Source organism: Zavarzinia aquatilis (assembly GCF_003173035.1).
Lineage (GTDB): Bacteria > Pseudomonadota > Alphaproteobacteria > Zavarziniales > Zavarziniaceae > Zavarzinia > Zavarzinia aquatilis.
Genome location: NZ_QGLE01000001.1, coordinates 168,816 through 277,703, shown reverse-complemented (window position 1 = coordinate 277,703; position 108,888 = coordinate 168,816). Strand labels below are relative to the sequence as shown.

The following is a 108,888-nucleotide window of genomic DNA, read 5'->3' as shown; positions in this document are numbered from 1 at the left end:
GGCGTGATCAACAACCGCATCTCCGAATATATCATGACCCTCCTCAACGAGATCGGTGTTCCGACGCATTTCATCCGCCGGCTGAACATGCGCGAACAGCTGATCAAGGAAGTGGAGATCATTCCGCTCGAGGTCGTCGTGCGCAATGTCGCCGCCGGCTCGCTGTCGACCCGTCTCGGCATTCCGGAAGGCACCCAGCTGCCGCGTTCGATCGTCGAGTTCTTCTACAAGGCCGACGAGCTGAACGACCCGATGGTGACCGAAGAGCATATCACCGCCTTCGGCTGGGCCTCGCCCCAGGACATCGACGACATTCTGGCGCTGGCGCTGCGCGTCAACGACTTCCTCGTCGGCCTGTTCCTGGGCGTCGGCATCCGTCTCGTCGACTTCAAGATGGAATTCGGCCGTCTGTGGCAGAACGACGAGATGCGCATCGTGCTCGCCGACGAGATCAGCCCGGACAATTGCCGCCTGTGGGACATCCGCACCAACGAGAAGCTGGACAAGGACCGCTTCCGTCGCGATCTCGGCGGCACCGCCGAAGCCTATCAGGAAGTCGCCCGTCGCCTCGGTATCCTGCCGGAAGGCGGCCCGCGCGACATGAAGGGCCCCGAGGTGATGCAGTAACCCCTGCATCCCACAATATTCGCGTCATTCCGGCGAAGGCCGGAATCTCGCCGGGACTGGCTTTTCAGCCGTATCGTCGAAAGACCCCGGCCCTCGCCGGGGTGACGCATCCAGATCGTTCGATGTGATCTTCGATAGGTGATCCCGTGAAAGCCCGCGTCCACGTCACCCTGAAACATGGCGTTCTCGACCCCCAAGGCAAGGCGATCGCCCATGCCCTCGGCTCCCTCGGTTTCGGCGGCGTCGAGGACGTCCGCCAGGGCAAGTTCCTCGAGTTGGAGCTGGCCGAGACCGATGCCGGCAAGGCCAGGGAACAGGTGAAGGCGATGTGCGAAAAGCTGCTCGCCAACACCGTGATCGAGAACTACACGATCGAGCTGGTGTGACCATGAAGGCGGCCGTCGTCGTCTTCCCCGGCTCCAATCGCGAACGGGATGTCGCCCTCGCCCTGAAAAGGGCGTCCTACACCACCCCGGCCTATGTCTGGCACGGTGACACCGAGCTGCCCGCGGGCACCGATCTCGTCGTCCTGCCCGGCGGCTTTTCCTATGGCGATTACCTGCGCTGCGGCGCCATGGCCTCGCTGTCCCCGATCATGCGGGCGGTGAAGGATCACGCGGCGCGCGGCGGCCATGTCATCGGCATCTGCAACGGCTTCCAGATCCTGGCCGAGACCGGCCTCGTGCCCGGCGTCCTGATGCGCAACGCCTCGCTGCGCTTCGTCTGCCGCGACGTTCATCTGAAGGTCGAGACGACGGACAGCGCCTTCACCGGCAGCTACCTGCCGGGCCAGGTGATCCGCGTGCCGGTCGCCCATGCCGAAGGCAATTACTTCGCCGACGACGAGACGCTGAAGCGCCTCGAGGGCGAAGGCCGCGTCGCCTTCCGCTATTGCACCGAGGCGGGCGAGATCGCGCCCGAAGCCTCGCCCAATGGCGCCATCCGCAACATCGCCGGCGTGCTGAACGAAAAGCGCAACGTGCTCGGCATGATGCCGCACCCGGAAAACATGACGGAGACGGTGGTCGGTGGAACCGACGGCGCCCTCCTGTTCGACAGTCTGGCCAAGGCGCTCGCGTAATGACCAAGATCACGCCCGAAATCGTCGCCGAGCATGGCCTCGCCCCCGACGAATACGAACACGTCCTCGCCATCATGGGCCGCGAGCCCAATCTGACCGAGCTTGGCATCTTCTCGGTCATGTGGTCGGAACATTGTTCCTACAAGTCCTCGCGCATCCATCTGAAGAAGCTGCCGACCAAGGGTCCGCAGGTGATCTGCGGCCCGGGCGAGAATGCCGGCGTCGTCGACATCGGCGATGGCCTCGCCGCCATCTTCAAGATGGAAAGCCACAACCACCCGTCCTATATCGAGCCCTATCAGGGCGCGGCGACCGGCGTTGGCGGCATCCTGCGCGATGTCTTCACCATGGGCGCGCGGCCGATCGCCATTCTCGACCCCTTGCGCTTCGGCTCGCCCGAGCATCCGAAGACGAAGCATCTCGTCTCCGGCGTCGTCGCCGGCATCGGCGGCTATGGCAATTGCATGGGCATTCCGAACGTCGGCGGCGAATGCACCTTCCACCCGGCCTATGACGGCAACATCCTCGTCAACGCCATGACGGTGGGCATCGCCCATACCGACAAGATCTTCTATTCGGCGGCGGCGGGCATCGGCAATCCGGTCGTTTACGTCGGCTCGAAGACCGGGCGCGACGGCATCCATGGCGCCACCATGGCCTCGGCCGAATTCGACGAGAAATCGGAAGAGAAGCGCCCGACCGTGCAGGTCGGCGATCCCTTCGTCGAGAAGCTGCTGCTCGAGGCCTGCCTCGAACTGATGGCGGGCGACGCCATCGTCGCGATCCAGGACATGGGCGCGGCCGGCCTCACCTCATCCTCGGTCGAGATGGCCTCGAAGGGCGGCGTCGGTCTCGAACTGGTGCTCGACGACGTGCCCCAGCGCGAAACCCACATGACGGCTTACGAGATGATGCTCTCGGAGTCGCAGGAGCGGATGCTGATGATCCTGAAGCCGGGTCGGGAAGACGCGGCGCGGGCCATCTTCGAGAAATGGGGCCTCGACTTCGCCGTGATCGGCAAGGTGACCGACACCGGCCATCTCGTGCTGAAGCACCGGGGCGAGGTGGTGGGCGACATACCGGTCGCGCCGCTGACCGACGAAGCCCCGCTCTATGACCGACCGTGGGTGCCGACGCCGAAGCCGGCGAAGGTTCTCGCCGCCGATGTACCGGCGGCGAACGATCTCGGCGCGGCGCTGGTCAAGATGCTGGGCACGCCCGACCTGTGTTCAAAACGCTGGATCGTCGAGCAATACGACCATCTGGTCGGCGGCGACACCATCGTCAGGCCGGGCGGCGACGCCGCGGTCGTCCGCGTGCGCGATCACGCCACCAAGGGCCTCGCCATCACCACCGACTGCACCCCGCGCTACTGCTTCGCCGACCCGGTCGAGGGCGGCAAGCAGGCGGTGGTCGAGACCTATCGCAACATCACCGCGACCGGCGGCCTGCCCCTCGCCATCACCGACTGCATGAATTTCGGCAACCCGCAGCGGCCGAACATCATGGGTCAGTTCGTCGGCGCCATCGAAGGCATGTCCGAGGCCTGCCTCGCCCTCGACTATCCGGTCGTTTCGGGCAATGTCTCGCTCTACAACGAGACCATGGGCACCGGCGTGCAGCCGACCCCGGCTATCGGCGGCATCGGCCTCCTCGAGGATTACACCCGCTCCGCCTCGATCCGCTTCAAGGCGGCGGGCGAGACCCTGCTGCTCGTCGGCGAGACCGAGGGCTGGCTGGGCGCCTCGATCTACCTGCGCGATCTCGCGGGCCGGGAAGATGGCGCGCCGCCGCCGGTCGACCTTGCCGCCGAAAAGCGCAACGGCGATTTCGTGCGCGGCTTGATCCGCCATGGCGAAGTCGTCACCTGCCACGATGTCGCCGATGGCGGCCTCCTTGTCGCCGTCGCCGAAATGGCGCTGGCCGGCGGCATCGGCGCCACGCTGGCGACGCCGGAAACCGACGCCCCCCTGCACGCCTTCTGGTTCGGCGAAGACCAGGGCCGCTATCTGATCTCGGTCGTCGTCGACCGGGTGGAAAGCATCGTCGATCAGGCGAAGGCGGCGGGCGTGTCGCTGCAGGTGATCGGCACCACCGGCGGCGATGTTATCTCGGTCGATGGCGGTCACAAGGCGACCCTCGCGGCGCTGCGCGACGCCCATGAAGGCTGGCTGCCCCGCTACATGGCCTCCTGACGAGGGTCTGGCATGTCCGGCGCGGGGGGATCGGACCCGGTCCCCCCGCGTTTTCTTTTCGAGAGCAACAGCAAGAAGGAGACGGGCGTGAAAATTCGTCTCGGATATGACATCAGCTATCACCTGCCCCATCCGACGCCGATGGTGCTGATGCTGAACATCCATGCCTCGCGCATGGGCGACCTGCTCGAGCCCGACGAGATCAAGACCGAGCCGCTGCTGCCCCTGCACTACTATTACGACGGTTTCGGCAACCGCTGCGCCCGGCTGATGGCGCCCAAGGGCAAGCTGCGCCTGACCTGCACCACCCTGATCGAGGACAGCGGCAAGCCCGAGGTCCAGCCCGTCGACGCGCCGCAGATCCCCGTGCAGGAACTGCCCGACGAGACCATGGTCTACCTCCAGGGCAGCCGCTATTGCGAGACCGACCGCATGTCGAACCTCGCCTGGTCGCTGTTCGGCAAGACGAAGGAAGGCTGGCCCCGCGTGCTCGCCATCCTCGAATTCGTGCAGAACCATCTGAAATTCGACTATCTGAAGACGAGGGCGACCAAATCCGCCATCGACGCCTACAACGAGAAGACCGGCGTCTGCCGCGATTTCCAGCATCTCGCCATCACCTTCTGCCGCTGCATGAATGTGCCGGCGCGCTATTGCACCGGCTATCTCGGCGATATCGGCGTGCCGGCGGAAGACACCCCGATGGATTTCAGCGCCTGGTTCGAGGTCTTCCTGGGCGGTCGCTGGCACGCCGTCGATGCCCGCCATGTGAAGCCGCGCATCGGCCGCATCCTGATGGGGCGCGGGCGCGACGCGGCCGACGTGCCGCTCAGCAGCAGCTTCGGCTTCCATACCCTCGCCGGTTTCAAGGTCGTGACCGAGGAAGTGATCGAGCGGCGCCCGGTTGAGCCGATCCGGGCGATGAGCTAGCGTCGGGCAGACGCGATTCAGGAGTGACGGCGATGGCGATGGAAGCGGGACAGATCAAGAGCCTGATCGAGGCGGCCTTTCCCGATGCCGTCGTCGTGATCGAGGACCTGCGCGGCGACGGCGACCACTACGCCGCCCAGGTCACCTCCACCGCCTTCAAGGGCAAGAGCCGGGTGCAGCAGCACCAGATGGTCTACAAGGCCCTGCGCGGCGCCATGGGCGGCGACCTCCACGCCCTCGCCCTCCAGACCCAGGCCCCGGCGGAGTAATCGGCGAACGCGCCTCATCCGGGCCGAGGTTCCGGCCTGCGCCGGAACGACAACTGAATTTATCTTCGCCTCGCTCCCTTAAATCGTCATCCCGGCGAAGGTCGGGATCTCGTGCAGAACCAAGCGCCCCCCTTAGGCCCGCGCCTTGGCGGCCTCGTAAAGTGGCATCGCGGCCGGGATCTGCTGTTGCAGGCGCTGGATGCGGTTGGCGTCCGAGGGGTGAGTGGAGGCGAATTCGAGGGGTTTGCCGTTGGCGCCCTTCTGGGCCGCCATGCGCTGCCACAGGCTGACCGCGGCGTGGGGGTCGTAACCGGCCTTGGCCATGGTGGTCAGGCCGCCGGCATCCGCCTCATATTCCTGATCGCGCGAGAAGGGCAGGATGACGCCATAGGAGACGCCGGCGCCGATCAGGCCGGCGATCTGGTCCGCGCCCTGCACACCGCCAAGGCCGAGGCCGACCTGGGCGAGCTGGACGCCGAGCTGGCCGGCCTTCTGGGTGCCGATGCGCTGGGCGGCGTGGCGGCGCTGGACATGGGTGACCTCGTGGCCGATCACGGCCGCCAGCTGATCGTCGCTGCCGATGATGTTGAGAAGGCCCTGATAGACCCCGACCTTGCCGCCCGGCAGGGCGAAGGCGTTGATCTGCGGATCGTCGAACAGGGCGAATTCCCAATTGTAAGCCCGGCCGAGACCGGAAGCGTCGACCACCCGGCGCGAGACCCGCGCCACCTGATCCCGCCCCTTGGCGCTGCCGGAAACCTTTTCCTTGGCCTTGAGCTCGGACCAGGCCTGGAGGCCCATGCGGTTCAGATCGGAATCATTCGGCTCGAAACTGCGGCCGACGGTGGTGCAGCCGGCCAGACCCGCCGATGCGGCGACGGCGAGGAAGCCGCGGCGCGACATCGAACAGCACAGACCAAAGCACATGACCATCGGCAATCCCCGCTTCTCCGCAGACATGAACCGGACCGGACTTCAGCGCCGGCACGGACTCATGCGTTTACCCCATGATTGCGCCATAATATTGGCTATGCTCGCGGATCGACAGATCGAAACAGCTTCGCCGCGAGTCGTCCCTTGAGCTTTTTCCGCACCCTTTCCGGTCTCGCCGGGTCCGCGCTTGTTCTTGCCGGTCTCGGCGTGGTGGCACCCGCTTTCGCCCAGGATTCGCTGCCCGCCCCGCTGCCCGCCCCGCTGCCCGCCCCGCTGGCCGCGCCCCAGCAGGCGGAAAGCTTCGCCCTCGGCGACTGGTCGCTCGACGTGTTCCGCCTGCCCGGCACCAGCGAGGCGCTCTGCGTCGCGACGCGGACCTATCCGAACGGCGACCGCCTCGGCCTCATCCTCGGCGAGAAGGGCCGCGGGTTGCTGTTCGGCCGGCCGGCGCTGCAGGTGAGGGAAGGCACCACCATGGATTTCGGCTTCTCGGTCGATGAGCGGCAGCCCTTGCGCCTTCCCGGGTCCGCCTATGATCCGACCTCAATCATGAGCGCCCCCCTGCCCTCGCCCGAGGGCGACAAACTCTTTGAAATCTTCGCCCGGGGCAAAAAGGTCATCATCGGCTCGAACCAGTTGAAGTTCCGGTCCGAGGCGCTGGATCTCGCCGGCTCCGATCAGGTGATCAAGGCGCTCGATCATTGCGCCGAGGCCAATGACATCAAGGTCGCCCGCCGCGAGGTGGCGCCCGCGACAGCGGCCGCCCCGGCCAAGCCGTCGGCCGGAGCCGCCGTTGCCGGCTCCACCTTCGACAATGCGCCGGGGGCGACACCGGTCCCGTCCCCCACGCCCACGCCCGCCCCGGCGCCAGCGGCCGCGGCAGAACCCGCGCCCGCGCCTGCCCCCGCGGCTGCGGAGCCGCCGACGGCGACCGCCGCCGCGATTCAGGACGCCATCTCGGCCGAGGCAAAGAAACGCAAGGCCGGCGTCGGCTATGCCGTCGCCCTGCCCAAGGATGTGACCGGCGACAAGAAGGACGACATCGTCCTGATCTTCGTCCTGCTCGAGGGCGAAACGCGGAAGGGTTATGCCACGGTCCTGAAATGGACCGGCAAGGACAAATACACCGCGCTGAACACCGTGCCCCTCGGCGGGGTGCCCACCAGCGACCCGCCGATCTTCACGACGAATGGCATGATGGTCGCACTCGAGGCCGGGCCGGATGGCAAGGCGCATGACGTCGACATCGTGATCACGGCGAAGAGCCTCACGGTGCAGAAGAAGTAGTCCGTCGGCGCCGGCCGGGCCCCTTGCCTTGTCGTCATCCCAGCGCAGGCTGGGATCTTGGACAGGCGAAGGTGCCTTTCTCGTCCAAAGACCCCGGCCTTCGCCGGGGCGACGAATGTTCCCCTTCTCGAGGCGCTAGTCGGCGCCGGCCGCGAGGTCGGCGCGGAGCGCCCGGGTGGTGTCGACGGCGCGGGTCAACAGATCCTCGATCCGGTGCATCCGTTCCTCGAGCCGGGCCATGGCCTGCTCGACCGCCTCCATGCGCTCGTCGAAGGGGGCGGCCGGGGCTTCCGGCTCCGCGCTGGTGCCGACGCCGGCCCGTTTGGCCAGCTCCGCCGCCGGCACCGCCAGCAGCGCGGCAAGGGTCGCGACCTCCAGCGGTTTCAACTCGCGCTGGTCCTTGAACAGGTCATCGACCGCTTCGTCGGGGATATGAAGGACGGCGCCGATTGACGCCCGGCCGAGGCCGAGCACCCGCAGGCGCTGATCGAACCAGGCTGCATCGAAGAACAGCGCCACCCTTTCCCCCCATTGGCAGGTTTCAGGCGACGGCCCCCGCCACCTTCAGCTTTGCCGCATCATCGGCGGAAATGCCCCAATCGGCCAGAACTTCGTCGGTATGCTGGCCGGGCAAGGGCGGCGCGGCCGGCGTGGCGGGCACGGTGCGGCTGAACCGGGGCGCCGGCGCCGGCTGGACATGACCGCCCTGCTCGAAGAACGTGCCGCGCGCGACGTTATGCGGATGGCGGGCCGCCTCGTCCATCGACAGCACGGGGGCAAAGCAGACGTCGGTGTTTTCCATGATCGCGCACCATTCATCGCGCGTCTTCGCCTTGAACACCTCGGCCAGTTTCTGCTTCATCTCGGGCCAGCGGCCGATATCCATCTGGTTGCCGAAGACCTCCACGTCGAGGTCGGCGAGGCGCAGCAACTCGGCGTAGAACTGCGGCTCGATCGAGCCGATGGAGACCCATTTGCCGTCCCTGGTCTCATAGGTCTCGTAGAAATGGGCGCCGGTATCGAGCAGGTTCACGCCCCGCTCGTCGCGCCACAGGCCCTGCGCCTTCATGCCGTACATCATGGTCGAGAGCAGGGCGGCGCCGTCGATCATGGTGGCGTCGACCACCTGGCCCTTGCCGCTGGTCCGCGCCTCGATCACCGCCGCGAGCAGGCCGAAGGCGAGGAACAGGGCACCGCCACCGAAATCGCCGACGAGGTTGACCGGCGGCACCGGCTTTTCACCCGCCCGGCCGATCATGTGCAGGGCGCCCGACATGGCGATGTAATTGATGTCATGGCCCGCCGCCTTGGCCATCGGCCCGGTCTGGCCGAAGCCGGTCATGCGGCCGTAGGCGATCTTCGGATTGCGCGCGAGGCAATCGTCGGGGCCGAGGCCGAGACGCTCCATCACGCCCGGACGGAAACCTTCGAGCAGGATGTCCGCCTTCTCGACCAGCTTCAGCACGGTCTCGACGCCTTCCGGCTTCTTCAGGTCAACGACGATGGACCGCTTGCCACGGTTCAGGTAATCGAACTTGGGGTTCACGACGCCGAATTTGGCCGAACGCTCGACCCGGATCACGTCGGCGCCCATATCGGCGAGCAGCATGGCGCAGAACGGCCCCGGCCCCAGCCCCGCGATCTCGACGACCTTCATGCCCTTCAACGGACCCATCACCTGCTCCCCGGATTGTCATCTTCCTTTGTTAGTACAGGTTTTTAACCGTGACGTGAACAAAGGTCACGAGCATTATGTCGCCCTTGTCGAGGATAGACCGATGACGCCGCGTAAGTCCGCCACCGAGATCGTCGAGACCATCGCCCACCTCTATGCCGAACGCGGCGCCATACCCTATGAGGGCGGCGAATCGGTCAGCCAGCTCGCCCATGGCCTGCAGGCCGCCGCCTGCGCCGAGCGGGCCCATGCCGCCCCCGGCCTCGTCGCCGCCGCCCTGCTGCACGATATCGGCCATCTGCTCGACCCCAAGGGCGAAGGCGCCGCGGTCGAGGGTTACGATGCCCGGCACGAGGATGGCGGCGCCGATCACCTGGCCCGCTTCTTCGGCGCCGAGGTCGCCGATCCGGTCCGCCTGCATGTCGCCGCCAAGCGTTACCTCTGCGCGGCCCGGCCCGGCTATTTCGAGCGGCTGTCGCCCGCCTCGGTGCGCAGCCTCGCCCTGCAGGGCGGGCCGATGTCGGCGGCGGAAGTCGCCGCCTTCGACGCCCTGCCCCATGGCCGCGACGCGCTCCGCCTCCGGGTCTGGGACGAGGAGGCGAAGATCGTCGGCCTCGAGGTGCCGAGCTTCGATCATTATCGCCCGCTGCTGGAAAGCCTTGTCTCATCCGATGGTGCCTGAACGCTTCAACATGGCCCGCTACTGCCTCGATGGGCATGACGCGGGCAAGACCGGCCTCATTCTCGCCGGTGCCCATGACGACGAGGTGTGGAGCTTCGGCGCGCTGCGCGACGCCGTCCTCCGGGTCGGCCGGGGCCTGCTCGACGCCGGCCTTCGCCCCGGCGACCGGCTGATGATCCGCATGGACAATGACGTCGCCTATGCCCTGACCTGGTTCGGGGCGATCGCCGCCGGCATTATCGCCCTGCCTTCCTCGTCGCAGCTGACGGGGGCCGAGGCTGAATTCCTGCTGACCGACTGCGGCGCAAGGGCGATCGCCGTCGGCGCCGGCCTGGGCGATATCGCGGTGCCGGATGGTGTTTCGGTCATTCCCGCCGCCGCCATCCGCGACTGGGCGGCGCATGGCGCGATGGGCGATTTCGCCGACACGGCGGCGGACGACCCCGCCTTCCTCGTCTATACCTCGGGCACCACAGGCAAGCCCAAGGGCGTGCTGCACGGCCAGCGCAGCGCCTTTGGCCGGCGGCCGATGTATCAGGGCTGGTACGGTATTTCGGGCGAGGACCGGGTGCTGCACGCCGGGGCCTTCAACTGGACCTATACGCTCGGCGTCGGCCTGACCGACCCCTGGGCCAATGGCGCCACCGCCTGTCTCTACAACGGGCCGCGCGACGCCATGGTCTGGCCGCGGCTGATCGAGCGGGTCCGGGCGACGATCTTCGCCACCGTGCCCGGCCTCTACCGCCAGATCCTCAAATACGGCGAGCCCGGCGCCCACGACCTGTCCAGCCTGCGCCACGGCCTGACCGCGGGCGAGAGCCTGCCGCCGGTCATCCTGCGCGAATGGCGGGAGACGGTGGGGACCGAGCTTTACGAAGCCCTCGGCATGTCGGAAATCTCGACCTATGTCAGCCAGTCGCCGCCCGGCCCCGCCCGGCCCGGCAGCCCGGGCAAGGCCCAGCCCGGCCGGCGCATCGCCATCCTCGATCCCGAGAGCGGGAAGGCGCTGCCCGCGGGCGAGATCGGCCTCCTCGCCGTCCATCGCAGCGACCCCGGCCTCATGCTCGGCTACTGGCGGCGCCCGGCGGAGGAAGCGGAAGTGCTGCGCGGCGAGTGGTTCGCCGGCGGCGATCTCGCCCATCTGGACGAGGACGGTTACCTCTGGTTCCACGGACGCAACAACGACCTGATGAACGCCGGGGGTTACCGCGTCTCCCCGCTCGAGGTCGAGGCGGCGCTGTCCGGCCATCCCGGCATCGCCGATGTCGCGGTCGCCGAGCGTCAGGTGTCGGAGACGACCTCGGTCATCTGCGCCTATGTCGTGCCACGCGATGGCGCCGCCATCGAGCGGGACGCCCTGCTGGCCCATGCCGCCGGAAAACTGGCCGCCTACAAGCGGCCGAAGGAGGTGATCGTGGTGGACAGCCTGCCGCGCACCGCCAACGGCAAGATCATGCGCCGGGCGCTGGCCCTGCTGTGAGCGCGCTCGCCCGCTATCCCTTCGCCGCGGCGACGGAGGGTCTTTCCGACGACTGGCGCGCCCTGCTGGAAGCCCCGGCGGCGCGGCTCGACCCCGCCTATCTCGCCGGGCTCGCGGCGCAGGACTGGCTGCCCGGCCCTGGCTATCTGCTGGCCGCGCTGCGCCATGTTGCGCTGACTTCCGTCAAGGCCGTGCTGATCGGGGAGTCGCCCTATCCCCGCAGGGAAGCGGCGATCGGCGAAGCCTTCAACGATGGTGCCGTGGGCAGTCTGTGGTCGCCCGCCGGCCTGTCCAAGCCCGTCAACCGCGCCACCTCCATGCGCAACATCATGAAGATGCTGCTGGTCGCCGAAGGGCTGATTTCGCCGGAGGCGAAGGCGGAAGACATTGCCGCCCTCGACCCCGCCGCCCTCGGCTTCGTGCCGACGATGGCGGCGCTGTTCGGGCGCATCCGGCAGGAGGGCATCCTCTGCATCAATGCGATCCCGGTCCTGACCGCGAACAAGGCGCGTGACGCCAAGGCCTGGGCAGGCTTCATGGACGGCTTCCTCGCCAACCTGCACCGGGCGCGGCCGGAGGCGAAGCTGCTGCTGTTCGGGAATTTCGCGATGAAGCTGGCGGAACTTCCGGGCGCGGCGGATTTTCCCGTGCTCTCGGCCGAGCATCCCTACAACATCGGCTTCATCAACGACCAGGGCGTGCAGGATTACTTCCGGCCGCTGCGCCTGCTCAGGGCCGACGGCGGAAGCGCAGGGCATTGATCGCGATACTGCCGACGATCAGCGCCGCGCCGACCAGCCCCGCCAGCGGCAGTCGCTCACCCACGGCGCGGCCGATCAATCCGGCCCAGACCGGCTCCATCGCATAGATCAGCGTCGCCCGGGTCGGCGACAGTCGGCGCTGCGCCCAATACATGGCGACATGGATCGCCACCGTGGCGACGCCAAGGCCCCCGGCACAGGCGAGCAGGAGTGGCGTGTGGTCCGGAATGCCTTCCCCCGCCACGCCCATGGCGCCGAAGGTCAGCACGGCGACGGTGACGAGCTGCACCGCCGAGACCCGGCGCGGGTCCATCCGCCGGGCATAGGCACCGATGGCGACAATCTCGAAGGCGATGATGAAGGTGCTGGCGATGGTCAGGATCTGGCCGCGCCCCGCCTCGACATCGAGGGCGTCCGGCCCCGCCAGCAGCGCCATGCCGACGAAAGCCATGGCGATGCCGACGAGGGCGACGTTACCCGGCCGCTCGCGCATGAACAGCCATTGCCCGATCGGCACCAGCGGCACATAGAGCGCGGTCAGGAACGCCGAGGTCGAGCTGGGGATCCATTGCAGCGCCACCGCCTGCATCCCGTTGGCGACCGCGACCGCGACCCCTGTCGCGAGGCCGACGAACAGCTCCAGCCGGGTGACGCCCAGCAGATGGCGGCCCGAGACGGCGACGAGACAGACGGTCGCCACGACATAGCGCAGGGTCTGGAAATAGAGCGGACCGGAATCGGTCAGCGCCGTCTGGATGATCAGGAAGGTGGCGCCCCAGACCGCGGTGATGCCAAGGAGGACGAGCGCGGGGACGAGTTCCCCCATCGGCGCCGCTGCCGCCCGCATCTCCCCCTGCCCGACCGTCATGACTTGCCCCTGCCCCGGATGCGCAATAAACTGCACAATGGCTTTGAGCAATATAATGCACATATCGGAACGTCAAGCGCCGGTCCTCGGCCATCTCGCCGCCAATCTGAAGCGCCTGCGGCAACACGCGGGCCTCAGTCAGGACGCGCTCGCGAAAGCGTCCGGGGTCAGCCGGCGGATGCTGGTGGCGATGGAGTCCGGGGACAGCAACGTCAGCCTGTCCACCCTCGACCGGATCGCCGCCGCCCTCGGCGTAATGCTGCCCGATCTGATCGTCGACCGGGAGGCGGCGGCGCATAGCCCCGTCCTCGCCTGGCAGGGCGCATCCGGCGCCAGTCAGGCCCATCTGCTGCAATCCGCCCCGGCGAGCCGGCTCGCCGAGCTGTGGCAATGGCGCCTCGCGCCCGGGGAGCGTTATCGGTCCGAGGCCGCCCCGGGCGACTGGTGGGAAATGGTCTTCGTCCTTGACGGCAGGCTGACCATCGCCCTGCCCGGCGGGACGGTCGTCCTCGCCGCCGGGCAATCCCATGCTTACCGCGCGGACGGCGCCTTCGACTTCGTGAACGAAGGCGATACGCCGCTGCGCTTCCTGCGCAACGTCGTGATCTGACCGATCACATCAGCAGCTGCGCGTCGTCGACATTGACGATGGCGCCGGTCATGAACTCGGACCGGGGATCGAGCATCAGCGAGATGATACCGTCCAGGTCCTCGACCTTGCCGATGCGGCCGCGCGGGAAGCGGGCCATGAACTTCTGCCCGGGTTCCGAGCGGAAGAAATCGGCGTTGATCTCGGTCTCGATGTAACCGGGACAGATCGCGTTCACATTGATGCCGTGACGCGCCCATTCGATGGCCATGGCCTTGGTCATCTGCACCACCGCCGCCTTCGAGATGCAATAGACCGAGAGTTTGGGCAGCACGCGCATCCCGGCGATCGAGGCGATGTTGACGATGCGGCCCTTTTCTTTCCGCTCGATGAAGCGCCGGCCCGCCGCCTGGGCGAGGAAATAGACAGCCTTCACATTGGTGTTCATGATCCAGTCGTAATTCTCGACCGTTTCCTTCTCGATGCCGCTGCCGCCGCCGACGCCCGAATTGTTGACGAGGGCATAGAGCGGACCGAGCGCCGCTTCCGCCGACTGCAGGGCGGGTTCAACCGCCGCAAGATCGGTGACGTCAAGGGGCACGGCATGGGCCTTGATGCCTTCCGCCGCCAGTTCCGCAACGAGGCTGGTCAACCGCTCCACCCGCCGGCCCGAGACCGAGACGGAAGCGCCCATCCGGCCGAGCACGAGGGCGAAGCGCCGGCCAAAGCCCGACGTCGCGCCGGTGATGAAGACGTGACGGCCGGCGAGCGGCAGGGTGGCGGTATCGGTCATGGCTCTCTCCCATTTTTGCGTCTTGCCCGTTCGTTCAGCACGGGCAACCATGCCGCCCAACAACATAAATACAAAAAGGAGAGCAAGCGTTCATGAGTACCCAGGAAATGGCCGCGATCCGGGCCGCCCTCGCCGCCGCTGGCCGGGAAGACCTCACCATCGCGGAAACCCGCGCGCTTTACGAGACGATCGCGCCACCGGTCGATCCCGATGATCGCACCGCCGTCGAGCTGCTGGACATCGCCGGCTGCCGCGCCGAATTCGCGACGCCCGAAGGCGCGGCGGGCGATGCCGCCCTCCTTTACCTTCACGGCGGCGGTTATTGCCTCGGCTCGCTGAACACCCATCGGCGCCTGGCCTGGAGCATCGCCAAGGCGGCCGGCATCACCTCCCTCGCCATCGACTACCGGCTGGCGCCGGAAGCGCCCTTCCCCGCCGCCGTCGACGATGCCCTCGCCGCCTATCGCCATCTGCTCGACCGGGGCATGGCGCCATCCCGCATCGCCGTCGCGGGCGATTCGGCCGGCGGCGGCCTCAGCCTTGCCCTGATGCTGGCGGCGCGGGATGCGGGCCTGCCCCTGCCGGGCGCGGCCTTCCTGATCTCGCCCTGGGCCGATCTGACGAACAGCCTGCCCACCATCGCCTCCAAGGCGGCGGAAGACCCGATGATCAGCAAGGCGCGGCTGGACGGTTTCGCCGGCGCCTATCTTGGCGGCGCGGACGCGCTGCAGCCCCTCGCGTCGCCGCTCAACGGCGATTTCGCCGGTCTGCCCCCCGTGCTGATCCATGTCGGCACCGCCGAATGCCTGCTGGACGATTCGGTGACGGTCGCCGGCCGGCTGGGCGCGGCCGGGGTCGACACCCGGCTCGAAATCTGGCCGGATATGATCCACGTCTGGCATTTCTTCGCCCCCATGCTGGGCGAGGGACGCGACGCCATCGCCGCTGCCGGCACCTGGATCGGGGAGAAGCTGCGTAAATGACGACGGAACCCGTTACCATCGAGATCGTCTCGGACATGGTCTGTCCCTGGTGCTGGATCGGCAAGCGCCGGCTGGACAGCGCCCTCGAACAGCTGCCCGACATCGCGGTGGAGCGGGTCTGGCGGCCCTATATGCTGAACCCGGACATGCCCGCCGAGGGCATGGACCGGGATGCCTATCTCGCCGCCAAATTCGGTGCCGAACGCCTGCCCCGCCTGCACGAGCCGCTGGCGGAGATCGGCCGGCAGGAAGGCATTCCCTTCGACTTCCACGCCATCGCCAGGATGCCCTCCAGCCTCGACGCCCATCGCCTCGCGCGCTGGGCGCGCAGCGCCGGGGTCCAGCCCGCGGTGATCGAAGATCTGTTCAGCCGCTATTTCGAGAAGGGGGAGGATATTTCCGACCCCGTCGTCCTGCTCGATGTCGCGGAACAGGCGGGCATGGATGCCGCCATCGTCGCCGAACTGCTGGCCGGCGATCAGGACAGCGACCTCGTCCGGCGCGAGGATGACCTCGCCCGCCGCATCGGCGTGACCGGCGTGCCAACCTATGTCATCAACCAGAAATGGGCCGTGGTCGGCGCCCAGCCAGCGGAAAGCTGGCTGGAAATCCTGCGCCGTGTCGCCGCCGGCGAGGACTTGTCGGCGGGCTGACGTCGGCTTTCCTCACATCCTCGTCGCTCCGGCGCCCCGTCACCAGGAAGGCACCCTTGCCGGCACAAGATCCCGGCCGGCGCCGGGATGACGGCAAGAGGTCAGCCGATGTCTTCCGATTCGATCACGCGGACACCGGGCGCGGCCGCGCGGGCGGCGGCGATCAGCGTCCGCGCGATCTGCTCGGGCGTGACCGCGCGATAGCGCGCGGGGATCAGGGGCGCGAACAGGCGAAAGGCCTTCGTTCCCCATTCTTCCAGCCCTCGAGGCGGATCGCGCCTTGCGTCGATCATCGACGGCCGCACGATGGTCAGCGACGGATAGCCGAGAGCGCGGAGGGCTGCCTCCATCTCGCCCTTCGTCCGCAGATAGAACGAGGGCGAGCGGCTGGCGGCACCGACCGACGAAACCACGGCGAGCGATGCCGAGCCCGCCCGCCGCGCGGCGGCGGCCGTCGCGATCACCAGATCGAGGTCGACGCGGCGGAAGGCGTCACGGCTGCCCGCGATCTTCTGCGTGGTGCCGAGAGCGGAAACCACTGCGTCCGCCTGCCAGATGTCGCCCTCGCCGGGCAGAGCGGCGAAATCGGTCAGCGGATTGGTCAGTTTCGGCGCCGGGGTCAGCGGCCGGCGGGTCGGCGCGATCACCGCCGTCACCGCGTCGTCGGCCAGAAGTTGCCGCAACACCGCGCGCCCGACGGCCCCCGTCGCGCCGAGGAGCAGGAATTTCATGGATCGCCCGTTGAAGATCAAAGAAAGGCCCGCCGAGATTGCCGGCTCGGCGGGCCAGTATTGAGTGGATGATGTCCTAGTCGAAACGGCAGGCTGGCGGTGCTGGCCCGGACCATCGGGCGCTGCTTGAGGGTGCCGGCCTACGCCCCTAAATTAGGCGGGAAACCCGATTTTCCGCAAGCCGGGTCGCCCCGAAACGGTGCTTTCGGTATGCAATATCAACACCATATCCGGCACAGTTGAAACGTAACGGTTCACGCTTCCGGGATCAGCGCGACCAGCCGCGCGAGCCGTCGCATCCGCCGGTCCTCGATCCCGAAGGACTCGAGCGCCTGCAGCGCCTGCAACAGATAATCGCGGCTGCTGCCGAGGTGGCCCGCGGCGGAGCCGAGCACCGTGACCGTCTCCGACTCAGGGAGGCGGCCGGTGTAGCGGGGGTTATCGCGATTGATGACGAAGGTCAGCGCACGGTGCGGGCCATCCGCGGTCTCGACCGTGACCCAGCGCGGCCGATAGGCGCCGGACAGCATTTCCCGCCGCCAGACGAGGCGCAATTCTTCCTCCGCCTCGGCCCTTCCGATGCGGAATGACAGCCCCCGGCAGGAGCCGCCGGATTCGAGGCCGAGGACAAGGCCCGGACATTCGGGCGTGCCCCGGCCGATCGGCGTCCACAGGCAGAACTGGCGATGCCATCCGCGCACCAGCCCGACCTGATGGCCGAGATGGCGGATCGCCGGATTCCACATCAGCGAGCCATAGCCGAACAGCCAGATATCACCATCGGGCGCTGCCGACAGTGCCGCCTGCAGCGACGCTTCCCGCTCTTCGGGGGTGAGGAATTGCATGTAGCCGGGCGGCAGCATCTGCTGGATGAAGGCATCGAAGCCTTCCGCCGCCAGCACGTCCCGGCTCAGGCTCAAGGCCGGGGCCTCAGCCCTGATTGGCCAGCTTCGCCTCGAGGGCGGCGAGACGTTCGGACAGGACCTCGTTCTCGGCGCGGGCCTTGGCGGCCATGGTCTTCACCGCCTCGAATTCCTCGCGCGGCACGAGCTTCATGTCGGCGACGAAGCGTTCCACCAGCTGGCGGACGACACCGTCCGCTTCCTGACGAACGCCCTGAAGCGCACCAACGGCACCCGTGGCGAGACGGGCGAGATCATCGAGAAAGCGATTTTCGGTCTGCATGGTCCTCGCACTTTGCCCCGGTCGCGGCGCCGATGCAACGGCGGCGACGGCCCGCGATGCCGCACGCTTGACATGGGGAAGGGCGCGGTCGACAAACCGCCTCGCCCCTCCCTGCGGAGCCTGCCCGATGTTCACGACGCTTCCCCTCGTCGCCTTTCCCGCGATCGACCCCGTGGCGATCGAGCTCGGGCCGCTGGTGATCCGCTGGTATGCCCTCGCCTATGTCGCCGGCATCCTGCTGGGCTGGCGCCTCGCCATGCGGCTGGCGAACCGTCCGGGCACGCCGGTGCTCCCGCGCGAGGTCGACGATCTGATCGTCTGGCTCACCCTCGGCATCATCCTCGGCGGGCGCGTCGGCTATATCCTGTTCTATAATTTCGATCAGTATCTGGCCCAGCCGCTGCAGGCCCTGCGCATCTGGGAAGGCGGCATGTCGTTCCACGGCGGCTTGCTCGGCGTCATCCTCGCCGTCGTGCTGTTCGCGCGGAGCCGGGGCATCCCGCTGCTCGCCCTTGGCGATATCGTCGCCGCCGTGGTGCCCATCGGCCTGTTCTTCGGCCGGATCGCCAATTTCATCAACGGCGAACTGTGGGGCCGCCCGACCACCGTCGGCTGGGCCATGATCTTTCCGCGCGACGAGCGGCAATTGCCCCGCCACCCGAGCCAGCTCTACGAAGCCTTTTTCGAGGGCATCTGCCTGTTCGCCCTGCTCATGGTGCTGAACGCCAGGGGCATCCGGCGCAACATGGGCGCGCTGACCGGCGTCTTCCTGGTTGGCTATTCGATGGCGCGAATCTTCTCGGAATTCTTCCGCGAGCCCGATCCCCAGCTCGGCTTCCTCGTCTTCGCCTCGACCATGGGTCAATTGCTGTCGATCCCGATGGCGCTGATCGGCCTGTGGCTGCTGGTCACCGCCAGCCGTCGTCCGGCCCCCGACCGCAGCGCCCTCGCCGAGGACGCCGACAAGGCATGACCCCGCTCGGCCGCCTGCTCGCCCGGCGGATCGCGGCCGAGGGCCCCCTGTCCATCGCCGAGGTGATGGCGCAGGCGCTGGCGCATGAAGCGCATGGCTATTATCAGGTGCAGGAGCCCTTCGGCTCGGCCGGCGACTTCATCACCGCGCCCGAGATCAGCCAGATGTTCGGCGAAGTGCTCGGCCTCTGGCTGGGCGCGGTCTGGCAGTCGATGGGATCGCCGGCCCGCGCGATCCTCGGCGAACTTGGACCCGGGCGGGGCACCCTGATGGCGGATGCGCGCCGCGCCCTTGCCCATGTGCCGGGCTTCCCGCTCGCTGCGCCCGTCCATCTCGTGGAAACATCGCCCCGCCTGCGCCGGATTCAGGCCGAGACGATCAAGGCGCCGGTCATTCATCACGACGCCATCGACAGTCTGCCGGTGGATGCCCCCCTTCTCCTGCTCGCCAATGAATTCTTCGATGCCCTGCCGATCCGTCAGGCGGTCTTCGCGGATGGCGGCTTTCACGAGCGGATGGTCGGCCTCGACGGCGAGGATCGCCTGACCTTCGGCCTCGCGCCCGAGGCGCTGGCGCCCGGCCTGCTGCCCCCGCATGAAATCGCGGAAGCCGGTGCCGTCCTCGAATGGTCGCCGGCCTCGATCGCCATCGCCGCCGAGCTGGGACGGCGGCTGGCAGCGCAGGGCGGCGTGCTGCTCGCCATCGACTACGGCGCGGCGCATCGCGGCTTCGCCGATACGCTGCAGGCGGTCTCGCGCCATCGCTATGCCGATGTCCTTTCGACCCTGGGCGAGGCCGATCTGACCGCCCATGTGAATTTCGCCCATCTCGCCGCCGCGGCGACGGCGCAAGGGGCCACGGCCTTCGGCCCGCTGACCCAGGGCGCGCTGTTGCGCGGCCTCGGGATCGACCTGCGGGCCCAGCGTCTCGCCGCCGCCCACCCCGAGGCGGCGGAGCGGGTCTTGGCCGCCCATCGCCGGTTGACCGCGTCCGATCAGATGGGCAGCCTGTTCAAGGCGCTGGCCCTGACCGGCGCGGCCACGCCCCCGCCCCCCCTGTTCGACGCGATCCGATGACCCAGCCCCCCGTCTTCAGCGCAAGTTGTCTTTCCGGCCTGTCCCATGGTTTCTATGGCCGCCGCGGCGGTGTCTCGGAAGGCATCTATTCCTCGCTGAACTGCGGCCTCGGCTCGTCCGACGCGCGGGAGGCGGTGCTCGAGAATCGGGAGCGGATCGCGGGCGCGCTTGGCGCCGGAGCCCTGCTTTCGCTCCATCAGATTCATTCGACCGAGGTCGTCACCGTCGATGCCCCCTGGGCGCCCGGCGAAGGCCCGAAGGCCGACGCCATGGTGACAGCGCGAAAGGGCCTTGCCCTCGGCATATTGACCGCCGACTGCGCGCCCATTCTCTTTGCCGACAAGCAGGCCGGCGTCATCGGCGCCGCCCATGCCGGCTGGAAGGGTGCCCTTGGCGGCATCGCGGAGGCGACGGTGGCCGCCATGGTCGCCCTCGGCGCCGCGCCGTCGCGGATATCCGCCGTGATCGGCCCCTGCATCGGCCGCTCGTCCTATGAGGTCGGCCCGGAATTCGAGGCCCGCTTCATCGAGAGCGACGGCGCTGCCGCGGCCGCCTTCTTCCACCGCCCCGATCCGGCCGGCCGGCCCTATTTCGACCTGCCCGCCTTTGTCGCGGACCGGCTGCGGCGGGCGGGCATCGGCACCATCGAGCTGACCGGCCTCGACACTTTCGCCGGGGAAGCGGATTTCTTTTCCTTCCGCCGCACCACCCATCGCGGCGAGGGCGATTACGGCCGCGAAGTCGCCGCCATCATGCTGGACTGACGGCGATGCCCCATATCCTGTTCTTCACCCTCTTCCTCGTGCTCGGACTGCTCGCCAGCTGCGTCATGCTCTGAACCCGCGGCGCCGGTCCCCTGCGTGGCCGGCAGTCCACAGTTGCGCCGATAAATGGCCAGCCTCGTTTACAGCCCCGTGACGGCTTGTTAAAAAGCGCGCGCATTTCGCGGTGCCGAAGGCCTCGCGTCCCAATCCGTCCTTCCCCAGGATCAACAAGCGGGTGCGCTCATGAAAGTGCTGGCCGGCAACAGCAACCGACCGCTGGCAGAGGCGATCGCCGCCTATCTCAATCTGCCGATGACCAAGGCCAGCGTCCGGCGCTTCTCCGATCAGGAGATTTTCGTCGAGATTCAGGAAAACGTCCGTGGCCAGGACGTCTTCGTCATCCAGTCGACCTCCTATCCGACCAACGACAACCTGATGGAGTTGCTGGTCTGCATCGACGCGCTGCGCCGCGCCTCGGCCAAGCGGATCACCGCCGTCATCCCCTATTTCGGCTATGCCCGCCAGGACCGGAAGCCCGGCCCGCGCACGCCGATCTCGGCCAAGCTGGTGGCCAATCTGATCACCACCGCCGGGGCCAACCGGGTCCTGACCCTCGACCTGCACGCCGGTCAGATTCAGGGCTTCTTCGATATCCCGACCGACAATCTCTTCGCCGCGCCGGCCTTCGTCCATGACATCAAGGAACAATACGGCACGGACGAGCGGTTGATGGTCGTCTCGCCCGACGTCGGCGGCGTGGTCCGCGCCCGGGCGATCGCCAAGCGCATCGACGCCGACCTCGCCATCGTCGACAAGCGGCGCGAGCGGGCGGGCGAATCGGAAGTGATGAACATCATCGGCGACGTTTCCGGCCGCCGCTGCATCCTCGTCGACGACATCGTCGATTCGGCCGGCACCCTGTGCAATGCCGCCGGCGCGCTGAAGGCCAAGGGCGCCAAGTCGGTCTCCGCCTATGTCAGCCATGGCGTGCTGTCGGGCGGCGCGGTCGCCCGCGTCTCGGCCTCGCAGCTCGAATCGCTGGTCATCTCGGATTCGATCCAGGCGACGGAGGCGGTCCGCCTGTGCCGCAACATCCGCCGCGTCTCGATCGCCCCCCTGATCGCCGAAGCCATGCGCCGCATCAACGACGAAACCTCGGTCTCCAGCCTGTTCGACTGAACGGGAGGCCAGGAGCCACATGAAAAGGGGCCGCGTCGACGGCCCCTTTTTTGTTGCGCCCGGCCTATTCCGCCGGGGCGCCCAGACCTGACAGTCGCGTCGCATGACCTCGTCCGGTGCCGAAGGCGACGGCAGCAACGCCGATCACCGTGACGGCGGCGACATAATGCGCCGGGGCCAGCGGATCGACGGCGACGAGCAGCGAGACGGCGAGTGGCGTCAGGCCGCCCGAGATCGCATAGGCGACATTATAGGAGAAGGACAGGCCGCTGAAACGCACCGCGGGCGGAAAGGCGCGCACCATGACGACGGGCACGATGCCGATGACGCCGACACAGAAGCCGGCCAAGGCGTCGATCGGCAGCAGCAGCGCCGGGTCCAGCGCCGGCCCGATATAGAGCGCGTAGGCGGCCACGATCAGCAGGATGCCGCCGACCATGGCGACGATGCGCGGCCCGAAGCGGTCGAGCAGAATGCCGACGAGGACGGTCGAAACGGTCAGGGTCAGCGTCGCGGCGACATTGGCCAACAGCGTGTCGGTCGCCGGGATGCCGTGCAGCTTCTGCATGAGGCCGGGCGTCAGGAGGATGAGGACGACGATGCCGGCCGTCAGCATCCAGGTCGCCAGCATGGAGACGATGACAGCGCGGCCATGGTGGCGCAGCACGAGCTTCAGCGGCAATTCGTCGGCCGTCGCCTTCAGCTGGCGCATTTCCTCGAACACCGGCGTCTCTTCCAGCCAGCGGCGCAGATACATGGCGACGAGACCGAAGATACCGCCGACGATGAAGGGAATGCGCCAGGCATAGGCGATCACCTCGTCCGGGGTGAAGCCGCTGTTGATCGCCGTCGCCATCAGGGAGCCGAGCAGGATGCCGCCCGTCAGGCCGCCGGTGAGCAGGCCGCAGGCAAAGCCGACGTGGCGCGCCGGTACATGTTCCGAGACGAAGACCCAGGCCCCCGGCGCTTCCCCGCCGATCGCCGCGCCCTGCAGCGCGCGCATGACGACGAGGAGCAGCGGCGCGGCGTAACCGATGGTCTCATAGGTCGGCATCAGGCCGATGATCAGGGTCGGCACCGCCATCAGGAAGACCGAGAGCGTGAACATGCGCTTGCGCCCGACCAGATCGCCGAAATGCGCCATGACGATGCCGCCCAGCGGCCGGGCCAGATAGCCGGCGGCGAAAATGCCATAGGTCTGCACCTGGAGCAGCCAGTCCGGCATCGAGGCCGGAAAGAAGACATGGCCGATCGCCGCGGTGAAGAAGACATAGATGATGAAGTCGTAGAATTCGAGCGCGCCGCCGAGGGAGGCCAGGGCCAGGGTCTTGGCGTCGCGGCCGCTCAGCCGGCGCGCGGGACTCTCGGATGATGCTGACATGATGACGGCTCTCGGCATTCGGACAGATGGGGGAAGGGTGAGGCAATCCCACAAAAGCCCTGCCCGCGCCACCGCCGCCGCGTCATCGGTGCCCTGCGCAGTCTTCACGGCTCGACTATCGCCAGATCAATTATTGATATGTCATCCATCACTCGGAACTGGCGAACCATGCCTCAATCCCCCGATCCCCGCATGGGTTTCGGCGCCCTGCTGGGCCAGACGGCACGGCTGTGGCGCCGGGCGGTCGACCGGGGGCTGCACCCCCTCGGCCTGACCGAGGCGACCTGGCTGCCCCTCGTCCATCTCTCCCGCACGCCCGAGCCGATGCGGCAGAAGCAGATCGCCGCCGTGCTCAATCTCGACGGCTCGGCGGTGGTGCGCCTGCTCGATACCTTGCAGGCCGGCGGCCTGATCGACCGGCGCGAGGACAGCGACCGGCGGGCCAAGGCCATCACCCTGACCGCCGCCGGTCAGAAAATCGCCGATGAAGCCGAAGCGGCGGCGATGACCGTGCGCGAAGGTGCCCTCGCCGGCGTGTCGGAAGACGATATCGCGACGACGGCCCGCGTGCTGCGCCGGATCTGCGCCACCCTGCAGGGCGAGGCGGAGTCCTGATCATGGCCGAACAGACCCTACCCCGGCGCGGCACCCCGCTCTGGCTGCTGGCGCTGCTGACCTTCAGTGGCACGCTGGCGATGCATATCTTCGTGCCGGCGCTGCCGCGCGCGGGGGGCGAGCTGGGCGCCAGCCCCTCGACCATGCAGCTGACGATCAGCCTCTATATCCTGGGGCTTGCCTTCGGGCAGCTGTTCTACGGCCCCCTCGCCGACCGCCTCGGCCGGCGGCCGGTGCTGATGGCGGGGCTCGTCCTCTATACGCTTGCCGGCCTTGGCGCGGCGCTGGCGCCCGATGCAGAGGCGCTGATCGCGGCGCGGCTGTTTCAGGCGCTGGGCGGTTGTGCCGGGCTCGTGCTGGGCCGCGCCATCGTGCGCGACCTGTCGACGGGAAGCGATGCCGCAAGGCGCATGGCCCTGATGAACCTGATGGTGGTGATCGGCCCCGGTGTCGCGCCTCTCGTCGGCGGCCTTCTGTCCGAGGCGGTCGGCTGGCGCGCCGTCCTGTGGTCGCTGTGCGGCCTCGGACTCACCAATCTCGTGCTGAGCTGGCGCCTGCTGCCCGAGCCGCCACGCGCCGCCGCGGGCGACGCGGCGCAGGTGCTGCGCAACTACCTCGGCCTTTTGCGCTCGCCGGCCTTCCTCGGCTATGCCCTCGGCGGGGCCTGCGCCACCACCTCGATGTATGCCTATGTCGCGGCCGCGCCCTATATTTATGTCCACGAGCTGGGCCGCCCCGATGTCGAGGTCGGCATCTACCTCGCCCTGCTGATCTTCGGTATCTGGACCGGCAGCATCCTGGCCAGCTTTCTCGCCACCCGCATCGCACCCCGGCGGATGCTGGCCTACGGCAACGGTCTCAGCCTTCTTGCCGCCGTCGCCGCGCTCGGCATGGTTCTGGCCGGGGCCGTCACCGTGCCGGCGCTGGTCGGGCTCATGTTCTGCTTCACCTTCGGCATGGGTGTCGCCTCCCCCGCCGCCATGACGCAGGCGGTTTCGGTCGATCCGCGCGCCGTCGCCTCGGCTTCCGGCCTCTATGGCTTCGTGCAGATGGCGGTCGGCGCGCTGTGTTCCGCCCTCGCCGGGGTGGGATCCAGCCCCGTGTTGGCGGCGACGATCGTGCTCAGCGTCGCGGGGGTGGTGGCGCAAGTGTCGTTCCGCCTCGCCGCACGCGCGAGGGAGGGCTGAAACCGGCGTTTCAAATTGCGCCGGCCGGACTTTTGCGCTATCAACCCGCGTTCATCGGCGCCCGCACCCCTGGAGGCGGGCGTTTACTATTGGAGATACAGATGCGCAAGATCGCTACTCTCGCCGTCGAGGCGCGCGACCGGGCTGGTAAGGGGTCCGCCCGGGCCGCTCGTCGTGCCGGTCGAGTCCCTGCCGTGATCTACGGCAACAAGGAAGCCGCCGAAGTCGTTTCGGTCGAAGAGAAGTTCCTGGACCGCGAACTCGCCACCGGCAAGTTCCTGTCGACGGTGTTCGACCTGACCATCGGCGGCCGCGTCGAGCGCGTGCTGCCGCGCGACGTGCAGTTCCACCCCGTCACCGACCGCGCCCTGCATGTCGACTTCATGCGGATCGCCAAGGACGGCCTGATCACGGTCGAAGTGCCGGTGGTCTGCGTCGACCAGGTCGCCAGCCCGGGCATCAAGAAGGGCGGCGTGCTGAACATCGTCCGTCACGTCGTCGAGCTGAAGGCCCCCGCCGACGCGGTGCCGGAGCAGCTGACCGTGTCGCTCGCCGGTCTCGAGATCGGCGACTCGGTGCACATCAGCAAGGTCACCCTGCCGGAAGGCGTGAAGCCGACCATCGCCTACCGCGATTTCACGGTCGTCACCATCGCCCCGCCGACCGGTGGCCCGGAAGCCCCGGCCGCAGCCGAGGCCGCGCCCGCCAAGAAGGGCAAGAAGTAATCAGTCGCGTAACCCGCCGGTCTTCGGGCCGGCGGGTTGCCCCCCTCTTCCGGGGCGCGGATTCTGGGGAGACAGATGCCGATGATCGTTCTCGTCGGTCTCGGCAATCCCGGCAGCCCTTATGCCGGCAATCGCCACAACATCGGTTTCATGGCGCTGGATCGCATCCAGTACCGCAACCGCTTCTCGCCGTGGAAGCGGGCCTTTCAGGGCGAATTGTCCGAAGGCAAACTGGGCCCCGGCGGCGACAAGGTGCTGCTGCTGAAGCCGCAGACCTTCATGAACGAGAGCGGCCGCTCGGTCGGCGAGGCCCTGCGTTTCTACAAGCTGGGCAGCAAGGATCTGATCGTCTTCCATGACGAGCTGGACGTCGCCCCCGGCCGGATCAAGGTGAAGACCGGCGGCGGTCATGCCGGCCATAACGGCCTGCGTTCCATCGACGCCCATCTCGACCCCGCCTATCGCCGGGTCCGCCTCGGCATCGGTCATCCGGGCGACAAGGCCCTGGTGACGCGCCACGTTCTCGGCGATTTCGCCAAGGTTGAACAGAGCTGGCTCGATCCCCTGCTCGACGCCGTCGCCGACGCGCTGCCCCTGCTGGTCGCGGGCGACGACGCGGGCTTCCAGACCAAGGTTGCGCTGTTGACGGCGCCGCCGAAGCCGGCCAAACAACCGCCGGCCAAACCATCAGGAGAGTGACATGGGTTTCAAGTGCGGCATCGTCGGCCTTCCCAACGTCGGCAAGTCGACCCTGTTCAACGCCCTGACCGAGACCGCGGCCGCCGCCGCGGCCAATTACCCCTTCTGCACCATCGAACCGAACGTCGGCCTCGTGCCGGTGCCGGACCCGCGCCTCGACACGATCGCCAAGATCGGCGGCTCGGCCCAGATCATCCCGACCCAGATCACCTTCGTCGACATCGCCGGCCTGGTGCGCGGCGCTTCCAAGGGTGAAGGCCTCGGCAACCAGTTCCTGTCGCATATCCGCGAGGTGGACGCGGTCTGCCATGTCCTGCGCTGCTTCGAAGATGGCGACATCACCCATGTCGAGGGCCGGGTCGATCCCCTGGCCGACGCCGAGATCATCGAGACCGAGCTGATGCTGGCCGACCTCGAAAGCCTCGAGAAGCGCGTGCCCGCCCTGCAGAAAAAGTCGAAGGGCGGCGCCGACGAAGAGACCAAGGTCCGTCTCGCCCTGATGGAACGCGCCCTCCTCGTCCTGCGGGAGGGCAAGCCTGCCCGCGCGGTCGAGGTTTCGGCCGACGAAAGGGCGATCTTCCAGACCCTCGACCTGATCACGGCCAAGCCCGTGCTCTATGTCTGCAACGTCGAGGAAGCCTCGGCCGCGACCGGCAACGCCTTCACGGCCAAGGTGGCCGAACGGGCCAAGGCGGAAGGCTCCGCCCATGTGGTGATTTCGGCCGCCATCGAAGCGGAGGTCGCCCAGCTCGACGCGGAAGAGCGCAGCGCCTTCCTCGCCGATCTCGGCCTCGAGGAGACGGGCCTGTCGCGTCTCATCCGCGCGGGCTATGCCCTGCTCGGCCTCATCACCTATTTCACGGTGGGGCCGAAGGAAGCCCGGGCCTGGACCATCGTGAAGGGCACCAAGGCGCCCGGCGCCGCCGGTGTCATCCATTCCGATTTCGAGCGCGGCTTCATCCGCGCCGAGACCATGGCCTATGACGACTTCGTGAAGTTCAATGGCGAGGCCGGCTGCAAGGATGCCGGCCGCCTGCGCCTGGAAGGCAAGGATTACACCGTCGCCGATGGCGACATCCTGCATTTCCGCTTCAACGCCTGACGCGGGGTCGCGGGCGGGGCACGGCCATTGCACCCGCCCGCACCGCCGACTAAAGTCCCGCCCGAGGGTCAGGCGGGGTAAGGTCATGGTGGATTTCCTCTACTTCGAGGATTTCGAAGTCGGGTCCAGCACGGTTTACGGCGAAAAGCTGGTCACCGCGGCGGAAATCATCGCCTTTGGCCGCGAATTCGATCCCCAGCCGATCCATGTCGACCCGGTCGCCGCGGCCGAATCGGCCTTTGGCGGCCTGATCGCCTCGGGGCTCCATTCCTGTTCGATGATGATGCGCCTGATGTGCGACGGCTACATGCTGCGCTCGGCCTCGCGCGGCTCGCCCGGGGTGGACGAGGTGCGCTATCTCGCGCCGGTGCGGCCGGGCGACGTGCTGCGCGTCCGCGTCACCGTGCTCGACCGGCGGCGTTCCGCCTCGCGCCCGGAAATGGGCATCGTCACCGCCCGCCACGAGCTGATGAACCAGCAGGACGAGGTCGTGCTGCTCATGACCAGCAAGGTCATGATGGGCTGCCGCGAAGGAGTGCCGGCATGAGCGAGATGACACGGCGCGACTGGCTCGAAGATTACGTCGCCGGCACACGCGAACACGCCGGCACCATCTCTTTCACAGAAGAAGAGATCATCGCCTTCGCCAGGGCCTTCGATCCGCAGAGCTTCCATGTCGATCCCGTGGCGGCGAAGCAATCGCCCTATGGTGGGCTGATCGCGTCGGGCTGGCACACGATGTCGAAGATCATGAAGCTGGTCTCGGGCCGGGCGGTCGCGGCCGGCGGCGCCGGTTTCATCGCCTCGCCCGGGTTCGAGGATCTGCGCTGGCTGCGCCCGGCGCGGCCCGGCGATGTGTTCGATGTCTTCATCGAGACGATTTCGGTCACGCCGTCGGCGAGCAAACCGGGCCAGGGCCTGATCACCCAGCAGTTCACCGCGGTCGACAGCGCCGGCCGTCTGGTGTGCAGCGTGACCGGCAAGGTTTTCTTCAAGCGGCGGGGGACGCCATGAGCGGTGAATGGATCGAGCTCGTCGCGAGCGACGGTCACAGGTTCCAGGCCTATCACGTCAAGCCCGAGGGCGATGAAGACCCGCGCGCCGGCCTCGTCATCGCCATGGAAATCTTTGGCGTGAACGGCCATATCCGGGCGGTCGCCGATGGTTTCGCCGCCGAGGGTTACGAGGTTCTCGCGCCCCAGCTCTACGACCGGGCGCAACCGGCTGTCGACCTGCCCTATGACACCGACGGTGTCGCCAGGGGCCGCGCCTTGCGCGAACAGGTGGGTTGGGAAGGGCCGATGCTGGATGTCGGCGCCTGCGTCACCCATCTGCGTCAGGGCGAGGCGAAATTGCCGGTCGGCATCGTCGGCTATTGCTACGGCGGCGCCGTGGCCTGGCTGGCGGCAGCACGGGTGGCGAACCTCGGCTGCGCCGTCGGCTATTACGGCACGGCCATCCTCAATTTCATGAATGCCGCGCCCAAATGCCCGACCATGCTGCATTTCGGCTCGAGGGATCAGACGATCCCCGAGGACAAGATCGAAGCCCTGGCCGAGAAGCACCCGGAGGTGGCGATTCACGTCTATGACGCCGACCACGGCTTCAATTCGGATCGCCGGGCGAATTACGACGAAGATTCGGCCAAGCTGGCGCGGGAACGCACCCTCGACTTCCTCGCCGCCCACCTGCGCTGAGTCGCGCCTTCAGCCGAGGTTGCGCAAGCGGGCGATCCGCTCGGCCAGCGCCGGATGGGTCGACATCAGGGCGCTCGCCTTCGCGGAAAAGTCCCGGAACGGGTTGACGATGAACAGGTGCTGCACCGCCCGGTTCGCCTGGGCGAAAGGCACGCCTGACGCGCCCAGCTTCTCCAGCGCCGAAATCAGCGCCAGCGGATTGCGGGTCAGCCGCGCGCTGGTCGCGTCGGCCAGATATTCCCGCTGACGGGAAATCGCCATCTGCACCAGTTTCGCCGCCAGCGGCGCGAGAATCGCGGCCACGATCAACAGGATCAGCAGCACGAGCTGAAGACCGCCGCCCTTGTCGTTGCCCCGCCCCCGCCCCATGCGGCCGAAGCGGCCAAGGCGCAGGATGCCATCAGCGAGCAGGGCAATCAGCCCGACGAAGACACCGACCGCGGTGCCATAGCGAACGTCGAGATTGAGCACATGGCCCATCTCGTGGCCGACCACGGCCTGCAACTCCTCGCGGTTCAGGGTATTCAGCAGACCCCGGGTAACCGCGATGGCGGCGCGGTCCCGGCTCATGCCGGTGGCGAAGGCGTTGAGCGCGTCGGTCTCGATGATGGCGACCCGGGGCTTGGGAATACCGGCGGCGATGGCCATTTCCTCGACCACATTATGCAGCTGGGGCGCTTCGTCCACGCCGACCTCGCGCGCGCCGACGAGACGAAGCACGATACGGTCGCCCGCCTTCAGCGCGATCAGGGTCCAGACCAGGCTGATCGCGATCATGATCATGGCGAAGCCGAAGCCGACACCGGAGGCCGCCGGGTTGAACCGCGGGTCGCCCTCCCCCGCCTCGATCACCGCGCCCAGCAGATAGGCGAGCACGGCGCCGATGCCGATCATGACGACGACCAGCGTGACCGTATTGCGCCGGTTGCGCCGGGCGGCGCCCAGAAAATCGGTCGCGGCGATGCCGCTGCCCACGACGGTGCTCACGGCCGGGGCCTCAGCGCAGCGAAACCTTGACCGGTGCCGTTTCCGCTTCCGGCACCTCGAAATACTCATGGGGGCCGAAGCCGCCGAAGCGGGCAACGACATTCGAGGGGAACTGTTCGATGCGGTTGTTCTGCGCCATCACGCTGTCGTTATAGTGCTGGCGGGCGAAGGCAATCTTGTTCTCGGTCGAGGTCAGCTCTTCCATCAGGCTTCGCACATTGTCGTTCGCCTTCAGCTCCGGGTAGGATTCGGCGAGGGCGAAGAACTTGCCCAATGCCCCGGCCAGCTGCGCCTCGGCGGCGCCGGTGGCGGCGGGGCCTTGGGCGTTCATCGCGTCATTCCGCGCGGCGATCACCTGCTTCAGGGTCTCCTGCTCGTAACCCATGTAATCCTTGGCGACCTCGACCAGATTGGGAATGAGGTCGTGGCGCCGTTTCAGCTGGACGTCGATCTGCTTCCAGCCGTTGCCGACCTGATTGCGGCCGGCGACCAGCCCGTTGTAGGTCGCGATGCCATAGGCGACCAGCGCGACGACGAGACCCAGGACGACCCAACCGAACATCTTCTTCTCCTTCAGCCGAGAAGCCGCCCGGCGACGGCGTCGAGCCGGGCGACCAGCACCGGATCGCGCGCCTCGGGCGGCGTGATCAGCGCATGTTCCAGCGCCCTGTCGCAGCCGTGCGGACAGACGTGCGGCCGGTTGGCGGCCAGCAGCGGCGCGATGCCCTTGACCAGCGAGCGGGCGGCCTGGGCGTTGCGGTGCATGACCTCGACGATCGCGGCGACTTCGACCGCGCCATGTTGCTCGTGCCAGCAGTCGAAATCTGTGACCATGGCCACGCTGGCGTAACAAATCTCGGCCTCGCGGGCGAGCTTGGCCTCGGGCATGTTGGTCATGCCGATGACGTCGCAGCCCCACGAGCGATAGAGATGGGACTCCGCACGGGTGGAGAATTGCGGCCCCTCCATCGCAAGATAGGTCCCGCCCCGATGCAGCGTGACCTCGGCGAAATCGCCCGCTTCCTCGACAAGGTCGCCGAGGCGCGTGCAGACCGGGTCGGCGACCGAAACATGGGCCACCAGCCCCTTGCCGAAGAAGCTCTTCTCGCGGGCGAAGGTGCGGTCGATGAACTGGTCGACGATGACAAAGGTGCCGGGCGGCAGGCCCTCGCGGAACGAGCCGCAGGCCGACATCGACAGGATGTCGGTGACGCCGAGACGCTTCAGTGCGTCGATGTTGGCGCGGTAGTTGATATCGGTCGGCGACAGCCTGTGACCGGCGCCGTGCCGCGGCAGGAAGGCGATGTCGATCCCGCCCAAGCGGCCGACGGTGATCGCGTCCGACGGCGCGCCGAAGGGCGATTGCACCTGCACCGCCCGCCGATCCTCGATCCCCTCGATATCGTAAAGGCCGCTGCCCCCGATCACGCCCAGCATCGCCATGATGAATTCCTCGTCCGACCCAAGTGCCACCAAAGAAAAAGGGGAGGCTTTCGCCTCCCCTTCATCATCGCCCAACCGCAGGCTGGATCAATGACCCTGAACCTTCCGCCGCACCTTGCGATAGGTGAGGAAGGTGAAGATGGTCAGCAGGCCGAGGAAGCCCATCACCTTCACGCCGGCGCGCTTGCGATCTTCCAGCTTGGGCTCGGCGGCCCACATCAGGAAGGTCGCGACGTCGCGCGACATCTGCTCGACCGTCGCCTTGGTGCCGTCGGCATAGGTGACCTGATCGTCGCTCAGCGGCTTCGGCATCCCGATGGCATTGCCCGGGAACACCGTGTTGTACGACTTGCCGTCCGGCAGCGCGAAGCCGGCCGGGGTCTCGTGATAGCCGTTCAGCAGCGCGTGGATGTAATCCGGGCCGCCGACGCGGGCCTTGGCGATCAGCGACAGGTCGGGCGGCAGGGCGCCGCCGTTGGCCGCGCGGGCCGCCACTTCGTTCGGGAAGGGCGAATGGAAACGATCGGAAGGCTTGGCCTTCACGGTCGTCGGATCGCCGGCTTCGTCGAGCGCGGGGACTTCGTACTGCGCCGCCAGCGCCTTCACCTCGGCTTCCGAGAAGCCGATGTCCTGAAGGTTGCGGTAGGACAGATACTTCATCGAGTGACAGGAGGCGCAAACCTCCTTGTACACCTGATAGCCGCGCTGGAGCGCCGCGCGATCGAAGGTCCCGAAGGCACCGTTGAAGCTCCAGTCGAGCTTCTCGATGTGGGCCCCTTCATTCGCCTGGGCAACACCGGCACCGAGGCCGAGGGCGAGCAGCGCCGCGGCGCCGAGCTTGAACGAGGACATGTTCATCTCCCCTCCCTCACGCCTTGGCCGCATCGCCGAGCACCGCCTTGGCGATGGACTCAGGGACAGGCAGCGGTTTCTCGAACCAGGAGATCAGCGGCACGATGATGATGAAGTGCGCGAAGTAATAGACCGAGGCGATACGGCCGATGATGATCCAGATCCCTTCGGCCGGCATGGCGCCGACATAGCCGAGGATCAGGCCGTCGATCACGAACAGCCAGAAGGCCTGCTTGTAGATCGGACGGAACTTCGCCGAACGGACCTTCGAGAAGTCGAGATACGGCATGAAGAACAGGATCACGATCGCGCCGCCCATGGCGATGACGCCGCCCAGCTTGTCGGGCACGGCACGCAGGATCGCGTAGAACGGCAGGAAGTACCATTCGGGGACGATATGCGCCGGGGTCACCATCGGGTTGGCTTCGGTGTAATTGTCCGGATGGCCGAGGGCGTTCGGATTGAAGAACACCCAGTAGGCGAAGAACATCAGGAACACGCTGAGACCGAAGGCATCCTTCGCCGTGTAATACGGGTGGAAGGGCACCGTGTCCTGATCGCCCTTGATCTCGATGCCGAGCGGGTTGCTCGACTTCGTGGTGTGCAGCGCCCAGAGGTGCAGGAAGACCACGGCGCAGATCACGAAGGGCAGCAGGTAGTGCAGCGAGAAGAAGCGGTTCAGGGTCGCGTTGTCGACCGAGAAGCCACCCCACAGCCAGGTGACGATGTCGCCGCCGATCATCGGCAGGGCACCGAACAGGTTGGTGATCACGGTGGCGCCCCAGAAGGACATCTGGCCCCAGGGCAGCACATAGCCCATGAAGGCGGTCGCCATCATGAGGAGGAAGATCACGATGCCGAGCCACCACAGCAATTCGCGCGGCGCCTTGTAGGAGCCGTAGTAGAGACCGCGAAGGATGTGGATATAGACGACGACGAAGAACATCGACGCGCCGTTGGCATGGGCATAGCGCAGCAGCCAGCCGTAGTTCACGTCGCGCATGATGTGTTCGACCGAGGCGAAGGCCAGGGTGACATGCGGGGTGTAGTGCATGACCAGAATGATGCCGGTCACGATCTGGGCGACCAGCATGAAGCCGGCCAGCGAACCGAAGTTCCACCAGTAGTTGAGGTTACGCGGGGCCGGATAGGAAACCAGCGCACCGTCGATCGTCGAGATGATCGGCAGGCGGGCTTCGATCCACTTGATGACCTTGCTGTTGGTCTGGAACGGGGTCGACGAGCTCATGAATGTTGCCCTCAGCCGATCTTGATCTTGGTGTCGGACAGGAACTGATATTCGGGAATCGCCAGGTTCAGCGGCGCGGGCCCCTTGCGGATGCGGCCCGAGCTGTCGTAGTGCGAACCATGGCAGGGGCAGAACCAGCCGTCATAATCGCCCTGCTGGCCGAGCGGAATGCAGCCGAGATGGGTGCAGACGCCGACCATCACGAGCCACTGCTTCTTGCCTTCCTTGACGCGGGAAGCGTCGGTCGCCGGGTCGCGCATCTCGGACAGCGGCGCTTCTTCCGCTTCCTTGATTTCCTTTTCCGTGCGGTGACGCACGAAAACGGGCTTGCCGCGCCACATCACCGTGATGCCCTGACCTTCGGCGATCTTGGACAGATCGACTTCGGTGGACGACAGGGCGAGCACGTCGGCCGCGGGATTCATCTGGTCGATCAGCGGCCAGACAGTTGCGCCGGCCGCAACGGCGCCAAGGCCGATGGTCGCAACGTAAAGGAAGTCGCGCCGGGTTGCCTGGCCCGACCCATGCGCATCATGGCCGGCTGAGCTGGACGTCGCCATAAAAGACCCTCTGACGGTATGAGAAATCTGCCCTCTTAGTGGCATCCAAAATCTTGATTGTCCAGCACCCCGCAACTTGTGACACGATGCCGCACGGGCTTTTCCGCGGGCGGACCGTTTCCCAAATAGCGGTGCCGCCTGCCGGAAGCCTCATGCGTCTCGCCCTCTACTGTCCCGATATCCCGCAGAATGCGGGGACCATGATCCGGATGTGCGCCTGCCTCGGTCTCGGCGTCGACGTGATCGAGCCCTGCGGCTTCACCTTTTCCGATGCGTCACTGCGCCGCGCCGGCATGGATTACCTCGCCAGAGCGGCGATTCGTCGCCACGACGATTTCGCCGCCTTCGAGCGGGAACGGGCCGCATCGGGCGCGCGGCTGGTACTGTTGACGACCGCGGGCGATCTCACCCCCCACCGTTTCGCCTTCCGCGCCGACGATGTGATCATGGTCGGGCGGGAGAGCGCGGGCGTGCCGTCCGATGTGCAGGCCCTTGCCGATGCCCGGCTGCGCCTGCCCATGGTCTCTGCCGCGCGCAGCTTGAATGTCGCCGTTTCTGCCGCCATGGTCCTGCACGAGGCCCTGCGCCAGACCGACCTGTTCCCCGGATAGAAGACACAAGCATGACCGACGCGCTGAAGACCCGTGCCGCCGCCTGGTTCCAGGATCTGCGCGACCGCATCTGCGCCGCCTTCGAGGCGCTCGAGGATGCCCATGCCGGACAATACGCGGACAGGGCGCCGGGCCGATTCGAGCGTCAGGCCTGGGACCGGCCGGGCGGGGGCGGCGGCGTGATGTCGGTGATGCGGGGCCGCGTGTTCGAGAAGGTGGGGGTGAACATCTCCACCGTCTCCGGCACCTTCAGCCCGGAATTCGCGAAGAATATCCCGGGCGCGGCCGAGGACGGCCGCTTCTGGGCCAGCGGCATCAGCCTCGTCGCCCACCCGTGCTCCCCGCTGGTGCCGGCCGCCCATATGAACACGCGGCGGATCGAAACGACCAAGGGCTGGTTCGGCGGCGGCGGCGACCTGACGCCGACCTTCCCGGTGGCGGAAGATACCGCCGCCTTCCACGGCGCCTTCAAGGCCGCCTGCGACCGCTTCGACGCCGGCTATTACCCGCGCTTCAAGACCTGGTGCGACGAGTATTTCTTCCTGCCCCACCGGGGCGAGGCGCGGGGCGTCGGCGGCATCTTCTATGATCAGCTGGACAGCGGCGACCCGGAAGCGGATTTTGCCTTCACCCGCGCGGTCGGCGAGGCTTTCCTCGACAGCTATCCGAAGCTGGTCGCCCGCCACATGGACGAGCCCTGGACCGCGGAGCAGCGCGAGGCGCAGCTGGTCAAGCGCGGCCGTTATGTCGAATTCAATCTGCTTTACGACCGGGGCACGACCTTCGGCCTGAAGACCGGCGGCAATACGGAGGCGATCCTGATGTCGCTGCCGCCCGAGGTGAAATGGCCGTAAAGACCCGAGGGATCAGGGTCAGGCGCCGATCGCCATGATGCGGTCGACCTTCAGCACCACCATCAGCCCCTGTTCGAGGCGGAACACGCCGTCGGCGAGGTGACGCCAGCGACTGTCAAGGGTGGGCGGATTGGCTTCGAAACAGGCGCTGGCCAATTCGACGACCTCGCCCACCGCATCGACCAGCAGGGTGAAAGTCTCGCCCCGGTGGCTGACGGTGACGCCAACCCGCTTGCGGTCGCCGGTCAGCGGCGGCACCCGCAGCACTTCGCGCATGTCGATGGCGGTGACGATCTTGCCGCGCAGGTTGATGAGGCCGGCGACTTCGGCCGGGGCCAGCGGCACCCTTGTCACCTTCTCGGGCACGACGATATCGTGCACGTCGAGAATGGGCAGGCCGAACTGCTGGCCGGCGACGGTCATGGTGACGAACTGCCGCTGCTCGCCCGCCTGGGCCCCCTTCTGGACCCTGTCGTTTTCCCGGATTGCTGCCTCGGCCATGATCATTCCTCTGTCGTCTGAGCTGAGACTGCCGCGTCCTCGGTTAACAGGGCGCTAATCAGCTCATGCCGAGCAGGCGACGCCACCAGGCCGCCGGCTTCTTGCTCACCGGAGCCTTGGCCTGATGCAGGCGGGGCGCGATATCGACGCGCGTGGCGGTCGGGCCCTTGATGCCCTTGGGCCTGGCCGCCTGCCACTCCCACAGCGTGACCGTCGAATAGAGCCTTGTGTCGGGATCGAAGCGTTCGATCGTGACGCGCACGGCGGCATGGCCGGTGCGCAGCCTCTCGCCCAGCGCCAGCGCATCCTCGCGATTGTCCATCACGTCGACCACGTTCCAGCGGCCCGCGCGTTCGACCAGAATTTCGTAGACGAGCTTTCGCTCCGACAATTCGCTCATGGCTTGGTCCCGTACCCTGCGCGTGCGGTCCTTCGCGCCGGACGCGGCGCTCCTACCCCAGTCTGCGCAAGGAAACCTTGACCATTGGTTACCGGCCCCGGCATTAGTGGAAGCATCATGTCCGATTTTGAGTTCGAGGCCCAACAGTCGACTGCGTCTTCACAACCTGCCCGCGCCGGCTCGCTGCTTCGTCTCGCCTTCTCGCCCTTTCGCGCCCTGTATCGGGCGATCCTGCGCGCCACCCGCGAGGATGCGACCCATCTGGCCGCCTATCTCGCCTTTACCGGCCTGCTCGCCCTTTTCCCCTTCCTGATCGCCCTCGCCGCCCTCGCCGGCAAGCTGGGCACCGCCGCCTCCGCCACCCAGGCGGTGCAGGCGCTCTTCACCTTCCTGCCCGAGGATGTCGCCAAGACCCTGGCCCCCGCGGTGCGCCAGGTGCTCTCGTCCGGCGGCAAGACCAATCTTCTGACCATCGGCCTTCTGGTCACGCTCTATTCCGCCGCCAACGGCATCGCCGCCCTGCGGGTCGCGCTGAACCGTGCCTATGGCGCCGTGGAGCACCGCAACTTCATCTTGGTCAACCTGATCCACTTCGGCTTCGTCGTGTTGGGCGCGGTCGCCGTGATCGGCGTGTCCTTCGCCGTCATCCTCGGGCCGCAGCTGTGGGACTGGCTGGTCAAGCCCTATGCGCCGAAATCCTGGAGCCGGTCTTTGTGGGACGTGGCGCGCTATGGCGCGGGCACGCTGCTGGTCTTCGCCGCCCTCGTCTTCATGCATTGGTCGTTGCCGGCACGGCGCCTGAAAATACGTCTCGTCCTGCCCGGATCGATTCTGACAACCTTCGGCTGGATCATATCAGCCAGTCTGTTTTCGTTGTTTTTGCGCAACCTGGGTAACTATAATGTCACATATGGAAGCCTAGGCTCCATCGTGGTGGTGCTGGTATTCTTCTACGCCAGTGCCGCTCTTCTTCTGATCGGTGCCCATTTCAATGTGGCACTTTTCAAGATCGAACCTTCATCCCCCCCGCACCGTCAACCAAACCTTGCATTGGGTGCCATAACCGAGCTTAGCCGCCGTGCTTTACGCTCGATTTTCAGGAGTACGATGACCATGGACCGCCAGACCAAGCACACGGCTTTCGCCGGACGGCTCGTGATTATCGGTTTCGGCTCGATCGGCCAGGGTGTGCTGCCGCTCATCCTGCGCCATATCGACATCGCAGCGGACCGCATCACCATTGTCACCGCCGAGGACAAGGGCGCGTCCGTCGCCGCCGAACACGGCGTCGCCTTCATGCAGGAGCCGGTCACGCGCGAGAATTTCCGCGACCTGCTGAGCCCCATGCTGGCGGAAGGCGATTTCCTGCTGAACCTGTCGGTCGATGTCTCCTCCCTCGCCCTGATCGAATTCGCGCAAGAGCGCGGCGCGCTCTATCTCGACACCTGCATCGAGCCCTGGGCCGGCGGCTATACCGACACCTCGCTCAGCGCCTCCGCCCGCTCGAACTATGGCCTGCGCGAGCAGGCGCTGGCGCTCAAGGCGAAATTCCCCGGTGGGCCGACCGCCGTCCTGACCCATGGCGCCAACCCGGGCCATGTCAGCCATCTGGTGAAGCAGGGCCTGCTCGACATCGCCGCCGCCGTCGGCGAAAAGGCCGCCCCGCCGAACAGCCGCGAAGGCTGGGCCGCGCTGGCGCGGAAACTGGGCGTGAAGGTCATCCACATCGCCGAGCGCGACAGCCAGAAGGCCAATATCCCCAAGGCCATCGGCGAATTCGTCAACACCTGGTCGGTCGACGGTTTCGTCGGCGAGGGCTGCCAGCCCGCCGAACTCGGCTGGGGCACCCACGAGCGGCACTTCCCTGACGACGGCGCGCGCCACGACTTCGGCGCCGGCGCGGCGATCTATCTGAAGCGCCCCGGCGCCTCGGTCCGCATCCGCACCTGGACGCCGATGGAAGGCCCCTTCCACGGCTTTCTGATCACCCATTCCGAGGCGATCTCCCTTGCCGACTATCTGACGGTCGAAGAAGGCGGCAAAGCGGTCTATCGCCCGACCACCCACTATGCCTATCACCCCAGCGACGACGCCGTGCTTTCGGTCCATGAACTCGCCGGCAAGAACTGGCAGATGCAGGAGCGCAAGCGCCTGATGATGGACGAGATCATCTCGGGCTACGACGAGTTGGGCGTGCTGCTGGCCGGCCATGCCAAAGGCGCCTATTGGCTCGGCTCCCACCTCGACATCCATGCCGCGCGGGAACTCGCGCCCCATAACAGCGCGACCACCCTGCAGGTCACCTCGGCCGTGCTCGCCGGCATCGTCTGGGCGATGGAGAATCCGAGCCGCGGCGTGGTCGAGCCCGAGGAGATGGATTACCAGCGCTGCCTCGACGTCGCCGGGGTTTACTGGGGCCCCCGTGTCGGCGTCTTCACCGACTGGACGCCGCTGCAGGACCGCGCTGTCCTGTTCGAGGAAGATCTCGACGCCGCCGACCCCTGGCAGTTCAAGAACATCCGCGTGATCTGACACAAGGTCGCGTGCCCTGCCCCGCCCGCTCTCTTGCGCGGTGGGGCCGGGCGCACTAGTTTTTCCTATCGTCCCCGTTTCGTCCGCCCGCGCGCGGCGTCTGGAGCAGGCCCATGAGCGAAGAAGTTTTCGAGCGTATCCGTCGCGACATCGACGAAAATCCGGTCGTGCTCTACATGAAGGGCACGCCGATCTTCCCGCAATGCGGCTTCTCGGCCGCCGTGGTGCAGGTCCTCGGCCGCATCGGCGTGAAGTTCAAGGGCTTCGACGTCCTGTCCGACCCGTCGCTGCGCGACGGCATCAAGCTGTTCTCGGACTGGCCGACCATTCCCCAGCTCTATGTGAAGGGCGAATTCATCGGCGGCTGCGACATCGTCCGCGAGATGTATCAGACCGGCGAGCTGCAGGCGCTGCTGACCGAAAAGGGCATCGCCTTCAACGACGCGGCCTGAGGCGGCACGTGCCGGGGCGGGCCTCCCCGCCCCGGACCTCGCGTGCGATCAGAGCACGCCCAGCATCGAAGCGACCAGCGGATGGCGCACGATGTCCCGGTCCGACAGACGGACCACCGCGATTCCCGGCACGGTTTCCAGTTTCTGCGCGATGGTGGCGAGGCCCGACAGACCTTCGAGCAGGTCGCTCTGGTCCGGATCGCCGGTCAGCACCATGGTCGAATGCCAGCCGAGACGGGTCAGCAGCATCTTGATCTGGGCATAGGTGCAGTTCTGCGCCTCGTCGATCACCACGAAGGCCCCGTTCAGCGTGCGGCCGCGCATGAAGGCGACGGGCGCGATCTCGATCGAGCCATTGGCGAGATAGGCCTTGAGACGCTTGGCGCCCAGACGCTCGTTCAGGGCGTCGTAGAGCGGCTGCAGATAGGGCGCCAGTTTCTCGTGCATGTCGCCGGGCAGGAAGCCCAGGCTCTCGCCCGCCTCGACCGCGGGGCGTGACAGGACGATGCGGTTGACCGCGCCGGCCTCCAGCGCCTCGACCGCCTGGGCGATGGCGAGATAGGTCTTGCCCGTGCCCGCCGGGCCGAGGGCGAGGGTGAGGTTATGGCTCTGGATCGCGTCTATCAGGAGACGCTGGTTGTCACTCTGCGGCCTGACCTTGCGCACATAACGCTGCTCGCGGTCCTCTTCCTCCACCGGGTCCCAACCCGCGATTTCCTGAAACAGGGTGCGGACCTTGCTGTCGTGACCGTCGTTCTGGGACTTGATGCGGGTGGCTCTCTTGGTCATGCGGCACTCCTCGGATCGGGATGGAGAGGAAGGCGACGTTCACCCCCGCGCGCGGCCGGAACGGCAACAAAAAAGCCGCCAGAAACGGGCGGCTTCAACGCGCATGTCGACGCTGCGGCGACGCGGTGGAGAGGGGGGAAGATGTGGGGCGAAGGGGTCAGGGTGGATTACCTTTTCACCTTGGATCACAACACCCCTATTATGCGCCGGGTGCCGGCTTTGTCCGCAAGATTTTGCTGCGTCACACAAAAATAACACAAGGAAATGGGTATGACGGGGAAGTTCGGCCGGATTTTGAAGTGGATCGCGGTCGGCGCCGCCGCCCTCGCCGCAATCCTTGTGGTTACGGCGCTTTTCGCTGCCCTGTGGCTCATGCGGTCGGTGCCGCCGGCCAATGGCGAGACTGTCGTGGCGGGACTGGGCGCCCCTGTGGAGATTGTGCACGATTCGCGCGGAATCCCCCATATTCTTTCGCGGTCGCGAAGCGACGCCTATTTCACCCTCGGCCGCCTCCACGCCGAGGAACGGCTGTTCCAGATGGACCTGTTCCGTCGCTTCGGCCAGGGCCGGCTGGCGGAGGTGCTGGGCGCCCCGGCCGTTTCCTTCGATCTCTACGCCCGGACGATCGGCGCCGCCCGCCTCGCCGAGGCCGATCTCGCCACCGCCAGCCCGGAGCTGCGCGCCGTGCTCGAGGCCTATGCCGCCGGGGTGAACAGCTGGATCGCGGGCCGCGACCGCCCCCTGCCCCCGGAATTCACCCTGCTGATGTATGAGCCGGAGCCGTGGACGCCGGCGGACAGCCTCCTGATGGGCAAGCTGCTCGGCCTGCTGCTGACCAACAACTGGCAGACCGAGGCGCTGCGCGCCCGCCTCGCCGCCCGGCTCGACGGCGAGACCCTGGAAGGACTGACCCCGCCGGTCGGCGGCGGCCCGGCGCAGGACGGCGCCTCCACCCTCGACGGTTTCGCGCAGGCGCCTGTCGCTGGCGCCCTCGCGATGCTGAGCGGCTTCGACCTGCCGGCGGTCGCGCCGCTGGGCGCCGGTGCCTCCAACGCCTGGGCGGTCGACGGCACGCGCAGCGCGACCGGCAAGCCCATCCTCGCCAACGATCCGCATCTCGGCCTGATGGCGCCGGGGCTGTGGTATCTCGCGCATCTCTCGGCGCCGGACCTGACCCTGGTCGGCGCCACCCTGCCCGGCATCCCCATGGTGCTGATGGGCCATAACGGCAAAATCGCCTGGGGCCAGACCACGGCGGGCGGCGATGGCGCCGATCTCTTCGTCGAGACCGTCGATCCCGCCGACCCCGCCCGCTATCTGACACCCGACGGCTCCCTGCCCTTCGAGACGCGGGAAGAGAACATCCAGGTCCGCCTGGGCGAGACGCGCCATGTTACCATCCGCGCCACGCGCCACGGCCCCGTCATCTCCGACCTGTCGGCCGGCGACCTGCCGCGGCCCGACGGCACGGTGATCGCCCTCGCCCATGTCGGCCTGCTGCCGGGCGACAAGACCGCCGAGGCCATGCTGCGCTTCGCCGACGCCGGGAACGCCGGTGATTTCATGGCGGCCGCGCGTCTGTTCCACAGCCCGCACCAGAACCTGACCTTCGCCGATACGGCGGGCAGCATCGGCACCGTCGCCGCCGGACGCCTGCCGATCCGGAAAGGCGGCGACGGCCGACTGCCCGCCGACGGGGCGAGCGGCACCGGCGACTGGACCGGCTTCATCCCCTTCGAGGGCCTGCCGCAAGTGCTCCGCCCCGGCAGCGGCATGGTGCTGAATGCCAATAACGCCGTCACCGGCCCCGACTATCCCTATATGGTCGGCAAGGATTACGACGTGCCCTACCGGGCGGAACGGATCGCTGCCCTGCTGGCGGCGCGGCCGGACGGCTATACCGCGGACGATGCCGCCGCCGGGCAGGCCGACACATTCTCCCCCTTCTCCGCCGAATTCATGCCCCTGCTCATCGCCCTGCATGGCCCGGCAGAGGGGCGGACGCAGCAGGCCCTCGACCTCGTGAAGGCCTGGGATTTCAACCTGGAGAAGGACAAGCCGGCGCCGCTGATAGCCATGGCCTGGGCGCGCCACCTGAACCGGCGCCTGTTCGCCGCCCGGCTCGGCCCCGACTACGAGCGCTGGGCCGGCCTGCGCCCGCTTCCCTTGCGCGCGGCACTGGCCGGCACCGCCCCCTGGTGCGACGATCCCGCGACCGAGGGGGTGGAGGATTGCCCGGCCGCGGTGCGCGGGGCGCTGAGCGATGCCCTCGCAGAACTCGGCAGTGCCTATGGCGACGATCCCGCCGGCTGGCGCTGGGGCACGGCCCATGTCGCCGACATGCGGCACCCGATCCTGCGCTTCCTGCCTGTCGTCGGCAGCCTTGTCGCGATCGGGCCGCAGGTCGGCGGCGGGGACGACACCCTGCTGCGCGGCGCCATGCGTTTCTCGGACAACGACGCGCCCTATGCCAGCGTCCATGGCGCCGGCTTCCGGGCGATTTACGATCTCGCCGATCTCGGCCGCTCGCGCTTCATGATCGCCACGGGACAATCGGGCAATCCCTATTCACCGCATTGGGCCGACATGGCGCCCCTGTGGGCGGCGGACGACTATGTCAGGATTCCCCTGTCGGCCGATGATATCGAGGGCGAGCGCCGCAGATTGACGCCGGAAATGTGATCTTCGCCATAGTCTCAGCGCAATTTGCTGCATAAGCTCAATGGCACCGAAGCAACGAGGGGTCGGGCGTGGCGGTTGAACGGCACAACAGGCTGAGACGGGCGGCGATGATCGCCGCGGTCACGGCCCTGCCCGGCGCGATGGCGGAGGCCAGCCCGCTCGATGCCATTGCTGTGGTCAACGGTCGCCTGACCGGCGACATCAATGGCCAGATCGTCGATTCCCGCGATCTCGTCGGCAGCAGCTTCCAGGACGGACCGCTGACCTATTCCATCGTCGATGCCGCCAGCGACCCGTTCCTGCCCGGGCTCTGGCGCTATCGCATCACCTGGAAGGCCGACGACGGCCGCGACTGGAATGCCATGTGCCGCAACTCCCGCGGCTCGACCGGCTGGGCCTATGCCATCTCGGCCGACGATGGTCCGCGCTTCGTCTGCGAGGATACGGATATGGCCGTGTGCTTCGCCAAGGCCAACGGACTTTCGGTCCAGCGCGCGGTTGCTCTCTGTCTCGGAAATTGAGGGTTTCCGCCGTTTTGCGGCGCAAGACCTCTTGCCGCACTGCCGCAATATCATGGACACTGATCACGGGTGGACCTGCCCCCGCGGTCTCAGGAGTGCTGCCATGAATGCTGAAGCTTCTCCCCTCAAGTTCTCCCATGTGAAGGAAGGCGATACGCCCTTCATCAGCGAAGGCCTGCGCGACTTCTTCCTCTATCGCGACCTCGGCATCACGGCGGCGACCGGCGGCAAGGTGATTGCCCAGCTGGTCAGGGCCAACGAGGCGCCCGAGGCGGGCACGGGCTGGCACCGCCACGTCGCCGATTTCCACATCGTCATCATGCTGAAGGGCTGGGCCCGTTTCATGTATGAGGACAAGGACACGCTGGTCGAGGCCGGCGACTGCGTCCACCAGCGCCCGGGCATCGTCCATTATCTCTACGATTACTCGCCCGACATGGAATATCTCGAGATCGTCGGCCCGGCGGATTTCGCCACCGTCGAGGTCGAGGGGCCCTGCGCGGTGCCCGCGCCCAAGGGCTGGTGAGCGCGCGACCCGGCAGGATGTCCCCTGCCGGGCGCAGTCCTGGCGCTTAGAAGCTGGCCTGGCGCTTAGAGGCTGGCGTTCAGGCGCGCCAGCGCATCCGCCAGTTTGGCGCGCAGCTTGGCGGTCTCGTCCGCCCGCTCGCGCTGTTCCTCGACCACTTCCGGCGCTGCCTTGGCGATGAAGCCGGCGTTGTTCAGCTTGGCCGTGATCTTGGCCAGTTCCTGATCCGCCTTGCCGATTTCCTTTTCCAGCCGCTTCTTCTCGGCCGCGATGTCGATGACATCGCCCAGCGGCAGCGCCGCCGTGGTGCCGCCGACGACGAGCTGGACCGAGCCTTTGGGCGCGGCCTCGGCGAAGGAAATCCCGCCAAGACGGGCAAGCCGGGCGATCAGCTCGCCGTGACGCTCCGCCCGGCCCTTGGCCACCGCATCGGCCGCGACCAGCACCAGATCGAGCCTGGCGCCCGCCGGCACGTTGGATTCGGCGCGCAGGGCGCGGATTTCGGTGACGAGGTCGATCACCCACTGCACTTCGGCATCGGCGGCCGGATCGGCGATGGTCGCATCGACCGCCGGCCAGGGTGCCAGCACGAGGTCGCTCGCCCGGGCGATGCCCGCCGTCTCGGCCGTCTTGGCCCACAGCTCCTCGGTGACGAAGGGCATGAAGGGATGCAGCAGGACGAGGATGCGGTCGAGGACATGGGCGGCGACCGCCCGCGTCTCGGCCTTCACCGCTTCGTCCGTGCCGTTCAGCAGCGGCTTCACCAGCTCGAGATACCAGTCGCAGAACGTGCCCCAGACGAACTGATAGACGCCGAGCGCGGCCTCGTTGAAGCGATAGGCCTCGATGGCGGCGACGACACCCGCCGTCGCCCGCTCCGCCTCGCCCAGCAGCCAGCGATTGATCGTGTTGGTCACGGAAGCCGGCGCGAAACCGGGGACGATCCGGCATTCGTTCATCTCGCAGAAACGCGCGGCATTCCACAGCTTCGTCGTGAAGTTGCGATAGCCCTCGACCCGCTGGGTCGACAGCTTGATGTCGCGGCCCTGCGCCGCCATGGCGGCCAGGGTGAAGCGCAGGGCATCGGCGCCGAATTTCTCGATCAGGTCGAGGGGGTCGATCACATTCCCCTTCGACTTCGACATCTTCTGCCCCTTCTCGTCGCGGACGAGGGCATGGATGTAGACCGTATGGAACGGCACTTCCTTCATGAAGTGCAGACCCATCATCATCATCCGGGCGACCCAGAAGAAGATGATGTCGAAGCCGGTCACCAGCACGTCGGTCTTGTAGTGACGCTTCAGGACGTCGGTCTCCTCGGGCCAGCCGAGGGTCGAGAACGGCCACAGCGCCGACGAGAACCAGGTATCGAGCACGTCCTCGTCGCGGGTCAGCGGGGTTGCCGCGCCGTAATGGGCGGCGGCGGCGGACAGCGCCTCGGCCTCCGTTTCCTCGACGAAGACATGGCCGTCCGGCCCGTACCAGGCCGGGATCTGATGGCCCCACCACAGCTGGCGCGACACGCACCAGGGCTGGATGTTGTTCATCCACTCGAAATAGGTCTTGTCCCAGTTCTTCGGCACGAAGACCGTGTCGCCCTTCTCGACCGCCGCGATCGCCGGCTGGGCCAGGGTCTTGGCGTCGACATACCACTGGTCGGTCAGCATCGGCTCGATGACGACGCCGGAGCGGTCACCGAAGGGCTGCATCAACACATGGTCCTTGACCTCGACCAGGAAGCCCTGGGCTTCAAGATCCTCGACGATGCGCCTGCGCGCCTCGAAACGGTCGAGGCCGCGGTAGGCCGCCGGAATGAACTCGGCGTCGACGATGCGCGCGTGGATGTCGAGCACCGAAATCTGTTCGAGATTGTTGCGCTTGCCGACTTCGAAGTCGTTGAAGTCATGGGCCGGGGTGATCTTCACCGCGCCCGTGCCCTTCTCCGGGTCCGAATAGGTATCGGCGACGATGGGAATACGCCGGCCGGTCAGCGGCAGCACGACGAATTTGCCGACGACATCCCTGTAACGCTCGTCGTCCGGATGGACGGCGACGCCGCTGTCGCCCAGCATGGTTTCCGGCCGCGTGGTCGCGACCACGATCGACTGCTCGCTGCCCTCAATCGGGTAGCGGATGTGCCACATGTGACCCTTGGTTTCCCGGCTCTCGACCTCGAGGTCGGAAATCGCGGTCAGGAAATGCGGATCCCAGTTGACGAGGCGCTTGTCGCGATAGATCAGGCCCTGCTTGTGCAGGGTGACGAAGACCCGGCGCACGGCAGCGGACAGGCCGTCGTCCATGGTGAAGCGCTCGCGGCTCCAGTCGCAGGAGGCGCCGAGGCGGCGCAGCTGGCGGGTGATGGTCCCGCCCGAGACTTCCTTCCAGGCCCAGACCCGGCGGATGAACTCTTCACGCCCCAGCTCGCGCCGGGTGACATTCTCGCCCGACTGGGCCAGCTGGCGCTCGACCACCATCTGGGTGGCGATACCGGCATGATCGGTGCCGGGCTGCCACAGCACGTCGCGGCCGCGCATCCGCTCGAAGCGGCACAGGATGTCCTGCAACGTGTTGTTCAGGGCATGGCCCATGTGCAGGCTGCCGGTGACGTTCGGCGGCGGGATGACGATGGTGAAGGGCTCGCCTGCCGTATTCCGCCCGGCCTTGAAGGCGCCGGACTGCTCCCAGGCCGCATAGAGCCGGGGTTCGGTTTCCTGGGGATCGTAGGTTTTTTCGAGCATGATCGAATCTTGAAGGACAGGGCCCCACCGCCCGAGCGGGGCTACAGGGCCCGGCGGCGACGGAGCGAAGGCCGGCATCGCGCCGGCCGAAAAAGGATCAGAGCGAACCGCGCCCCGTGATACGGGCCAGTTCCTCGGCGACCGCCCGTTCTACGATGGCGGGCAGATGGGCGTCCAGCCAGGCTTTCAGCATGGGACGCATCAGATCCTCCGCCACCTGTTCGACAGTGCGGCCGTCGCCGACCGACTCACGCGGGGAAACAGAGGGGCGGGCGGCATCGGCCACCTGGGCGAAAGCATTGCGCGCCTGATTCGCGATCGGCGTTGAAACCAGCGGCTCGCGGGGCGGCGGGGCACTCGACATCGGCATGTCCTCTTGCGCGACCGGGGCGGCCGGCGGAACGGTTGTGTCGGCTTCGACGAAATTATCGAGCGGCGCGGCATCCGGAACGATCATGGGCGCGACCGGCGGCGGCGGCGCATCGACCGGCCTCACCTCCACCGGGGACGCCTCGGCCGGAAGCGACTCGCGCTCTTCGTGCGGTGGCAGCGACACGACGCTGCCATCGTCCGCCACCATTTCGGTCAGGTCGAGCACGGCGGCAGGCGCCGGCTCGGCAGGCGCGGCTTCCCTGCCCTCGCCTTCCTCCGCGATGATGCGGCGGATCGAGGCCAGGATATCTTCCATCGACGGATCGGCGGCACCCTTCGCCGCGTCGCCGTCCCGCTTCAACTCATCGCTCATTCCACGTCCCTGCCGCCCGGGGCAACCCTTGTAACCGCCAAAACTACGTTACACGGCAGCCGATGGGAAGGGGCCGCGCAGGCGCCGATGCGGGATCGGCCCCGGTCAGTCGTAACCGAACCAGCGGCCCCGGGTCTTGTCGTAATGGGCCAGCGGGTCGTAGCGGTCGCCCGGCAGGTTGAGGTTTTCCGCCGTCAGCCGGCCGACGGCCGACAGCAGCGAGAAGGCGGCCGAATATTCGCTGCCCTGGGCCCGAACCAGCGCCACATTGGAGTTCAGCAATTCCCGCTCGGCGTCGAGCACATCGAGCACGGTGCGGGAGCCGACGGCCGATTCCTGCCGCACGCCCTCGAGCGCCAGCGTGTTCGCCGCCACGGCCTGCTTCTGGGATTCGATCACCGCCCGGGCGGCGCGCAGCTGATCGAGAGCGTTGGACGCGCCTTCGACCACCGAACGCTGCGCTGCCGAGACTTCGGAGAGGCGCTGGCTGGCGGTCTGCTGATTCTGCCGGATCGCCGCGTATTCGGCGCCCGACTGGTAGAGCGGCACCGAGACCTGAAGCTCGATCAGGGCGTCATCCGTGCGCGACACGCTCGCGCTCTGATCGCCGGCGCGGGCGATCTGGCCGTGCAGGCTGACCTGCGGCAGGATCGCGCTGCGGGCGATGTCGATGCCATCGCGCGCCGCCGCCTCGGCATAGCGGGCGGCATTGAGGTCGGGATTCTCCGCGAGGGCGATGGCGCGCGCCTCGTCGAGGCTGGGCGGCAGCGCCGGCAACGGCGGCAGAGGCTGCAGCGCGCCGGGCGCGGTTCCGACCGCGCGCTCATAGTTCTGGCGGGCCTGGTTCAGGTCCGCTTCCGCGCCCTTCAACTGCGACACGGCTTCCGCCAGGCGGGCTTCCGACTGGGCGACGTCGGTCCGGGTCAGTTCGCCAACGCGGAAACGGTCGCGCGAGGCATCGAGTTCGCGCTGCAGAACCTGCACGTTCTTCTGGTTCAGCTCGACCACGGCCTGATTCGTGATGATGCTGACATAAGCCTGGACCACCGAGAGCAGGATGCTCTGCTCGGTCGATTTCAGCTGGGCCCGACCCGCCAGCACCTGATTGTCGGCGGCACTGGTCTCGGCCGTGGTGCGCCCGCCGCGATAGATCGGCTGCGTGCCCGACAGCGCGACCGACCACGGATTGAGGTCGGAACTGACTTTGCCAGCGGCCGGCACGGTGTTTTCCTGCGACTCGAAGCCGCCGGCGCCGGAAATGGTCACCGTCGGACGCCAGCCCGACAGCGCCTTGGCGATTTCCTCGTCCGTCGCGCGAAGAGCGGCCCGCTGCGCATCCAGGGTCGGATTGGACGCATAGGCCGTCGCAAGCGCGTCGTTCAGGGATTCGGCGAAGGCCGGCGTGCCGCCAACGATCGCCATCAGCGCCACGAGACTTACCAAACGCTTAGCCATCTTCACCGTCCCGCCCTTGCTGCCTTCCGGTTCGGAAGCAATGGACTTCAAAATACAGGGACCACCCGGCGAAGACAATCGAGGCCGGATGGCGAAAGATACATAGAATGAGCGTTCATTCTAGCGGGCAGTCAAGCACCATTTATCAATGGCTGACCAGCGCCCCGCCAGCCGTCAGTAGCGCGCCATTTCGGGTGCGACGACTTGCGCCCAGCGATCCACGCCGCCCGACAGATTGATCGCCGTGTCGATCCCCTGGCGGCGCAACCACATGGTCGCCTGAAGGCTGCGCATACCGTGATGGCAGACGACCACAATGTCCTGGCCTTCCGCCACCGCGGCGGGATCGAACGCCGAGGTCAACTGGCCGAGCGGAATATTCACCGCGCCGTCGAGCCGGCAGAGGTCGAATTCCCACGGCTCGCGCACGTCGAGAATGAAGGGGCGGTCTCCGGCGGCAAGACGCGCCGCCAGGGCTTCCGCCTCGATCTGCAACGCGGTCATGCCCTCAGAACACGAAGGCGGCGGGACGGGCGAAGCCCGGCAGGGCCGGCGTCGCCGCATCGAACAGTGGACGGTTGCCGACCACGCCGCCGACCTTGGTGTAGAGCGTGGCGACACCGATCGGGCCATCGCGCAGCACCGCGATCAGCCGGCCGCCTTCGGCCAGCTGGGCGAAGAGCGCCGCGGGCACTTCGGGAACCGAAGCCTCGAGCAGGATCACGTCATAGGGGCCGGCAGCGGCGTGGCCCTTGGTCAGGTCGCCGACCACCACCGTGACATTGCCGAGGCCAAGGCCGGCCACCGCCGCCTTGGCCTTGTCCGCGAGACCGGCATCAGCCTCGAGCGCGACCACCTGCCCGGCGATATGGCCAAGCACGGCGCTGGTGTAACCGGCACCGGCCCCGAGATCGAGCACCTTGTCGGTCGAACGGATCGCCGCTTCCTGCAACATGCGGGCGAAGACCCGGGGCTCCACCAGGTAGCGGCCGCCGCCGATGCTCAAGTCTTCGTCGACATAGGCGACGGGCTTCAGCGCCTCAGGCACGAACTCCTCGCGCGGCACGGCGAGCAGCGCCTCGTGGACGCGGCCATCGGTGACCTTGTTCGTCTTGATCTGGCTTTCCAGCATCAGGCGACGGAGCGCGGCGAAATCGGCCATGACTGTGATCCGGTTGAATGATGATCCCTGACTTATACGAGGTCGCCCGGCCGCTTTCAACGTATGCGGCGGCGCAAAAGGGCTCCTGGCACGGCTTCGCTCGGTTGCTTTGGTCGAAGGGGTCTGCTATATCCCCCGCTCTCTGCGAGGCGACGTGGCGGAATGGCTACGCAGCGGACTGCAAATCCGTGTATACCGGTTCGATTCCGGTCGTCGCCTCCAGGGATAAATGCACAAAGGCCTTTGCTTCGAGACGAATCGACGGTATAAGGCCGGCCTCCGCTTCGGCGGGAACAGTTTCGCCGGCTAGCCCGGCTGTTCCCCGGTAGCTCAGCGGTAGAGCAACCGGCTGTTAACCGGTTGGTCGCTGGTTCGAATCCGGCCCGGGGAGCCAAATCAGAACCCCGCATCGCTTCGCGCGATGCGGGGTTTTCTTTTGCCTGCCCCTCTTCTCTCAATACTTCAAGACAAGGGGCCGAATCGACGGCGCCCGAGGCGAACTGATTCCTCGTCTCCCGACCACGTCATGAATAGAGAAAGAATCGGCCGTCAGGCCCGGAAACAAAAAAGCCGCCCCTTTTGAGGGCGGCTTCTTGTTTCGTGGTGGCGCGAGTGGCGGGGCTCGAACCCGTGACCTCCGGCGTGACAGGCCGGCGCTCTAACCAACTGAGCTACACCCGCTGAACCAGCGAAGGCCGCCCTTGTACCGGCGCCCTCGATTCTTGTCAAAGCCTGAAATGGCCTCGTCGCGACATTTCCCGGCATCGGCCAGCAAAGTCGCGCGGCCAAGAAAAAAGGCCGCCCCGGGGGGCGACCTTTTTCGAGAACCTTCGATGGTGGCGCGAGTGGCGGGGCTCGAACCCGTGACCTCCGGCGTGACAGGCCGGCGCTCTAACCAACTGAGCTACACCCGCTGAACCAGCGAAGGCGGTCCTTTTATGCTGCGGCTCCAAGGGTGTCAAGCGTCTTTCACGACGTTGGCGACCTGAGGCTTCAGCCCAAAGGAAAAGAAGGCATGGTGGGCGATGACGGGATCGAACCGCCGACATCCTCGGTGTAAACGAGATGCTCTACCGCTGAGCTAATCGCCCTTGCCCATGCCTGTTCCGGACACCCACGGCCCGGAAAGAGGACCGGCCGCGCCCAAAGGTGCGGCCGGCAACAGAAGTCGATACGGCCGGCTTGTGGCCGGTCGCGGCGAACCTCAGTTCAGCGCGTCCTTGAGGCCCTTGCCCGGACGGAACTTCGGCTGCACCGACGCCGGGATTTCGATCTTTTCGCCCGTGCGCGGGTTGCGGCCTTCGGAAGCCGCGCGCTTCTGCGCATCGAACGTGCCGAAGCCGACCAGACGCACGTCGTCGCCCGCCTTCAGCGCATTGGTGATCGCCTCGAAAACGGCGTCGACGGCACGGCCCGCGTCCGCCTTGGAAAGACCGGCCGAGTCAGCGACTGCCGCGATGAGATCGTTCTTATTAGCCACTCTCGCCCCCTTGATGAGGTTGTTCGTTCCGACCGAAACGCCCGTCGGAATCGCCGCGATCTTAAGAGCGGCCCCTAGGGGCGTCAAAGCAAAAACCGAGGATTTCCGCCATTTTGAGCGCCTAAAAAAAAGCCGCCGGCACAGAGAACCTGTGCCGGCGGCGTGCTTTTGGGCAATCCGATCAGTGGGTGACCAGCGCGTCGATCTCCGCCTTCACCTCGGCGGCGGGCTTCGCCTCCGCCTCGGGCGCCCATTCGATCGGCTCGACCGGACGCGTGAGGGCCCGGGCGAGGACTTCGTCGACCGTGCTGACCGGCACGATTTCGAGTCCGGCCTTCACATTGTCCGGAATCTCGGCGAGATCCTTCTCGTTGTCCTTCGGGATCAGCACCGTCTTGATGCCGCCCCGCAGGGCCGCGAGGAGCTTTTCCTTCAGGCCACCGATCGGGAACACCCGGCCGCGCAGCGTGATTTCGCCGGTCATGGCGATATCGCGCCGCACCGGGATCTGGGTCAGCACCGACACGATCGAGGTGACCATGCCCACGCCGGCCGAGGGGCCGTCCTTGGGCGTCGCGCCCTCGGGAACGTGAACGTGGATGTCGCTCTTCTCGAAGGCGGTCGGCTTGATGCCGAACGACAGGGCCCGGCTGCGGACATAGGAGGTCGCGGCCGAGATGGATTCCTGCATCACGTCGCCCAGCTTGCCGGTCGTCGTGACCTTGCCCTTGCCGGGCAGGACCACGCCTTCGATCTGCAGCAGTTCGCCGCCGACCTCGGTCCAGGCAAGACCGGTGACCACGCCGACCTGATCCTCCTCGTCGATCTCGCCGAAGCGGAAACGCTTCACGCCGGCGTATTTCTCGAGATTCTCGGGCGTCACCGTGATCGACTTCACGCCGTCCTGCAGGATCTCGCGGATCGCCTTCCGGGTCAGGTTGGCGATTTCCCGCTCCAGGCTGCGCACGCCCGCCTCGCGGGTGTAGTAACGCACCAGATCGCGCAGGGCATCGTCGGTGATCGACCATTCGCCCTTCTTCAGGCCATGTTCCTTCACCTGCTTGTCGATCAGGTGCCGCTTGGCGATCTCGATCTTCTCATCTTCCGTGTAACCGGCGATGCGGATGATCTCCATGCGGTCGAGCAGCGGCTGCGGCATACGCAGGGAATTGGCCGTGGTCACGAACATCACGTCCGACAGATCGTAGTCCACTTCGAGATAGTGGTCCGCGAAGGTCGCGTTCTGTTCGGGGTCCAGCACTTCGAGCAGGGCCGACGACGGGTCGCCGCGGAAGTCCTGGCCGAGCTTGTCGATCTCGTCGAGGAGGAACAGCGGATTGGCCGCCTTGGCCTTCTTCATCGCCTGGATGATCTTGCCGGGCATGGAGCCGATATAGGTGCGCCGATGGCCGCGGATTTCCGCTTCGTCACGCACGCCGCCCAGCGACATGCGGATGAACTGCCGCCCCGTCGCCTTGGCGATCGACTTGCCCAGCGAGGTCTTGCCGACGCCGGGCGGGCCGACGAGGCACAGGATCGGGCCTTTCACCTTGGTCGCGCGCTGCTGCACGGCAAGATATTCGAGGATGCGTTCCTTGACCTTGTCGAGACCGTAGTGATCCGTGTCGAGAACCTTCTGGGCCTCGCGGATGTCCTTCTTGACCCTCGACTTCTTGCCCCACGGAATCGACAGCAGCCAGTCGAGGTAGTTGCGCACCACCGTAGCCTCGGCCGACATCGGCGACATCGAGCGCAGCTTCTTGATCTCGGCCAGGGCCTTCTCGTTCGCTTCCTTCGAGAGCTTGGTCTTCTTCACCCGCTCCTCGATCTCGGCGATCTCGTCGCGGCCTTCCTCGCCCTCGCCCAGTTCCTTCTGGATCGCCTTCAGCTGCTCGTTCAGGTAATACTCGCGCTGGGTCTTCTCCATCTGGCGCTTCACGCGGCTGCGGATCTTCTTCTCGACCTGCAGCACGCCGATCTCGCCTTCCATCAGGCCATAGACCTTCTCCAGGCGCTCGGAAACCGTGGTGATTTCCAGCACTTCCTGCTTGTCCGAGACCTTGGTCGCGAGATGCGAGGCGACGGTGTCGGCCAGCTTCGAGGGGTCGTCGATCTGGTTGACCGAAACGAGGACCTCGGGCGGCACCTTCTTGTTCAGCTTCACATATTGCTCGAACTGCGAGACCACCGACCGCGCGAGGGCATCGACCTCGTGCTTGTCGCTCTCCTCGTCCGGCACCGCGACGGCGCGGGCCTGGAAGAAGGCTTCGTTCTCGACGAAATCGACGATGCGCGCGCGCGAGCCGCCCTCGACCAGCACCTTCACGGTGCCGTCGGGCAGTTTCAGCAGCTGCAGGACCGACGCGATGGTGCCGACGTCATAGACGTCCTTTTCGGTCGGATTGTCCTGCGCCGCATTGCGCTGGGCGACCAGCAGGATCTGCTTGTCGTCCTTCATCACATCTTCGAGCGCCTTCACCGACTTCTCGCGACCGACGAACAGCGGCACGATCATGTGCGGGAAGACGACGATGTCCCGAAGGGGCAGGACCGCATAGACCTGGGCGTCGCCGTGCTCGGTTGTCTTGCTCATGGGCTGTCTTTCAGAATGGGCCGAGGCAGGACCGGCCCGCACGCGGCACCGATCCCGTCGCCCGCAGGGGGGACAGACTTCTCTCCGCCATCCGGGGCAACCATCCGGCGGTTTGAATTATTAACGATGTGAGGGTGCCGGCGCCGCCATTCAAGGGGGCGCCGGTCACGGGGCGGTATGGGGCGCCGTCAGGCACCGCTCGCCTTGTCTTCACGCCGCTCCGCGTAGGAGTAGAGCGGGCGGGCCCGGCCTTCGACGACCTCGGCATTGACCACGACTTCCTCGACACCGTCGAGGGCCGGCAACTCGAACATGGTCTCGAGCAGGATCTGTTCCATGATCGAGCGCAGGCCGCGCGCGCCAGTCTTGCGGGCGATCGCCTTGCGGGCGACGGCCTTCAGCGCATCCTCGGTGAAGGAGAGCTTGGTGTTCTCCATGTCGAAGAGCCGCTGGTACTGCTTGAGCAGCGCGTTCTTCGGCACCGAGAGGATTTCCACCAGCGCCTCTTCCGACAGGTCGTTCAGCGTGGCGAGCACGGGCAGACGGCCGACGAATTCGGGGATCAGGCCGAATTTCAGCAGATCCTCGGGCTCGACATCCTTCAGGATCTCGCCGGTGCCGCGGTCGTCCGGCCCCTTGACCTCGGCGCCGAAGCCGATCGACTTGCCCTGACGGCGCCCGGCGATGATCCGCTCGAGGCCGGCGAAGGCGCCGCCGCAGATGAACAGGATGTTGGTCGTGTCCACCTGGAGGAATTCCTGCTGCGGATGCTTGCGGCCGCCCTGGGGCGGCACGCTGGCGACCGTGCCCTCCATGATCTTCAGCAAGGCCTGCTGCACGCCCTCGCCCGAGACATCGCGGGTGATCGAGGGGTTGTCGGACTTGCGGCTGATCTTGTCGACCTCGTCGATGTAGACGATGCCGCGCTGCGCCCGCTCGACGTTGTAGTCGGCGGCCTGGAGCAGCTTCAGGATGATGTTCTCGACATCCTCGCCGACATAGCCGGCCTCGGTCAGCGTCGTCGCGTCCGCCATGGTGAAGGGCACGTCGAGGATGCGGGCCAGGGTCTGCGCCAGCAGGGTCTTGCCGCAGCCGGTCGGGCCGATCAGCAGGATGTTCGACTTCGCGAGTTCGACATCGTTGCTCTTCGACGCATGGCTGAGGCGCTTGTAATGATTGTGGACCGCGACCGACAGCACGCGCTTGGCGTGGAACTGGCCGATCACATAGTCGTCCAGAACGCGGCAGATGTCCTGCGGGGTCGGAACGCCTTCGCGTCCCTTCACGAGGGTCGACTTGTGCTCCTCGCGAATGATGTCCATGCACAGCTCGACGCATTCATCGCAGATGAAAACGGTCGGGCCGGCAATGAGCTTGCGCACCTCGTGCTGACTCTTTCCGCAGAAAGAGCAGTACAGGGTGTTCTTGGAGTCGCTGCCGCTGAGCTTGGTCATCTTCACTCCATCCCATTCCCCGTGCCCGAATGCTAAAAGCCTTTTTGTGCATCGCACAAGGGGCTTTCACCACCGGGGACGGCGAGCGCCGATTGCGCCACTTCCTTGGCGCGGCGACGGACCGGCCCGACGGGGCACGAGTCAGGCACCGCTCCGGTGCCAGCCATGCTTCGATACGAGCATGGCTAACGGCTGCCTATCAAGTCATGTTTACGTTGGAAGACATTGCTTCCAGGTAAACATTCCAACCGCTGCGGGGCGAATACCAGCCGCCAGTCTCGCCCCGCCTTCTGTCCTCAGGCCGCGGCCTTGTCCGCCTCGGGGTCGGGACGGGCCGTAAACACCTGATCAATCAGGCCGAAATCCTTGGCCTGATCCGCCGTCATGAAATTGTCGCGCTCTAGCGCCTGCTCGATCTTCTCGACCGGCTGACCCGTGTGCTGAACATAGATTTCATTGAGACGCTTGCGCAGGGCGAGAATCTCGCGCGCCTGGATTTCGATGTCCGTCGCCTGCCCCTGGGCCCCGCCGGACGGCTGATGGACCATGATGCGGGAATTCGGCAGCGCGATGCGCATTCCCGGCGCGCCGGCCGCGAGCAGCAGCGACCCCATCGAGCAGGCCTGGCCGAAGCACACGGTCGAGACCTTCGGCTTGATGTACTGCATCGTGTCGTAGATGCCGAGGCCCGAGGTGACGACGCCGCCCGGCGAATTGATGTAGAGGGCGATGTCCTTCTTGGGGTTCTCGGCCTCGAGGAACAGCAGCTGCGCCGTGATCAGCGACGAGACCGCATCGTTCACCGGACCCACGAGGAAAATAATGCGCTCCTTGAGCAGACGGGAATAGATGTCGAAGGCCCGCTCACCCCTCGCCGTCTGTTCGACCACCATGGGCACCAGGGTGTTCATGGTGAATTCGTACGGATCCTTCATCATCATGTCGTCTCCTGCCCCTGCCCCAGATCTGAACGGCCGAATCTGAACGGCAGGGCTATGCCTAACGGTTAGCATCTGTCGATGCTTCGTGGCAATTTCAAGAACGGGGGGTCGGAGCACCGACCAAAAGTGCAGGGGAAGACGGCGCCTCACCTCGTCACCCCGGCCTTCGCCGGAGTGACGACGGAATTTCACCAAATCCCGATCAGCCCCTGCTCACAGCTCGACGACACGCTCCACCCCCGGCACGGCCTTGAAATGCTGGATCACCGTCGGGCTGACGGCGAAGCGCTCGGGCAGCTCGAATTCCAGCTCCCGCGCCTCTTCCTCGAAGCCGAGGACGATGGCGATGCGGCCCTTGCCCTTCGGCACCTTGGCGATGACGCCTTTCATGGCGTCGATGCTCTTCATGTCGGCGAGATAGAGGCGGACGCCCGCGCCCGCGTTGGCCACCACCCGGTCGAGACTGTCGATCTTCTGGGTCATCATGCGGACCATCTCGCCGTCGATGCGGCCGTCGACCTCGACGAGGACGGGCGTGCCCGGCTCCAGCAATTCGCGGCTCATCACGAGGACTTCGGAGAAGACGGTCAGTTCGACGACACCGGTCTGGTCGGTCAGCTTGACGAAGGCGAAGCGGTTGCCGCTCTTGGCCACCTTCTCCTGCCGCGACAGGACGATGCCGGCGATGCGCAGCTTGGCCTGACCCGAGGCGATGCGTCGCTCCACCTGCGCCAGCCGGGTGATGCCGAGGCGGTCGAGCACCTTGCCGTAGGAATCCATCGGATGGGCCGAGAGGTAGAAGCCGATGGCGTCGAACTCGTTGGCGGAGCGGTCCATGGCCGTCCAGTCCGGCACCTCGGGCAGGGTGAGCACATCGGCGGGACCGGCCGCGCCGCCGCCGAACAGGCTTTCCTGCTGGGACTGGCGCTCGCGCGTGGCGACGTCGGCGAAGCGGACGATCTGCTCGGCCCCGGTGCAGACCTTGGCCCGATTGCCGTCCAGACTGTCGAAGGCGCCGGCCTTGGCGAGATTTTCCACCTGGCGCCGGTTCAGCCATTTGGGGTCCAGCCGGTTGGCGAAATCGGCCAGGGAGCGGAAGCGCCCCTTCTCCTTCCGCTCGTTCAGCACCTTCTCGATCGCGTCGTGACCGATGATCTTGATCGCGGCCAGGGCATAGCGGATGGCATAGGAGCCGTCATCCCGCTGCTCCACCGCGAAATCGGCGTCCGAGCGGTTGATGTCGGGCTGGAGCAGCGGGATCTTCATCCGCGACAGCTCCTGCCGGAAGACATTCAGCTTGTCGGTATTGGCAAGGTCGAGGGTCATGATCGCCGCCATGAACTCGACCGGGTAATTCGCCTTCAGATAGGCGGTGTGATAGGCGACGAGGGCATAGGCGACCGCGTGGCTCTTGTTGAAGCCATAGCCGGCGAATTTGTTCACGAGGTCGAAAATCTCGTCCGACTTCCGGGGATCGACGCCCAGCTCCGCCGCGCCCGAATTGAAGCGCTCGCGCTGCTTGTCCATCTCCTCCTTGATCTTCTTGCCCATGGCCCGGCGCAGCAGGTCGGCGTCGCCAAGGCTGTAGCCCGCCAGGATCTGGGCGATCTGCATCACCTGTTCCTGATAGATGATGACGCCGTAAGTCTCCTTCAGCACGCCTTCCAGCTTGGGGTGCAGATAGTCCGGCGCCTCCTCCCCGTGCTTGCAGGCGATGTATTTGGGGATGTTGTCCATGGGGCCCGGGCGGTAGAGCGCCACCATGGCGACGATATCCTCGAAACAGTCGGGCTTCAGCTTCTTGAGGGCGTCGCGCATCCCCGAGGATTCGAGCTGGAACACGCCGACCGTATCGCCCCGCGCCATCAGTTCGTAGCTCGGTCTGTCGTCGAGCGGCAGGGCCGCGAGGTCGATGGTGATGCCGCGGTCCTTGATCAGCTTCACCGCGAGGTCGAGCACGGTCAGCGTCTTGAGGCCGAGGAAGTCGAATTTGATCAGGCCCGCCGGCTCCACCCATTTCATGTTGTACTGGGTAACCAGCATGTCGGAGCGCGGATCGCGGTAGAGCGGCACCAGATCGACCAGCGGCCGGTCGCCGATGACGACACCCGCCGCATGGGTCGAGGCGTGGCGGTACAGGCCCTCCAGCTTCAGGGCGATGTCGATCAGGCGCTTGACGTTCTCGTCCTCGTCCCGCGCCTGCTGGAGCCGGGGCTCCATCTCGATGGCTTCCTGCAGGGTGACCGGATTGGCCGGATTGTTCGGCACCATCTTGGCCAGCTTGTCGATATGGCCGAGCGGCATTTCGAGCACGCGGCCGACGTCGCGCATCACCGCCCGCGCCTGCAGCTTACCGAAGGTGATGATCTGGGCGACCTTGTCCGAGCCATATTTGTCGACGACGTAGCGGATCACCTGATCGCGCTTGTCCTGACAGAAGTCGATGTCGAAGTCGGGCATCGACACGCGCTCGGGGTTCAGGAAACGCTCGAACAGCAGGCCGAAGCGTAAAGGATCCACATCGGTGATCTGCAGCGCCCAGGCGACCAGCGAGCCCGCGCCCGAGCCGCGCCCCGGCCCGACCGGAATGCCGTGGCGCTTCGCCCACTGGATGAAGTCGGACACGATCAGGAAGTAGCCGGGAAACTTCATCTTGATGATGATGCCCAGCTCGAATTCCAGCCTTTCCCAATAGGTTACCGAAACTTCCTTGCGCTTTTCCTCATCCATGTCGGGGGTGAAGACATGGCGCGCGAGGCGCATTTCCAGCCCTTCCTTGGCCATGCGGCGGAGTTCGGAGATTTCGTCGTGCCCTTCGCCGCAGGGGAAAGGCGGCAGCAGCGGCCCCCGCGTTTTCGCCCGGATCGCGCAGCGTTTCGCGATGGCCAGGGTGTTATCCACAGCCTCCGGCAGATCGGCGAACAGCTCGCGCATCTCGTCCGCGGAGCGGAAGCGGTGGCCGGGTGTCAGATGGCGGCGCTCGGTATTGCCGACGGTCGAGCCCTCGGCGATGCACAGCAGCGCGTCATGGGCGGCGTAGGTCGCCTCGTCGGCGAAATAGCAGTCGTTGGTCGCGACCAGCGGAATGTTTCGCTCGTAGGCAAGGTCGATCAGGCCGGCCTCGGTCGCCTCCTCGTCCTCCATGCCGTGGCGCTGGATTTCGATATAGAGATGCCCCGGAAACATCGCCTCGAAGCGGGCCAGCAGCTCGCGCGCGGCATCCTTCTGACCCTCGAACAGCAGGCGGCCGACAGGCCCCTTGGCGCCGCCGGTCAGGCACAGCAGACCCTCGGTATGGGCGGCCAGCGTGTCGAGGCCGACCTCCGGCGGGCGGCCCGCCTCGGCCTCGACATAGGCGGCGCTGGACAGTTTCAGGAGATTGGCGAGACCGGCGGCATTCTGCGCCAGCAGCACCACGGGATCGGGATCGGGCCGCCGGCCGGCCCGGTCGGCCGAGCCGGGCGGCGCGATCGACAGCTGCACGCCCATGATCGGCTGCACCCCCGACTTCACCGCCGTGTCGGAGAATTCGAGGGCACCGAAGAGGTTGTTGGTGTCGGTGACGGCGATCGCCGGCATCCCCGCCTTCTGCGCCAGCCCGACCAGCTTCTTGACCGGGATCGCCCCTTCGGACAGCGAAAAGGCGGTATGGACGCGCAGATGCACGAAGGGGGCATAAGCCATGAGCGATTCTCCTGAAGCCCCAGTCTAGGACAGGGACGCCCCCTCTCCAACGCCGCGTCATTCCGGCGAAGGCCGGAATCTTCGGCCGTTGGGGCGCCCTCTGGTCGATTGGTCCCGGCCTGCGCCGGGACGACGACCGGGGATGTCATTCAGAGCGGAACCAGACGACCTTCGTGCATCTGGACCGTGCGGGTCATGCGCGCCGCCAGCGCCGGATTATGGGTGGCGATCAGGGCCGACAGGCCTTCGTCGCGGACAAGGTGCAGAAGCTCGCCGAACACGAGGTCCGCCGTCCGCTCGTCGAGATTGCCGGTCGGCTCGTCCGCCAGCAGCACCTTGGGACCATTGGCCAGCGCGCGAACGATGGCGACGCGCTGCTGCTCCCCGCCCGAGAGCTTGGCCGGGCGATGACCGGCCCGGGCGGCGAGGCCGACCTTGTCGAGGAGGAACATCGCCCGCTCCCGCGCCCTTGCCTTGGGCACGCCCGCGATCATCTGCGGCACCATCACGTTTTCCAGCGCGGTGAATTCCGGCAAGAGGTGATGGAACTGATAGACGAAGCCGAGGTGGGACAGGCGCAGCCCCGTCCGTTCCCGATCCGAGCGGTGACCGGCGGAAATGCCGCCCACCACAACCTCGCCCGAGGTCGGCTTCTCCAGCAGGCCGGCGATATGGAGGAGGGTCGACTTGCCGGCGCCGGACGGCCCGACCAGGGCGACGATCTCGCCCGGGAACAGCTCGAACTCGACGCCGCGCAGCACATCGAGCTTCTCCTCGCCCGAAACGAAGGTGCGGCGGATGCCGGAGAGGCGCAGCGAAGCGTCATTCATGGCGCAGGGCCTCCACCGGATCGAGCCGCGCCGCCCGCCACGACGGGTAAAGCGTCGCCAGCAGCGACAGGGCGAGCCCCATGAAGACCACGGTCACCGTCTCGTCGATTTCCATCTTCGCCGGAATCTTCGACAGGAAATAGATCTCGTCCGGGAACAGGCGGGCGCCGGTCAGGCTTTGCAGCGCCTGGCGGATCGCCTCGATATTCTCGCAGAAGACGACGCCGAGGGCGAAGCCGCCCAAAGTGCCGATCACCCCGATGGAGGCGCCGCAAATCAGGAACACGCGCATGATCGTGCCCCGCGTCGCGCCCATGGTGCGCAGGATGGCGATGCCCCTGCCCTTGTCCTTCACCAGCATGATCAGCGACGAAATGATGTTGAAGGCCGCGACGACGATGATCAGGGTCAGGATCAGGAACATCACGTTCCGCTCCACCGCCAGCGCGCCGAAGAAGGTGGCGTTCAGCACCTGCCAGGTCGTCGCCCTCGTACCGATGGGCGACAGGCCGACCAGCGCCTTGCCGACGGCGGCGGCATCGTCGGGCTGGCGGATCATCACCTCGATGGCCGAGACCCCCTCCCCCGTCCGGAAGAAGGCGCGGGCGGCGTCGAGCGGCATGAAGACGAAGGTACTATCGTATTCCGCCATGCCGAGATTGAACAGGCCGGCGATGCGATAGGCCTTCATGCGCGGCGTGGTGCCGACCACCGTCGTGGTGCCATTGGGCGACAGGATGGTGACGGAATCGCCGACCCGGACGCCCATGCGCTCGGCCATACGCTGACCGATCATCACGACATCGTCGCCGGTGAAATCGGCGACCGAACCGGCGACGATATTGCCGGCGACCAGCGGCAGCCGGGCAAGGTCGGATTGCGACAGCCCGCGCACGAGGCCGCCGCCCGCCTGGCCCCGGGCCGTGACCATCACCTGCGCCTCGACCATGGGCATGGCGCTGACCACATCCGGCAGGGCTTCGTATTTGGCCGCCAGATTGCCGTAGTCCGGCAGCGGACCGAACTGGGCCTGGACGACGACATGGCCATTGATGCCAAGGATGCGGCCCATCAACTCGGCCCGGAAACCGTTCATCACCGCCATGACGATGATCAGCGTCGCGACACCGAGCCCGATGCCGAGCAGGGAAAACCAGGCGATGATCGAGATGAAGCCTTCCTGACGCCGGGCCCGCAGATAGCGCCCGGCGAGCATCCATTCAAAGCGACCGAACATCCCGATCTCCCCCGCCGGCCTCAGGCCGCGGTAAACCTGGCCACGACGTCGTCGAGGGCGACTTCCGCGCGCTCGCCGGTCTTGCGGTTCTTCACCTCGACCACGCCCTTGGCAAGGCCGCGCGGCCCGACATGGACCTGCCAGGGCAGGCCGATCAGGTCCATCGTGGCGAATTTGGCGCCGGCGCGCTCGTCGGTGTCGTCATAGAGGGTCTCGACCCCGGCGGCCTCGAGCGCGGCATAGAGTTTGGCGGCGGCGGCGTCGACCGTGGCGTCCCCGGCCTTCAGGTTGATCAGGCCGACCTTGAAGGGCGCGACGCTTTCCGGCCAGACGATGCCGCCTTCGTCATGGCTCGCCTCGATGATGGCGCCCATCAGACGCGAGACGCCGATGCCGTAGGAGCCCATCTCGAGCTCGATCGACTCGCCATTCGGCCCGGCGACGACCGCGCCCATCGGTTTCGAGTATTTCGTGCCGAAATAGAAGATGTGGCCGACCTCGATGCCGCGGGCGGAAATCTGCTTCTCGGCCGGGACTTCGGCGGCGAAGCGGGCGGCGTCGTGCTTCTCGTCGGTCGCGGCGTAGAGGCCCGTCCAGCGCTCGATGATCGGGGTCAGGCTGGCCTCGAAATCGACCTTGGTGCCGAGGATGTCGTAATCGACCAGATCCTTGTGACAGAAGACGGCGCTTTCGCCGGTCTCGGCCAGGATGATGAATTCATGGCTCATGTCGCCGCCGATCGGGCCAGTGTCCGCCGCCATCGGGATCGCCTTCAACCCCATGCGGGCATAGGTGCGAAGATAGGCGACGAACATCTTCTCATAGGCCTTGCGCGCGCCTTCCTTGTCGAGATCGAAGGAATAGGCGTCCTTCATGAGGAATTCGCGGCCACGCATCACGCCGAAGCGCGGGCGCACCTCGTCGCGGAATTTCCACTGGATGTGATAGAGATTGCGCGGCAGGTCGCGGTAGGACTTCACGTTGTCGCGGAAGATCGCGGTGATCAGTTCCTCGTTGGTCGGGCCGAACAGCATCTCGCGCTCGTGGCGGTCGGTGATGCGCAGCATCTCCTTGCCATAAGCCTCGTAGCGGCCCGATTCCCGCCACAGGTCGGCCGACTGGATGGTCGGCATCAGCAATTCGATGGCGCCGGCCCGGTTCTGCTCCTCGCGCACGATCTTCTCGATGTTGCGCAGGACCTTGAGGCCCAGCGGCAGCCAGGAATAGATGCCGGCCGCCGACTGGCGGACGAGACCGGCACGCAGCATCAGCCGGTGCGAGACGATCTGCGCTTCGGCCGGGTTTTCGCGCAAGGTGGGCAGGAAATAGCGGGACAGACGCATGGCGGATTTCTCGTTGATCAGGCGGCGAAGGTAGGGAAATCGGGGCCGCCGCGCAATCTCCCCCGCTTGTAATCCGTGTCCGTGCCAGCGATGGCGGGATTCGGCGCGGCGAATCGCCACCCCCTCGACTTTAGTCGAAGCCCGCTGTCACAGAACCGTATGCGAATAGCCGATTCACGCGCCTTTAAGCCTGATAAAAAAGCATATTGCACTTTTTCGGGGCACACATGACGAAACCGCGTGACTCCCATGCGACGATTGAGTAGCATCCCTCTCACCGAAAGAGGGGGCCGGCTCGGCTCACCCAAGTTTAGGGAGGAAGCGCCGTCGGGGACATCAAGGCCGAAAAATAACGGCTGCCGACAGTGCACAGTGCAGAGTTAACGCAAGGCCCCACGGGGCCTTGTGTCGTTTCCGGGGCCTCCCTCGGGGGTTCTCACCACCGCTCTCATCCCGCGACAAATCTGGCGCCGATTGTGGTCTGCATCATGGCAATCGTGCGGCCATCGTGTGAATGTCGGCAAGTGCCCCGGGCACGACCGGCGCGCCAGAGCAGCCGCCGGGCCCTGAAAAAGAAAGAGGCCCAGATAAATGCGTGCAATCCCTGCGCTGAAAGGCGGATTGTTCGTGTTGCTTGCGATTTCGGCTTCTGCGGGCCCCGCCCTCGCCGAGGACCTGACCTTCACCCTGAACAACGCCACCGGCGCCGCAGTGACGGAATTCTATCTCTCCCCCGCCAATGTCGATGACTGGGAAGAGAATCTGCTGGGCAATGATGCCCTGCCCGCCGGCACGGCGACAGATGTGACGGTCGCCGACGGCCGCACGACCTGCCTTTATGACATAAAGACCGTGTTCAAGGACGGCGACGAGGTCGACGACCGCGGCATCGACCTGTGCCAGCTGGGCGCCTATACGATCCACGAATGAGGGCGGGGCCGGCGGCCTCTGTGCAGACGCCGGCCCGCTTTCCCGCGCTCAGGGCGCTTCCATGAAGGCGCGATAGCCGAGCAGATCGTATTCGACGACGACAGAGAAGGCGGCGAGAAGCACCAGGGTGATGCCCGTGGTGATCAGCGCCTTCTTGAGCATGGGCGGGCGATGCGGGATGCCCGAGGGGATGCCCGATTCCGACGCAGCACCCGCCTCTTCGTTGCTGCGCACACCCCAGGGCAGGACGGCGAAAAACACCAGCCACCAGGTGATCGAGAAAAAGACGATACCGCCGATGACGGTCATGACGCGATCCGCATGGTGCAGAGGGACCGAGGCGGCTTACGCCGCCTTGGCCACTTCCTCGATCTCGACGAGGGTGCCGAGGAAATCCTTCGGGTGCAGGAACAGCACCGGCAGGCCATGGGCGCCGATCTTGGGATTGCCATCGCCCAGCACGCGGGCGCCTTCCGCCTTCAGCTTGTCGCGGGCCGCGAGGATATCCTCGACTTCGTAGCAGACATGGTGGATACCGCCGCCCGGGTTCCGCTCGAGGAAATTGGCGATCGGCGACTTCTCGCCCAGGGGATAGAGCAGCTCGATCTTGGTGTTCGGCAGCTCGACGAAGACGACGGTGACGCCGTGATCCGGCTGGTCGATGGGGGCCGAGACCTTGGCGCCGAGGGTGTCGCGATAAAGGGCGGTTGCCGACGAAAGGTCGGGCACGGCAAGGGCGATATGGTTGAGGCGTCCGATCATGGCTTCCACTCGATTGAAGGCGATGACCGGAAATTAGGATCGCCGCCGCATTGCCGCAAGAACCCTTTGCGGCGGTTTCGGGAATCTGCTCAGCCGCGCAGGCGGATCACCTGAACGTCGGTCACGGGCTTGCGCCCGGTCAGGCGGTTGGCGGCCTTGCGCGCGGCCTGTCGTGCCGCTTCGGCCAGCGTATCGGCATCACCGCCCCGGCCACGCGGCAGCGCCGCCTGCACCGCCTCGACGATGTCGGCGGCGAGATCGCCCCCCTCCTCCTCGGCGAGACCGGCGAGGACGACGTCGGGATCGGCCGCCAGCTTGCCCTTGGCATCGAGCACCAGGGTGACCACGATGTGGCCGGCGAAACTGATCTTGCGCCGCGCGACGATGGCCGGATCGTCGATCTCGACCAGGATGTCGCCATCGAGGGCGAGGCGCCCGGCCTCGACCGCGCCAACAAACGCCGGCTCGCCCGGGGCGAGACGCAATACGTCGCCATTCTTGATGATTGGGGCGTGGCGCACCTGCAGCGCGCGGGCGAAGGCGGAATGCTCCACCAGATGCCGCGCCTCGCCATGGACCGGCACTGAAATCTCCGGCCGCACCCAGGCATACATGGCCGCCAGCTCGTCCCGGTTGGGATGGCCCGAGACATGGATGAAATTGCCCTTCTCGGTGATCACCCGCACCCCCGCCGTCGCCAGCTGGTTATGGGTCTCGCCGAGGGGGATTTCGTTGCCCGGAATGATCTTCGAGGAAAAGATCGCGGTATCGCCCGCGCCCAGCGCGATGTGGCGGTGCTCGCCCCGCGCGATACGGGCCATGGCGCCGCGCGGCTCGCCCTGACTGCCGGTGCAGAGGTAGAGCACCTTGTCCTTGGGCAGATAGCCGGCCTCGTCCTCGTCGAGGGTGGGCGGCAGATCGGTGAGATAGCCGGTTTCCTTGGCCGCCTCGACCACCCGGTGCATCGAGCGCCCGACCAGCACCAGATGGCGGTCGGCGGCCGCGGCGGCGACGCCGATGGAGGCGATTCGCGCGACATTGGAGGCGAAGGTGGTGACCGCGACCCGCCCGGTCAGCGGCGCGATCATCTGGATCAGACTCTCCCGCACTTCGGCTTCAGAGCCCGAGGTTCCGGGGGAAAAGACATTGGTCGAATCGCAGACCATGGCGAGCACGCCGCTGCTGCCCAATTCCTCCAGCCGCTTGCGGTCGGCGGTCGGGCCGATCAGCGGCTCCGGGTCCAGCTTCCAGTCGCCGGTGTGCAGCACGGTGCCAAGGGCGGTTTCAATGGCGACCGCGTTCGGCTCCGGAATCGAATGGGTCAGGGTGACCAGTTCGCAGGCGAAGGGGCCGAGGGTGACCTTGCCGTTCATCGGCAGGATATTCAGCTCGACCTCGCGCTCCAGCCCGACTTCCTGCAATTTCCGCCGCACCAGCGCGGCCGTGAAGGGCGTCGCATAGATCGGACATTGCAGCCGGTCCCACAGATAGGGCACGGCGCCGATATGATCTTCATGGGCATGAGTCAGGACGAGCGCGATCAGATCGTCCTTGCGGTCCTCGATGAAGGTCGGATCGGGCAGGATCAGGTCGATGCCCGGCATCCGGCTGTCGGCGAAGGTGACGCCGAGGTCGAGCATCAGCCACTTGCCCGCATGACCATAGAGATTGAGGTTCATGCCGATTTCGCCCGAACCGCCAAGGGGCACGAACAGCAATTCGTCCGCCCGGGGCCTGCGGTTGAAATATCCCGGCTGGGTCTTGCCGCCCTTCGCTCTGGTCAAACACTCGCTCCAACGACGCCGGGCAGAAACACGTCGCCGGCAGTAATGGCGCGCGAAGCGCCGTTGTCGAGCCGAAGGTCGAGGGCTCCGTCCGGGCGCAAACCGGCGAAAGTGCCCTCGATCGTCTCGTCCGAAAGGCGAACGGTGATCCGCTCGCCAAGGCCCGCGGCCCGGCTCACCCAGGCTTCACGGATGGGCGCGAAACCCTCGCGCTCCCAGACCGTGACCCAATGGCCGAGCCGGGTCAGCACCTCGGCCAGGGCGGCGCGCCGCTCGACGTGGTGGCCGAGGCTGGCCGCCACCGAGGTCGCGGGATAGGGGGTGTTGTCGGGGAAATGGGCAAGGTTGATGCCGGCCCCGATGACGAGGAATTCCAGCGCGCCATCGCTGCCGGTCGCCGATTCCAGCAGGATGCCGGCAACCTTGGCGCCGTCGAGCAGAACGTCGTTCGGCCACTTCAGCTGGAACCGGAAGCCCTCGCCGGTCAGCGTGGCCAGCGCCTCATGCAGGGCGATCGCCGTGGCGAAGGAGAGTTCCGCCGCCCGGGCCGGCCCTGCCTTCGGCCGCAGCAGCAGGCTGAACATCAGGTTGCCGGGCGGCGAGACCCAGGCCCGGCCGCGCCGGCCGCGTCCCGCCGTCTGCGTATCGGCGTAGAGGGCGAGATCGCCCTCGTCGCCGGCCGCCGCCCTCCGGCGCGCCTCCTCGTTCGTCGAGTCGATCTCGGCGAAATGGCGGACGCGCCAGCCGGCGATCCCGGGTTCTTCCCGTCCTCCGGCCGGCGTCACCATGCCGTCAGCGGACGAGGGTCTTGGCCGCCGCGCCGGCGATGGCGACCAGCGGCCCCGGCACGATGAAATAGAGCACCGTGACCGCACCCGTCACCGTCACCACAACGCGCGACGCGAGGGGGAACGGCGTCTCCAGCTGGCCTTCCGGCGCGTCGAAATACATCACCTTCACCACCCGCAGGTAATAGAAGGCGGAGACGACGCTCGACAACATGCCGATGACCGAGAGCGTGTAGAGCCCGTGTTCGATCGCCGAAATGAAGACGTAGAATTTGGCGAAGAACCCGGCCAGCGGCGGAATGCCGGCCAGCGAGAACATGAAGGCCGCCATGACGAAGGCCAGCCACGGATGGGTCCGGCCGAGGCCGGCGAAATCCGCGATGCTCTCGACCGGCTTGCCGTCCTTGCGCATGACGAGCAGCACGCCGAAGGTGCCGAGCGTCATGACCATGTAGATCGCCATATAGACGAGGACGCCGCGGATCCCCTGCTCGCCCCCGGCGGCGAGCCCGACCAGGGCATAACCGACGTGACCGATGGAGGAATAGGCCAGCAGCCGCTTCATGTTGGTCTGGCCGATCGCCGCGAAGGCGCCGAGCAGCATGGAAGCGATCGAGACGAAGATGATGATCTGCTGCCACTGCGCGACGATCTCGCCGAAGGGCGTCGTCAGTGCGCGCAGGAACAGGGCCATGGCCGCCACCTTGGGCGCCGCCGCGAAGAAGGCGGTGACCGGCGTCGGCGAGCCTTCGTAGACGTCGGGCGTCCACATGTGGAACGGCACGGCCGAGACCTTGAAGGCAAGGCCGGCGACCAGGAAGACGATGCCGACGACGAGGCCGATGCCCGCGCCATGCTCGCCCAGCGTGGCGATGCCCTTGGCCAGATCGGAGAAATTCGTCGTGCCCGAGAAGCCGTAGATCAGCGAGCAGCCATAAAGCAACATGCCCGACGACAGCGCGCCGAGGACGAAATACTTCAGGCCGGCCTCGGTCGAGCGGGCATCGTCGCGCAGGAACGCGGCGAGGACATAGAGCGACAGCGACTGCAGCTCCAGCCCGACATAAAGGGTGATCAGATCGTTGGCCGAGACCATCAGCATCATGCCGGCGGTCGCCAGCAGGATCAGCACCGGGAACTCGAACCGGTCGGCCCCCGCGCGCTTCAGGAAATCGACCGACATCGGAATGGCGACCAGGGCGCCGATCAGCACCAGCACCTTCATGAAGCGGCCGAACCCGTCGACCACCACCATGTCGTTGAAGCCATGGGCGGTTTCGCCCGTGCCGGCACAGGCGGTGAAGAAAAGCGCCACGAGGATCACGGCCATGCCGCCGAGACCGACGAGACGGCTGCTGCCCTCGCCGCGATAGGCGCCCACCAGCAGCAGGGCCAGGGCGCCGACCGCGAGGATCAGCTCAGGCAGAATCAGCGCGATGTCCGCAGAAAATGTCGAGGTCATCAGTTGCCCGTCCCCTGACCCGCCTCGGGCGCCGCGTCGGCCGGGGCCGCTGCGGCGGCATTGGCGGCGATCTTGGCGTGGAATTGGGTGATCAGATTCTGCACCGAGGCATCGGTGGCAGTGGTGAAATAGGTCGGATAGATGCCGATCCACAGCGCGGTCAGCATCAGCGGCAGGAAGGTCACCTTCTCACGCCAGTTCAGGTCTTCCATGTCCTGCAGGTCGGCATGGACCAGTTCCCCGAACACCACCCGGCGGTAGAGATAAAGGGAATAGGCCGCGCCGAGGATGAGGCCGGTCGCGGCGAAGAAGGTCGCCACGGTGCTGGCCTTGAAAGTGCCCGCGAGGATCAGGAATTCGCCGACGAAGCCCGAGGTGCCCGGCAGACCGACGGTCGCCATGGTGAACAGCATGAAGGTGAAGGCATAGACCGGCATCCGGTTCACGAGGCCGCCGTAGCGGGCGATCTCGCGGGTATGCAGGCGGTCATAGACGACGCCGACGCAGAGGAACAGCGCGCCCGAGACGATGCCGTGGCTGATCATCTGGATGATCGCGCCCTGCAGCCCCTGCTCGGTGAAGGAGAAGGTGCCGAGGGTGATGAAGCCCATGTGCGCGACCGACGAATAGGCGATCAGCTTCTTCATGTCCTCCTGCACGAGGGCGACCAGCGACGTATAGATGATCGCGACCACCGAGAGGCCGAACATGAGCGGGGCGAAATAGACCGAGGCATCCGGGAACAGCGGCAGCGAGAACCGGATGAAGCCGTAGCCGCCCATCTTGAGGAGGACGCCGGCCAGGATGACCGAACCGGCCGTCGGCGCCTCGACGTGGGCGTCGGGCAGCCAGGTGTGCACCGGCCACATCGGCACCTTCACCGCGAAGGAGGCGAAGAAGGCGAGCCACAGCCAGTACTGCATCCCGACCGGGAAGTTGAACTTCATCAGCTCGACGACGTCGGTCGTGCCCGCGGTCAGGTAGATCGCGATGATCGCGAGCAGCATGAGCAGCGAGCCGAGCAGCGTGTAGAGGAAGAACTTGAAGGTCGCGTAGATGCGCCGCGGACCGCCCCAGATGCCGATGATCAGGAACATCGGGATGAGGCCGGCCTCGAAGAACAGGTAGAACAGCACGAGGTCGAGGGCGCAGAAGACGCCGAGCATCAGCGACTCGAGCACCAGGAAGGCGACCATATATTCCTTCACCCGCGTGTGGATCACGTCCGACGCGAGGATGCACAGCGGCATCAGGAAGGTGGTCAGGATGACGAAGAGGATCGAAATCCCGTCGACACCCATGTGATAGGTGATGGTTTCGCCGATCCAGGCGTGCTTCTCGACGAACTGGAACTCCGCCGTGCCATCCCTGAAGCCCGCCCACAGGATGAGCGAGACGAGGAAGGTCACGATCGTCGTGATCAGCGCGATCGAGCGGATGCTTCGCTCCGTCGCCTCGCCCTCACCCCGCGTGAGCAGAATGAGGAGCGCGCCGACGAGCGGCAGGAAGGTGACTACCGAGAGTATCGGCCACCCTTGGGCCAGGTCCGCGATCATGGCGTCACGCCCATCTTGTAGACATACCAGGAAACGAGCACCGCGACGCCGATCAGCATCGCGAAGGCATAGTGATAGACGAAGCCGGACTGCAGCTTCACCGCCCGCCGCGCGACGTCGAGCACGCGGGCCGAGATGCCGTTGGGGCCGAGGCCGTCGATGATGGCGCCGTCGCCGCCCTTCCAGAACAGCCGGCCGAACATGCGGGCACCGCCGACGAACACGAGGTTATAGAGTTCGTCGAAATACCACTTGTTCAGCAGGAAGGCATAGGCCTCGCGGTGGGTCGCGGCCAGGGCCGCGGGCCACTTGGGCTTGGCGATATAGAACACCCAGGCGACGAAGATGCCGAGCGCGGTCACCACCAGCGGCGCGGCCTTGACCCAGCCGGGCACATGGTGGGCATTCTCGATCACCTTGTTGGTCTCGGCGACATAGATCGCGCCCTTCCAGAAGGCTTCCTGCTCCTCGCCGACGAAACTGTCGAAGAAGAAGTAACCCGCGAAGACCGCGCCGACCGCGAGCAGCAGCAGCGGCACCAGCATGACCAGCGGGCTCTCGTGCGGGGTATGCCCGTGACCGTGATCGTCGTGACCATGGCCGTGGTCGCCATGGCCATGACCGCCCCAGCGTTTCTCGCCGTGGAAGGTCATGAACAGCAGGCGCCACGAATAGAAGGCGGTGAAGCCAGCGGCGATGATGCCAAGGGTAAAGGCATAATTGCCGACCCCCGTATGGGCCGCATAGGCGACCTCGAGGATCATGTCCTTCGAGAAGAAGCCGGCAAAGGGCGGCACCCCGGCAAGGGCGAGGTTGCCGATCCACATCATCGCATAGGTCAGCTTGATGTATTTCCAGGTCCCGCCCATGTGGCGCATGTCCTGTTCGTGGTGCATCGCATGGATGACCGAACCGGCGCCGAGGAACAGCAGGGCCTTGAAGAAGGCGTGGGTGAACAGGTGGAACACCGACGCTTCATAAGCGCCGACACCCGCCGCGAAGAACATGTAGCCGAGCTGCGAACAGGTCGAATAGGCGATCACGCGCTTGATGTCGTTCTGGACGAGACCGACCGTCGCCGCGAAGAAGGCCGTGGTCGCGCCGACCACCGTCACCACCTCGAGCGCGAAGGGCGCATGTTCGAACAGAGGCGAACAGCGGGCGACGAGGAAGACGCCGGCGGTGACCATGGTCGCGGCATGGATGAGGGCGGAGACCGGGGTCGGGCCCTCCATCGCGTCCGGCAGCCAGGTGTGCAGGCCGAGCTGCGCCGACTTGCCCATGCAGCCGACGAAGAGCAGCAGGCAGATCGTCGTCAGGATGTCGACGTCATAGCCGAGGAAGTTGAAGGTCTTGCCCGCCTCGCTGCCGGCCGCCGCGAAGACCGCGTCGAACGACAGATTGTTGAAGACGAGGAAGATCGCGAAGATGCCGAGCGCGAAGCCGAAGTCGCCCACCCGGTTGACGACGAAGGCCTTGATCGCCGCCGCATTGGCCGAAGGCTTCTTGTACCAGAAGCCGATCAGCAGGTAGGAGGCGAGACCGACGCCTTCCCAGCCGAAGAAGACCTGCACGAAATTGTCGGCGGTCACCAGCATCAGCATGGCGAAGGTGAAGAGCGACAGATAGGCGTGGAAGCGCGGAATATGCGGGTCCTCGGCCATGTAGCCGACGGAATAGATGTGCACCAGCGCCGAGACACTGTTGACGACGACCAGCATGACGGCGGTCAGCGTGTCGACCCGCAGCGCCCATTCCACGTCGAGCGTGCCCGACAGGATCCAGGTCATCAGGTGGACCTTCTCGGTCCCGCCCTCTTCGCCGGTCACCGAGAAGAAGGTGATCCACGACAGCACCGCCGAGACGACCAGCAGCGCCGAGGTGACGAGCTGCGCCCCGCGCGCCCCGATCAGCCGCCCGAAGAAGCCGGCAATGACGGCCCCGAGCAGCGGCAGAAATACAATGGCCGCGATCATGCCGTCAGCCCTTCATGAGATTGATATCCTCAACCGCGATGGAGCCGCGGTTGCGGATATAGATGACGAGGATGGCAAGACCGATCGCCGCCTCGCCCGCGGCAACGGTCAGGATGAGAAGCGCGAAGACCTGCCCCGCGAGATCGCCCAGGAAGCTGGAGAAGGCGACCAGATTCAGGTTCACCGCCAGCAGCATGAGTTCGATCGACATCAGGATGATGATGACGTTCTTCCGGTTGAGGAAGATGCCGAAGACGCCGATCACGAAGAGGATCGCCGCCACGGTCAGATAATGGCCAAGCCCGATTTCCATGGCTCAGATCCCCTGCCCCGGCTGGACTTTCTTGACCTCGACCGCGGTCTTCATGGTGCGCGAGACCTGGGCCGAGATCACCTGGCGCTTCACGCCCGGGCGATGCCGGAGCGTCAGCACGATGGCGCCGATCATGGCGACCAGCAGGATCGCGCCCGCGGTCTGGAACGGCAGCAGATATTGCGTGTACATGATCCGGCCGATGGCGTCGGTATTGGACACGGCCGCGATATCGGGCGCCCGTGCCGCCGCGAAGGTGGCGGCATCCGGGATCACGGTCCACGAGCCGAGCACCAGCAGCAATTCGACCAGCAGGATAAGGCCGATCAGCCCGCCCACCGGCAGATACTGCAGGAAGCCCTGACGCAGTTCGGTGAAGTTCACATCCAGCATCATGACGACGAAGAGGAACAGCACCGCGACCGCGCCGACATAGACGATGACCAGGATCATCGACAGGAATTCGGCGCCGAGCAGCAGGAACAGCCCCGCCGAATTGAAGAAGGCGAGGATGAGGAACAGCACGGAATGCACCGGGTTCCGCGACGAGATCACCATCACCGCCGAGCCGACGGTGATACAGGCGAAGAGGTAGAAGACGAGAGCCGAAATGGTCACGGTCGCCCCCTTACCGATAGGGCGCGTCGGCGGCGATATTCGCCGCGATCTCGCGCTCCCACCGCTCGCCATTCGCGAGCAGCTTGTCCTTGTTGTACATCAGCTCCTCGCGGGTTTCGGTCGCGAACTCGAAGTTCGGGCCCTCGACGATGGCATCGACCGGGCAGGCTTCCTGGCAGAAGCCGCAGTAGATGCATTTCGTCATGTCGATGTCGTAGCGCGTGGTGCGGCGGCTGCCATCGTCGCGCGGTTCGGCCTCGATGGTGATGGCCTGCGCCGGGCAGATCGCCTCGCACAGCTTGCAGGCGATGCAGCGTTCCTCGCCGTTGGGATAACGGCGCAGCGCGTGCTCGCCCCGGAAGCGCGGGGACAGACGGCCCTTTTCGTAAGGGTAATTGATCGTCGCCTTCTTTTTGAAGGAATAGCTGAAGGTCAGCATCATCCCCTTGACCAGTTCGGTCAGCAGGAAGGCGCGGGCGGTACGGTCGAGAAATGCCATGACGTTTCTCCTCAGCCCTTCACCGGCAGCCAGCCGAAGGTGACCAGCGCGCCCGCCGTCAGCACCAGCCAGAACAGCGAGAACGGCAGGAACACCTTCCACCCGAGGCGCATCAGCTGGTCGTAGCGGTAGCGCGGCACGGTCGCCTTCACCCAGCAGAAGGTGAAGAGGACGGCGAAGGTCTTGATGAAGAACCAGATCGGACCCGGGATCCAGTCGAGGAGACCGAACGGCGAGAACGGCTGCCAGCCGCCGAGGAAGAGCAGCGAGGTCATCGCGCTCATCAGGATCATGTTGCCGTATTCGCCGAGCATGAACAGCGCGAAGGCCATCGACGAATATTCGATCTGGAAACCGGCCACCAGCTCCGACTCCGCTTCCGGCAGATCGAAGGGCGGACGGTTGGTCTCGGCCAGGGCCGAGATGAAGAAGACGATGAACATCGGGAACAGCGGGAACATGAACCAGACATGTTCCTGCGCCTTCACGATGTCGTTGAGGTTCAGCGAGCCGACGCAGAGCAGGACGGTGACGATGACGAAGCCGATCGAGACTTCGTAGGACACCATCTGCGCCGCCGAGCGCAGGCCCCCAAGGAAGGGATACTTCGAGTTCGACGCCCAGCCGCCCATGATGATGCCATAGACACCGAGCGAGCTGATCGCGAAGAGATAGAGGATGCCGACGTTGATGTCGGCCAGCACGACACCGTCGCCGAAGGGAATGACCGCCCAGGCGATCAGCGCCAGGGTGAAGGTCAGTACCGGCGCGATCAGGAAGACGCCCTTGTTGGCGCCCGCCGGGATGATCGTTTCCTTGGTCAGCAGCTTCAGACCGTCAGCGAAGGGCTGCAGCAGGCCGAAGGGACCGACCACGTTCGGGCCCTTGCGCAGCTGCATCATCGCCCAGACCTTGCGGTCGAGCAGGGTCGTGAAGGCGACCGCGACCAGAAGCGGCACCACGATCGCGAAAATCTTCGCGAGGATGATCAGGAGTTCGAGGAGCATTTCGCCCATTTCATCCGCCTCGTCTACAGATCAGGCGCTCGCGGGGGCCAGATGCGGCGCGAGTTCGCGCCACACCAGGGCCGCCACGGCGACGATGGCCGCAAGGGCGAGCGGCAGAAGCACGCCCACCACTTCGGCGGAAATCGCGATCAGAGGAACGACCGCCTCCGCGAACAGATTAACCATGAGTGCCCGTCGCCCCGTGGCTGTGGCCGCAACCGCAAGCCGTTTCCTGTTTGACCGCGACGCATTCGGCCATGGTGGCCGAGGCGCGGGCGATCGGATTGGTGAGATAGAAATTCTCGACCGCGTAAGACAGCGGCGCCGGGGAGATTTCCCCCTCGCCGCCGAAGGCCGCCCATGCCGCCGGTGTCACCGCGTCGATCTGGCCGAGGTGCGGCACCTGTTCCACCATCTTCGCGCGCAGCTGGGCGAGGCTGTCATAGGGCAGCTTCTTGCCGACGCGGTCCGAGAAGGCGCGCAGGATCGCCCAGTCCTCGCGGGCATCGCCCGGCGGGAACACGGCGCGCTTGGTGCGCTGGACCCGGCCCTCGGTGTTGACATAGGTGCCCGACTTCTCGGTATAGGCCGCGCCCGGCAGGATGACGTCGGCGACATGGGCGCCGGCATCGCCGTGGCTGCCCTGATAGACGACGAAGGGCGCCTTCAGGTTGGTCATGTCGATCTCGTCGACGCCGAGCAGCCAGACGAAATCCGCCTTGCCCGCCTCGACATCCGCCGTCGACAGGCCGCCCTCGCCCGGCACGAAGCCGAGATCGAGCGCGCCGACGCGCGATGCCGCGGTATGCAGCACGTTGAAACCGTTCCAGCCATCCTTCACGACGCCGGTCGCCTCCGCGAGCCTGCGTGCGAAACCGAGCACCGCATCGCCGTCTTCGCGCGCCAGTGCGCCTTGACCGACGATGATCATGGGCTTGGCGGCTGCCTTGAGGACGGCGCCGAAGCCTTCCCCGGCGACAAGACCATTGCGGACTTCCGAACCGTCGGCCAGGAATTCCGCCTTGTAGGTCAGGTCGACCTTGGGGCCGATGGCCGCGACCTTGAAGCCGCCCTTCAGCCAGCGCTTGCGGATGCGGGCATTCAGCACCGCCGCCTCGGCCGACGGATCGCTGCCGATCAGCAGCAGGGCATCCGCCTCCTCGATCCCGGCGAGGCCGGAATTGAACAGATAGGACGCGCGCACCGAAGCGTCGAGCTTGGCGCCGTCGATCCGGCAATCGGTCGAGGTCGAGCCGATCGCCGTCATCAGGTCCTTCAGAGCTTTGATCGCCTCGGCGTCGGCGAGATCGCCGGCAAGCGCCGCGACCTTGGCCGCCGGGGTCGAGGACAGCGCGGCGCCAATGGCGGCGAAGGCTTCGTCCCAGCTCGCCGGCTGCAGCTTGCCGTTCACCCGGACATAGGGCCGGTCGAGACGGCGCTTGGCGAGACCGTCGACGGCGAAGCGGGTCTTGTCCGAGATCCACTCCTCGTTCACGTCGTCATTCAGGCGCGGCAGGATGCGCAGCACGCCGGCACCCCGGGCATCGACCCGGATCGCCGAGCCGAGCGCGTCATGAACGTCGATGCTCTCGGTCTTCTTCAGCTCCCACGGGCGGGCAGCGAAGGCATAGGGCTTGGAGGTCAGGGCGCCGACCGGGCACAGGTCGATGACATTGCCCGACAGGTTGGAGGTCACCGCCTGATTGAGATAGGTGGTGATTTCCATGGTCTCGCCGCGACCGATGGCGCCGATTTCCTCGACCCCGGCCACTTCCGTCGCGAAGCGCACGCAGCGGGTGCACTGGATGCAGCGGGTCATGGTCGTCTTGATCAGCGGGCCCATGTATTTCTCAGACACGGCGCGCTTGTTTTCCTGGTAACGGCTGTGGTCGAAACCATAGGCCATCGCCTGATCCTGCAGGTCGCATTCGCCGCCCTGATCGCAGATCGGGCAATCCAGCGGATGGTTGATCAGCAGGAATTCCATCACGCCCCGGCGCGCCTTGCGCACCAGCGGGGTGTTGGTCTTGATCACCATGTTGTCGGCCGCCGGCATGGCGCAGGAGGCGATGGGCTTCGGCGCCTTTTCCTGCTCGACCAGACACATGCGGCAATTGCCGGCGATGGACAGGCGTTCGTGATAGCAGAAGCGCGGAATCTCGACGCCGGCCGCTTCGCAGGCCTGCAGCACGTTGGCGCCGGCCGGGACTTCGACGGTCTTGCCGTCAACGGTCAATATGGGCATCGGATCACCTCACTCCGCGGCCACGGCCCGGGACGCGGTCCGGGCCTTGTAGTCCGCGATACGCTGTTCGACCACCGGACGGAAATGCCGGAACAGGCCCTGGATCGGCCAGGCCGCGGCATCGCCGAGGGCGCAGATGGTATGGCCTTCGATCTGGGTCGTGACCTCGAGCAGGGTGTCGATCTCCTCGATCTCGGCCTTGCCCTGGACCATGCGCTCCATCACGCGCCACATCCAGCCCGTGCCCTCGCGGCAGGGCGTGCACTGGCCGCAGGACTCGTGCTTGTAGAATTTGGCCAGCCGGGCGATCGCCTTGATCAGGTCGGTCGACTTGTCCATCACGATCACCGCCGCCGTGCCGAGGCCGGAGCGCTGGGCGCGCAGACTGTCGAAATCCATCAGGACCTCGTCGCAGATCGCCTTGGGCAGCATCGGCACCGACGAGCCGCCGGGGATCACCGCCAGCAGATTGTCCCAGCCGCCACGCACGCCGCCGCAATGCTTCTCGATGAGGTCCTTGAGCGGAATGCCCATTTCCTCTTCGACATTGCAGGGCTTGTTCACATGGCCCGAGATGCAGAAGACCTTGGTGCCCGTGTTGTTCGGCCGGCCGAGACCGGCGAACCAGGCACCGCCCCGGCGCAGGATGGTCGGCGCCACGGCGATGGATTCGACGTTGTTCACCGTCGTCGGGCAACCCCAGACGCCGACGCCGGCCGGGAACGGCGGCTTCAGGCGCGGCTGGCCCTTCTTGCCCTCGAGGCTCTGGATCAGCGCCGTCTCTTCGCCGCAGATATAGGCGCCGGCACCATGATGCACGAAGACGTCGAAGTCATAGCCGGAACCGGCCGCGTTCTTGCCGATCAGCCCCGCCTCATAGGCCTGGTCGACCGCGGCCTGCAACCGGCGGCGCTCCTGGATGAATTCGCCGCGGATGTAGATATAGGCGGCGACCGCGCGCATGGCGAAGCCGGCGATCAGGCAGCCTTCGATCAGCTTCTGCGGATCGTGACGGATAATGTCGCGGTCCTTGCAGGTGCCGGGCTCGGATTCGTCGGCGTTGACGACGAGATAGCTCGGGCGGCCGTCCGACTGTTTCGGCATGAAGGACCACTTCATGCCGGTCGGGAAGCCGGCGCCGCCACGGCCGCGCAGGCCCGAGGCCTTCATCTCGTTGATGATCCAGTCCGGACCCTTGGAAATGATCTCGGCTGTGCCGTCCCAGTCGCCGCGCATCTTGGCGGCGGGCAGGCTCCAGTCCTCGAAACCGTAGAGGTTGGTGAAAATGCGATCCTTGTCCTGAAGCATCGCGTCACTCCCCTGCCGCTTTGAAGGTGGTCAGCGTGGTCGGCCCGCCTTCGGGGCAGGACGTCTGACGCTCGATCTGCGGGCCGGTCCTCGGGCTCTCGCCCCGCGCCAGCGCGTCGAGCACCTTCAGCGTCGTCTCCGCCGTCAGGTCTTCGTAGAAATCGTCGTTCACCTGGATCATCGGCGCGTTCACGCAGGCGCCCAGGCATTCGACTTCCATCAGGCTGAACTGGCCGTCCGGCGTCGTCTGGTTGATGTCGATGCCAAGGCGCGACTTGCAGGCCGCCAGCACCGCGTCCGAACCGCGCAGCCAGCACGGCGTCGTGGTGCAGACCTGCACCAGATGTTTTCCAACCGGCGCCATATTGAACATCGTGTAGAACGACGCCACTTCATAGACGCGGATCACGGCCATGCCCAGAAGCTCGGCCAGATATTCCATGGCCGCCCGCGGCAGCCAGCCGCCGCTTTGGCGCTGCGCGATGTCGAGCAGCGGCACGATGGCGCTCTGCTGCCGGCCAGCCGGATAGCGCGCGATGATCTTATCCGCCCATGCCTTGTTCTCGGCGGAGAACTCGAAGCTGGCGGGCTGTTCGAACGGGCCCGCGGGCGCTACGCCATGGCTCAACGGTCGACCTCCCCGAACACGATATCCTGACTGCCGATGATTGCCGGCGCGTCGGCCAGCATGTGCCCCTTGGCCATGAAATCCATGGCCTGCAGGTGGGCGAAAGCCGGAGCGCGGATCTTGCAGCGATAAGGCTTGTTGCTGCCGTCCGAGACCAGATAGACGCCGAATTCGCCCTTGGGCGCCTCGACCGCGGCATAAGCCTCGCCGGCCGGCACGTGGAAGCCTTCGGTATAGAGCTTGAAGTGATGGATCAGGGCTTCCATCGAACGCTTCATGTCGCCGCGACGGGGCGGGGCGACCTTGCCATCCTCGGTCATCACCGGGCCTTTCGGCATCTGCTGGATGGCCTGACGGATGATCTTCAGCGACTCGCGCATTTCATAGAAGCGCAGGACGAAACGATCGTAGCAGTCGCCATGGCGGCCGACCGGCACGTCGAATTCCATCTTGTCGTAGACTTCATAGGGCTGCGCCTTGCGCAGATCCCAGGCAACGCCCGAGCCGCGCAGCATCGGGCCGGTGAAGCCCCAGGCGATCGCATCCTCGGCCGAGACGACGCCGATGTCGACGTTGCGCTGCTTGAAGATGCGGTTCTCGACGATCAGATTCTCGAGATCGTCCAGCACCTTGGGGAAGCTCTCGGTCCAGGCCATGATGTCTTCAGCGAGGCCCGCCGGCATGTCCTGATGGACACCGCCGACGCGGAAATAGGCCGCGTGCAGGCGGGCGCCGCAGACCCGCTCGTAGAAGCACATCAGCTTCTCACGCTCCTCGAAACCCCAGAGGATGGGGGTGAGCGCGCCGACGTCCATGCCGTGGGACATGGTGTTCATCAGGTGGTTGGTGATCCGGCCGATTTCGCACCAGAGCACGCGCAGATATTGCGCCCGCTCCGGGATGGTACAGCCGATCAGCTTTTCCGCCGCGAGAACGAAGGCATGTTCCTGATTCATCGGGCAGACGTAGTCCAGCCGATCGAAATAGGGCACCGCCTGCATGTAGGTCTTGTGCTCGATCAGCTTCTCGGTGCCGCGATGCAGCAGGCCGACGTGCGGATCGCAGCGCTCGATCATCTCGCCGTCGAGTTCCATGACGAGACGCAGAACGCCGTGGGCCGCCGGATGCTGCGGCCCGAAATTCAGGCTGTAGGACTTGATGTCGACTTCGGCCATCTGGACGCCTCGTCAGTTCTTCGCGGGGGCGGGCGGCGCGGCGGGGGCCGCTGCCTTCTCGTCGCCCGGCAGGATGTATTTGGCGCCTTCCCAGGGGCTGAGGAAGTCGAAGCGGCGGAATTCCTGGGTCAGCTTCACCGGCTCGTAGACGACGCGCTTCTGCTCCTCGTCGTAGCGCAGCTCGACATAGCCCGTGAGCGGGAAGTCCTTGCGCAGGGGATGCCCCTCGAAACCGTAATCGGTGAGGATACGGCGCAGGTCCGGATTGCCGGCGAAGAAGATGCCGTAGAGATCCCAGGCCTCGCGCTCGAACCAGCCGGCGGTCGGGTAGAGATCGACCACGGACGGCACCGGGGTGTCCTCGTCGGTGCGGATCTTCACGCGAAGACGCAGGTTCTTGCGCATCGACAGCAGATGATAGACGACGTCGAAACGCTGGTCGCGCTCCGGATAGTCGACCCCACAGACGTCGAGCAGCTGGTCGAGCAGCAGCGACGGCTCTGCCTTCAGATACGTCAGCAGATCGAGGATCTTCGCCGCCTCGGCGGTGACGGTCACTTCGCCGACGAAGACGGAGACGCCGGTCACGCCCAGCTTTTCGTTGCCGATCAGGGCTTCGAGGGTGGCGACTTCGGCCGCCACGGCCTCGGGATTGGGATAGAGCGCCATGATCCGCCCGTTACCTCGCGATCGTCTGGGTGCGGCGGATCTTCTTCTGCAGCTGCAGGATGCCGTAGAGCAGCGCCTCGGCCGTGGGCGGGCAGCCCGGCACATAGACGTCCACCGGCACGATGCGGTCGCAGCCGCGCACCACCGAATACGAATAATGATAGTAACCGCCGCCGTTGGCGCAGCTGCCCATGGAGATGACCCAGCGCGGCTCCGACATCTGGTCGTAGACCTTGCGCATGGCGGGCGCCATCTTGTTGGTCAGGGTGCCGGCGACGATCATCACGTCGGACTGGCGCGGCGAGGCGCGCGGGGCGACGCCGAAACGCTCCATGTCATAGCGCGGCATGGAGGAATGCATCATCTCGACCGCGCAACAGGCGAGACCGAAGGTCATCCACCACAGCGACCCCGTGCGCGCCCAGTTCACCAGACTGTCGAGATTGGTGACGAGGAAGCCCTTGTCGGCCAGTTCGTCCGAGATATCGGTGAAGAACGGATCCTTCACCGGGACGGCGGCGCCTTCCGGCCTGGTGATCACTCCCATTCGAGAGCCCCCTTCTTCCATTCGTAACAGAAGCCGACGGTGAGAACGCCGAGGAACGCCATCATCGACCAGAAGCCGAACACGCCGATGTCGCCGAGCGAGATCGCCCAGGGGAACAGGAAGGCGACTTCGAGGTCGAAGATGATGAAGAGAATCGAGACGAGGTAGAAGCGGACGTCGAATCGCCCGCGCGCGTCGGAGAAGGCGTCGAAGCCGCATTCATAGGCCGACAATTTCTCGGTATCGGGCTTCTGTTCGCCAGCGATGAGCGAGGCGACGATCATCGCGATCGACAGGCCCAGCGCCACCCCGAGGAAGATCAGGATGGGCAGATATTCCTTCAGCAGCTCGTCCATGCGGAATCCGTGAAACGCGAGGAAGGGACCGACCGGACCGACAGAAGCCCCCCGCCCTTACAACCGCGTCAGCGGCGAAAGCCGGATTCTGCTGCCAACCCCTTTCGATCGAGGGAGTATAGGCGCCGGATTAGCTCAAAGAAAGTGATCGGTCCAGCCGAAACCGTGTCTTCCTATCGCGGCGCAGCGGACAAAGCCTTGTCGCCCCGACAAAAGTCTAAGCCCGCCTGCGAGTTTGAGAATTCTTCGCAAGGGCACCCTCGACGGACCCACGCCATGTCCGGTCGATCGCCACGCGGTTCTGAAGAGAGACGGTCGGTCCGCGCCGGTCGCGGCCGGGTGCGTGGTCGGGGCGACAAGATTCGAACTTGCGACTTCCTGCTCCCAAAGCAGGCGCTCTACCAGGCTGAGCTACGCCCCGTCGCCGCCCTCATACACGAGGGCCGGGCGCGGTTCAATGAAAGGCGGGATGCACCATGCGATCGCCGGCATGGATGCCAAGGCGATCGGCCGTGCCGCCCGCGACTTCGAGCACGCCGAGGGCGGGCGCGCCGGCCGGAATATTGTCGAGACTATAGGGTACGGTCTGCCGGGCGATCCGGATGATCACACCTGCCTGATCGACGAACAGCATGTCGAGCGGGATGGGCGTGTTCTTCATCCACATCACGATACCGACCGGCCGGCCCCACAAGAACAACATGCCGCCGTCGGGCGCCAGCGATTGGCGGAACATCAGGCCCTTCGCCCGCGACTCGTCGTCGAGCGCCATTTCGACCCGGAACGGCAGATTGCGGCCGTCCGCCGTCGCGATCACCAGATCGTCGACGCGCGTCGCCGCCATGGCCGGCAGCGCCGACGCGAAGGACAGCACGAACAGAAGGGACTGAAACAGGCGGCGGATCATGACGCGACGATGCCCATGGGCCGGCGCAGCGTCAAGACCATGCGCGGGTCCACCATGCGCGGGTCCTATGGGCAATAAGCCCTTGCCCGGCCCGTCCCCGGCGGGCATAGTCCGCACCTCTTCACTCGGGGGAGCCGGAGCGCCGGCTGAGAGGTTCCACGCGGAACGACCCCTAGAACCTGATCCGGCTCGCACCGGCGTAGGGATGGGTGGTTCCATGACTGTGCCCGACGGGCCGGCCGCTGCCGGCAGGTCGCCTGCCATCGTGATTTCCGGCGCCGCGCTGCGCTTCGGTGACACCTGCCATTTCGCCGGCCTCGACCTGACCCTCGACGGCGGGCGCACCACCTGCCTTCTGGGGCCGAGCGGCATCGGCAAGACCAGTCTCCTGAAACTCATCGCCGGCCTGCCCGCGGCGGGCCTTTCCGGTACGGTGTCGGCCGGTGATGGCGCCCCCCTCGCCGGAAGGATCGCCATGATGGCGCAGCGCGACCATCTGCTGCCCTGGGCCCGGCTGATCGACAACACGATGCTGGGTGCCCGCCTGCGCGGCGAGGCGCCGGACGAGAGCCGTGCCCGCGCCATCCTGACCCGCCTCGGCCTCGGCCCCGCCATCGACCTGCGGCCGGAGGCCCTGTCGGGCGGGATGCGCCAGCGCGCCGCCCTCGCCCGCACGCTTTACGAGGACCGGCCGGTCGTCCTGATGGACGAGCCCTTCTCCGCCCTCGACGCGGTGACGCGCCACCGCCTGCAAGAGGTGACCGCCCGTGCCCTTGCCGGGCGGACAGTGCTGCTGGTCACCCACGACCCCGCCGAGGCCCTGCGCCTCGGCGACCGGGTTTTGGTGCTGAACAGCCGCCCCGGCGCGTTGCGCGAGATCGAGGTGCCGGGCGGCGCCATCCCGCGCGATCAGGCGCGGGGCGATTTCGCCGCCGCCCTCGGCCGCCTGTTCGAAAGCCTCGGCGATGGGGGCGCGCAGGGATGAAGTCCATGGGCCGTCTCGCCGCCGCGCTGGGCGCCGGCATCGCCATCCTTTTGCTGTGGCAGGGGGCGGTCACGCTGTTCGCGCCGCCCCCCTTCATCCTCCCAGGCCCCGCCGCCGTCGCGCGCCGGCTGTGGCTCGACCGCGCGCTGTTGCTCGACCATGGGCTGATCACCCTCGCCGAAATCGGCCTCGGCCTCGTCATCGGCACCCTGATCGGCATCGGTGCCGCCATCGCCATCTCAGCGTCGCGGCCCTTGCGACGCATCCTGCTGCCGCTGGTGATCGCCAGCCAGGCGGTGCCGGTCTTCGCCATCGCGCCCCTGCTCGTGCTCTGGCTCGGCTATGGCATGGCCTCGAAGATCGCCATGGCCGCCATCGTCATCTTCTTTCCGGTCACCATCGCCCTCGCCGACGGTATCGCGCGGCTGGAGCCCGGGCTCGTCGATCTCGCGCGGGTGATGACGGGCGGCGGGTCGCCACGTGGCCGGCGCTGGCGCCTGCTGCGCCACCTCTATGGGCCGGCCGCCCTGCCCGCCCTTGGCTCTGGCCTGCGCATCGCCGCCGCGGTTGCGCCCATCGGCGCCGTGATCGGGGAATGGGTCGGCTCGGCCGGCGGCCTCGGCTGGCTGATGCTGCAGGCCAATGCCCGGGCCAAGATCGACCTGATGTTCGCCGCCCTCGCCCTGCTCGCCGTCATCGCCCTGCTGCTGTATCGCCTCGTTGACGGCGCCCTGCGCCGGGCGACGCCATGGGCCAATTCCACGGATATCCTGAAGGAGTCGGAACCGACATGATGAAACGCCTCGCGCCCCTTCTCGCCCTTTGCCTGCTGTCGTTGCCCGCGGCGGCGGCCGACAGATTGACCGTGCTGCTCGACTGGGCGGTCAACCCCGACCATGCCGCGCTCTTCGCCGCGCAGAGCCAGGGCTATTTCGCCGCGCAAGGGCTGGAGGTCGAGCTGATCGCGCCGTCCGACCCGAACGATCCGCCGAAACTGGTCGCCGCCGGCAAGGCCGACCTCGCCGTCACCTATCAGCCGCAGCTGGTGCTGCTGGTCGAGGAGGGCCTGCCCCTGCGCCGGGTCGCGACCCTCGTCGATACGCCGCTGAACAGTCTCGCCGTGCTGGCCGACGGGCCGGTGAAGACCATCGCCGACCTCAAGGGTCGCAAGATCGGCTATTCGGTCGCCGGTTTCGAGGACGCGCTGCTGCAGGCCATGCTGAAGAGTGCCGGCCTCGCCCCGTCCGACGTCACCCTGATCAACGTGAATTTCGCCCTGGCGACGGCGCTGGCTTCGGGCCAGGTCGACGGCGTCATCGGCGCCTTCCGCAATTTCGAGATCCCGGAGATGCGCCTTCTCGGCAAGCCCGCGCGCATCTTCGCGGTCGAGGATCACGGCGTGCCCGCCTATGACGAATTGGTCGTGGTCGCCGCCGCCGACAAGGCGGGCGATCCGCGCATCGCCCGCTTCAACGCCGCCCTCGAGGCCGGTGTCAGCTATACGCTCAATCATCCCGACGCCGCCTGGGCCGCCTTCGTCAAGGACCACCCGGAGCTGAACGACGACCTGAACCGGGAAGCCTGGGGCCTGACCCTGCCCCGCCTCGCCGCCAGCCCGGCCGCCCTCGATCCCGGGCGTTTCGCCCGCATCGCCGCCTTCCTGAAGGAGGCCGGCCTGATCGCCCGGGCCGGCGATGCCGGCGATTACGCCGCCCCGCCGCGCTGAGCGTCACAAAAAGAAACGGCGCGTGCCCTGCCCGGGACGCGCCGTTGGTCACACCCCGGAGGGGGCTGTACCTAGGAAGGTTTCAATTCCGCGACCTGCGGTCCCTTGTCGCTCTCGACGATGCGGACCGTGACCGACTGGCCTGGCGCCACCTCGATCACCCCCGATCGTCGCAACACTTCCATATGCACGAAGATGTCGGGCGTGCCTTCGCCGCGCGAGACGAAGCCGTAACCCCGGGCACGGTTGAACCATTTCACCGTGGCCGGTACCGGCGACCCGGCATCCTCGACCTGGGGCAGAGCCCGCCTGGGCGGCGGTCGCAATCGGTCCGAGGGCAAGGCGGTCGAGGGATCGTGGTCGATCACCCGCAATGCCTGAAAGCCCTTGGGCCGGCGAACCGCCTCGCAGCGAAGCGTTGCCCCCTCGTCGACGTGGTCGAGCCCCGCCTGACGCAGGGCCGACAGATGAAGCAGGATATCTCCCTGGCCGTCCCCCGGCGTGACGAAGCCGTAGCCCTTCGTCATGTCGAACCACTTGACCCGACCGGAGATTTCGATTGTGGCGAATTCGGCGCCGCCACCCGCCGCCATGATCTGTTCCATGAGCTACTCTTCCCACACTGAAAAGATGACGGGCAGGTCACCTTTTCTGGCTATCCCCCTATTTTTACGCGCAGATTTTCCTGCGTCCTTTGTGACGCCATCATCACATCACGACACCTTTGTGTCACGCAGAATGATGGGCTGTCGCGCCATCAATTGACACCCGATTGGATGCAGATTTGTTGCGGCGCACCTATTGCACCGCGCAATACAGAAGCCAACGGCATTGCATTCCCCGGTATTTTCGGCACATTTATGGCTAACGAAATCACAGCGACAAGGCTGAAAGGGAGGCCGGTGACACAAAGACTGCTGCTTGGTGCCGCGTTCTATTTCCTGTGGATGGGTCTATCCGGGCATTTTTCCCCTTTTCTGCTTGTCACCTCCATTCTCTCGGTGGTCGGCGTGATTCTCCTGCTGACCCGCCTCGGGCTGGTGTCGCGGGACTATCAGCCCTTCTCGCTGGTGGTGGCGCTGGTGATCTACTGGCGCTGGCTGCTGGTCGAAATCGTGAAGGCCAACATCGACGTGATCCGCTGTGTCCTCGGCCTCGGCAAGCCGCCGAGTCCCGCCATGGGCTGGGTTCACGCCTCGCAGAAGACCGATCTGTGCAAGACGCTCTACGCCAATTCGATCACCCTGACGCCAGGCACGATCACCGTCCTCGCCGAGGGCGATCAGTTCCTGATTCACGCGCTGCACCGCGAAGGACTGGCTTCGCTGCAGGACGGCGAAATGGACCGGCGCTGCACCGTGCTCGACGAAAATTTCCGCGGCAAGGTCGCCTGACATGTTCGCAGCCGTCGCCGTCGCGCTGTTCGTGACCTTCGCCCTCGCCCTGATTCGCGCCATTTCCGGCCCCACGGTGTTCGACCGGGTGCTGTCGCTGAACGTGATCGGCACCAAGACGATCCTGCTCATCGCCGTCCTCGGCTTCGCCACGGATCGCTATGACTTCATCGACATCGCCCTCGTCTATGCCGTGCTGAACCTGATCGGCACCATCGCCGTGCTGCGCTACCTCGTCGGCGACAAGGAGCGGTCATGACCCTGCCCGACATTTTCGACCTGGCGCGGCTTGTCGTCGGCGACGTGCTGATCGGCATCGGCGGCCTTGCCGCGCTCGTCGGCGCGCTCGGCCTCGTCCGCCTGCCCGACTTCTACACAAGGGCCCATGCCTCGGGCGTGACCGATACCGCGGGCGCCATCGGCATTCTTGTCGGCCTCGCCGTGCTGTCGCCCGACATCCTGACCGCGGTCAAGCTGCTCATCGTGCTGATTGTCGCGCTCTTCGCCTCGCCTGCCAGCTGCCATGCGCTGGCCCGGGCGGCCTTCCGGTCGGGGCTGCGCCCCAGCCTGCACGAGGACCGGCCGCCGCCGGCCGTGCCGGGGGAATAGTCCGATGGAAACGCTCCTGATGATCGGCCTGCTGGCCGCGCTCGGCGCCCTTGCCGTCGCCATCGCCTTCATGGACGACCTTCTCGTCGTCACCATGCTGTCGGGCATCTTCAGCTTCACCTGCTGCGCCATCTTCGTGCTGTTCGACGCGCCGGACGTCGCCTTCACCGAAGCCTGCGTCGGCGCCGGCGTCTCGACCGTGCTGACCCTCGCCGCCATCCGCCTGACCGGCCGGCGCGAGAAGCGGGTCGGCCGGCGCGCCTCCGCGGTCGGCCTCCTCGTCTCGACCGTCTGCGGCCTCGCCCTTGTCTATGGCACGCTGGAGCTGCCGCGCTTCGGCGATCCCGCCGCCCCCGCCAATCTCCATGTCGCGCCCCATTACCTGAACGAGAGCGCGGCCGAGATGGGCATTCCCAACGTCATCACCTCGGTCCTCGGTGCCTATCGCGGTTACGACACCATGGGCGAGACGGTGGTGGTCTTCACCGCCGCGCTCGGTGTCCTCCTGCTGCTCGGCGGCTCCCAGTCGCGGCCGCTGCATCGTGGCGATGCCCCGGCGCGGGCGGATCGCGACGTGATCCTGCGCAGCGTGGCGACGCTTTTCGTGCCAATGACCCTGTTCCTCGCGCCCTATGTCCAGTTCCACGGCGCCTATAGCCCCGGTGGCGGCTTCCAGGCGGGCGCGATCCTCGGCGGCGCGCTCATCCTCTATGGCCTCGTCTTCGGCATCGACCGGCTCAACCGGCTGGTGCCTGAGCGGGTGCTGCAGGTGATCGCTGCCCTCGGCGTGCTGACCTATGGCGGCACCGGCCTCGTCACCCTGGCCCTCGGCCGGAATTTTCTCGACTACGACGCCCTTTCCGCCGGGCCGACCGGCCAGCAGATCGGCCTGACCGCGATCGAACTGGGCGTCTTCATGACCGTGACCTGTGTGATGACCCTTCTGTTCCAGCGCTTCGCCAGCCGTCGGAGCGAGCCATGAGCGATCTCGTCGGCCTGTTCCCCTATTGGGCGGTCATCGTGCTGATGATGACCGGTCTCTATATCGTCATCGCCCAGGGCAATCTCGTCAAAAAGCTGATCGGCCTTGGCATCTTCCAGGTCTCGGTCTTCGTGCTTTATATCGCCATCGGCGTCGTCGACGGGGCGACCCCGCCCATCCTCTCGCCCGGCTTCAACAGCTACTCCAACCCGTTGCCCTCGGTGCTGATCCTGACCGCCATCGTGGTCGGCGTCGCCACGCTGGCGGTCGGCCTCGCCCTCGCCGTCCGCATCCGCGAGAGTTTCGGCACCATCGAGGAAGAGGACCTGCTGCCCCTGACCATGCCCGAGCTGCCGCCCGATGGGGAGGCCCGCTCATGATCGCCCAGAACGCCGCCGTCCTTGTCGTCGTGCTGCCGCTGCTCTCGGCACCGCTCGTCGCCCTTATTCGCAATCCCGCCATCGCCGGCGCGGCCGCGCTCGTCATCGCCGCGCTCGACGCCGTGCTGGCGACGCTGCTGCTGTGCCAGACCCTCGACGGCACGGTGATTTCCTACCACCTCGGCAATTGGGCACCGCCCATCGGCATCGAATACCGGATCGACCTGCTGGCCGCGGCCATGGCCTGCCTGTTGTCTTATGCCGCGACGCTGGTTGCCCTGTTCCTGCCGGTGTCGCTGCAGGGCGCGGTGTCGCCGGGCGACCGGCCGCGCCTCTTCGCCGCCTTCCTGCTGTGCCTCGCCGGTCTTGTCGGCATCGTCGTCACCGGCGATATCTTCAATGTCTTCGTCTTCCTCGAAATCTCCTCGCTCTCGACCTATGTGCTGATCGCCATGGGCGCCGGCACGGACCGCCGCGCCCTGACCGCGGCCTTCGACTATCTGATCCTCGGCGCGACCGGGGCGACCTTCTTCGTCATCGGCATCGCCTTCCTCTATGTCGTCACCGGCACGCTGAACATGGCCGATCTCGGCGAGCGGATGGCGACGGCGCCCAAGCGGGCGATTCTCGTCGGCTCGTCCTTCATCTTCGTCGGCGTCGCGCTGAAGGCGGCCATGCTGCCCCTGCACCGCTGGATGCCCAATGCCTATGCCTACGCCCCGGCGGCCATCGGCACCTTCCTCGCCATGACGGCGACCAAGGTCGCCATCTACATGCTGATCCGCATGTCGGATTTCGTGTTCGACACCCCGGGCGAGATCGGCCGGGTGAATTTCGCCGCCCTGCTGCCGCCCATCGGCCTCGCCATGCTGCTCGCGGGTTCGGTCATCGCGGTAACGACCAAGGACCTGCGCCGCCTGCTGGCCTATTCCTCCATCGCCAATCTCGGCCTGATGCTGGTCGCCCTCGGCCTCGGCGGGGTCGCCGGCATCGCCGCCGCCCTGGTCAACCTGTTCAACCACGCCATCATCAAGGGCGGCATGTTCGCGACCACCGCCGCCGTCCTGCACCGCCGCGGCTCCACCCGGATGGAGGCGCTGGCCGGCCTGTCCAAGGACATGCCCGTCGCCTTCGGCCTTCTCGTCCTCGGCGGCCTCGCCCTGATCGGCGTGCCGTTGACCGCCGGCTTCGTCTCCAAACTCGTCGTCATCAAGCTGGCCTTCGATCAGGCGAACTGGCTCGTCGTCGGCGGCGTGCTGCTGACCTCGCTCATCACCGTCGCCTATATCTGGCGCATCGTCGAAGCGGGGATGCTGGCCGTGCCCGAGAAGCCGCGCCCCCGCCGCGACCTGCATCCCGCCTTCATCCTGCCGGCCGGCCTGCTCGGCGCCGCCACCCTCGGCCTTGGCATCTGGAGCGAGCCGATGCTGACCCTCGCCTCGCGGATCGCTGCCCAGATGATCGGGACCGCGCCATGACCACCGCCGACCTGATGCTGACCGCGATCCTGCTGCCGCTGGCGGCGGCGCTGCTCATCGCCCTTGCCGGCCGCTCGCCCAACCTGCGCGAGGCGGTGACGCTGGCGGCGGCGGCGGGCCTTGCCTTCACCGTCTGGCAGCTGATCGCCGGCTTCGATGCCGGCACGGCCCCGACCATCGCCCTCGCCCAGATCCTGCCCGGCTTTACCCTGATGCTGCGGGCGGAGCCGATCGGTCTCGTCTTCGCCGGGGTCGCCGCCGGACTGTGGGGGCTCAACTCGCTCTATTCCATCGGCTACATGCGGGCCGAGCACGCGCCGCGCCAGACCCGATTCTATGCCTGTTTCGCCCTCGCGCTGTCCGCCGCGATGGCCATCGCCATGGCGGGTAACCTCGCGACGCTCTTTGTCGCCTATGAAGCCCTGACCCTCGTCACCTATCCGCTGGTCGTGCACTGGCAGACCGAAGGCGCCATCGCGGGCGCGCGGCGTTACCTCGCCTATCTGCTGGCAACCTCGCTCGTGCCCTTCCTCGGCGCCATCCTGTGGACCTGGAGCGCGGCCGGCACCCTCGATTTCACCGCGGGCGGCATTCTCGACGGCAAGCTGGGCGACGGCGCGCTGACCGTGCTCCTCCTCCTCTTCGCCTATGGCGTCGGCAAGGCGGCGCTGATGCCGCTGCACGGCTGGCTGCCTGCCGCCATGGTGGCGCCGACCCCGGTCTCTGCCCTCTTGCACGCCGTCGCCGTGGTGAAGGCGGGCGTCTTCACCCTGCTCAAGATCGCCGTCTATATCTTCGGCATTGACGTGATCGGACGGGGCGTCGGCGATGTGCTGATCGTCATCGCCGCCGCCAGCGTCATCGCTGCCAGCGTCATCGCCATGACAAGGGACGACCTGAAGGCGCGGCTCGCCTATTCGACCGTGGCCCAGCTCGCCATGGTCACGCTCGCGGTCGCCATCGGCTCCCCCCTCGCCATCGCGGCCGGCATCCTGCAGCTTGTGATGCACGCCTTTGGCAAGATCACGCTGTTCTTCGGCGCGGGCGCGATCCAGGTCGCGACCCACAAGAAGAAACTGTCGGAAATCGCCGGCATCGGCGCGAAATTGCCGCTGCTCATGGCCTCCTTCCTCGTCGGCGCGCTGTCGGTCGCCGGCCTGCCGCCCCTTGGCGGCATGTGGCCGAAATTCCTGCTCCTCGAGGCGGCGTCGGCGCGCGATCTCTATCTGCTGATCGGCTGCCTCGGTCTCTCGACCCTGCTGACCCTCGGCTATCTGGCGCCGATCTTCATCACCGCCGTGTTCGGCAAGCCGGGCGCGGAAGACCCCCACGCCCTGCCTCACGACGATCACGGCCATGGCAGCGGACATCTGCCCCTGCTTGCCCTGATCCCGCCCGTCGTGACGGCGCTCGGCTGCCTCGTCCTCTTCGTCGCGGCGCCCGCGATCCTGCGCTTCGTCGCGCCGGCCATCGGCCTTGGAGTGCTGCCATGACCGAAGCCCTCGCCCTCGATCTGGCGCTGCTGCCGCCGGGCTGGCCGCTCGTGCTGGCGGGCCTTCTCGCCGGCTTGCTGCCCATCCCGATTGCCGCGCGCAATGTCGGCTTCCTCGGCCTGCTGGCCAGCCTGTGGCTGATGTTCATGGCGGGCGGCGCGCCGGTCCTTGAGCCGCTCGATGCCGCGCTCGCCATCGCCTTCCATCTCGTCGCCGGGGCCGGCCTGATGTTCGCCGCCGCGCATGAGGACCGGATCGCCATCGCTGCCGGCCTCGTCGCCACCGGCGCCGCCTGCGCCGCCCTCGCCAGCCGGAGCCTCGCCGGGCTGATGATCTGGACCGAGGTGATCGCCATCGCCTCTGCTCTCATCGTCATGGCCGGCGGCACCCAGGCCGCCATTCGCGCCGGTCTCGCCTATCTGCTGCTGCAAGTCCTGGCCGGCGTGCTGCTGCTGGTCGGCATCGCCCTTGGCAGCGACGGTACCGTGACCGCCGGGGCCTTCGTCCTCCTCGCCCTCTTGATCAAGGCGGCGGCGCCGCCGGTGCACGGCTGGCTGATCCACGCCTATGCCGCGGCCAGCCCGACCGGTTCGATCTTTCTTTCCGCCTTCGCGACCAAGGTCGCCGTGATCGCCCTCGCCCGCCTGTTCCCGGGCGAGCCGGCGCTGATCTGGCTCGGCCTTGCCATGGCCGTGCTGGCGGTGATCCCGACCCTGTTCGAATCCGACTGGCGCCGCCTGCTGACCTGGGCCGTGGTCAGCCAGCTGGGCGTGATGATCGCCGGCATCGGCCTCGGCACGGCAGAGGCGCTGGACGGTGTCCGCCTGCTCGCCATCGGCCATGTCGTCTACGCCACCCTCCTGTTCGTCGTCGCCGGGGCGCTGGAAATGCGCGGCGGCAAGGCCCCGGCCGGGTTGCGGCCCTTCGCCCTGCTGGCCGCCCTGACCATCGGCCTGCCCGGCCTTGCCGGCTACCTCGGCAAGGCAGTGATCGGCGAGGCGCTGATCGACGCCGGCCTCGGCTGGGCCGATATCGTCATTGTCGTCGTCGGCGCCGTGGTCTTCGCCACCGCTGGCCTGCGCCCGCTGGTCGAGAAATTCGGCACACCCGGCGGTGAGCGCCTGAGCCTGCGCGAAGGCGCGGCCGCGCTGCTCCTCGTCCTCGCCGGCCTTGCCCTCGGCAGTTTCGGCGGCGCCCTCAGCCCGCAGGCCGAAGCCGCCTTCCATGCAACGCCGCTGATCGTGCAGGGTATCGCCCTCGCCGCCGCCGCCCTCGTCATGCTGACACCGGTGCGGCGCCTGCTGCGCCAGCGGCCGGGCGCCCTCGGCGCGCTCGCCGTGCCCATGCCGTCCTGGGTGATCGGGGCGGTTCAGGGCTTTGGCCGCGTCGGCGCGGCGCTCGACGCCATCGGCGGGGCTGCTGCCGGCTTGATCGGCGGCGGCGGCCGGCTGGTCGGCCATGCGGCGGTCGGACTTGCCCGCTATGTCTCGATCGGTGGGGTCGGCGATGGGGTCTTGTGGACGCTGACGGTTCTGACCATCGTGCTGATCGTTTCCTTCGGCTAGGATCCGGTCATGATGACACTCGCCGCCCTGCTCTCCAGCCTCGCCTTCGGGGGCATGGCGTTTTTCTCGTTCATGCTCGCCCCGCTCGTCTTCGGCAAGCTGGGCAAGGCGGAAGGCGCCCGCTTCATGCGCGACGCCTTCGCTGTCTATTTCCCGGCGATGATCGGCCTGACCGGCTTCGGCGCCCTGCTGGCGCCGCCGTTCTGGATGGGCGCCCTGCTCGGCCTCGTCGCCATCGGCTTCGTGCTCGCCCATCTGCTGCTGCGGCCCGAGATTATCCGCCTGTCCGATGCGCGCGATGCCGGCGACGCCAAAGCCGCCGCCAGCTTCAGCCGGCTGCACGGCCTCAGCCAGGGCCTGAACCTCGCGCAGTTCATCACCCTCGGCTTCGTCGTCGCGGGCATGATCGGGCCTTAAGCGCCGAACAGGCCGCGCAGGTAATCGTTCAGGAACAGGCCGCCGGGATCGAGCCGGCGGCGCACCGCCTGAAACGCCTCCCATGCCGGGTAAAGCGCCGACAATTCCGCCGCCTTCAGCGTATGCAGCTTGCCCCAATGGGGCCTTCCGCCGTGGTTGCGGAAGATCGCCTCCATTGCCGCGAAATAGGGTTTGAAATCCTCCCCCGCCAGGCGGTGCACGGCGATGGTCGCGCTGGCCCGGCCGAAGAAGGGACTGAGCCAGATGTCGTCGGCGGCGACGAAGCGGAATTCGACCGGGAAATAGACCTTCTCGCCCGTGCGGCGGAACCAGTCCCTGATCTCGGCGATGCAGGACAGGCCCTCGTCCGCCGGCACGGCATATTCCATCTCGTTGAAGCGGACCGAACGCTGCGAGGGAAAGGCGCGATGCGCCTCGTCGACGAAGCCGGCGCCACCGCCCGCCGCCGCCGACAAACGGGCCAGCGGCCCCGCCAGCGCCGGCACGCGCCGCGACAATTGCCCGAAACCCCAGAGCGCGCCGTTCTCCAGCGCGGCTTCCTTGGCGATCCGCAGTGCGCGCCAGCGCCCCGGCGGCTCGTCCGTCGGGTCCAGGGTCTTGACCACGGCGCTGTCGCTCAGCGGAAACCAGAAGAATTCCGCATGGACATGGGCCGCCGCCTCCTTGCGGAAACCCGCGATGACCTCGTCGAGGGGGGCGACACGCCGTCCCTCACGCAGGTTATAGGCGGGCAGGCAGTCGATCACCGCTTCCGAGATGATGCCGATGCCGCCGAGGGCGGCGCGCGCCGCGTTGAAGACATCGGGGTCGCGCTCCCCGTCGCACTCGATGACCTCGCCCTTTGCCGTGACGAGGCGAAGCCCGGCGACCTGCGCCGACAGGCAGCCCCGGCCAAGGCCGGTGCCATGGGTCGCCGTGCCGATGGCCCCGGCGATGGCCTGGGCGTCGATATCGCCCTGATTGGCGAGGTTCAGCCCCTTGGCCCGAAGCTGGGGTCCAAGGGCGCGGATCGTGGTGCCGGCCTTTACCCGCGCCTGCGTCCCTTCGACCGAGACGAGACCGGCATGGCCGGCGAGGCTGATCTGGGCGCCGTCGGTGACACAGAGCGGGGTGAAGGAATGGCCGCTGCCGACGACGCGAAGGCCAAGGCCGCGTGCCCCCGCCTCGCGCACGGCGGCGACAATGCCGCTCTCCTCCACCGGTGCGAAGGAAAGCGCGGGGGCCGCCTGCTGCAGCCCCGACCAGTTGCGCCACAGGCCGGCCACGGCGTCAGGCCTTCGGCCTGGTGAGCCGGGTGGAGAGCAGGAAGGCGAAGCCCGCCGCCTGCAACCCGGGGCCAAGGAGACCGATCACCGGCGCCTGGGCGGCCAGCGGCACGAAGGCGGCGAGCAGCGGCCCGGCGTCCGCCCCGGTCAGGATGCCCGGCACGATGCCATAGAGCAGCACGAGGTAAACGAGCGCGGCGAGATGCCCGCGCCGCGACCCCGAGAGGACAACATAATAGACGAGCGCCGCATCGCGCAGCAGGAACAGGACGAGCGAGGCTGCCTGCACCAGGATGAGGCCCGGCTCCGGCTTGCCCAGCGACAGCAGCACCGCCGAGATCGCGAGGATCGGCAGGCCGGCGACGAAGACCGGCATATCGCCAAGGGCGCGGCCGAAATCGCGCCGCCCCAGCCGCTCGAGCAGTCGGCGCAGGCGGACGATGCTCTTCGGCTCCAGCAGCATGGCGAACCAGCTGGCCGTGACCACGGTCATGAAGCCGCCCGCCTGCCACAGGAAGGCCTCGTCCTCGCTGAGGCTGGCGATGGGCGAGAACAGACCGAAATACTGCCCCGACAAGCCATCGAAATAGACGAGGAGGAAGACAAGGAAGGCGCACCAGAAGAGGGGCCAGCTGCGATACTGCAATTCCGCCCGCATCAGGCGCCAGCACCCGATCCAGGCCCAGACTGTGAACACCGCCGTCGACATGAGGGCAAATTCAAAGGCATCGAAGGTCAGACCGTACCAGGTCACCGTCACGTCGAAGAAATGATCGAAGGGCGCGAGCTGGACCGAGACCGCGATACCGACGATCTGCGCGAAGGTGACATGGAAACGCTGCACGCCCGAGCGCAGCCGCAGTTGCACGAGGCCGAACCACAGCGCCACGCTCTGCGCGAACAAACCGGTGACGACGAGGCTGATGGGCACCAGCGGCTCACCCGCGATGCCCCCGCTGCCGAGAAGGGCGAGGAGGCAGATCGCCCCGCCGTACCAGGCATAGGCGGGACCGCCCGCCAGCTTGCCGATGGTCATGCGCAAGGGGCCGAGACCCGAGAGACGCTGGCCATCCCAGGTCCGGCCCTGAACCTCGGAAATCACGGCATCGCAGGCGAGCCGCGTGCCCCAGAGCACCAGCAGCGCCCAGCCCGAGACGGCGGCGGCGATGGCCATGCCCTCGTCCTTGCCCCAGGTCCAGGCGAGCAGCAGAACCATGAACAGCACCGCCGGCATGGCGATCAGCCGCGCCGGGCTGAATTCGAGCCACAGGTTGCGGCGGAGTTCCGGATTGAAGATCAGGCTCATCATCGCGACGCCTTCAGTTTCTCGATATAGCGGTCCTGCAGGCTCTCGTGATCCTCGCCGAAGGCGGCGACCGGCAGGCCACCGCCGACGAGCCGGGCGAGCAATGCCGCCTGCGCCTCGAGGTCTTCGGCGAAATCGAACTGGGCGACCAGTCCATCCGGCGTGACGGCGAGACCCGCCACGTCGCCAAGGGCGCGGGCGAGGCCATCGGCCGGGCGCGACAGTACGAGACGCAGGCGGCGGCTGCGCCGATAGGCCCGCGCGCCGCCGATGGGCGCGTGATCGACGATGCGGCCCTTGTCGACGATCAGCATGTGACTGGAATAGTCCTGCAACTCGACGAGAATGTGGGACGAGACGACGATCGTCATCCCTTCCGCCTGCAGGCTGCGGATCAGGTCGGCGAGACCCGCCCGCGCCTCCGGGTCGAGGCCCGAGGCCGGCTCGTCCATCAGCAGGATGCGCGGTCGGTGGATGATCACCTGCGCGATGGCAAGGCGCTGGCGCAGACCGCGCGACAGGCTGCCCGCCCGCTCCTCCAGCCGGTCGGAAAGGCCAAGGCGCGTCGCGGCGTCGAGCACGGCGGCATCGGTGTCGCCGGACAGCCCATGCGCCCCCGCCCAATAGGTCAGGCAGCGGCGGACCGACAGATCGTCATACAGGCCGAAGAATTCGTCGAGGAAGCCGAGCAGGCGACGGGCACGCAGCGGCTCCTCTCCGGTGTCGATGCCATCGAGGCGGATGCGCCCGGCATAGGGCAACTCCAGCGTCGCGAGGCAGCGCAGCAAGGTCGTCTTGCCGGCGCCGTTCGGCCCGACCAGCGCCGTGACCGTGCCCGGTTCGATGGTGAAACTGACATCCGACAAGGCCCGCTTGGCCGGATAATCGAAACAAAGCCCCTCGACGTCGATCACGCTGCGTTATCCCCCCGCGGCTGTTTCTCGCCGCGGGATTGTGGTGCGCGCCGCCCGGCAGCGCAACTGTCGTGCGAAGGCCGCGCTTCGTGTTATTTGTCGTCCGACAAATGGGGGAGAGAGACGAGATGACCGGGCGAATCCTGCTCTATGGCGCCACCGGCTATACCGGGCGCCTGATCGCCGAGGCCGCCGCGAAGCGCGGTATCGACCTGCTGGCGGCGGGCCGCGACGCCGCCGGGGTCGCCGCCGTCGCCGGGCCGCTGGGCCTGCCCCATGCCGCCGCCTCGCTCCACGATGCCGCCGCCCTCGACCGGCTGCTCGACGGGATCGCCGTCGTCCTTCACGTCGCCGGACCGTTTTCGGCGACCAGCCGGCCCATGGTCGAAGCCTGCCTGCGGAAGCGTGTGCATTACCTCGACATCACCGGCGAAATCGCCGTGTTCGAGGCCTGCGCCGCCCTGTCGGAACAGGCAAAGGCGGCCGGCGTCATGCTGATGCCCGGCGTCGGCTTCGATGTCGTCCCGTCCGACTGCCTCGCCGCCCATATGCGCAACCGCCTGCCCGACGCCCGCAGCCTCCGCCTCGCCATGAGCGGCCTGGCCAACATGTCGCGCGGCACGGCCAAGACTTCGATCGAGCAGATATCCAAGGGCACCATGGTCCGGCGCGGCGGCAGGCTGACGGAAATCGACGGCGTGCCCCGGGCCGATATCGACTTCGGCAAGGGACCGAGGCCTTCCATCGGCATTTCATGGGGCGATGTCGCCACCGCCTTTCACACCACGGGCATTCCCGATATCGAGGTCTTCTTCGAATCGACGCCCGAACTCTCGCGGATGCTGGGTCTGCCCAAGGCCGTGCGGAAGCTGCTGGGCACGGCACCAGCGCAATATCTGTTGAAACGCGCGGTGAACCTGATGCCGCCGGGCCCGGACGAGACCGTGCGCAAGACCGCCAGCGCCGTCCTGCTGGGCGAGGCGGTCAATCCCGCCGGCACCCGCCTGCGCAGCCGCCTGACCGTGATCGAGCCCTATGCCCTCACGATCGAGACCGCCCTCCTGATCGCCGGCAAGGTCGCGGGCGGCGATGTCCGCCCGGGTTACGCGACGCCGGGCATGGCCTATGGCGCCGATCTCATCCTCGAAATCGCGGGCTGCACGCGGGAAGACCTGAACAGCTAGAAACACCAGCCTTCCCGGAGTCCCGGCCCCCTGCCGGGGCGCCGACAGAAGACAATCGCCATCCCGGTGGAGGCCGCCGATGCGCCGAAGGGAATCGGGCGGCTGCGTCCTCTGATCTCCGAGGTCATGCGCTGGCGGCGATCCAGAGGTGGGCGCACGGCGCCTTTGCCTGCTGTCGGCGTTGAAGGGGGCGAAGACCCCGACCTCACGCCATGGAACGATGCGGACCGGAAGCACAGGGTCGGACAAGGACGCGGATTGAACTTTAGTTGCATTGCAGGAAATGCATTGTGCACCGCGACAAAATGACTGTTGTCGCGGGGCCGCCCCACCCCACCTAATGGGGCTGTAGAGTTTGTTCGGGTGATGCCATGTCCATGTTGCGTCTCTTTGCCAATCGCGCCGACGACGCTTTGTTCGGCAATTTCCTGGCCCGCACGGCCTGGGCCCTGGTCGGCCTCGTGCTCGGTCTGTGGCAGGGCCCGCTGGGCCTGATCGGCCTGACCGTCGGCCTCGTCCTGCTCAGCAGCCTGCTCGGTCTCGTCGGCAGCCTGCCGGCCTCGCCGCGTGTCGCCCGGGGCCATCATGCCCCCATGGGTCTCGCCCGGCCGCACGGCGCCTGAGACTTTTCAGGCTTTGGCCGCCGTCCGGTGACGGCGGCCTGTCGCCTCAGCGCAGCAATTCGCCGGCGATGATCAGCTTGCGCACTTCCGAGGTGCCGGCACCGATTTCCAGCAGTTTCGAGGCGCGATAGAGGCGGTTCACCTCGGACTCGCGCATGTAGCCGGCGCCGCCGAAAATCTGCACCGCGTCCGAGACCACGCGGGTGCAGCCTTCCGCCGCATAAAGAATGCAGGCGGCGGTCAGCTTGTGGATGTCGCCCCGGCCACCCGCGCCTTCCTCCAGATCATTGGCTTCCGCCAGCGTCCGGTAGCAGAAGGTCTTCATCGTCTCGATCGTCGTCCACATCTCGGCCAGCTTGGCCTGGATCATCTGGAACTGGCTGATCGGCTTGCCGAACTGCTGGCGCGTCTTGGCATAATCGAGGGCGAGGTCGAAGGCCCGCTCCGCCATGCCGAGGTTGATCATGGCGACGATGGCCCGTTCCAGATCGAGGCCGGACATGACGACGGCGACGCCCCGGTTCTCGACCCCGACCAGATTTTCCGCCGGCACGCGGCAATCCTCGAACACGAGTTCTGCGGTGGTCGAGCCGCGGAAGCCCATCTTGTCCAGCTTCTGCGCGACCTTGAAGCCGGGGAAATCCTTCTCGATCACGAAGGCGGAAATGCCCTTGGCGCCCGCCGCCTTGTCGGTCTTGGCATAGACCAGCAGATAGTCGGCGACCGGCCCGTTGGTGATATAGAGCTTGCTGCCGTTGAGGATGTAGTGATCACCCTCGCGCCGCGCCGTCGTCGCCATCGAGCCGAGGGCGTCGGAGCCGGCGCCCGGCTCGGTCAGGCCCAGCGCCCCGATCTTGCTGCCGTCGATCAGGCCCGGCAGGTAACGCTGGCGGATCGACTCGCTGCCGTTGCGCGCGATGTTGTTCAGGCACAGGTTCTCATGCGCGACATAGGACAGCGCGATGGCGTGGTTCCAGCGCGCCAGCCCCTGCGCGATCAGGCCCGAGGTGAAGAAATCGCTGCCCGCGCCGCCCAGCTCCGGCTCGGCGGTGACGCCGAGGAAGCCCATGCGGCCCAGCGCCGGCATCGCCTGCGGCGGCCACCATTCCTCATTGTCCATCCGGGGTGCGAGGTCGAACAGCTCGCCCCGGGCGAATTTATCGGCCTGATCGAGGATTTCCTGCTGGTCCGGGGTCAGGCGGTATCCGTTCAGGCTGCTGCTGTTCACGCGCAGGTCTTCGGCGGCGGCGCTCGCGCTCATCTCTCTCTCCTCCCGTCCCGGGGCGACGGCTTCGCCGCATGTCCCCGGTTGACATGTCTAAAATGAAGCATATTCAATATGGCGACGGAAACAAGGGGGGACATGCAGGCCATGCCCGTGATCAGCGCCGAGAGAATGCAGGGACGGATCGACGCCATCGTCGAGGCCGCGTCGGCGACCTTTTCCGCCAAGGGCTTCGAGGCCGCCTCCATCGCCGAGATCGCCCGCGCCGCCGAGGTTTCGGACGGGCTGATCTACCGCTATTTCTCGAACAAGCGCGATCTCCTGCTGCGCGTGCTGCAAGTCTTTTACGAACGGGTGGTCGCCGACCTTGAGACCGAATCGGCCAGGGGCGCGAATTTCCGCGAGCGCCTGCACCACCTGATCCGCCGCCACCTGACCAATTTCGTCGCCGACCGCGAATTGTGCCGCCTGTTCCTGTCGGAAGTGCGCGTCGCCGGCGATTACAAGGGCTCGGACATCCAGGCCCTGAACCGGCGCTATGCCAATGTCCTGAAAGCCCTGATCGAGGACGGTATCGCCAGGGGCGAGGTCCGGCCCGACGTCTCCCCGCGCCTCGTTCGCGACGTCATCTTCGGCGCGGTCGAGCATATCAGCTGGCCCTATGTCACCGGCGACGGAACGCTGGATGTCGCGGCGACGGCCGACACGGTGACCGCCCTCATCTGCGGCGGCATCTGCCTGCCGGCCAACACCTGACAAGAAAAAGAAAGTCCGAGGAGATGACCCAGTCCTTCCCCTTCGATACCGTCCTCGTCGCCAACCGGGGCGAGATCGCGCTGCGCATCCTGCGCACCCTGCGCCGGCTGGGCCTTAAGGGCGCCATCGTCCATCACGCCGCCGACAAGGGCGCGCCGGCCATCGCCGCCGCCGATATCGCCATCGAGATCAAGGGTGTAACGCCGGTCGCCGCCTTCCTCGACGGCGCGCAGATCATCGCCGCGGCCAAGGCGGCCGGGGCCGGCGCGATCCATCCCGGCTACGGCTTCCTGTCGGAAAACGCCGGCTTCGCCAGGGCGGTCGCCGCCGCCGGCATCGCCTTCGTCGGCCCCCTGCCCGAGGCCATCGAACTGATGGGCGACAAGGTGCGCGCCCGCAAGTTCGTCGCCGACCGGGGCTTTCCCGTCGCCCCCTCGGCGATCGAGGACGACGATCCGGCGAGTTTCGCCGAACGGGCCCGCGCCGTCGGCACGCCCCTGCTGATCAAGCCGTCGGCCGGCGGTGGCGGCAAGGGGATGCGCATCGTGCGTGACCTCGCCCTTCTCGACGAGGAGATCGAGCGCGCCCGTTCGGAAGGCCTGCGCTATTTCGGCGACGGCCGGCTCTATGTCGAGCGGTTCGTCGAGAACCCGCGCCACATCGAGGTGCAGGTGATGGGCGATGCCCATGGCAACGTCATCCACCTGTGGGAACGCGAATGTTCCGTTCAGCGCCGCTTCCAGAAGGTGGTGGAGGAGACGCCGTCGCCCGCCCTGACGCCTGCGCAGCGCCGCGACATCTGCGAGACCGCGGCCGGCATCGCCCGCGCCGCGAACTACCGCAACGCCGGCACGGTCGAATTCATCTATGGCAACGGCGAGTTCTTCTTCCTCGAGATGAACACCCGCCTGCAGGTCGAACATCCGGTGACCGAGGAGATTACCGGCCTCGATCTCGTCGAGGTGCAACTGCGCGTCGCCGCCGGGGAAGCCCTGCCGCTGGCGCAGGGTGCCGTGCCGTCCAGCGGCCATGCCATTGAACTCCGCATCTATGCCGAAAGCCCGTCGCGCGGTTTCGTGCCGACGACCGGCCGCCTGCTCGCCCTCGATTGGCCATCGGGTCCGGGCGTCCGGGTCGATGCCGGTATTGCAGCGGGTCAGGCGGTCACCACCGCCTTCGACCCCATGCTGGCCAAGCTGATCGTCCATGGCGCGACGCGGGGCGAGGCCATCGCCCGCGCCCGCAAGGCGCTGGCCGAGACCGTCGTGCTGGGCTGCGAGACCAATATCGCCTTCCTCGACCGGCTGCTGGCCGATGCGGTCTTCGCCGCGGGCGAGGTGCACACCGGCACGCTCGACGCCCGGCCCGATCTCGCCGCCGAGCCACCGCTGACCGAGGATCTGCGTCGCCGCCTGCTGGCCGCAGCCGCCCTGTCCATCCGCCCGGTGCGCGACGCCGCCGACCGCATCCCCGCCCTGCACGCCGCCATCGGCGGCTGGCGCAACTAGAACGACGCAGGAAACGCCCATGCGCCATCTCTTTCTGATCGACGAGGCCGAGCATGAAGCCGGCCTCGCCCCGGCCGGCGACGGCCTTTACCACCTGCTCGTCGGCGGCGAGACGCTGGCGGTCGCCCTCGACGGCCCGCGTCTCGTGACCGGTGGCCGGCGCGACGCGGTCCATGTCGCGGTGGAGGGCAATGTCGCCCATATCCATCTGGACGGCCGCGCCTTCCGCGTCGAATTCCGCGAAGCCATGGCCCGCTTCGCCAAGGGGGGCGCCGAAGGCGGCGCCGACACGCTGACCGCGCCCATGCCGGGCTCGGTCGTCGCGGTCAATGTCGAGGCGGGGACCAGTGTCACCGCCGGCCAGATCATGATGGTGATCGAATCCATGAAGCTGGAAACGGCGATCAAGGCGCCGCGCGACGGCGTCGTCGCGACGGCCCATGTCGCCGCCGGCAAGACCTTCAACAAGGGCGCCGCCCTGATCACCCTCGCCCCCCTCGAGGAAGCCTGAGCCATGCGCCTCATCCACAGCCAGATCGACACGACCTCGGCCGAGTTCCAGGCCAATGCGATCCACAACCGCAATCTTGCCGAAACCTTGCGCGAGAGACACCGCAAGACCCGTTTCGAGCGGCCGCAGCGTGACCTCGACCGTCTCGCCCGCCAGCACAAGCTGTCGGTGCGCGAGCGGATCGAGGCCTTGCTCGATCCCGGCACCCCCTTCTTCGAACTCTCCACCCTCGCCGCCAATCAGGCTTACGGCGGCGAGGTGCCGGGCGCGGCCATCGTCACCGGCATCGGCATCGTCGCCGGTCAGGAAGTGGTGATCCATGCCGACGATCCGAGCGTGAAGGGCGGCTCCTGGTATCCTCTGTCGGTCAAGAAGATCGTCCGCGCCCTCGACATCGCGATCGAGAACCGCCTGCCCGTGGTCCATCTGTGCGATTCAGCGGGTGGCTTCCTGCCGCTGCAGGCCGATCTCTTCGCCGACAAATATCTGGCCGGCCGCATCTTCCGCAATCAGGCCACCCTGTCGAAACTGGGCATCCCGCAGGTCGCCATCGTGCTCGGCCATTGCACCGCGGGCGGCGCCTATATCCCCGCCCTGTCGGAATATAATGTGATCGTGCGCGGCACGGGCGCCATCTTCCTGGGCGGCCCGCCTTTGGTGAAGGCGGCGACCGGCGAGGTCGTCACCGTCGATGAACTCGGCGGTTGCGACACCCACACCCAGATTTCCGGCACCGCCGACTATCCGGCCGATACCGAGATGCACGCCATCGCCATCGCCCGCGACATCGTCGGCACCTGGAAACGGGTGGAGAAGCTGAAGATCGAGCGGATCGCGCCCGAGGCACCGCTCTACGATCCGGCCGAGCTTTACGGCATCATCCCGCGCGACATCAAGGTGCAGTTCGACATGCGGGAAGTGATCGCCCGCCTCGTCGACGGCAGCCGCTTCCACGAGTATCAGCCGGCCTATGGCACCACCCTCGTCTGCGGTTTCGCCCATCTCTGGGGGATGCGGGTCGGCATCATCGGCAACAATGGCGTTCTCTTCAACGACAGCTCGCTGAAGGGTGCCCATTTCATGCAGCTGTGCGACCAGAACCGCACCCCGATCCTGTTCCTGCAAAACATCACGGGTTACATGGTCGGCCGCGAGTACGAGCACCGGGGCATCACCAAGGACGGCGCCAAGATGATCATGGCGGTCTCCGGCCTCGAGGTGCCGAAGATCACGGTGATCGTCAACGGCTCCTTCGGCGCGGGCAATTACGGCATGTCGGGCCGGGCCTTCGACCCCCGCTTCCTCTTCATGTGGCCGCAGAGCCAGATTTCGGTCATGGGCGCCGACCAGGCGGCCAATGTGCTGACCGAACTCAAGGTGAAGCAGGCAACAAGGGGCGGCGGCGAGCTGTCAGCCGAGGCGATCGCGGCGATCCGCGAGCCGATCCTCGACGACTACCGCCGCCAGTCCAGCGCGCTCTATTCCACCTCGGAAATGTGGGACGACGGCATCCTCGATCCGGTGGACACCCGCAACGCCCTCGGCGTCACCCTCAGCGCCACCCTGAACCGCCCGATCGACCGCCCGCATTTCGGCGTCTTCCGGATGTGACGGAAAGGCGGCCCGCCTCGCAAGGGGGCGGGCCGCCAGCCCGGCGCCTTGGCATCAGCAGGCCCGGCCTGCGCCGGCGCATCAGCCCTTTTTCAGCGGGTATCCGGGCATCAGTTCGTATGGGTGCTTCCAGCCGGGCAGCGCCTTGATGCGCTCGGCCCAGGCGTGGATCGGCGGGAAATCCTTCGCCCAGTCGATCGGATATTCATTTTCGTAGAAGACATAGCCGCAGAGCGAGAGATCGGCGATGGTCGGCCGGTCGCCAACGACGAAAGCGCGGCCTTCGAGATGCTGGGCGAGGGTCTTGACCCCGGCCCTGGCGCGGCCTTTCAGGAACTCCAGCACTTCGGGCGCCATGGCTTTCGGCGCGAAATTGAGCAGGAAGCGCCAGGTCGCGATATTGGCCGTGAACTTGTGATTGTCGAACAGGATCCAGCGCAGGATCTCGCGCCGTTCCGTCTCGTCCCGCCAGCCGAACTGGCCGAATTGCTCCACGAGATAATCGAGCATCACGCCCGACTGGGTCAGCCGCACCGGGCCGTGCTCCAGCACCGGCACCTCGCCCATTTCGTTGATGGCGAGGAATTCCGGCGTCCGCCCCTCGCCGTTGAAGAAATCGACGAAGCGCGGCGCCCAGTCGGCGCCGACCAGATTGAGATAGAGCGCGGGCTTGTAGGCATTGCCCGACTGGGCGAAGCAATAGAGCGTGTATTCGGCCATCTGGTGTCCTTCCCCGTTCAACTGCTGCCCTTGCGGGCGAATATCCGTTTGCGCCGGAACGGCGACGGCATGGCGAGATCGAGCCAGCGCATCATGGCCCGCCAGCCCGCCTCCGCCCCGCCGACGAGGCGCAGGCGCCGCCGCTCGGTCTTGCCGACCTTGCGGCCCCGCCCGGCCGGCCGCACCACCGCGATGAAGGCGCGACCCGGCGCTTGCGGCGCGGACAGCCGGGCGAGCAGCGCGCCATGGACCAGCGGCCGCTCGAGATAGGCCCGCGCCACCGCGGGCGAGACATGACGGGCGAGCAGCCGGGCGAACCAGCCCCGGCTGGGCCCGCCATCCAGTGTCGTCACGTCCGGCCGGGTCGAGAGGACGAGGATATGGCTCGCCCCATCCGCCTCCGCGATGTCGATGGGCAGGGGCGCGGTCAGGGCGCCATCGACCAGCAGGCGCCCGTCCGGCCCCGGCACCGGCCGTCCACCGACGAGGGGCAGCCTCGTCGTCGCCTTCAGCGCCGCCATGACGGCACCGACATCGGCGAAATCGCGCAAGGCCACCGGCCGCCCGCTTTCGACATCGGTCGCCATCATGGTCAGGGGAATGGGCGCGTGCAGGAAACGCGCGACGTCCAGCGGGCGCAGATCGGTCAGCACATGGTCGATCAGGTAATCCGTGTTCAGCACCGGCCGGCGGATGAGCGCCCGGCCAAGCCGGATGAAGCGCGGATTGTTGATATCCTCGAAGAAGATGCGCGTGCCCTGCACCGCCTGCCCGGCCAGCAGCCAGGCCCCGGCGCAAGCCCCGGCCGAGGTGCCATAGACCGCGTCGAAGACATCGACAAAACCGAGATGTTCGATGGCCGAGACCATGCCCCCGGCGATGACGCCGCGCATCCCGCCGCCTTCGATGACGAGGGCGAGGCGATGGGGGTCGCGCCGCGCCCCGGGACGGGAGCCGTCACGCCGCCGCGCGGCGATCAGCGCCGCCACCGCATCCTGCGTCTGCCCCTGTGCGGTCATCGCCCTCCCCGTCCGACGGTGCCGTGAATGCTAGGAAGCGGCCCCCGGCCGGTCAACGCGGGGCGGGCGCAGGTCCGCCATGCGACAGCACGCGGCTCACCGCCGCCTGCCAGCCCTGCCAGCGCGCGGCCCGCTCGTCCGCGCTCATGCGCGGCTCGAAGCGCCGCTCCAGCCGCCACGCCGCCGATATCTCGGCGGGTTCGGCGAACAGCCCGCAGCCGAGCCCGGCCAGGAAGGCGGCTCCCAGCGCCGTCGTCTCGGTCACCTTCGGCCGCTCGACCGGAATGCCCAGCATGTCGGCGAGAAACTGCATGGCCCAGTCGTTCACCACCATGCCGCCGTCGACCCGCAGCGAGGCGGGGCGCGGCCGGCCCTCGGCCGCGAGGTCGTTGCCGATCGCCTCCATCAGGTCGCGGGTCTGGAAGGCGACGGATTCGAGGGTGGCGCGCACGATCTCGGCGATGCCGGTATCGCGGGTGAGGCCAAGGATGGCCCCCCGCGCCTCCGGGTCCCAATGGGGCGCGCCGAGGCCGGTGAAGGCCGGCACCATATGGACCTGCGCCTGCGGCCGGGCGGCCCGCGCCAAGGCCTCGGTCTCGGCCGCGCCCTTGAACAGATGCAGCCCGTCGCGCAGCCATTGCACCGCCGCCCCGGCGACGAAGATCGAGCCTTCGAGGGCATAGGTCCGCCGCCCGCCGAGATCGAGCGCGACGGTCGAGAGCAGACGATGCCGGGAGGCGATGGCCTTATCCCCCGTGTTGACGAGGACGAAGCAGCCCGTGCCATAGGTCGCCTTGATCGCGCCGGGCGCAAGACAGGCCTGCCCCACCCCGGCCGCCTGCTGGTCGCCCGCGATGCCGCGCACGGGAATAGCGGCGCCGAACAGATCGGGCAGGGTCGCGCCGAAATCCCCGGCGGAAGGACGGACTTCCGGCAGGAGACTGGCCGGCACGTCGAGCAGGGCGAGCAAATCCTCGTCCCAGACACCGCGATGGATATCGAACAGCAGGGTACGGGCGGCATTGGTCGCGTCGGTCGCATGGACCGCGCCGCCCGTGAGCCGCCACAGAAGGAAACTGTCGACGGTGCCGAAGGCGAGTTCGCCCTGCGCCGCCAGCAACCGGGCTTCCGGCACATGCTGCAGCACCCAGGCGAGCTTGGTGCCCGAGAAATAGGGATCGACGACCAGGCCAGTGCGGGCGGCGACCAGGGTCTCCGCCCCGTCGGCGCGGAGCCGGGCGCAGGTCTCGGCGGTGCGGCGGTCCTGCCAGACGATGGCGTGATGCAGCAGGCGGCCGGTCCTGCGCTCCCACACCAGCGTCGTCTCGCGCTGGTTGGTGATGCCGATGGCGGCGATATCGCGGGCGGCGAGCCCGGCGCGGGCAAGGACTTCGCGCACCGTATCGAGCACGGCCTGCCAGATATCCTCGCCGTCATGCTCGACCCAGCCCTCGGCGGGATAGATCTGGCGCAGGTCGCGGCGGGCTTCCATCACCGGCGTGCCGTCGGCGGCGAAGAGGATCGCCCGCGTCGAGGTCGTGCCCTGATCAATCGCCAGTAGATGCCGCGCCATCGCTTTCTCCCCCACTTTGTCTTGGCGCGGGATGGTTCCGGCATCGGCCCGAAAGGTCAAGCCGGCGGCCATGGCGGCGCCGCGATTTCCATGCCATATAGGGGCGATGGATGGAAACCTGCCCCGTCTCGACCGAGCCCTGGCCGCGCCGCTGATCGACCCGTTCCTGCGGCCGATCACTTACCTGCGCGTCTCGGTCACCGACCGCTGCGATTTCCGCTGCCAATATTGCATGGCGGAGGCCATGACCTTCCTGCCCAAGGCGGAAATCCTGTCTCTCGAGGAACTGGACCGCCTGTGCTCGGCCTTCGTCGCCCTTGGCCTCAAGCGCCTGCGCCTGACCGGCGGGGAG

The 108,888-nt window shown here is 66.8% G+C and carries 111 protein-coding genes, 6 tRNA genes, 1 pseudogene and 1 riboswitch (2 of these 119 running past the window's edge); of the genes and pseudogenes, 55 read left to right on the top strand and 63 right to left on the bottom strand.

Features of this window, described 5'->3' with window-relative positions; genetic code table 11:
* From purC to DKG74_RS01350, 6 genes are all read left to right on the top strand, one after another.
* Positions 1-627 carry the 3' portion of a phosphoribosylaminoimidazolesuccinocarboxamide synthase gene (gene purC / locus DKG74_RS01375; RefSeq protein ID WP_109901826.1) on the top strand. The gene continues 138 nt to the left of window position 1, outside the view, so 627 of the gene's 765 nt are visible here — the last part of the coding sequence; its start codon lies off the left edge, out of view; the stop codon is at positions 625-627.
* A 146-nt stretch (positions 628-773) separates the two neighbouring features.
* Positions 774-1,013: a phosphoribosylformylglycinamidine synthase subunit PurS gene (purS, locus tag DKG74_RS01370; protein ID WP_109901824.1), complete on the top strand. Its 240-nt coding sequence runs from the start codon at positions 774-776 to the stop codon at positions 1,011-1,013.
* A gap of 2 nt (positions 1,014-1,015) precedes the next feature.
* Entirely contained in the window at positions 1,016-1,708 is a 693-nt protein-coding gene (gene purQ / locus DKG74_RS01365) for a phosphoribosylformylglycinamidine synthase subunit PurQ (protein ID WP_109901822.1), read from the top strand.
* Positions 1,708-3,903 carry a phosphoribosylformylglycinamidine synthase subunit PurL gene (purL, locus tag DKG74_RS01360; protein ID WP_109901820.1) on the top strand — a complete coding sequence of 732 codons (2,196 nt, stop codon included), beginning with the start codon at positions 1,708-1,710 and terminating at the stop codon, positions 3,901-3,903. Before purQ ends, purL begins: the two co-directional genes overlap by 1 nt.
* Positions 3,904-3,990: 87 nt before the next feature.
* On the top strand, positions 3,991-4,833 hold the full coding sequence (locus DKG74_RS01355) for a transglutaminase-like domain-containing protein (protein ID WP_109902615.1): 843 nt from the start codon (positions 3,991-3,993) through the stop codon (positions 4,831-4,833).
* A gap of 32 nt (positions 4,834-4,865) precedes the next feature.
* Positions 4,866-5,102: a BolA family protein gene (locus tag DKG74_RS01350; RefSeq protein ID WP_109901818.1), complete on the top strand. Its 237-nt coding sequence runs from the start codon at positions 4,866-4,868 to the stop codon at positions 5,100-5,102.
* A gap of 132 nt (positions 5,103-5,234) precedes the next feature.
* Here the strand turns inward: DKG74_RS01350 and DKG74_RS01345 are convergent, their stop codons facing one another.
* Positions 5,235-6,035 carry a M48 family metallopeptidase gene (locus DKG74_RS01345; RefSeq protein ID WP_165837472.1) on the bottom strand — a complete coding sequence of 267 codons (801 nt, stop codon included), beginning with the start codon at positions 6,033-6,035 and terminating at the stop codon, positions 5,235-5,237.
* Positions 6,036-6,179: 144 nt separating this feature from the next.
* On the opposite strand from DKG74_RS01345, the gene DKG74_RS01340 reads away from it, so the two are divergent.
* Positions 6,180-7,322, top strand: coding sequence for a hypothetical protein (locus DKG74_RS01340; protein ID WP_109901814.1), 1,143 nt, complete (start codon positions 6,180-6,182; stop codon positions 7,320-7,322).
* 135 nt (positions 7,323-7,457) lie between these two features.
* Here the strand turns inward: DKG74_RS01340 and DKG74_RS01335 are convergent, their stop codons facing one another.
* The gene (locus tag DKG74_RS01335; protein WP_207779193.1) at positions 7,458-7,841 is read right to left on the bottom strand and encodes a hypothetical protein; all 384 of its coding nucleotides are present in this window, start codon (positions 7,839-7,841) and stop codon (positions 7,458-7,460) included.
* A gap of 22 nt (positions 7,842-7,863) precedes the next feature.
* Positions 7,864-8,997: a CaiB/BaiF CoA transferase family protein gene (locus DKG74_RS01330; RefSeq protein ID WP_109901812.1), complete on the bottom strand. Its 1,134-nt coding sequence runs from the start codon at positions 8,995-8,997 to the stop codon at positions 7,864-7,866.
* Between the two features lie 103 nt (positions 8,998-9,100).
* On the opposite strand from DKG74_RS01330, the gene DKG74_RS01325 reads away from it, so the two are divergent.
* Genes DKG74_RS01325 through DKG74_RS01315 form a run of 3 tightly spaced genes read left to right on the top strand, consistent with a single transcriptional unit; the run spans position 9,101 to position 11,920 of the window.
* Complete coding sequence (locus tag DKG74_RS01325) at positions 9,101-9,679, top strand: phosphonate degradation HD-domain oxygenase (RefSeq protein ID WP_109901810.1); 579 nt, start codon at positions 9,101-9,103, stop codon at positions 9,677-9,679.
* 10 nt (positions 9,680-9,689) lie between these two features.
* On the top strand, positions 9,690-11,159 hold the full coding sequence (locus tag DKG74_RS01320; RefSeq protein WP_207779192.1) for an acetate--CoA ligase: 1,470 nt from the start codon (positions 9,690-9,692) through the stop codon (positions 11,157-11,159).
* A complete protein-coding gene (locus DKG74_RS01315; protein WP_109901806.1) occupies positions 11,156-11,920 on the top strand; it encodes a uracil-DNA glycosylase family protein in 765 nt (254 codons plus the stop codon). The genes DKG74_RS01320 and DKG74_RS01315 overlap by 4 nt, the downstream gene beginning before the upstream one ends.
* On the opposite strand, the gene DKG74_RS01310 is transcribed toward DKG74_RS01315, so the two are convergent.
* Positions 11,889-12,788 carry a DMT family transporter gene (locus tag DKG74_RS01310; protein WP_207779191.1) on the bottom strand — a complete coding sequence of 300 codons (900 nt, stop codon included), beginning with the start codon at positions 12,786-12,788 and terminating at the stop codon, positions 11,889-11,891. The genes DKG74_RS01315 and DKG74_RS01310 overlap by 32 nt on opposite strands.
* 55 nt (positions 12,789-12,843) lie before the next feature.
* On the opposite strand from DKG74_RS01310, the gene DKG74_RS01305 reads away from it, so the two are divergent.
* Positions 12,844-13,398: a helix-turn-helix domain-containing protein gene (locus tag DKG74_RS01305; RefSeq protein ID WP_207779190.1), complete on the top strand. Its 555-nt coding sequence runs from the start codon at positions 12,844-12,846 to the stop codon at positions 13,396-13,398.
* A 4-nt stretch (positions 13,399-13,402) separates the two neighbouring features.
* On the opposite strand, the gene DKG74_RS01300 is transcribed toward DKG74_RS01305, so the two are convergent.
* On the bottom strand, positions 13,403-14,170 hold the full coding sequence (locus tag DKG74_RS01300) for an SDR family NAD(P)-dependent oxidoreductase (RefSeq protein ID WP_109901802.1): 768 nt from the start codon (positions 14,168-14,170) through the stop codon (positions 13,403-13,405).
* A 92-nt stretch (positions 14,171-14,262) separates the two neighbouring features.
* Here DKG74_RS01300 and DKG74_RS01295 point away from each other — a divergent pair, with 92 nt between their 5' ends.
* A complete protein-coding gene (locus DKG74_RS01295; protein WP_109901800.1) occupies positions 14,263-15,153 on the top strand; it encodes an alpha/beta hydrolase in 891 nt (296 codons plus the stop codon).
* Complete coding sequence (locus DKG74_RS01290; RefSeq protein ID WP_109901798.1) at positions 15,150-15,806, top strand: DsbA family oxidoreductase; 657 nt, start codon at positions 15,150-15,152, stop codon at positions 15,804-15,806. Before DKG74_RS01295 ends, DKG74_RS01290 begins: the two co-directional genes overlap by 4 nt.
* A 101-nt stretch (positions 15,807-15,907) precedes the next feature.
* Here DKG74_RS01290 and DKG74_RS01285 read toward each other — a convergent pair whose 3' ends face one another.
* The 3 genes from DKG74_RS01285 to DKG74_RS01275 all read right to left on the bottom strand — a co-directional run bounded on the left by DKG74_RS01285 (position 15,908) and on the right by DKG74_RS01275 (position 17,722).
* Entirely contained in the window at positions 15,908-16,537 is a 630-nt protein-coding gene (locus DKG74_RS01285) for an NAD(P)H-binding protein (RefSeq protein WP_109901796.1), read from the bottom strand.
* Between the two features lie 254 nt (positions 16,538-16,791).
* Positions 16,792-17,457: a gamma-glutamylcyclotransferase gene (locus DKG74_RS01280; protein WP_207779189.1), complete on the bottom strand. Its 666-nt coding sequence runs from the start codon at positions 17,455-17,457 to the stop codon at positions 16,792-16,794.
* A 10-nt stretch (positions 17,458-17,467) separates the two neighbouring features.
* The gene (locus tag DKG74_RS01275; RefSeq protein ID WP_109901794.1) at positions 17,468-17,722 is read right to left on the bottom strand and encodes an accessory factor UbiK family protein; all 255 of its coding nucleotides are present in this window, start codon (positions 17,720-17,722) and stop codon (positions 17,468-17,470) included.
* A 127-nt stretch (positions 17,723-17,849) separates the two neighbouring features.
* Here DKG74_RS01275 and lgt point away from each other — a divergent pair, with 127 nt between their 5' ends.
* The 4 genes from lgt to DKG74_RS01255 all read left to right on the top strand — a co-directional run bounded on the left by lgt (position 17,850) and on the right by DKG74_RS01255 (position 21,714).
* On the top strand, positions 17,850-18,695 hold the full coding sequence (gene lgt / locus DKG74_RS01270; protein ID WP_109901792.1) for a prolipoprotein diacylglyceryl transferase: 846 nt from the start codon (positions 17,850-17,852) through the stop codon (positions 18,693-18,695).
* Complete coding sequence (locus DKG74_RS01265) at positions 18,692-19,771, top strand: class I SAM-dependent methyltransferase (protein WP_109901790.1); 1,080 nt, start codon at positions 18,692-18,694, stop codon at positions 19,769-19,771. The genes lgt and DKG74_RS01265 overlap by 4 nt, the downstream gene beginning before the upstream one ends.
* Positions 19,768-20,535: a peptidoglycan editing factor PgeF gene (pgeF, locus tag DKG74_RS01260; RefSeq protein ID WP_109901788.1), complete on the top strand. Its 768-nt coding sequence runs from the start codon at positions 19,768-19,770 to the stop codon at positions 20,533-20,535. The genes DKG74_RS01265 and pgeF overlap by 4 nt, the downstream gene beginning before the upstream one ends.
* A 243-nt stretch (positions 20,536-20,778) precedes the next feature.
* Positions 20,779-21,714 carry a ribose-phosphate pyrophosphokinase gene (locus DKG74_RS01255; protein ID WP_109901786.1) on the top strand — a complete coding sequence of 312 codons (936 nt, stop codon included), beginning with the start codon at positions 20,779-20,781 and terminating at the stop codon, positions 21,712-21,714.
* 64 nt (positions 21,715-21,778) lie between these two features.
* Here DKG74_RS01255 and DKG74_RS01250 read toward each other — a convergent pair whose 3' ends face one another.
* Positions 21,779-23,095 carry an MFS transporter gene (locus DKG74_RS01250; protein ID WP_109901784.1) on the bottom strand — a complete coding sequence of 439 codons (1,317 nt, stop codon included), beginning with the start codon at positions 23,093-23,095 and terminating at the stop codon, positions 21,779-21,781.
* 168 nt (positions 23,096-23,263) lie between these two features.
* Here DKG74_RS01250 and DKG74_RS01245 point away from each other — a divergent pair, with 168 nt between their 5' ends.
* The 8 genes from DKG74_RS01245 (at position 23,264) to DKG74_RS01210 (ending at position 29,120) form a co-directional block, all read left to right on the top strand.
* Positions 23,264-23,710 carry a MarR family winged helix-turn-helix transcriptional regulator gene (locus DKG74_RS01245; protein ID WP_109901782.1) on the top strand — a complete coding sequence of 149 codons (447 nt, stop codon included), beginning with the start codon at positions 23,264-23,266 and terminating at the stop codon, positions 23,708-23,710.
* Positions 23,711-23,712: 2 nt separating this feature from the next.
* Positions 23,713-24,897, top strand: a complete 1,185-nt coding sequence (locus DKG74_RS01240) for a multidrug effflux MFS transporter (RefSeq protein WP_109901780.1) — start codon at positions 23,713-23,715, stop codon at positions 24,895-24,897.
* 101 nt (positions 24,898-24,998) lie between these two features.
* Positions 24,999-25,622, top strand: a complete 624-nt coding sequence (locus DKG74_RS01235; protein WP_109901778.1) for a 50S ribosomal protein L25/general stress protein Ctc — start codon at positions 24,999-25,001, stop codon at positions 25,620-25,622.
* Between the two features lie 75 nt (positions 25,623-25,697).
* A complete protein-coding gene (gene pth / locus DKG74_RS01230; protein WP_243403987.1) occupies positions 25,698-26,321 on the top strand; it encodes an aminoacyl-tRNA hydrolase in 624 nt (207 codons plus the stop codon).
* A gap of 1 nt (position 26,322) precedes the next feature.
* Positions 26,323-27,423, top strand: a complete 1,101-nt coding sequence (gene ychF, locus DKG74_RS01225) for a redox-regulated ATPase YchF (protein WP_109901776.1) — start codon at positions 26,323-26,325, stop codon at positions 27,421-27,423.
* An 85-nt stretch (positions 27,424-27,508) separates the two neighbouring features.
* Complete coding sequence (locus DKG74_RS01220) at positions 27,509-27,970, top strand: MaoC family dehydratase (RefSeq protein WP_109901774.1); 462 nt, start codon at positions 27,509-27,511, stop codon at positions 27,968-27,970.
* Positions 27,967-28,437: a MaoC family dehydratase gene (locus tag DKG74_RS01215; RefSeq protein WP_109901772.1), complete on the top strand. Its 471-nt coding sequence runs from the start codon at positions 27,967-27,969 to the stop codon at positions 28,435-28,437. Before DKG74_RS01220 ends, DKG74_RS01215 begins: the two co-directional genes overlap by 4 nt.
* Positions 28,434-29,120 carry a dienelactone hydrolase family protein gene (locus DKG74_RS01210; protein WP_109901770.1) on the top strand — a complete coding sequence of 229 codons (687 nt, stop codon included), beginning with the start codon at positions 28,434-28,436 and terminating at the stop codon, positions 29,118-29,120. The genes DKG74_RS01215 and DKG74_RS01210 overlap by 4 nt, the downstream gene beginning before the upstream one ends.
* Before the next feature lie 9 nt (positions 29,121-29,129).
* Here the strand turns inward: DKG74_RS01210 and DKG74_RS01205 are convergent, their stop codons facing one another.
* From DKG74_RS01205 to petA, 6 genes are all read right to left on the bottom strand, one after another.
* Complete coding sequence (locus DKG74_RS01205) at positions 29,130-30,107, bottom strand: M48 family metallopeptidase (RefSeq protein WP_165837470.1); 978 nt, start codon at positions 30,105-30,107, stop codon at positions 29,130-29,132.
* 10 nt (positions 30,108-30,117) lie between these two features.
* The gene (locus DKG74_RS01200) at positions 30,118-30,669 is read right to left on the bottom strand and encodes a LemA family protein (RefSeq protein ID WP_109901766.1); all 552 of its coding nucleotides are present in this window, start codon (positions 30,667-30,669) and stop codon (positions 30,118-30,120) included.
* 11 nt (positions 30,670-30,680) lie between these two features.
* Positions 30,681-31,550 (bottom strand): S-methyl-5'-thioadenosine phosphorylase, encoded by an 870-nt coding sequence (locus DKG74_RS01195; RefSeq protein ID WP_207779188.1) that lies wholly within the window; start codon positions 31,548-31,550, stop codon positions 30,681-30,683.
* A gap of 87 nt (positions 31,551-31,637) precedes the next feature.
* Positions 31,638-32,402 (bottom strand): cytochrome c1, encoded by a 765-nt coding sequence (locus tag DKG74_RS01190; RefSeq protein ID WP_109902605.1) that lies wholly within the window; start codon positions 32,400-32,402, stop codon positions 31,638-31,640.
* 16 nt (positions 32,403-32,418) lie between these two features.
* The gene (locus DKG74_RS01185) at positions 32,419-33,651 is read right to left on the bottom strand and encodes a cytochrome b (protein WP_109901764.1); all 1,233 of its coding nucleotides are present in this window, start codon (positions 33,649-33,651) and stop codon (positions 32,419-32,421) included.
* An 11-nt stretch (positions 33,652-33,662) separates the two neighbouring features.
* Positions 33,663-34,211, bottom strand: a complete 549-nt coding sequence (gene petA, locus DKG74_RS01180) for a ubiquinol-cytochrome c reductase iron-sulfur subunit (protein WP_109901762.1) — start codon at positions 34,209-34,211, stop codon at positions 33,663-33,665.
* Positions 34,212-34,363: 152 nt separating this feature from the next.
* On the opposite strand from petA, the gene DKG74_RS01175 reads away from it, so the two are divergent.
* Both DKG74_RS01175 and hemF read left to right on the top strand, forming a co-directional pair.
* Complete coding sequence (locus tag DKG74_RS01175) at positions 34,364-34,822, top strand: tRNA (cytidine(34)-2'-O)-methyltransferase (protein ID WP_109901760.1); 459 nt, start codon at positions 34,364-34,366, stop codon at positions 34,820-34,822.
* An 11-nt stretch (positions 34,823-34,833) separates the two neighbouring features.
* Positions 34,834-35,676 carry an oxygen-dependent coproporphyrinogen oxidase gene (hemF, locus tag DKG74_RS01170; RefSeq protein WP_109901758.1) on the top strand — a complete coding sequence of 281 codons (843 nt, stop codon included), beginning with the start codon at positions 34,834-34,836 and terminating at the stop codon, positions 35,674-35,676.
* 18 nt (positions 35,677-35,694) lie between these two features.
* Here the strand turns inward: hemF and DKG74_RS01165 are convergent, their stop codons facing one another.
* Positions 35,695-36,177 carry a chemotaxis protein CheW gene (locus DKG74_RS01165; protein WP_109901756.1) on the bottom strand — a complete coding sequence of 161 codons (483 nt, stop codon included), beginning with the start codon at positions 36,175-36,177 and terminating at the stop codon, positions 35,695-35,697.
* Between the two features lie 58 nt (positions 36,178-36,235).
* Positions 36,236-36,577 (bottom strand): hypothetical protein, encoded by a 342-nt coding sequence (locus tag DKG74_RS01160; RefSeq protein WP_109901754.1) that lies wholly within the window; start codon positions 36,575-36,577, stop codon positions 36,236-36,238.
* A gap of 117 nt (positions 36,578-36,694) precedes the next feature.
* On the opposite strand from DKG74_RS01160, the pseudogene DKG74_RS22130 reads away from it, so the two are divergent.
* The 3 genes and pseudogenes from DKG74_RS22130 to grxD all read left to right on the top strand — a co-directional run.
* A pseudogene (locus tag DKG74_RS22130) lies at positions 36,695-37,570 on the top strand (YihY/virulence factor BrkB family protein); the annotation flags it as partial.
* Between the two features lie 120 nt (positions 37,571-37,690).
* On the top strand, positions 37,691-39,109 hold the full coding sequence (locus DKG74_RS22125) for a homospermidine synthase (protein WP_243404007.1): 1,419 nt from the start codon (positions 37,691-37,693) through the stop codon (positions 39,107-39,109).
* A 113-nt stretch (positions 39,110-39,222) separates the two neighbouring features.
* Positions 39,223-39,561, top strand: coding sequence for a Grx4 family monothiol glutaredoxin (gene grxD, locus DKG74_RS01150; protein WP_109901750.1), 339 nt, complete (start codon positions 39,223-39,225; stop codon positions 39,559-39,561).
* A 48-nt stretch (positions 39,562-39,609) separates the two neighbouring features.
* On the opposite strand, the gene DKG74_RS01145 is transcribed toward grxD, so the two are convergent.
* Complete coding sequence (locus DKG74_RS01145) at positions 39,610-40,350, bottom strand: PhoH family protein (RefSeq protein WP_109901748.1); 741 nt, start codon at positions 40,348-40,350, stop codon at positions 39,610-39,612.
* 270 nt (positions 40,351-40,620) lie between these two features.
* On the opposite strand from DKG74_RS01145, the gene DKG74_RS01140 reads away from it, so the two are divergent.
* The 3 genes from DKG74_RS01140 to DKG74_RS01130 all read left to right on the top strand — a co-directional run bounded on the left by DKG74_RS01140 (position 40,621) and on the right by DKG74_RS01130 (position 44,079).
* Positions 40,621-43,032, top strand: a complete 2,412-nt coding sequence (locus tag DKG74_RS01140; protein ID WP_165837469.1) for a penicillin acylase family protein — start codon at positions 40,621-40,623, stop codon at positions 43,030-43,032.
* 68 nt (positions 43,033-43,100) lie between these two features.
* The gene (locus DKG74_RS01135) at positions 43,101-43,553 is read left to right on the top strand and encodes a hypothetical protein (RefSeq protein ID WP_133251460.1); all 453 of its coding nucleotides are present in this window, start codon (positions 43,101-43,103) and stop codon (positions 43,551-43,553) included.
* A 103-nt stretch (positions 43,554-43,656) separates the two neighbouring features.
* The gene (locus tag DKG74_RS01130) at positions 43,657-44,079 is read left to right on the top strand and encodes a cupin domain-containing protein (protein ID WP_109901742.1); all 423 of its coding nucleotides are present in this window, start codon (positions 43,657-43,659) and stop codon (positions 44,077-44,079) included.
* A 65-nt stretch (positions 44,080-44,144) separates the two neighbouring features.
* Here the strand turns inward: DKG74_RS01130 and DKG74_RS01125 are convergent, their stop codons facing one another.
* From DKG74_RS01125 to DKG74_RS01105, 5 genes are all read right to left on the bottom strand, one after another.
* Complete coding sequence (locus DKG74_RS01125; RefSeq protein ID WP_109901740.1) at positions 44,145-46,817, bottom strand: valine--tRNA ligase; 2,673 nt, start codon at positions 46,815-46,817, stop codon at positions 44,145-44,147.
* A gap of 97 nt (positions 46,818-46,914) precedes the next feature.
* The gene (locus DKG74_RS01120; RefSeq protein WP_109901738.1) at positions 46,915-47,562 is read right to left on the bottom strand and encodes a DUF2497 domain-containing protein; all 648 of its coding nucleotides are present in this window, start codon (positions 47,560-47,562) and stop codon (positions 46,915-46,917) included.
* A 105-nt stretch (positions 47,563-47,667) separates the two neighbouring features.
* Entirely contained in the window at positions 47,668-49,017 is a 1,350-nt protein-coding gene (locus tag DKG74_RS01115; RefSeq protein ID WP_133251459.1) for a TolC family outer membrane protein, read from the bottom strand.
* 174 nt (positions 49,018-49,191) lie between these two features.
* A complete protein-coding gene (locus DKG74_RS01110) occupies positions 49,192-49,521 on the bottom strand; it encodes a rhodanese-like domain-containing protein (protein ID WP_109901734.1) in 330 nt (109 codons plus the stop codon).
* Between the two features lie 4 nt (positions 49,522-49,525).
* Complete coding sequence (locus DKG74_RS01105) at positions 49,526-50,179, bottom strand: protein-L-isoaspartate O-methyltransferase family protein (RefSeq protein ID WP_109901732.1); 654 nt, start codon at positions 50,177-50,179, stop codon at positions 49,526-49,528.
* Between the two features lie 148 nt (positions 50,180-50,327).
* Here DKG74_RS01105 and DKG74_RS01100 point away from each other — a divergent pair.
* Positions 50,328-50,401: transfer RNA gene (locus tag DKG74_RS01100), tRNA-Cys, on the top strand.
* 97 nt (positions 50,402-50,498) lie between these two features.
* A tRNA-Asn gene (locus DKG74_RS01095) sits at positions 50,499-50,573 on the top strand.
* 210 nt (positions 50,574-50,783) lie between these two features.
* Here DKG74_RS01095 and DKG74_RS01090 read toward each other — a convergent pair.
* The 11 genes from DKG74_RS01090 to proS all read right to left on the bottom strand — a co-directional run bounded on the left by DKG74_RS01090 (position 50,784) and on the right by proS (position 63,741).
* Positions 50,784-50,860: transfer RNA gene (locus DKG74_RS01090), tRNA-Asp, on the bottom strand.
* 156 nt (positions 50,861-51,016) lie between these two features.
* A tRNA-Asp gene (locus DKG74_RS01085) sits at positions 51,017-51,093 on the bottom strand.
* Between the two features lie 102 nt (positions 51,094-51,195).
* Positions 51,196-51,270 (bottom strand) — tRNA-Val (locus DKG74_RS01080).
* Between the two features lie 113 nt (positions 51,271-51,383).
* Positions 51,384-51,659, bottom strand: a complete 276-nt coding sequence (locus tag DKG74_RS01075; RefSeq protein WP_109901730.1) for an HU family DNA-binding protein — start codon at positions 51,657-51,659, stop codon at positions 51,384-51,386.
* A 181-nt stretch (positions 51,660-51,840) separates the two neighbouring features.
* Positions 51,841-54,252 (bottom strand): endopeptidase La, encoded by a 2,412-nt coding sequence (lon, locus tag DKG74_RS01070; RefSeq protein ID WP_109901728.1) that lies wholly within the window; start codon positions 54,250-54,252, stop codon positions 51,841-51,843.
* Positions 54,253-54,440: 188 nt separating this feature from the next.
* Positions 54,441-55,706: an ATP-dependent Clp protease ATP-binding subunit ClpX gene (gene clpX, locus DKG74_RS01065; protein ID WP_109902603.1), complete on the bottom strand. Its 1,266-nt coding sequence runs from the start codon at positions 55,704-55,706 to the stop codon at positions 54,441-54,443.
* Positions 55,707-56,002: 296 nt separating this feature from the next.
* On the bottom strand, positions 56,003-56,641 hold the full coding sequence (gene clpP, locus DKG74_RS01060; protein ID WP_422645531.1) for an ATP-dependent Clp endopeptidase proteolytic subunit ClpP: 639 nt from the start codon (positions 56,639-56,641) through the stop codon (positions 56,003-56,005).
* Between the two features lie 219 nt (positions 56,642-56,860).
* Positions 56,861-60,331 (bottom strand): DNA polymerase III subunit alpha, encoded by a 3,471-nt coding sequence (gene dnaE / locus DKG74_RS01055; RefSeq protein WP_109901726.1) that lies wholly within the window; start codon positions 60,329-60,331, stop codon positions 56,861-56,863.
* Between the two features lie 149 nt (positions 60,332-60,480).
* Complete coding sequence (locus DKG74_RS01050) at positions 60,481-61,161, bottom strand: ABC transporter ATP-binding protein (RefSeq protein ID WP_109901724.1); 681 nt, start codon at positions 61,159-61,161, stop codon at positions 60,481-60,483.
* Positions 61,154-62,398: a lipoprotein-releasing ABC transporter permease subunit gene (locus DKG74_RS01045; protein WP_109901722.1), complete on the bottom strand. Its 1,245-nt coding sequence runs from the start codon at positions 62,396-62,398 to the stop codon at positions 61,154-61,156. Before DKG74_RS01045 ends, DKG74_RS01050 begins: the two co-directional genes overlap by 8 nt.
* 20 nt (positions 62,399-62,418) lie before the next feature.
* A complete protein-coding gene (proS, locus tag DKG74_RS01040) occupies positions 62,419-63,741 on the bottom strand; it encodes a proline--tRNA ligase (RefSeq protein WP_109901720.1) in 1,323 nt (440 codons plus the stop codon).
* Positions 63,742-64,362: 621 nt separating this feature from the next.
* Here proS and DKG74_RS01035 point away from each other — a divergent pair.
* Entirely contained in the window at positions 64,363-64,671 is a 309-nt protein-coding gene (locus DKG74_RS01035; RefSeq protein WP_207779187.1) for a hypothetical protein, read from the top strand.
* A gap of 48 nt (positions 64,672-64,719) precedes the next feature.
* On the opposite strand, the gene DKG74_RS01030 is transcribed toward DKG74_RS01035, so the two are convergent.
* The 21 genes from DKG74_RS01030 to DKG74_RS00935 form a co-directional block, all read right to left on the bottom strand.
* A complete protein-coding gene (locus DKG74_RS01030; protein WP_109901716.1) occupies positions 64,720-64,980 on the bottom strand; it encodes a DUF1467 family protein in 261 nt (86 codons plus the stop codon).
* A gap of 36 nt (positions 64,981-65,016) precedes the next feature.
* Entirely contained in the window at positions 65,017-65,433 is a 417-nt protein-coding gene (gene mce / locus DKG74_RS01025; protein WP_109902599.1) for a methylmalonyl-CoA epimerase, read from the bottom strand.
* Positions 65,434-65,522: 89 nt separating this feature from the next.
* Positions 65,523-67,217 (bottom strand): ribonuclease J, encoded by a 1,695-nt coding sequence (locus DKG74_RS01020; RefSeq protein ID WP_341475835.1) that lies wholly within the window; start codon positions 67,215-67,217, stop codon positions 65,523-65,525.
* Positions 67,214-68,005 carry a biotin--[acetyl-CoA-carboxylase] ligase gene (locus DKG74_RS01015; RefSeq protein WP_109901714.1) on the bottom strand — a complete coding sequence of 264 codons (792 nt, stop codon included), beginning with the start codon at positions 68,003-68,005 and terminating at the stop codon, positions 67,214-67,216. Before DKG74_RS01015 ends, DKG74_RS01020 begins: the two co-directional genes overlap by 4 nt.
* A gap of 4 nt (positions 68,006-68,009) precedes the next feature.
* Positions 68,010-69,467, bottom strand: a complete 1,458-nt coding sequence (gene nuoN / locus DKG74_RS01010) for an NADH-quinone oxidoreductase subunit NuoN (protein ID WP_109901712.1) — start codon at positions 69,465-69,467, stop codon at positions 68,010-68,012.
* Positions 69,467-71,023, bottom strand: a complete 1,557-nt coding sequence (locus tag DKG74_RS01005; RefSeq protein WP_109901710.1) for an NADH-quinone oxidoreductase subunit M — start codon at positions 71,021-71,023, stop codon at positions 69,467-69,469. Before DKG74_RS01005 ends, nuoN begins: the two co-directional genes overlap by 1 nt.
* Positions 71,020-72,999, bottom strand: coding sequence for an NADH-quinone oxidoreductase subunit L (nuoL, locus tag DKG74_RS01000; protein WP_109901708.1), 1,980 nt, complete (start codon positions 72,997-72,999; stop codon positions 71,020-71,022). The genes DKG74_RS01005 and nuoL overlap by 4 nt, the downstream gene beginning before the upstream one ends.
* A 4-nt stretch (positions 73,000-73,003) precedes the next feature.
* Positions 73,004-73,312 (bottom strand): NADH-quinone oxidoreductase subunit NuoK, encoded by a 309-nt coding sequence (gene nuoK, locus DKG74_RS00995; protein WP_109901706.1) that lies wholly within the window; start codon positions 73,310-73,312, stop codon positions 73,004-73,006.
* 3 nt (positions 73,313-73,315) lie between these two features.
* The gene (locus DKG74_RS00990) at positions 73,316-73,930 is read right to left on the bottom strand and encodes an NADH-quinone oxidoreductase subunit J (protein WP_109901704.1); all 615 of its coding nucleotides are present in this window, start codon (positions 73,928-73,930) and stop codon (positions 73,316-73,318) included.
* A 10-nt stretch (positions 73,931-73,940) separates the two neighbouring features.
* Positions 73,941-74,429, bottom strand: coding sequence for an NADH-quinone oxidoreductase subunit NuoI (gene nuoI / locus DKG74_RS00985; protein ID WP_109901702.1), 489 nt, complete (start codon positions 74,427-74,429; stop codon positions 73,941-73,943).
* Between the two features lie 11 nt (positions 74,430-74,440).
* Positions 74,441-75,445, bottom strand: coding sequence for an NADH-quinone oxidoreductase subunit NuoH (gene nuoH, locus DKG74_RS00980; protein ID WP_109901700.1), 1,005 nt, complete (start codon positions 75,443-75,445; stop codon positions 74,441-74,443).
* Positions 75,446-75,466: 21 nt separating this feature from the next.
* Positions 75,467-75,622, bottom strand: coding sequence for a hypothetical protein (locus DKG74_RS21600; RefSeq protein ID WP_165837468.1), 156 nt, complete (start codon positions 75,620-75,622; stop codon positions 75,467-75,469).
* Positions 75,615-77,681: an NADH-quinone oxidoreductase subunit NuoG gene (nuoG, locus tag DKG74_RS00975; RefSeq protein ID WP_109901698.1), complete on the bottom strand. Its 2,067-nt coding sequence runs from the start codon at positions 77,679-77,681 to the stop codon at positions 75,615-75,617. Before nuoG ends, DKG74_RS21600 begins: the two co-directional genes overlap by 8 nt.
* Positions 77,682-77,690: 9 nt before the next feature.
* Positions 77,691-78,989: an NADH-quinone oxidoreductase subunit NuoF gene (gene nuoF / locus DKG74_RS00970; protein ID WP_109901696.1), complete on the bottom strand. Its 1,299-nt coding sequence runs from the start codon at positions 78,987-78,989 to the stop codon at positions 77,691-77,693.
* 4 nt (positions 78,990-78,993) lie between these two features.
* Positions 78,994-79,617 carry an NADH-quinone oxidoreductase subunit NuoE gene (gene nuoE / locus DKG74_RS00965; RefSeq protein ID WP_109901694.1) on the bottom strand — a complete coding sequence of 208 codons (624 nt, stop codon included), beginning with the start codon at positions 79,615-79,617 and terminating at the stop codon, positions 78,994-78,996.
* The gene (locus tag DKG74_RS00960; protein ID WP_109901692.1) at positions 79,614-80,792 is read right to left on the bottom strand and encodes an NADH-quinone oxidoreductase subunit D; all 1,179 of its coding nucleotides are present in this window, start codon (positions 80,790-80,792) and stop codon (positions 79,614-79,616) included. The genes nuoE and DKG74_RS00960 overlap by 4 nt, the downstream gene beginning before the upstream one ends.
* A gap of 12 nt (positions 80,793-80,804) precedes the next feature.
* A complete protein-coding gene (locus tag DKG74_RS00955; protein WP_109901690.1) occupies positions 80,805-81,461 on the bottom strand; it encodes an NADH-quinone oxidoreductase subunit C in 657 nt (218 codons plus the stop codon).
* Positions 81,462-81,471: 10 nt separating this feature from the next.
* Entirely contained in the window at positions 81,472-82,008 is a 537-nt protein-coding gene (locus DKG74_RS00950; protein WP_341475834.1) for a NuoB/complex I 20 kDa subunit family protein, read from the bottom strand.
* Positions 81,999-82,364: an NADH-quinone oxidoreductase subunit A gene (locus tag DKG74_RS00945; RefSeq protein WP_109901686.1), complete on the bottom strand. Its 366-nt coding sequence runs from the start codon at positions 82,362-82,364 to the stop codon at positions 81,999-82,001. The genes DKG74_RS00950 and DKG74_RS00945 overlap by 10 nt, the downstream gene beginning before the upstream one ends.
* A 344-nt stretch (positions 82,365-82,708) precedes the next feature.
* Positions 82,709-82,785: transfer RNA gene (locus DKG74_RS00940), tRNA-Pro, on the bottom strand.
* A gap of 33 nt (positions 82,786-82,818) precedes the next feature.
* Positions 82,819-83,271: a DUF192 domain-containing protein gene (locus DKG74_RS00935; protein WP_109901684.1), complete on the bottom strand. Its 453-nt coding sequence runs from the start codon at positions 83,269-83,271 to the stop codon at positions 82,819-82,821.
* A 117-nt stretch (positions 83,272-83,388) separates the two neighbouring features.
* A riboswitch (TPP riboswitch) is annotated at positions 83,389-83,495 on the top strand.
* On the opposite strand from DKG74_RS00935, the gene DKG74_RS00930 reads away from it, so the two are divergent.
* From DKG74_RS00930 to DKG74_RS00920, 3 genes are all read left to right on the top strand, one after another.
* Positions 83,489-84,256, top strand: a complete 768-nt coding sequence (locus tag DKG74_RS00930) for an ABC transporter ATP-binding protein (protein WP_109902595.1) — start codon at positions 83,489-83,491, stop codon at positions 84,254-84,256. It overlaps the preceding riboswitch by 7 nt.
* A gap of 5 nt (positions 84,257-84,261) precedes the next feature.
* Positions 84,262-85,050 carry an ABC transporter permease gene (locus tag DKG74_RS00925; protein WP_109902593.1) on the top strand — a complete coding sequence of 263 codons (789 nt, stop codon included), beginning with the start codon at positions 84,262-84,264 and terminating at the stop codon, positions 85,048-85,050.
* Entirely contained in the window at positions 85,047-85,982 is a 936-nt protein-coding gene (locus DKG74_RS00920; RefSeq protein ID WP_341475833.1) for an ABC transporter substrate-binding protein, read from the top strand. Before DKG74_RS00925 ends, DKG74_RS00920 begins: the two co-directional genes overlap by 4 nt.
* A gap of 71 nt (positions 85,983-86,053) precedes the next feature.
* Here DKG74_RS00920 and DKG74_RS00915 read toward each other — a convergent pair whose 3' ends face one another.
* Positions 86,054-86,587, bottom strand: a complete 534-nt coding sequence (locus tag DKG74_RS00915; RefSeq protein WP_109901682.1) for a cold-shock protein — start codon at positions 86,585-86,587, stop codon at positions 86,054-86,056.
* Positions 86,588-86,758: 171 nt separating this feature from the next.
* Here DKG74_RS00915 and DKG74_RS00910 point away from each other — a divergent pair, with 171 nt between their 5' ends.
* The 9 genes from DKG74_RS00910 to DKG74_RS00870 are packed head-to-tail and all read left to right on the top strand — an operon-like array spanning position 86,759 to position 94,300.
* Positions 86,759-87,376, top strand: a complete 618-nt coding sequence (locus tag DKG74_RS00910) for a Na+/H+ antiporter subunit E (RefSeq protein ID WP_109901680.1) — start codon at positions 86,759-86,761, stop codon at positions 87,374-87,376.
* A gap of 1 nt (position 87,377) precedes the next feature.
* Positions 87,378-87,635 carry an MrpF/PhaF family protein gene (locus DKG74_RS00905; protein WP_109901678.1) on the top strand — a complete coding sequence of 86 codons (258 nt, stop codon included), beginning with the start codon at positions 87,378-87,380 and terminating at the stop codon, positions 87,633-87,635.
* Complete coding sequence (gene mnhG, locus DKG74_RS00900; protein ID WP_109901676.1) at positions 87,632-87,985, top strand: monovalent cation/H(+) antiporter subunit G; 354 nt, start codon at positions 87,632-87,634, stop codon at positions 87,983-87,985. Before DKG74_RS00905 ends, mnhG begins: the two co-directional genes overlap by 4 nt.
* A 4-nt stretch (positions 87,986-87,989) precedes the next feature.
* Positions 87,990-88,967 carry a DUF4040 domain-containing protein gene (locus tag DKG74_RS00895; RefSeq protein ID WP_109901674.1) on the top strand — a complete coding sequence of 326 codons (978 nt, stop codon included), beginning with the start codon at positions 87,990-87,992 and terminating at the stop codon, positions 88,965-88,967.
* Positions 88,964-89,347 carry a cation:proton antiporter subunit C gene (locus DKG74_RS00890; protein WP_109901672.1) on the top strand — a complete coding sequence of 128 codons (384 nt, stop codon included), beginning with the start codon at positions 88,964-88,966 and terminating at the stop codon, positions 89,345-89,347. Before DKG74_RS00895 ends, DKG74_RS00890 begins: the two co-directional genes overlap by 4 nt.
* The gene (locus DKG74_RS00885; RefSeq protein WP_109901670.1) at positions 89,344-90,825 is read left to right on the top strand and encodes a proton-conducting transporter transmembrane domain-containing protein; all 1,482 of its coding nucleotides are present in this window, start codon (positions 89,344-89,346) and stop codon (positions 90,823-90,825) included. Before DKG74_RS00890 ends, DKG74_RS00885 begins: the two co-directional genes overlap by 4 nt.
* Complete coding sequence (locus DKG74_RS00880; RefSeq protein WP_109901668.1) at positions 90,822-92,318, top strand: complex I subunit 5 family protein; 1,497 nt, start codon at positions 90,822-90,824, stop codon at positions 92,316-92,318. The genes DKG74_RS00885 and DKG74_RS00880 overlap by 4 nt, the downstream gene beginning before the upstream one ends.
* On the top strand, positions 92,315-93,883 hold the full coding sequence (locus DKG74_RS00875) for a proton-conducting transporter transmembrane domain-containing protein (protein ID WP_109901666.1): 1,569 nt from the start codon (positions 92,315-92,317) through the stop codon (positions 93,881-93,883). Before DKG74_RS00880 ends, DKG74_RS00875 begins: the two co-directional genes overlap by 4 nt.
* Before the next feature lie 9 nt (positions 93,884-93,892).
* The gene (locus DKG74_RS00870) at positions 93,893-94,300 is read left to right on the top strand and encodes a DUF4149 domain-containing protein (protein WP_109901664.1); all 408 of its coding nucleotides are present in this window, start codon (positions 93,893-93,895) and stop codon (positions 94,298-94,300) included.
* Here DKG74_RS00870 and DKG74_RS00865 read toward each other — a convergent pair.
* Genes DKG74_RS00865 through DKG74_RS00855 form a run of 3 tightly spaced genes read right to left on the bottom strand, consistent with a single transcriptional unit; the run spans position 94,297 to position 97,806 of the window.
* The gene (locus DKG74_RS00865) at positions 94,297-95,586 is read right to left on the bottom strand and encodes a D-arabinono-1,4-lactone oxidase (RefSeq protein ID WP_165837466.1); all 1,290 of its coding nucleotides are present in this window, start codon (positions 95,584-95,586) and stop codon (positions 94,297-94,299) included. The two genes, DKG74_RS00870 and DKG74_RS00865, sit on opposite strands and share 4 nt — an antisense overlap.
* Positions 95,587-95,590: 4 nt before the next feature.
* A complete protein-coding gene (locus DKG74_RS00860; protein WP_133251458.1) occupies positions 95,591-96,895 on the bottom strand; it encodes a hypothetical protein in 1,305 nt (434 codons plus the stop codon).
* Positions 96,892-97,806 carry an ABC transporter ATP-binding protein gene (locus DKG74_RS00855; protein ID WP_109901658.1) on the bottom strand — a complete coding sequence of 305 codons (915 nt, stop codon included), beginning with the start codon at positions 97,804-97,806 and terminating at the stop codon, positions 96,892-96,894. Before DKG74_RS00855 ends, DKG74_RS00860 begins: the two co-directional genes overlap by 4 nt.
* Before the next feature lie 128 nt (positions 97,807-97,934).
* Between DKG74_RS00855 and DKG74_RS00850 the strand changes: the two genes are divergently transcribed.
* Both DKG74_RS00850 and DKG74_RS00845 read left to right on the top strand, forming a co-directional pair.
* Positions 97,935-98,990, top strand: a complete 1,056-nt coding sequence (locus tag DKG74_RS00850) for a saccharopine dehydrogenase family protein (protein WP_109901656.1) — start codon at positions 97,935-97,937, stop codon at positions 98,988-98,990.
* Between the two features lie 377 nt (positions 98,991-99,367).
* Positions 99,368-99,613 carry a hypothetical protein gene (locus tag DKG74_RS00845; RefSeq protein ID WP_133251457.1) on the top strand — a complete coding sequence of 82 codons (246 nt, stop codon included), beginning with the start codon at positions 99,368-99,370 and terminating at the stop codon, positions 99,611-99,613.
* A gap of 46 nt (positions 99,614-99,659) precedes the next feature.
* Here DKG74_RS00845 and DKG74_RS00840 read toward each other — a convergent pair whose 3' ends face one another.
* Positions 99,660-100,874: an acyl-CoA dehydrogenase family protein gene (locus tag DKG74_RS00840; RefSeq protein ID WP_109901652.1), complete on the bottom strand. Its 1,215-nt coding sequence runs from the start codon at positions 100,872-100,874 to the stop codon at positions 99,660-99,662.
* Between the two features lie 111 nt (positions 100,875-100,985).
* Here DKG74_RS00840 and DKG74_RS00835 point away from each other — a divergent pair, with 111 nt between their 5' ends.
* Genes DKG74_RS00835 through DKG74_RS00820 form a run of 4 tightly spaced genes read left to right on the top strand, consistent with a single transcriptional unit; the run spans position 100,986 to position 105,224 of the window.
* Entirely contained in the window at positions 100,986-101,594 is a 609-nt protein-coding gene (locus DKG74_RS00835) for a TetR/AcrR family transcriptional regulator (protein WP_165837465.1), read from the top strand.
* Between the two features lie 23 nt (positions 101,595-101,617).
* Positions 101,618-103,102, top strand: a complete 1,485-nt coding sequence (locus tag DKG74_RS00830) for an ATP-binding protein (protein WP_109901648.1) — start codon at positions 101,618-101,620, stop codon at positions 103,100-103,102.
* A 19-nt stretch (positions 103,103-103,121) separates the two neighbouring features.
* The gene (locus DKG74_RS00825) at positions 103,122-103,613 is read left to right on the top strand and encodes an acyl-CoA carboxylase biotin carboxyl carrier protein subunit (RefSeq protein WP_109901646.1); all 492 of its coding nucleotides are present in this window, start codon (positions 103,122-103,124) and stop codon (positions 103,611-103,613) included.
* 3 nt (positions 103,614-103,616) lie between these two features.
* The gene (locus DKG74_RS00820; RefSeq protein WP_109901644.1) at positions 103,617-105,224 is read left to right on the top strand and encodes an acyl-CoA carboxylase subunit beta; all 1,608 of its coding nucleotides are present in this window, start codon (positions 103,617-103,619) and stop codon (positions 105,222-105,224) included.
* Between the two features lie 81 nt (positions 105,225-105,305).
* Here DKG74_RS00820 and DKG74_RS00815 read toward each other — a convergent pair whose 3' ends face one another.
* From DKG74_RS00815 to glpK, 3 genes are read right to left on the bottom strand one after another with little or no spacing between them, the layout of a single operon-like run.
* A complete protein-coding gene (locus DKG74_RS00815; RefSeq protein ID WP_109901642.1) occupies positions 105,306-105,944 on the bottom strand; it encodes a glutathione S-transferase family protein in 639 nt (212 codons plus the stop codon).
* A gap of 17 nt (positions 105,945-105,961) precedes the next feature.
* Positions 105,962-106,963, bottom strand: a complete 1,002-nt coding sequence (locus tag DKG74_RS00810; protein WP_109901640.1) for a patatin-like phospholipase family protein — start codon at positions 106,961-106,963, stop codon at positions 105,962-105,964.
* Between the two features lie 52 nt (positions 106,964-107,015).
* Positions 107,016-108,536, bottom strand: coding sequence for a glycerol kinase GlpK (glpK, locus tag DKG74_RS00805; RefSeq protein ID WP_109902589.1), 1,521 nt, complete (start codon positions 108,534-108,536; stop codon positions 107,016-107,018).
* Between the two features lie 106 nt (positions 108,537-108,642).
* Here glpK and moaA point away from each other — a divergent pair, with 106 nt between their 5' ends.
* Positions 108,643-108,888, top strand: the 5' end (the start) of a protein-coding gene (gene moaA, locus DKG74_RS00800; protein WP_109901638.1) for a GTP 3',8-cyclase MoaA. 789 nt of this gene lie beyond the right edge of the window; only the first 246 of its 1,035 coding nucleotides appear in the window; it begins with the start codon at positions 108,643-108,645; the stop codon falls past the right edge of the window.

What these genes read in the sequence shown, in the direction of transcription:
- purQ (WP_109901822.1), top strand. Translation starts at nt 1,016, where the DNA reads ATGAAGGCGGCCGTCGTCGTCTTCCCCGGCTCCAATCGCGAACGGGAT.
- purL (WP_109901820.1), top strand. Translation starts at nt 1,708, where the DNA reads ATGACCAAGATCACGCCCGAAATCGTCGCCGAGCATGGCCTCGCCCCC.
- DKG74_RS01350 (WP_109901818.1), top strand. Translation starts at nt 4,866, where the DNA reads ATGGCGATGGAAGCGGGACAGATCAAGAGCCTGATCGAGGCGGCCTTT.
- DKG74_RS01345 (WP_165837472.1), bottom strand. Translation starts at nt 6,035, where the DNA reads ATGGTCATGTGCTTTGGTCTGTGCTGTTCGATGTCGCGCCGCGGCTTC.
- DKG74_RS01330 (WP_109901812.1), bottom strand. Translation starts at nt 8,997, where the DNA reads ATGGGTCCGTTGAAGGGCATGAAGGTCGTCGAGATCGCGGGGCTGGGG.
- DKG74_RS01325 (WP_109901810.1), top strand. Translation starts at nt 9,101, where the DNA reads ATGACGCCGCGTAAGTCCGCCACCGAGATCGTCGAGACCATCGCCCAC.
- DKG74_RS01320 (WP_207779192.1), top strand. Translation starts at nt 9,690, where the DNA reads ATGGCCCGCTACTGCCTCGATGGGCATGACGCGGGCAAGACCGGCCTC.
- DKG74_RS01310 (WP_207779191.1), bottom strand. Translation starts at nt 12,788, where the DNA reads ATGACGGTCGGGCAGGGGGAGATGCGGGCGGCAGCGGCGCCGATGGGG.
- DKG74_RS01305 (WP_207779190.1), top strand. Translation starts at nt 12,844, where the DNA reads ATGCACATATCGGAACGTCAAGCGCCGGTCCTCGGCCATCTCGCCGCC.
- DKG74_RS01300 (WP_109901802.1), bottom strand. Translation starts at nt 14,170, where the DNA reads ATGACCGATACCGCCACCCTGCCGCTCGCCGGCCGTCACGTCTTCATC.
- DKG74_RS01295 (WP_109901800.1), top strand. Translation starts at nt 14,263, where the DNA reads ATGAGTACCCAGGAAATGGCCGCGATCCGGGCCGCCCTCGCCGCCGCT.
- DKG74_RS01290 (WP_109901798.1), top strand. Translation starts at nt 15,150, where the DNA reads ATGACGACGGAACCCGTTACCATCGAGATCGTCTCGGACATGGTCTGT.
- DKG74_RS01285 (WP_109901796.1), bottom strand. Translation starts at nt 16,537, where the DNA reads ATGAAATTCCTGCTCCTCGGCGCGACGGGGGCCGTCGGGCGCGCGGTG.
- DKG74_RS01275 (WP_109901794.1), bottom strand. Translation starts at nt 17,722, where the DNA reads ATGCAGACCGAAAATCGCTTTCTCGATGATCTCGCCCGTCTCGCCACG.
- lgt (WP_109901792.1), top strand. Translation starts at nt 17,850, where the DNA reads ATGTTCACGACGCTTCCCCTCGTCGCCTTTCCCGCGATCGACCCCGTG.
- DKG74_RS01265 (WP_109901790.1), top strand. Translation starts at nt 18,692, where the DNA reads ATGACCCCGCTCGGCCGCCTGCTCGCCCGGCGGATCGCGGCCGAGGGC.
- pgeF (WP_109901788.1), top strand. Translation starts at nt 19,768, where the DNA reads ATGACCCAGCCCCCCGTCTTCAGCGCAAGTTGTCTTTCCGGCCTGTCC.
- DKG74_RS01255 (WP_109901786.1), top strand. Translation starts at nt 20,779, where the DNA reads ATGAAAGTGCTGGCCGGCAACAGCAACCGACCGCTGGCAGAGGCGATC.
- DKG74_RS01250 (WP_109901784.1), bottom strand. Translation starts at nt 23,095, where the DNA reads ATGTCAGCATCATCCGAGAGTCCCGCGCGCCGGCTGAGCGGCCGCGAC.
- DKG74_RS01245 (WP_109901782.1), top strand. Translation starts at nt 23,264, where the DNA reads ATGCCTCAATCCCCCGATCCCCGCATGGGTTTCGGCGCCCTGCTGGGC.
- DKG74_RS01240 (WP_109901780.1), top strand. Translation starts at nt 23,713, where the DNA reads ATGGCCGAACAGACCCTACCCCGGCGCGGCACCCCGCTCTGGCTGCTG.
- DKG74_RS01235 (WP_109901778.1), top strand. Translation starts at nt 24,999, where the DNA reads ATGCGCAAGATCGCTACTCTCGCCGTCGAGGCGCGCGACCGGGCTGGT.
- pth (WP_243403987.1), top strand. Translation starts at nt 25,698, where the DNA reads ATGCCGATGATCGTTCTCGTCGGTCTCGGCAATCCCGGCAGCCCTTAT.
- ychF (WP_109901776.1), top strand. Translation starts at nt 26,323, where the DNA reads ATGGGTTTCAAGTGCGGCATCGTCGGCCTTCCCAACGTCGGCAAGTCG.
- DKG74_RS01220 (WP_109901774.1), top strand. Translation starts at nt 27,509, where the DNA reads ATGGTGGATTTCCTCTACTTCGAGGATTTCGAAGTCGGGTCCAGCACG.
- DKG74_RS01215 (WP_109901772.1), top strand. Translation starts at nt 27,967, where the DNA reads ATGAGCGAGATGACACGGCGCGACTGGCTCGAAGATTACGTCGCCGGC.
- DKG74_RS01210 (WP_109901770.1), top strand. Translation starts at nt 28,434, where the DNA reads ATGAGCGGTGAATGGATCGAGCTCGTCGCGAGCGACGGTCACAGGTTC.
- DKG74_RS01200 (WP_109901766.1), bottom strand. Translation starts at nt 30,669, where the DNA reads ATGTTCGGTTGGGTCGTCCTGGGTCTCGTCGTCGCGCTGGTCGCCTAT.
- DKG74_RS01195 (WP_207779188.1), bottom strand. Translation starts at nt 31,550, where the DNA reads ATGGCGATGCTGGGCGTGATCGGGGGCAGCGGCCTTTACGATATCGAG.
- DKG74_RS01190 (WP_109902605.1), bottom strand. Translation starts at nt 32,402, where the DNA reads ATGTCCTCGTTCAAGCTCGGCGCCGCGGCGCTGCTCGCCCTCGGCCTC.
- DKG74_RS01185 (WP_109901764.1), bottom strand. Translation starts at nt 33,651, where the DNA reads ATGAGCTCGTCGACCCCGTTCCAGACCAACAGCAAGGTCATCAAGTGG.
- petA (WP_109901762.1), bottom strand. Translation starts at nt 34,211, where the DNA reads ATGGCGACGTCCAGCTCAGCCGGCCATGATGCGCATGGGTCGGGCCAG.
- DKG74_RS01175 (WP_109901760.1), top strand. Translation starts at nt 34,364, where the DNA reads ATGCGTCTCGCCCTCTACTGTCCCGATATCCCGCAGAATGCGGGGACC.
- hemF (WP_109901758.1), top strand. Translation starts at nt 34,834, where the DNA reads ATGACCGACGCGCTGAAGACCCGTGCCGCCGCCTGGTTCCAGGATCTG.
- DKG74_RS01165 (WP_109901756.1), bottom strand. Translation starts at nt 36,177, where the DNA reads ATGGCCGAGGCAGCAATCCGGGAAAACGACAGGGTCCAGAAGGGGGCC.
- DKG74_RS01160 (WP_109901754.1), bottom strand. Translation starts at nt 36,577, where the DNA reads ATGAGCGAATTGTCGGAGCGAAAGCTCGTCTACGAAATTCTGGTCGAA.
- DKG74_RS22125 (WP_243404007.1), top strand. Translation starts at nt 37,691, where the DNA reads ATGGACCGCCAGACCAAGCACACGGCTTTCGCCGGACGGCTCGTGATT.
- grxD (WP_109901750.1), top strand. Translation starts at nt 39,223, where the DNA reads ATGAGCGAAGAAGTTTTCGAGCGTATCCGTCGCGACATCGACGAAAAT.
- DKG74_RS01145 (WP_109901748.1), bottom strand. Translation starts at nt 40,350, where the DNA reads ATGACCAAGAGAGCCACCCGCATCAAGTCCCAGAACGACGGTCACGAC.
- DKG74_RS01140 (WP_165837469.1), top strand. Translation starts at nt 40,621, where the DNA reads ATGACGGGGAAGTTCGGCCGGATTTTGAAGTGGATCGCGGTCGGCGCC.
- DKG74_RS01130 (WP_109901742.1), top strand. Translation starts at nt 43,657, where the DNA reads ATGAATGCTGAAGCTTCTCCCCTCAAGTTCTCCCATGTGAAGGAAGGC.
- DKG74_RS01125 (WP_109901740.1), bottom strand. Translation starts at nt 46,817, where the DNA reads ATGCTCGAAAAAACCTACGATCCCCAGGAAACCGAACCCCGGCTCTAT.
- DKG74_RS01120 (WP_109901738.1), bottom strand. Translation starts at nt 47,562, where the DNA reads ATGAGCGATGAGTTGAAGCGGGACGGCGACGCGGCGAAGGGTGCCGCC.
- DKG74_RS01115 (WP_133251459.1), bottom strand. Translation starts at nt 49,017, where the DNA reads ATGGCTAAGCGTTTGGTAAGTCTCGTGGCGCTGATGGCGATCGTTGGC.
- DKG74_RS01110 (WP_109901734.1), bottom strand. Translation starts at nt 49,521, where the DNA reads ATGACCGCGTTGCAGATCGAGGCGGAAGCCCTGGCGGCGCGTCTTGCC.
- DKG74_RS01105 (WP_109901732.1), bottom strand. Translation starts at nt 50,179, where the DNA reads ATGGCCGATTTCGCCGCGCTCCGTCGCCTGATGCTGGAAAGCCAGATC.
- lon (WP_109901728.1), bottom strand. Translation starts at nt 54,252, where the DNA reads ATGAGCAAGACAACCGAGCACGGCGACGCCCAGGTCTATGCGGTCCTG.
- clpX (WP_109902603.1), bottom strand. Translation starts at nt 55,706, where the DNA reads ATGACCAAGCTCAGCGGCAGCGACTCCAAGAACACCCTGTACTGCTCT.
- clpP (WP_422645531.1), bottom strand. Translation starts at nt 56,641, where the DNA reads ATGAAGGATCCGTACGAATTCACCATGAACACCCTGGTGCCCATGGTG.
- dnaE (WP_109901726.1), bottom strand. Translation starts at nt 60,331, where the DNA reads ATGGCTTATGCCCCCTTCGTGCATCTGCGCGTCCATACCGCCTTTTCG.
- DKG74_RS01050 (WP_109901724.1), bottom strand. Translation starts at nt 61,161, where the DNA reads ATGAATGACGCTTCGCTGCGCCTCTCCGGCATCCGCCGCACCTTCGTT.
- DKG74_RS01045 (WP_109901722.1), bottom strand. Translation starts at nt 62,398, where the DNA reads ATGTTCGGTCGCTTTGAATGGATGCTCGCCGGGCGCTATCTGCGGGCC.
- proS (WP_109901720.1), bottom strand. Translation starts at nt 63,741, where the DNA reads ATGCGTCTGTCCCGCTATTTCCTGCCCACCTTGCGCGAAAACCCGGCC.
- DKG74_RS01030 (WP_109901716.1), bottom strand. Translation starts at nt 64,980, where the DNA reads ATGACCGTCATCGGCGGTATCGTCTTTTTCTCGATCACCTGGTGGCTG.
- mce (WP_109902599.1), bottom strand. Translation starts at nt 65,433, where the DNA reads ATGATCGGACGCCTCAACCATATCGCCCTTGCCGTGCCCGACCTTTCG.
- DKG74_RS01015 (WP_109901714.1), bottom strand. Translation starts at nt 68,005, where the DNA reads ATGGTGACGCCGGCCGGAGGACGGGAAGAACCCGGGATCGCCGGCTGG.
- nuoN (WP_109901712.1), bottom strand. Translation starts at nt 69,467, where the DNA reads ATGACCTCGACATTTTCTGCGGACATCGCGCTGATTCTGCCTGAGCTG.
- DKG74_RS01005 (WP_109901710.1), bottom strand. Translation starts at nt 71,023, where the DNA reads ATGATCGCGGACCTGGCCCAAGGGTGGCCGATACTCTCGGTAGTCACC.
- nuoL (WP_109901708.1), bottom strand. Translation starts at nt 72,999, where the DNA reads ATGATCGCGGCCATTGTATTTCTGCCGCTGCTCGGGGCCGTCATTGCC.
- nuoK (WP_109901706.1), bottom strand. Translation starts at nt 73,312, where the DNA reads ATGGAAATCGGGCTTGGCCATTATCTGACCGTGGCGGCGATCCTCTTC.
- nuoI (WP_109901702.1), bottom strand. Translation starts at nt 74,429, where the DNA reads ATGGCATTTCTCGACCGTACCGCCCGCGCCTTCCTGCTGACCGAACTG.
- nuoH (WP_109901700.1), bottom strand. Translation starts at nt 75,445, where the DNA reads ATGGGCGAAATGCTCCTCGAACTCCTGATCATCCTCGCGAAGATTTTC.
- DKG74_RS21600 (WP_165837468.1), bottom strand. Translation starts at nt 75,622, where the DNA reads ATGGTTAATCTGTTCGCGGAGGCGGTCGTTCCTCTGATCGCGATTTCC.
- nuoG (WP_109901698.1), bottom strand. Translation starts at nt 77,681, where the DNA reads ATGCCCATATTGACCGTTGACGGCAAGACCGTCGAAGTCCCGGCCGGC.
- nuoF (WP_109901696.1), bottom strand. Translation starts at nt 78,989, where the DNA reads ATGCTTCAGGACAAGGATCGCATTTTCACCAACCTCTACGGTTTCGAG.
- DKG74_RS00960 (WP_109901692.1), bottom strand. Translation starts at nt 80,792, where the DNA reads ATGGCCGAAGTCGACATCAAGTCCTACAGCCTGAATTTCGGGCCGCAG.
- DKG74_RS00955 (WP_109901690.1), bottom strand. Translation starts at nt 81,461, where the DNA reads ATGGCGCTCTATCCCAATCCCGAGGCCGTGGCGGCCGAAGTCGCCACC.
- DKG74_RS00950 (WP_341475834.1), bottom strand. Translation starts at nt 82,008, where the DNA reads ATGGGAGTGATCACCAGGCCGGAAGGCGCCGCCGTCCCGGTGAAGGAT.
- DKG74_RS00945 (WP_109901686.1), bottom strand. Translation starts at nt 82,364, where the DNA reads ATGGACGAGCTGCTGAAGGAATATCTGCCCATCCTGATCTTCCTCGGG.
- DKG74_RS00935 (WP_109901684.1), bottom strand. Translation starts at nt 83,271, where the DNA reads ATGATCCGCCGCCTGTTTCAGTCCCTTCTGTTCGTGCTGTCCTTCGCG.
- DKG74_RS00930 (WP_109902595.1), top strand. Translation starts at nt 83,489, where the DNA reads ATGACTGTGCCCGACGGGCCGGCCGCTGCCGGCAGGTCGCCTGCCATC.
- DKG74_RS00925 (WP_109902593.1), top strand. Translation starts at nt 84,262, where the DNA reads ATGGGCCGTCTCGCCGCCGCGCTGGGCGCCGGCATCGCCATCCTTTTG.
- DKG74_RS00920 (WP_341475833.1), top strand. Translation starts at nt 85,047, where the DNA reads ATGATGAAACGCCTCGCGCCCCTTCTCGCCCTTTGCCTGCTGTCGTTG.
- DKG74_RS00915 (WP_109901682.1), bottom strand. Translation starts at nt 86,587, where the DNA reads ATGGAACAGATCATGGCGGCGGGTGGCGGCGCCGAATTCGCCACAATC.
- DKG74_RS00910 (WP_109901680.1), top strand. Translation starts at nt 86,759, where the DNA reads ATGCAGATTTGTTGCGGCGCACCTATTGCACCGCGCAATACAGAAGCC.
- DKG74_RS00905 (WP_109901678.1), top strand. Translation starts at nt 87,378, where the DNA reads ATGTTCGCAGCCGTCGCCGTCGCGCTGTTCGTGACCTTCGCCCTCGCC.
- mnhG (WP_109901676.1), top strand. Translation starts at nt 87,632, where the DNA reads ATGACCCTGCCCGACATTTTCGACCTGGCGCGGCTTGTCGTCGGCGAC.
- DKG74_RS00895 (WP_109901674.1), top strand. Translation starts at nt 87,990, where the DNA reads ATGGAAACGCTCCTGATGATCGGCCTGCTGGCCGCGCTCGGCGCCCTT.
- DKG74_RS00890 (WP_109901672.1), top strand. Translation starts at nt 88,964, where the DNA reads ATGAGCGATCTCGTCGGCCTGTTCCCCTATTGGGCGGTCATCGTGCTG.
- DKG74_RS00885 (WP_109901670.1), top strand. Translation starts at nt 89,344, where the DNA reads ATGATCGCCCAGAACGCCGCCGTCCTTGTCGTCGTGCTGCCGCTGCTC.
- DKG74_RS00880 (WP_109901668.1), top strand. Translation starts at nt 90,822, where the DNA reads ATGACCACCGCCGACCTGATGCTGACCGCGATCCTGCTGCCGCTGGCG.
- DKG74_RS00875 (WP_109901666.1), top strand. Translation starts at nt 92,315, where the DNA reads ATGACCGAAGCCCTCGCCCTCGATCTGGCGCTGCTGCCGCCGGGCTGG.
- DKG74_RS00870 (WP_109901664.1), top strand. Translation starts at nt 93,893, where the DNA reads ATGATGACACTCGCCGCCCTGCTCTCCAGCCTCGCCTTCGGGGGCATG.
- DKG74_RS00860 (WP_133251458.1), bottom strand. Translation starts at nt 96,895, where the DNA reads ATGATGAGCCTGATCTTCAATCCGGAACTCCGCCGCAACCTGTGGCTC.
- DKG74_RS00850 (WP_109901656.1), top strand. Translation starts at nt 97,935, where the DNA reads ATGACCGGGCGAATCCTGCTCTATGGCGCCACCGGCTATACCGGGCGC.
- DKG74_RS00845 (WP_133251457.1), top strand. Translation starts at nt 99,368, where the DNA reads ATGTTGCGTCTCTTTGCCAATCGCGCCGACGACGCTTTGTTCGGCAAT.
- DKG74_RS00840 (WP_109901652.1), bottom strand. Translation starts at nt 100,874, where the DNA reads ATGAGCGCGAGCGCCGCCGCCGAAGACCTGCGCGTGAACAGCAGCAGC.
- DKG74_RS00835 (WP_165837465.1), top strand. Translation starts at nt 100,986, where the DNA reads ATGCCCGTGATCAGCGCCGAGAGAATGCAGGGACGGATCGACGCCATC.
- DKG74_RS00830 (WP_109901648.1), top strand. Translation starts at nt 101,618, where the DNA reads ATGACCCAGTCCTTCCCCTTCGATACCGTCCTCGTCGCCAACCGGGGC.
- DKG74_RS00825 (WP_109901646.1), top strand. Translation starts at nt 103,122, where the DNA reads ATGCGCCATCTCTTTCTGATCGACGAGGCCGAGCATGAAGCCGGCCTC.
- DKG74_RS00820 (WP_109901644.1), top strand. Translation starts at nt 103,617, where the DNA reads ATGCGCCTCATCCACAGCCAGATCGACACGACCTCGGCCGAGTTCCAG.
- DKG74_RS00815 (WP_109901642.1), bottom strand. Translation starts at nt 105,944, where the DNA reads ATGGCCGAATACACGCTCTATTGCTTCGCCCAGTCGGGCAATGCCTAC.
- DKG74_RS00810 (WP_109901640.1), bottom strand. Translation starts at nt 106,963, where the DNA reads ATGACCGCACAGGGGCAGACGCAGGATGCGGTGGCGGCGCTGATCGCC.
- glpK (WP_109902589.1), bottom strand. Translation starts at nt 108,536, where the DNA reads ATGGCGCGGCATCTACTGGCGATTGATCAGGGCACGACCTCGACGCGG.